The sequence below is a fragment of the Paraburkholderia sp. J11-2 genome (assembly GCF_905220185.1).
In the GTDB taxonomy this organism is placed as follows: domain Bacteria; phylum Pseudomonadota; class Gammaproteobacteria; order Burkholderiales; family Burkholderiaceae; genus Paraburkholderia.
This window is the reverse complement of record NZ_CAJMYY010000004.1, coordinates 171876-286607: the sequence shown is the minus strand read 5'-3', so window position 1 is coordinate 286607 and position 114732 is coordinate 171876. Positions and strand designations below refer to the sequence as shown.

The following is a 114732-nucleotide window of genomic DNA, read 5'->3' as shown; positions in this document are numbered from 1 at the left end:
GCGATCACAGTCGGTCCGTGATTGCCCCATGCCACCAGGGCGAGAGATTTGTCGAGCGTACTGGCGAGCCGCAACATACTGCGGCTCGCCAGTCGCACCGCATGCGGCTGGGATTTCATCGTACCTTGCGTTCCGACCGGAGCGTGACCCAGGTCGTGTGGATCGGCCACCAGGTACTGGCCGCCGCCAAAGACCAGCGGCCGCCGCGCGCTTTGGCGAATGCGCTCGACTGAACCGAGAAAGATCACATGGTCGCCGCCGGGATAGCAGGCAACTGCCTTGCATTCGAGCCAGGCACTGCAATCGCGCAGTACGGGGAGGCCGTCGACCCCGACGTCATATTCGATGCCCGAGAACTTGTCCGGCGATCGCGTGGCGAAATGATTGGCCAGGCCATGCTGATCTTCCGCCAGGATGTTGATCGCAAAGCGCTCTGAATCCCTGAAGGCCGCGTGGCTTCCAGCGGATGTCGCCTGACTCCACAACACAAGCGGTGGGTCGAGAGACACCGAGGAAAACGAATTGGCGGTGAGGCCATGCATTTTTCCTTCGGTGTCGAGCGTGGTTACCACGGTTACGCCAGTTACAAAGGAACCCAAAACGTTTCTCAGCTGACGTTTGTCGAACGTTCCGATGGCTGACTGTTCGTGCTCGGACAGAGGAATCGCGTTCATGACGGAACCTTTTCCAGCTCGCCGAACGCCGGCATGACGGATTCGTGGAAGAGTCCGATCGACGTTTTGGCTTCCTGCATCGACATATTTCCGAACATGAAGGTGCCGATCAGATAGTTGAAACCGCCGTTGCTTGCCTGTTCCAGCAGCTTTTCACGGACGGTTTCCGGCCGTCCCACCACGGCGAGACCGGATTCCACGAGCGGTTCGAACGTCGGCGGAAGCTTCTGGTTGACGGGTTCGGTGCCGTGCTTCTTCCAGAGCTTGATGAAATTCGGATAGAACGCAGACCATGCCCGCGAGCCGATTTCCATCGCTTCCTGATCGGTTTCCGCTACGACGATATAGCGATTCACGCCCATGAGCGGTTCTGCTTCAAACGGATGCCGCTTGGCGAATTCCTCACGATAGCGATCGGTGATTGCCCGGACGCGCTGAATGGGGCCTGCGCACACGATGTTCATCTTTTCCTGTGCGGGCCAAACCGTCGACTCAGGCGATGCCAGTGCGTACCACGTTGGCGGCGGCGACTGCAGTGGCTTGATCTCGATGGGCATATCCTTGAACTTCCAGAACGTGCCTTCGTAGTTGAGCGTATCCGAGTTGAGGAACCGCTTCACGACTTCATACGACTCCACATATCTGGCTTGAGCCGTGGCAGGGTCGATGCCGAGCGCTTCGATCTCGTGGGGCGAGGCGCCGCGTCCCACGCCGTATTCGAAGCGGCCGCCGCTCAAATGGTCGAGCATGCAGATTTCTTCGGCGAGCCGCACGGGATGATGAATCGGAAGAATGTAGACGAGCGGTGAAAGGCGCAGCTTGCGGGTGCGCTGCGCGGCGGCGGCGAGGAACACGCTTTGCGACGGACACGCGCTCAGCGTGGTCGCGTGGTGTTCCGACATGTGATAGCAGTGAAAACCGAGCTTGTCGTACAGTTCGATGATCTGCAGTCTCTCTTCGTACTGCTGATTGATTGGCAGACCATTGCGATCATTTTGGTCAAAAATTCCAAACTTCATGATTGTTCCAGTAATTGAGGATTGGGTGAGATTTGGCCTGACGCGGGTGCGGAAATTAACGCGTCGAAGTCTTGCTGAAGACCTGAAAGATGTTGTCTTCGGGGTCTTTGTAGGTGGCGACGAAACCGTGCGTTCCCATGTCGCGCTGCCCGAGCAGCAGACCGCCTGAACTGAGAATCTTCTGTTCGACTTCCGCACGCGCCTCGCCGGCAATCTGGAAAACGGGGACGGCGCCGACCGCGCCTTGTGCGGCTTCCTCTGCGGAACTCAGCGCAAACGCACTGCGTTGCAGGCGGAATTGCGTCCACTTGTTCGCGTCGCGAAACTGGACCGGCATATTTAACGCCGCGATATAGAACTCGGAAAGCCGGCCAACATCTTTCGCGACAATATAGACCGATTGCATATCAACTTCTGCCATGGCGAGTGCTCCAGCAAACTGTGATGAGGAAAGGTGAGGGACCTGGCGAGTGCCACGCGCTCATGAGTGTCAGGCCGTTTGTTGGTCTTGCAGACCGAGTTCATCGCTCATGATTTGCCGGATCAGGTACTTCTGGATCTTCCCGGTTACGGTAGTCGGGAACGAGTCGACGAAGCGAATGTATTTGGGCACTTTGTAATGCGCGATGCGTTGCTGGCAGAATTCGCGGACACTGCCTTCGTCAAGAATGGCGCCGGGCGCGGTGACGATCCAAGCGCAGAGTTCTTCGCCAAAATGCTTGTCGGGTACGCCCACCACCTGAACGTCGAGCACACCGGGGCAGGTGTACAGGAATTCTTCTATCTCGCGCGGATAGAGGTTTTCGCCGCCGCGGATCACCATGTCCTTGATTCTTCCAACGATGTTGACGTAGCCCGCCGCATCCATCGTTGCGAGGTCGCCTGTGTGCATCCAGCCTTTGGCGTCGATCGCTTCTTTCGTCCTTTCCTCCTGGTTCCAGTAGCCGAGCATGACCGAATAGCCGCGCGTGCAAAGCTCGCCGGGCTGACCTCGGTCCACGGTTTCTCCGCTCACCTGGTCGACGATCTTGATCTCGAGATGCGGCAGTACCTGACCAACCGTGGTCACGCGCTTGTCGAGCGGAGTATCCGTCATGCTCTGGCAACTCACGGGGCTGGTCTCCGTCATGCCATAGGCGATGGTGATTTCGGAGAGGTTCATTTCGTCCACGACACGCCGCATGATTTCGATCGGGCAAGGGGAGCCGGCCATGATGCCGGTGCGTAGCGTGCGCTTGTCGAATGCCGCAAAGCGCGGGTGATTCAACGCGGCAATGAACATGGTGGGCACGCCGAGCAGCGCCGTGCATCGCTCGGCCTGCACGGCTTCGAGAACGGCTTCAGCGTCGAATCTTGCGGCGGGGTAGACGATTGTCGAACCGTGCGTGAGCGATGCCAGATTGCCCATGACCATGCCGAAGCAGTGGTACATCGGCACGGGCACGCAGACGCGATCCATTTGCGTGAGCTTCATGCATTCGCCCACGAAGTACCCGTTGTTCAGGATATTGCGGTGACTGAGCGTCGCTGCCTTGGGCAGTCCGGTCGTGCCGCTCGTGAACTGGATATTGACGGCGTCGTCCGGACGCACGGTTGGGCGAACCTCGTCGAGCAAAGTGCGGCCGGCCGCTGCGAGGTCGAACAGGCCGGAGAAGCGTTGCGCGCCCGCCTCGTCCGGCGCGCCGCTTTCGTCGATCCACCAGATCGTCTCGAGCTTCGGCAAGCGCGACTTGCCCAATTCCCTCAGCATGTTCAGGTATTCGCTCGAACGGTACTGGACCATCGTCACGATCGCCTTGCACCCCACCAGGTTCAGCGCATGCTCGAGTTCAGCGCTCCGGTAGGCCGGGTTGATGTTCACGAGAATCAGCCCGGCCTTTGCCGTGGCCAATTGCATGAGCAGCCAGGCAATGTTCGTGTGCGACCAGATGCCGATCCGGTCGCCGGGCTCGAGTCCAGAGGCAAGCAATCCCGCGGCGAGATCGTCCGATTTTTGCCGAAGCTCGCCGTAGGTGAGGCGGATGCTTTCATGCCGGCTGATGACCGCAGCATGTTCATTCAAGCGATGGGCGATTGCATCGAAGTAGTCGCCAATCGTCTGATTGATGAGCGCCGTGGTGCGTGTTCCGCGCTCATACGAAAGCGTATTCATGGAGTCTCCTGATTTTTTCATTCAACAATAGTGAATGTGTGCAGCATTGTTGTATGTTAGGATGCGCTCACGGGCGTGTCAACCCGTTTTGCCGCTGACGTGACTTTTCAAATGTCGGCGTGAAGACACCGGGCTCTGCAGGTAACGTTTCAGCAATCAATTTGGATAACGAAATAAATAGAAGCGTCGGCCGCTGAAGGGCCAACGCGCACTCAGGCTCTCGTTATTGCTTGCTGTTCAGCTTTTCGAAGCCCGCGACTAGCGCGTCCAGCAGCTGCCGGACTGCTGGAACCATGCCGCGGCGCGAGGCGAAAATCGCGTGCACGAGGCCGGGTTCGGTGGCAAGCCCAGGCAGCAGGTGTAGAAGCTGGCCGGAACGGATATCGGCATCCACGAGTTCGCGAGGCAGCAAGGCCACGCCAACGCCATTCATCGCTGCGATGCGCAGGCTGGCGAGGTCATCGCTCGCGAGACGTGGCCGATGTGCCCATGACGATGCGTTGCCTTCGGTGTCCACGAGGTTCCAGACAAACTTCTCGCTGCTGTTCGCCATGGAGAGCGTAGGCCACGCTTCGAGTGATTGCAGCGACGCGGGCGCGGCATGGCGTGCGGCCAGGTCCGGACTGGCAACGAGGATTTGCGAGGAGAGCCCGAGTTGCCGGACGGCGAGATCGGTGCTTTCGAGAGGGGGAAGCCGCACGCGGATAGCGAAGTCGAGCCCTTCTTCCACGACGTCCACGCGGCGGTTGGTGGCATCGACGAGCACCTGCACCTCGGGGTTGTCCTGAATGTATTGCGCGATCATCGGGGTAATGCCCGAGCTGAGCAATCCTACCGGGCAACTAATCCGTATCGTGCCCTGCGGTTTGGAGCGTGTCTGGTCGACGATATCCTTGGCGGCTTTCGATTCCGCAACGAGGGCGAGGCAATGCTGGTGAAAGCGCCGCCCAATCTCGGTCAAGGACAGGCTGCGGCTGGTGCGATTGAGCAGGCGAACACCCAGCTCCTCCTCGAGTGCACGAACACGCCGGCTGAGCTTGGATGTCTGCGAGCCGAGGGCGTGCGCCGCCGCCGTGAAGCTCCCGCGCTCGACAACTTCTACAAAGATCCGGAGGTCGTTGAGGTCGGTGATCTGGTTCATCGTCGGGCTCTCGCTGAGGATGCGTCGTTCTATCACGCGCAACGTTGCTTTGCAATTCGGGAGATTGGCGCGTGATCGTTGCGGATTTAGTATGGCGCAACTGACCGAGGACGGGTTATTCAGCGGCTACAGAACAGTTGAATCGCGCCGGTTTCGAGCGTCCGGGCAACACGGTGGATGCGGGCGATCTGTCGATCGGAAGGGGTTATGTTTCGTAATCCTGATTGAAATGGTCTGTGCGCGACTGGCGATGGTGGAGGCTGGCGCGAATCCCTATCCTGGTCCACCAAAGTGAACTTCTTTGAGGAGATCGTCATGGAACGATTCAAGTTTATTCCGTTGCTGGGCCGCGTCATGCTGGGTGTGCCCTTTGCGATGAGCGGGCTCAGCAAGCTAGCCGCCTACGCGGCAACGGTTGGCTATATCAAAGCGATGGGTTTGCCCGTTCCGCCGCTCGCGTACCTGGTTTCGATCGTGATCGAGCTGGGCGGCGGCCTGCTGCTGATTTCGGGCTACCGCGTGCGTCCCCTGTCGGTCGTGATGGCCGTGTTCTGTCTGGTCACGGCAGCGTTCTTCCACAACAATTTCGCAGACCAGAATCAGATGATTCACTTCCTGAAGAACGTCATGATGGCGGGCGGCCTTCTGCAGATCGCTTACTTCGGCGCGGGTGCTTATAGCCTGGATCAACGGCTTGGGCGCTTCAGCGCGCGACTGGCAGCGGCCAGTGCGAGCTGAGGCACCGGGCTGAGGCAGCGCGACGGGCCGCCCGTGCAGTATCGACGGGGCGGCCTTTGTCCGCTTCCGCCCCGGTGAGTTTTCGAGTTTAGGAAACCAAAATGTTGGATGGCGTATCGCTGGACCAGCTCCGGGCATTCATCACGGCAGTCGACGAAGGCAGCTTCTCCGGGGCGGCGAGGAAGCTTCGCCGCGCGCAATCGATGGTCAGCGAGCTAGTGTCGAATCTGGAAGGACAGATCGGCGTAGCGCTGTTCGACCGGCGAGGGCGCTACCCGGTTCTGACCGCGCAAGGGCGTGTGCTGCTGGCCGACGCGCGCAATGTTGTTTCCGGCGTGGATGGCATGAAGGCGCGTGCCAAGGGCATGGCGGCCGGGCTCGAACCCGAATTGTCCGTCGTGGTGGACGTCTTTTTCCCGTTTCAGGTTGTCGTCGAGGCCGCGAAGGCGTTTCGCGAGCACTTTCCGGGTGTACCTTTGCGGCTCTACGCGGAAGCGCTCGGCGGTGCTTATCAACCCGTCATCGACGGACGTGCTGCGGTCGGCATCGTGGGTTCCTTGCCTTTTGTGCCGCCAGGACTGACGTCGGAGCGGCTCGCTGGCGTCGCGTTTACGATGGTTGCGGCCAGTACGCATCCACTCGCCGCGATTCGTGGGCCGATTCCCAAGGATGAACTCGCGCGCCATACGCAACTGGTGCTAACCGACCGGACCGAATTGTCGGCAGGCCACGAATTCGGCGTGATGTCTGCGGCGACCTGGCGCGTTGCCGATCTGTTCGCCAAGCATGCGCTTTTGGTGCACGGGCTAGGTTGGGGCGGCATGCCCGTGCATGCCATCCAGCACGACATTGCGGCAGGACGTCTCGTTGAACTTCACGTCGAAGACGTGCCCGCCGGTGGGCTCGTGCTTCCGATGCTGGCCGTGTACCCCGTTGCGGCACCGCCGGGTCCGGCTGGAAGATGGCTGATCGAGCAACTGCGCGACTGTTCCGCGAGCGCGCCGCACGAATCGCTGGAGGCATAAGCCATCGAGCGACGCACGCAGGGACCGCGCATGCGCGCAACTGGATCACGCTCGCGAACTGGCGAGTCGATGGATATCGGCAGGCTTCAGAATAGCTTGCGGTACACCGCGGCGCACCGCGTTTAGCATCGCATCGCCAATGATTCGGGTAGTCAATACGCTATTTGGCGAGATTCGCCGAACCAATGCGAGTAGCGGCTTGAGGGCGACGTACATCCATCGATACGCGGCCGTGCGCGACTGTATGCCGTCCTCGGGAAAGATCGCCGCCGGCCGGAAAATAGCCACCTGCCGAAACGGCAGGCGCTGCAGCGCATTTTCGGTTTGTCCGCGCACGCGGGCCCACATGCTGTTGCCTCGTTCACTACTGTCCGCGCCCGCGCCGGACACATAGACCATCGTCATCGCGGGGCTCACGCGAAGCAGTTCCTGAGCGATGTGGAGCGTGAGATCGTAGGTGATCGCCCGATAAGCCGCTTCGGCCATGCCGAAGGACGATACGCCTGCACAGAAAAAGCACGCGTCGATACTGGAAAACGCTTCGTCCGTGGCCTGAAAGCCTGCAAGATCCGGCACGGTGAAGAGCTTGAGTCGCGGATCATCGTAGCCCTCCAGCGCGCGCCGGCCGATCACGATGATTTCGGTGACGTCCGCCGCCGATAGGCACGCACGCAACACGCCCTGGCCGACCATGCCGGTCGCGCCGATCAGTACGACGCGCATGATGTCACTCCGACGGCCACGCGGGCATTGCGGAATCGAAGTCGGCCGCGAGCGTCACGCCCTTCCAGGCTTGCATGGATTCGCGGCGGGCCTGCTCCTCGGCTTCCACGATCTGCCAGGCATCCGAGCCGAGCACGAGCCGCGCGGGCACCGCTTCATGCGAGGCGAGCATCACGATCAGCTTCGCAATGCGCTCGGGGTCGCCCACTTCATGACCCACGTACGCGTCGATCAGCGCCTTGAATCCGGCCATGGAATCCTCGTAGTCCTGAGGAAGAGTGTGCAGCGTCGTACGCGCCTCGTTGCCCCATTCGGTGCGCATGCCGCCGGGTTCCAGCGTGCAGAGGCGAATGCCGAACGGCGCGACCTCCTTGCCCACGACGTCGCTGAATCCGCCAACGGCCCATTTGGCCGCCTGGTAAGCGGAGAGCCCCGGGCTGCTGATGCGCCCGCCTGCCGACGAGACCTGAAAGATATGGCCGCCGCCCTGGGCGCGCATCACGGGGATGGCCGCGCGCGTGAGGTTCACCACGCCGAAGAAGTTGGTTTCGATCTGCGCGCGGAAATCATCGGCAGGCATGTATTCGAACGGCTGAATGTGTCCGTAACCGGCGTTGTTGACCAAAACGTTAAGGCATCCGAATCGCCGTGCCGCCTCGGACACCGCCTGCTGTGCCTGCTCTTCGTTCGTGACGTCCAGTTCGAACGTCGCGAGGCGCTCGCCATAGCGCGCCTGCAAATCGGCGAGACGCGACGTGTCGCGCGCGCTCGCCAGCACCTTGCCGCCGTCCTGCAACGCGGCTTCGAGAATGGCGCGGCCCAGACCCCGGGACGCGCCAGTAATCAACCAGACTTTTGACATGATCGTTTCAACCTTCGTCGAGCGAGCGGCATCGACAATTTGGCAATGAAAGGGTGGGTGAATGCCTGCGAAATGCGACTCGCAAAGCTCACTGCGGATTGAATCCTGCCTTGCCTTCGAACATCACCGAGTTGGCAAGGTCCTTTTGCGCCTGCAGCGCGGCGAGACTGCGCGTATAGCCGGCCTCGAGCACCGCGTAGGCGTCGCCGCCGAGAACAGTACGCAGCGGCGGCTGCGGCAACTGACTTACCTCGTAGATGGCGCCGGCCATTTTCACGGGATCGCCCGAGGCATACTCATCGCCGACTTCCTTGATCTGCTGGCGCAGCTTGCCGACGACACCGTCCTTGTAATCCGCAAGCGCCTCGGTCCAGCGGATATTCGCGACGAACCCCGTCTTGATGGAACCCGGCTCGATGATGAGGGTCTTGATGCCGAACTCGGCCACTTCCTGGCTCACCGCTTCGGCAAAGCCTTCGAGACCGTATTTCGCGGCGTGATACATCGAGCCGCTCGGAAAGGCCGCACGTCCCCCGACGCTCGTGACATGGATGAACGTGCCGTGCTTTCTCGCGCGCATTGCTGGGAGAAAGGCGCGCGTGACGTGGATGGGCGCGAGCAGATTCAGCGCGATCTGCTGCTCGATGTCGGCTTCGCTCAACTCCTCCATCGCGCCGATGACCGCGCCGCCCGCATTGTTGACGACGACATCGGCATCCGGATGGCGTGCCGCCGCGGCCTGCACCTGCTCGGGACGGGTCACGTCGACCGATTCCACTTCGAGCTGATCCGGCCAGGACTGCTTGAGCGCGTCCAACGCTGCTACGCGCCGCACCGCTGCAACCACGCGATGCCCTTCGGCCAGGACCTTTTCGGCAAGGGCAAGCCCGAGACCGCCGGATGCGCCGGTAATGAACCACTTTTGACTGGACATGTTGATTTCTCCTTTTCCACATTGAGTGCGTACGCACTCAATTATTAAAGAAAATTTTTACGGCGTGATGGCTCGCCAGGCGGCATGGAAACCCAGCTGGCGGTGACGCTCGGCATCGTCGGGTTGGCGCTCGACAAATTCGATCGTCGTATCGGCAATGCGCTCGATGATGGAGTAGAGAAACGCGATCGGTGCGTCCAGCAGTACGCCGCGCTGCACCGCTTCTTCCATCATTTGCGAAACAGCCATGAACGGCTCCATGCCTTGTGTCCGCGTCTCATCCCACAACTGACCTGAAGCCGAAAGCCTCGCGATGGCGAGCCGCCCGGCCGTGTTCGCCACGCCCCAGCGCACATAGTGCTGGAAGACATGTTCCAGCCGAAGCTGGAAGCCCGCCTCGGAAGGATAGCCAGGCATGATGGTTTCAGCCAGTTCGTGCTTGAGGTGCAGATACAGTTCCTGGAACAGCACGTCCTTGTTCTCGAAATACGTGAACAGCGTTCCTTCGGCAACACCCGCGCGCCGGGCGATACTCGCCGTGCTGGCCAGCACACCCTGTTCGGCCACGGCTTGCGTTGCCGCAACCAGCAGGGCATTGCGCTTTTCAGGGCTCAAAGGACGTGCCATCGTATTTCGGTTCAATGTAGAGTGAGTACGCACTCAATTATAGACTCGGTTCGAGGCCAGTGCAATCACACGAAAATCGCGCCAGAGCGCATCGCCGCTCGCCGATAAAGCAGGTCACGCAATCACCGGCTGCGCGCTCCCGGCGGCTTCCAACCCATCAGCGTCTCGGCGCTCCATTGCGCCGCAGTGAGCCGCGCGATGAAGAAGTCGGCCAATGCGCTCACCTTGGCTGGCCGTGTGCGGGCGGTGGGCGTGACGAAATACAGGCCGCCTTCGGGCAAGCGCCAGTCGGTCAAAACCGGTTCGAGTTGTTTGTCCGCGAAATACTGCGTCGCCACGAACTCGGGAAGCTCGGCGACGGCGAGTCCGGCGAGGAGCGCCGGCAGCAACGCTTCCACGGTCGTGGCTCGCAGCGCGCCGCTTGGCGTGACCGTGCATGCCTCGCCATTTTCGTGCGTAAAACGCCAAACGTCCCGCCTGCTCCTGTTGGCATAGGTCAGGCATTGGTGCGCGCCGAGGTCATGCGGATGCTGCGGCCGGCCATTGCGCGACAAATACACGGGCGATGCCACGACAAACCGGCGCACGGGCGCGATGAGACGTGCCGCGAGCGAGGAATCTTCGAGGATGGCGATACGCAGGGCGGCGTCAAACCCCTCGCCAATCAGATCGGCTTGGGCATCCGTGAGATGAAGCTCCACAGATATGTCGGGATAGGCCCGGAAGAACTCGGGCAGAAGTGGCGCCACCCAGCGCGCGCCGAAGGAAAGCGGTGCCGCGAGCTTGACCAGGCCGCGCGGCCGGCTCGAGGTCTCGCGCGCGAAATCCTCAGCCTCTTCGGCGTCGGCGTAGATTTTCGACGCGCGCTCGGCGAGCGTATGCCCGTAGTCCGTGAGCGCGAGCCGCCTGGACGTGCGGTTGAACAGCCTGCCGCCTAGCCGCTCCTCGAGCCGGGTCACGGCGCGGGAGACCGTGGCGACGGATACGCCCATGGCCGCCGCGGCAGCCGCGAACGAACCTTCCTCGGCAACCTTCGCAAACATCGCGAATCCTTCGAAGTCCGGTAGCTTTGACATCGACAATTTTGCAACGATGGCTTTCTGTCATTTCTATTTCGAAAAATAGCATGCGGCCTTAAATTTGTCTCGTCACAACGCCGGTACGGAGATTGTCGTCGGCGGTGGGAAGGCCCGGATTTAATCAGTAGTGCGATTGACTGAATCGATAAGGAGAAATGCCATGAACGAACGGATCAACGAACTGCTCTATCGCAACCTGCAAGAGGTTTTCGGCGAAGGCGATGCAAAGCGTCGCCGCACGGCGATCGAGGAACTCTATACGGAGGACTGTGTGCTCTACGCGCCTCCCGGCGTATTCGCCGGCCACGATGCGCTCGACACCTTCGCCGGGGCCCTGCGCGCGACGCACCCGCATTTCGCCTACGTGCCGCTCGGTGAGCCACAGGCGCTGCACAACGCTGGCCGTCTGTCGTGGGGATCGGGGCCGCGGGGCGAGGCGCCCGAGTATACGGGCGTGGATGTGATCATCGTTCGCGACGAGAAAATCGCCGCGCTCTATGTCTTCCTCGATTCGATGCCGTCGTAGCGGGAAGCCGATTCCATTCTGCGACAATAGCCCGCAATTTCCGCTCTTGCCGATCATGAAATGGAACTCAGACAACTGCGCTATTTTCTCAGTGTCGTCGAACACGGGAGCATGGGCAAAGCCGCGCTGGAACTCGGTGTCGTGACATCGGCGCTGAGTCAGCAGATTAGCCGCCTGGAAGGCGAGCTTTCCACACGTTTGCTGCAGCGCACGTCCAGCGGCGTCGTTCCAACCGATGCCGGCCTCGCGTTCTGGCGTCAGGCGCAACTCGCGCTGCGGCATATCGACGATGCCGCGCTCGCCGCACGCGAAGCGCGGTTATCCGGGCACGTGAGCGTCGGCATGGCGCCGAGCACGGCGAGCGTGCTTGGCGTTGCCTTCATGCAGGCCATGCGCGAGCGCTATCCCCATGTGCGTCTGCGCATGGTCGAAAGCCTTTCCGGTTATCTCGCCACCATGTTGAGCGCGCGGCAAATCGATCTCGCCGTGCTGTTTCGCGAGGTCCCGGCGCAACGCTGGAGCGTGGCGTCGCTGCTCGAGGAGCGGCTATTCGTCATCGGCGCGAGCGATCTCGATGGCATGCCCAGCGGCGCTTCGGTACGTCTCGCGCAGATCGGCAGGCTGCCGCTGATTCTTCCGAGCGGCACGCACGGGCTGCGTTCGCTACTGAGCGCCGCGTTCAAGCGCGCCAAATACGAACCCAATGTCATTGCCGAAGTGGACGGCCTGGCGCTGCTGATGGATTACGTCCGCGCAGGATTCGGCGCGACCATTCAGCCCGGCGCAGCGCTCGCGCGCCCGGAGAACGTGACGTTGGCGAGCGTGCGCGTGGCCGATAGCTTTGCAACACGCCCCAACATGATCGCGAGTGTTTCCGACGACGAACTGTCGCCTGCCGGGCTGGCGGCGCGTGTCGTGCTCGCCGATGTGGCCCGCCAACTGGTGCGCGAAGGGCGCTGGCCCGGCGCGCGCCTGCGCCCTGACGGCGGTCTTCACAAAAACTGAAGACCCATTAACGGCCCGCTGATGGCGAGGCGAGCGCGCGGTCATTAGAGTGTGCCCGAAAGGAGGCACACAGGATGGTCGATGTACTTGTGATCGGAGGAGGCAATGCCGCACTATGCGCGGCGTTGATGGCGCGTGAGGCCGGCGCGTCGGTCCTGCTGCTCGAATCGGCGCCGCGCGAGTGGCGCGGCGGCAATTCACAGCACACGCGCAATCTGCGCTGCATGCACGACGCGCCGCAGGACGTGCTCGTCGACGCGTATCCCGAAGAGGAATTCTGGCAAGACCTGCTGAAGGTCACGGGCGGGATCACCAACGAGCATCTCGCACGTTTGACGATCCGGGCCTCATCCACGTGCCGTCCGTGGATGCAAAAGCACGGCGTGCGCTTCCAGCCGCCGCTTTCCGGCGCGCTGCACGTGGCGCGCACCAACGCGTTCTTCATGGGCGGGGGCAAGGCGCTCGTCAACGCGTACTACCGCAGTGCGCAAGCGCTTGGCGTGGAGGTTCGCTACGACACGCCGGTGGATTCATTGGAACTGGACGACGGCCGCTTCGTTGCAGCGAAGAGCGGCAGCCAGCGCTTCGAGGCGCGCGCCTGCGTGCTGGCGGCGGGCGGCTTCGAATCGAACCGCGAATGGCTGCGCGAAGCGTGGGGGCAAAACGAGCGCGGCGAATGGCCCGCCGACAACTTCCGCATTCGCGGCACGCGCTTCAACATGGGCGTGCTCATCCGGCACATGATCGACGCGGGCGCGGACATGATCGGCGACCCGTCGCAGTCGCATTGCGTCGCGATCGACGCGCGCGCGCCGCTCTATGACGGCGGCATCTGCACGCGCATCGACTGCGTGTCGCTCGGCGTGGTCGTGAATCGCGACGCCGAGCGTTTCTACGACGAAGGCGAAGACTTCTGGCCAAAACGCTACGCGATCTGGGGGCGGCTCGTCGCGCAGCAGCCGGGTCAGATTGGCTATTCGATCATCGATTCGAAAGCCATTGGCCGTTTCATGCCGCCTGTGTTTCCCGGCGAACGAGCCGACGCGCTGCCCGAACTCGCGCGCAAGTTGAACCTGCCCGAAGCGCGCTTCATGGAAACGCTCACACGTTACAACGAGGCGTGCCGTGTCGGCACCTTCGATCACACCGCGCTCGACGATTGCCACACCGACGGCATTGCGCCGCCCAAGACGCACTGGGCGCGCCCCATCGATACACCGCCGTACTACGGCTATGCGCTGCGGCCCGGCATCACGTTCACGTACCTCGGCCTGAAAACCAACGACCGCGCGCAGGTCCATTTCGGCGGCGAGGCGAGCGAGAACCTGTTCGTCGCGGGCGAGATGATGGCGGGCAACGTGCTCGGCAAGGGGTATACGGCGGGTGTCGGCATGTCGATCGGCACCGCATTTGGACGTATTGCCGGCACGCAGGCTGCGCGCGCCGCACTTCAGACGACGGAGACTCACCATGCAGCGCACTGACGCCCTCGCGGCCGAACACACGCGCACCGCGCCAGCCGATGCAAAGATGCCAGCTCGCGGGACGCAAGGTGGTGGCGCGCGGGTGATCCCCATCGTGCCGATGAGCGACAGCGAAAGCGAAGTGGCGCGGCAGATGCAGATCTGCAACGCCTGCCGCTATTGCGAAGGTTTTTGCGCCGTGTTTCCGGCCATGACGCGCCGCCTCGAATTCGGCAAGGCGGACGTGAACTACCTCGCGAACCTGTGTCACAACTGCGGCGCGTGCTATCACGCCTGCCAGTACGCGCCGCCGCACGAATTCGCCGTGAACGTGCCGAAGGCGATGGCGCAGGTCCGCCTGGAAACCTACACGGAATACGCGTTTCCGGCTGCATTTGGCGCGTTGTACAAGCGCAATGGCCTCACGCTTTCAGTCGCGCTCGCAGCGGGGCTCGCGCTCTTCTTGCTGCTCGGCACGGCGATGCATGGCGGATTCTCGGGCGACACCGCCGCAGTGAGCTTTTACGCGATCTTCCCGCACAACCTGCTTGCTGCGATGTTCGGCGCGGTGTTCCTGTTCGCCGTGCTGGCGCTCGGCGTGGGCGTGACGCGTTTCTGGCGTGACGTATCGGCAGGAACGGCGAACGCGAGCGCGCCTGCGCTCGCCGAAGCCGCGAGAAACGCGCTGACGCTCAAGTATCTCGACGGCGGCCACGGCGACGGCTGCAACGAATCGAACGACGCCTTCACGCTTGCGAGAAGGCGCTTCCACCATCTGACGTTTTACGGCTTCATGTTGTGCTTTGCCGCGACGGCGGTCGCGACGGCTTATCACTACGTGCTCGGGCTGGAAGCGCCGTATCCTTTCTTCAGCGTGCCGGTGCTGCTGGGCACGCTGGGCGGCATCGGCCTGATCGTTGGGCCGGCGGGGCTGCTGTGGCTGAACCTCAAACGGCATGCGCAGCAGGGCGATACGCGCCAGCGCCCGATGGACCGCGGGTTCATCGCGCTCCTGCTGCTCACGAGTGCGTCGGGCCTCGCGCTCATGGTTTTGCGGGCGACTTCCGCCATGCCGTCGCTCCTCGCGATTCACCTGGGCATCGTGATGGCGCTGTTCGCGACGCTGCCTTACGGGAAGTTTGCACACGGCATCTTCCGCTCGGCGGCGTTGCTCAAATCGTCGATAGAAAAGCGGCAGCGCAATACGCTAAGTCTCGGTTCAGACTAGAAGCGGGCAAAAACGGGGGAGCGTCATGCTCCCCCGCACGACATCAACAACCACAGGAGACGTCCCATGAACCCCACAGAGCCGAGCGCCATTTCGGGCGTACACGGCGCCTCGCAGGCCTCGCGTGCCTCGCGGGCAGCGGCCGTGCTGCGCGTCACGAGCGGCAACTTCCTCGAACAGTTCGACTTCTTTCTGTTTGGCTTCTACGCCACGTCGATCTCGAAGATCTTCTTCCCTTCGTCGAGTGAATATGCCTCGTTGATGCTGACCTTCGCGGTTTTCGGCGCGGGCTTCCTCATGCGACCGCTCGGCGCGATTTTGCTCGGCGCCTATATCGACAAGGTGGGGCGGCGCATGGGCCTGATCGTCACGCTGTCCATCATGGCGAGCGGCACGATCCTGATCGCCTGCGTGCCGGGCTACGCGAGCATCGGCCTGCTTGCACCCGCGCTCGTGCTGCTCGGCCGGCTGTTGCAGGGCTTTTCGGCGGGCGCGGAACTCGGCGGCGTTTCGGTGTATCTCGCGGAAATGGCGACGCCCGGAAACAAGGGCTTTTACACGAGCTGGCAATCGGCGAGCCAGCAGGTCGCGATCGTCATGGCCGCTGCGCTCGGCTACGCGTTGAATCAGTGGCTTTCCGCGCAGCAGATCGGAGCGTGGGGCTGGCGCATTCCGTTTTTCATCGGCTGTGCGATCGTGCCGTTTCTCTTCATTCTGCGCCGTTCGCTGCAGGAGACCGCTGCGTTCGCAGCGCGTCCGCATCACCCGGGCGCGCGCGAAATCTTCGCGATGCTGCTGGTCAACTGGCGCACGGTGATCGCCGGCATGCTGCTCACGGCGATGACGACCACGACGTTCTATCTCATCACCGTCTATACGCCGACCTTCGGCAAAGCCGTACTCAAGCTCTCCACGGCCGACACGCTGATTGTGACGCTCTTCGTGGGCATATCGAACTTCGCGTGGCTTCCCATTGGCGGCGCGCTTTCCGATCGCATAGGCCGCAAGCCGATCCTGCTCACCATCTCCACGCTGGCGATACTCACGGCGTATCCGGCGCTTTCGTGGCTTGCCGTTGCGCCGAGTTTTGGCCGCATGCTGATCGTGCTGCTGTGGTTCTCGTTTTTCTTCGGCATGTACAACGGCGCGATGGTCGCCGCGCTCACCGAAGTCATGCCGGCCCAGGTGCGCGTTGCTGGCTTCTCGCTGGCGTTCAGTCTGGCGACGGCGCTGTTCGGCGGCTTCACGCCGGCGGTGTCGACGTACCTGATCGAGATCACGCGCGACAAAGCTGCGCCGGGCTACTGGCTCAGCTTTGCCGCGCTGTGCGGGTTCGCGGCGACGCTCTGGTTGTATCGGCGGCGTGCGGGCCGTGTCGAGTCGGCGCCTTCGCCGGTTTGACGACAGTTATGCCGCGGCGGCGGCGCGCAACCGGTTGACGATCTGGTTGTCCTTGCCCTGAACGAACGGCGTCAGCGTGAGGTTGAACTCGATGTCCTTGTACACGTCGGCCTTCAGCCCGAGCGCGGCGCCGCCGGTCTTTTCCGTCACCGGCGGAATCAACGCTTCACGCGTTGCGTAGGCGAAGTCGTCCCAGATCAGCGGATCGCCCTCGACGTTGAACTGCGTGGTCAGCTTGCGGTGAGCGTCGCTCGTGACGAAGAAGTGCACGTGCGCCGGACGCTCACCGTGACGGTCCAGCGCGTTCAGCAACTGCTGCGTGGCGCCTTGCGGCGGGCAGCCGTAGCCCACGGGCATGAGCGTGCGGAATGCGTATTTGCCGTCGGCGCCGGTCTTCACCGCGCCGCGCAGGTTGAAGTCGCTCTGCGCGCCGGTCGGGTCGAAGTGCGAATAGAAGCCCTTCGAGTTGGCATGCCAGCATTCGACCACGGCGCCTGCTACCGGCTTGCCGTCCGGGCCCGTGACCGTGCCGTGAATCACGAGCGGGCCCGCTTGCTCATCGGCGTCGAGGTCGATTCGCGAAACGCTGTCGCGCACTGGCGCGCCCGCAACGTACAAGGGGCCTTCGATCGTGCGCGGCGTGCCGCCGCGGATGCCCGCTTGCTCGTCGGCGGCGTCCATGCGGATGTCCAGATACTTTTCCAGTCCGATGCCAGCCGCGAGCAGCGCCGCTTCGCCGTCCTGGCCGAGCTTGTTCAGATAGTTGATGCCGGTCCAGACCTCATCGGGGGTGATGTCGAGATCGTCGATCGCCTTGAACAGATCGCTCAGCAGGCGGTGGGCAATCTGCTTGAAACGCGTACTGCCGCCGTTGCCATCCACGTTCGCGGCGGCCTTCAACAGGTCTTGCACTTCGCTGGTTTCGAATACTTTCACGCTCATGATGACTGTCTCCAACTGGTTTTAGGGGGGCGTTGAGCGCATTAGATATCCGGGCCCGCGCAGGCGCTATCCACCTGGTCGACACTCACTATCCGCTTTTTTCGGCGCGGGCGCGAAACCGCTTTGAAGCGGCCTGTGCATGGCCGGCCGCCGGGCGTCGCAAAGCCACGTCCGGCCACGAGGAAAACGCGCGGCAAAAAAAGCGGATAGCGAACGCCGACCAGGCGGATAGCGCCGGCGCCGCCGTGGGTATTCAATCCAGCTCATCAAGGACCTGGTCGCAAGACCGCTAAATGGCAGGAGGAGAACCCATCGTGAGCACAGAGAAAATCGCGTCGCAATGGCAGGATTTCGTTGGCGGATGCCTCGATTTCCGTCCGGCAGAAGGCGTCTATCGCATTGCGCGGGAGATGTTCACGGAGCCGCAACTGTTCGACCTGGAGATGGAGTTCATCTTCGAGAAGAACTGGATCTACGCGTGCCACGAGAGCGAGATCCCCAAGCCCCATGACTTCATGACGATGCGCGCCGGTCGCCAGCCGATGATCATTTCGCGCGACGGCAATGGCCAGCTCAACGCGATGATCAACGCGTGCCAGCATCGCGGCGCGACGCTCACGCGCATGGGCAAGGGCAATCAGTCGACCTTCACGTGCCCGTTCCATGCGTGGTGCTACAAGAGCGATGGACGCCTCGTCAAGGTCAAGGCGCCCGGCGAGTACTGCGAAGACTTCGACAAGTCCACGCGCGGCCTCAAGAAGGCGCGTATCGCGAGTTACAAGGGCTTCGTGTTCATCAGCCTCGACGTCGATGGGACCGATACGATCGAAGAATACCTGGGCGACTCGCGCATCTTCCTCGACATGATGGTCGCGCAATCGCCCACGGGCGAACTCGAGGTGCTGCCGGGCAAGTCGGCCTATACGTTCGAAGGTAACTGGAAACTGCAGAACGAGAATGGCCTCGACGGCTATCACGTGAGCACGGTCCACTACAACTACGTCGCCACGGTGCAGCGCCGTCAAGAGGCGAACGCGCAGAACGGCGGCGCGGCGAATGGCACGCTCGACTACAGCAAGCTAGGCGCGGGCGATGCCGAGACCGACGACGGCTGGTTCGCGTTCAAGAACGGCCATAGCGTGTTGTTCAGCGACATGCCGAACCCGAGCGTGCGCCCCGGCTATGCGAGCGTCATGCCGCGCCTCGTCGAAACATACGGCCAGGAGAAGGCCGAATGGATGATGCATCGGCTGCGCAACCTGAACGTCTATCCGAGCCTCTTTTTCATGGATCAGATCAGCTCGCAGTTGCGTATCGTGCGCCCGGTCGCCTGGAATAAAACGGAGGTCATCAGCCAGTGTATCGGCGTGAAGGGCGAATCGGATCAGGACCGCGAAAGCCGCATTCGCCAGTTCGAAGACTTCTTCAATGTTTCAGGCATGGGCACGCCGGACGATCTCGTGGAATTCCGCGAGCAGCAACGCGGCTTCCAGGCGCGCCTCGAGCGCTGGAGCGATATCTCGCGCGGTCATCACAAGTGGGTGGCGGGCGAGACGGCGAGTGCGCGCCTGCTCGGCATCGAGCCTGTGCTGTGCGGCACGGAGCTGACCCACGAGGGCCTTTACGTCAACCAGCACGGCGCGTGGCAGACGTATCTCCTGAAGGGCCTCGCACAGCAATCGAACAACACGAAGGAGGCTTGAGCCATGGCCATTACGCACGCGCAGCAACACGCGGTCGAGCAGTTTTTGTATCGCAAGGCCGAGCTTTGCGACGCGCAGAGCTGGGACGAGTACCTCGACCTGTTCGACGAACACAGCGAATTTCATGTGCCCCAATGGGACTCCGAGCACGTGTACACGACCGACCCGAAGCGCGGCATGTCGCTCATCTACTACTCGAACCGCACGGGTCTCGAAGATCGCGTGTTCCGCCTGCGCACGGGCAAGTCGGCAGCGTCGACGCCGCTGCCGCGCACGCTGCACCAGATCACCAATGTGCGTATCGCGGAGTGCGAAAACGGCGAGCTGGAAGTGAAGGCCAACTGGGCCACGTTTTACGCGCGCCATGGCGTTGCCGAACACTTCTTCGGACGCGTCACGTATCAGTTGCGCCCGGAAGGCGACACCTGGAAGATCGCGCGCAAGCATGTCCTGCTGCTCAACGACACAATCAACGCTGTGCTCGACTTCTACCATCTGTAAGCGGGAGTGCCACGAAATGAGCCACAAGGTCGCCTTTAGTTTTGCCGACGGCAAGACCATGTTCTTCGATGTCCGCTCGGGCGAACTCCTGCTCGACGCCGCGCTGCGCAATGGCGTGAGCATTCCGCTCGATTGCCGTGAGGGCGTGTGCGGAACCTGCCAGGGGCGCTGCGAATCGGGCAGCTATACGCTCGACTATGTCGACGAAGAAACCCTGTCCGCCGACGATCTCGCCGCGCGCAAGATCCTGTCCTGCCAGACGCGTGTGCAATCGGACGCGTCGTTTTACTTCGACTTCGATTCGAGCCTGTGCAGCGCGGGCGGCACCACGTCGATCACGGGCCGGGTCACCGCCGTTAAGCAGGTGTCCGAAACGACGGCGATCCTGCATCTGGACGCAAGTGCTCACTCAGGTCGGCTCGACTTCCTGCCCGGGCAGTATGCGCGCCTGAAAGTGCCGGGCGCGGACGTGTGGCGCTCGTATTCGTTCGCGAACCGGCCCGACGACGACAACCAGCTTCAGTTCCTGATTCGCCTGTTGCCCGATGGCGCAATGAGCAACTACATGCGCGAGCGCTGCGAGCCGGGGCAGAGCGTCGAATTCGAGGCGCCGCTCGGCACGTTCTATCTGCGGCAGGTCGAACGGCCGCTCGTGATGGTGGCAGGCGGCACGGGGCTCTCGGCCTTTTTGGGCATGCTCGACGATCTCGCGCACAAGGGCGGCTGTGGCCAGAAGGTTCACCTCTACTATGGCGTGACGAACGCGCGTGACCTGTGCGAACTCGATCGTTTGAAGGCGTACGAGGAGCGCATTGCAAACTTCGCGTGCGATATCGTGGTGATGAATCCGTCTGAAGTATGGCAAGGCAAGACTGGGCTCATTCCCGAACACTTTGATCGCGAGATGCTCGAAGCGAACCCGTTCGACATGTATGTGTGCGGCCCGCCGCCGATGGTCGAGGCAATCAAGACATGGCTCGCGAACGCAAGCCTCGACGACCACCGTCTTTACTACGAAAAATTTGGGGACAGCAACAGCGCGCAAACCGCTGTGTAACGCTGCGGGGTTGTACGCACTCGGGGTGTTTCGTTATTTTGTCCGCGCGTGGCGTGGTTTACCATTGAGCATTCCCCCATTGCTCAGTGATACACCATGCCAACCCCCGCCGCCCACGACAGCCGAGGTATTGACGCACTGCGTCACGACCTCGAAGGCGCGCGCGACTGGATGGCGTCGATTTGCGGACCGCATGGGCTGCACGTTCGCAGCCCGAAGGCACTGCAATTCCATCATAGCGGCACGGTAATGCGCTCCATGGCGAGCACGTTGGGCTACGTCGAGTACGGCACCGACGTCACCGTCTCCGTGCACAACGATGCGCCGCTCAACTGCTATAGCGTGAGTTTGCCGCTCACGGGGCAACAGGAACTTGCCGCGCACGGCCGCCTGTGGTTATCGGACCAGGACAGCGGCCTCGTGCTGTCGCCGCATGAGACGCAGGACCTTGCGATCACGGGCAATTGCCGCAAGATCATCGTGTCGATCCCGAGCCCGGCCTTGCGTCAGGTGCTGGAAGGGCTATTGCAGCGGCCGCTCGAGGCCGCGTTGACGTTCGAGCCGCAGATGAATGCCGCCGACGGCGATCAGGCATCGTGGTGGCGCATGGTCAAGTTCCTGCTGGCCGAAATGGGGAGCGCCGGCCCGTTGCTCAATCATCAGCAGATGGTGGGCGATCTCGAACAGGCGCTGATCAAGGGGCTGTTGCTCTCGCAGCCGCACAACTACTCGCAGGCGCTTGCCGATGCAATGCGCCCAGCGTGTCCGCATTATTTGTTGCGCGCGAAACAGTTTATCCACGACAACGCTCGTGAAAACATTGCACTCGAAGACATCGAGCGCGCAGCGGGCGTCTCGCGCTACAAGCTGTTCGAAGGCTTCGGGCAGCACTTCGGGCACGCGCCTATGGCCTATCTGAAGAAGTACAGGCTCGAAGCCGTGCGGCGCGAAATTCTTTCCGACTGCTCCGAGCGCAATGTTTCTTCCATCGCGATGAACTGGGGCTTTTCGCATCTCGGCCGCTTTTCCAACGATTACAAGCAGCTCTTTGGCGAAACGCCGTCGCAAACCCTCAAGCGCGCAGTGAGGCGCTAGGTTGTCCGCTGTTCAGTCGCACGCAGTCAAACTCACTCCTCCATTTGGGCGTGGCCTAATCGCCCTTTAAGCTCCCTTAGAAAAGTTGCCGATGCGTGCGTGAGCGGTTTATCGCTACGCGTGATGGCGACGAGAGGCCCGATATGCAGCGGCAATTCACATTGCACGAGTTGCAGGCGATATTGGGCGCATAGCTCGTCGGCGATGCATTCCGACGAGAGGACGAGGGCATCGCTCTGGCTGGCCAGACGAAAGGCCAGCGGCGACACCTGCGACGACAACACATTCGACGGCATGGCCAGCCCCATGTCCCGAATCGCGAACTCGAGCTGTTGCCTGATGATATTCGGCTGGGGCGGGAGTATCCACGGATAGTCCAGAAGCTCGTGAAGCGCCACCGGCTTCAAAGTCGAAGCGTGTCCTCGCTGGGCGAGAAAGACGGGCATGTCACGCTTCAACATTTCGAGTTTATAGAGTTCGCTGCCGAATCCACTGGCCATCCGTCCGATCACAATATCCACAAGGTCCTGGTCGAGATTCTCCAGCAACATTTCCATCGAACCTTCGCGCAGCGCTAGTCGCACGCGTGGCCACTTGATCCGAAAGTCGCTCACGCAATCCGATAGCGTCCCCCACCAGGTAAGCGGCGAAAAGATGCCTATCGACAGGTTGCCGATATCCCCATTCAACAATGCCTCGAGTTCGGCCTCCGCTCGCTGAACGTCGCTCGCGATCAGATGGCCGTGACGCACGAGGGTTTCGCCGTAAAGGGTCGGGCGCATTCCGCTCGGCGTGCGTTCAAAAAGCTGCGCACCGACTATCCCCTCGATCTCGGCCAACGCCTTGGAAAGCGCGGACTGACTGACGTTCTGCGCTTCAGCCGCTTTTTGCAGGCTGCCTAGCCGCGCGATTTCCACTACGACGGTGATGTGACGGAGCTTCAGGCGTTGTTGCAGTGAGTTCATGATCCGGGCCGGGTTGAACTTTTGTCATGGGGGGGCGGCGAAGAATTCCATTTTCTTTCCGCTGTCGATCCGTAAGCTCGTGGCTGTCGGATGCGATAAACCTATGTGCGCGAGTGCACAAGACAAAGGAGGCTACATGAAGGGCACCGTACTTGCCCAATGCGAGCAGGGCGTACTCGAAGGCGTGACCAACGATGGTGTACACACGTTCTTCGATATTCCCTACGCGGCGAATGGTGGGCGCTTTCGGCCCGCCACGGAGCCGGCGCGCTGGAACGGTCAGCGAAATTCTACCCGACCTGGCCCGGTCTTTCCTCAATTGCCAAGCCGCCTGGATTTCGTCATGGGACCGACGGCTCGAGGCGTTGAGCAGTCCGAAGATGCTTTCAGGCTGAATGTTTTTACGCCCAACCTCACTGGCAAATTACCGGTCGTGTTCTGGATCCACGGCGGCGGGTTCATGACCGGCGGGGCGCTGCCATGCTACTCGGGCGAATCGCTCGCCGGTCTTGGCCGCGCGGTGGTCGTGACGATGAACTATCGGCTCGGCGTGCTGGGCAACCTCTATATGGAGGGCATCTCGGCGGGCAATCTCGCCGTTTCGGATCTCGAACTGGCGCTTCAGTGGGTCAGGAAGAACATCGCCAGTTTCGGTGGCGACCCGGATTCCATCGTCGTAGCGGGCCAGTCGGCGGGCGCCTGGTTCGCGCAGCTGCTGGCATCGATGCCGTCGACCCATGGGCTGGTGAAGGCGATTGCCATGCTCAGCTATCCGGGCCTTCAGCCGATGGCGCCGTCTAAAGCACAGACGATTGCGGAGCAGTTGTGCGATACCGCTGGTATCGCTACTAGCGGCGAGGAACTGCTCACGATGCCTGTCGAGGACATCCTGCAAGCACAAACCCGGCTGACTGGCGCCGTGGCGAAGTTTGCCGAGGTTCCCATCGCGTTCATGTCGGTAGCGAGTGGCAACGTGCCAGCGGATCCAGGCGCAGATGCTCAGGAGCGCTTCGGAGGCAAGCCGGTCTTCGTAGGCTGGACACGCGATGAGTCCGGCAGTTTTTTTGCGAGCAGCCCAGCGCTCCTTGGAGCGACGCAGGAACAGGCCCTGCAGAAGTTCAAGGACGAATTCGGCGACGCTGCGGAAGCTCGATACGAGCGCGTGGCCGAAGGCCGGTTTGAGCGGAAGCCTTATGCCGCGTTGGTCGAGTTGAGCTCGGAAAAGCTGATCGTGGGCCCAACGCGGCGTTTCGCAAAGCGCATGGCCGAAGCGGGAAGCGGCGTATTCGCCTATCGGTTCGATTTTCCCTCTCCACAGCCGGATGTGGGTGCTTGCCATTGCCTTGAATTGCCGTTCTTCTTTGGCAATTTTGAGAACTGGATTGTGGCACCCATGCTCGAAGGCATCGACGAGCCGCACAGCCGCGCGTTGTCGGCCCGAATTCAGAGTCACTTTCTGAGTTTTGTGGAGTCCGGTAATCCGAATGGCGCGGGCTTGCCTGCGTGGAAAGCGTTCAACGGCGATGACGGCGATTTGATGTATTTCGACTGACGTGCTGGCGCCGATTGCGAGCCGAAGCTAGCGCAATCGTCTCGCAATCGTCATGAGTCGTAGATCATTGAGAAGGTATTCGAGCAATTACTAAGTAATCCAAATAAATACGGCGAAACATTGCCGAACCTGGAGACAAGAACGTCATGAAGATGAAGTGGAGTGCCGCGTTGCTGGTCGCGGTGACAGGGCTCGCGCACGCCCAGAGCAGCGTCACGCTTTATGGAATTATCGATACGGGCCTCTCGTACTATAACCATGCGACGGCCAGCGGCGGGACGTTCGTCGGCATGGCTTCGCTGACCGGGCGGCTGCCTTCGCGCTGGGGCCTAAAGGGCACTGAGGACCTGGGCGGCGGATTCAAGACCTTCTTCGTGCTGGAGAACGGCTTTCAGCCCACCAACGGCACGTTGAATTACGGCGGCCGGCTCTTCGGCATTCAGTCGAACGTGGGTATCAGCAGCGACTACGGCTCGATCACGCTCGGCAGGCAGATGGGCATGACGATGTACGCGCTGTTCAACGCGGATGTGATTGGCCCGTCGATTCATTCGCTGAGCGTCTTCGATTCCTATCTGCCGAACGCCCGCAGCGATAACGCGATTGGCTATATGGGCAAATTCCACGGCGTCACGATTGGCGGCACTTACAGCTTCGGCCGCGACGCCGCGGGCCCAGCCGGACCCAGTGCAACCAACTGCCCCGGGCAGGTTCCAGGCAATATGCTGGCGTGCCGTCAATATACGGCGCTCCTCGCATACGATTCGGCGAGCTTTGGCGTGGCGGCCTCGTATGACGTATTGCGCGGCGGCGCGGGCGCCACGGCGCCGCTGAACAACAGCCGCTACACGGATACGCACAACATCGTCGATGGTTACGTGATATTGGGCTCGGCGAAGATCGGTTTCGGGTGGATCAGGAACAACCTCGCGGCCGCCACCCATTTGCAGACCGATATCTTCTTTGCGGGGGCCACGTACTATGTCACGCCCGCGTTTTTCTTCGACACGCAGGGCGTGCGCTATCTTCAGCGCGGCTCTCAGGGCGCGAAGGACGTCAACTCGACGCTACTCATCGGGCGCGTGAATTACCTGTTCTCGAAGCGCACCATGGTGTACACGTCGGTGGGCTACATGTTCAACAGTGCACAGGCCGCGAACTCGGTCGCGGCTGGCGGCACGGTCGCGACCGGCATGAACCAGCTTGGCGTGATGGTCGGCTTGCAGCAGAAGTTCTGACCCCTGCTTTCAGAAGCGCGTGTTCGCATTGCGCAGCGCGGCGCCAAAAATGCGAATGGCTTCTTTCAAGGACGCGTCGCGTACGCGCGTGTAGACCGCGATTTCGATCGGCGCGAGCGGCGGCAATCCGAAGCGGCTTCCCACGTCTACCGCGCGCGGCGGCCGTCCTCGCCTCGTCAACGGCGCCACGGCGAGTCCTGCCATGACGGCCGCGCCAACCGTGCCGATACCGCCGCCGACAAACACCTCTGTCCATGGGATGCCGGCTTCGTCCAGCGCTTTGAGCGCGTTGGCGCGCACTCCGCAAGGCGCGGATAGCGAAGCCACGCGCAGCGGCTCATCCGGGTTGGGCGACCACTGCGGCGCCGCGAACCATGCGCAGTGCTCGACGAAGAGGCGCTCCGCATCGCGCCGCGCCGGGTCGCGCCGCGCGTAGGCAGCGTCGAGTTCGCCGGCGTCGTACGCTTCGAGCATCTCGCTCGAAGCGCCGATGCGCACTTCCACACGCAAGGTCGGGTCGTGGCTCGATACGCGCGCAAGCAGGGGAATCAACTCTTCCGCAGCGGTGTGATCGATGATGCCAAGGCGCAGGCTGCGCTGCTCGCGAACGTCGCTGGCCAATGCGCGGTCATGTGCGCTCAGCAACTCGCGCGCGGCAGAGAGAAACGCCACGCCTTCGGGCAGCAGTTGAATGTGCCGGGGCGTTCGTTCCAGCAAGCGCTTGCCGAGCCGTTCCTCGAGCCGCTTGATTTTCAGGCTGATGGCCGACTGCGTGGTGTCCTGCACCTCGGCCGCCCGCGTGAAGCTGCTGAGGTCGGCAACCAGCACGAAGGCCTGCACGGCGTCGAGATCGAGCAGGCGGCCGGTGTGTTGATATCCCGTGCTCATGGCGAAGGGCCCTCAAGCATCATTGGAGGAAATCATACGCCGGGGTTGCGCGTGGCGGCTTGCCGACTGAACAGGAACGACTCGCAGGGGGACGACGAACTTGCCAGGCGGCTCAGCCACGTCCAACTCGGGCAGCCGCGAGGGGCTTGCCGCTCGCGGTCACGACGCCATGCGACGCAGGGTTCCCGATCACGCCCTCGATTGACGGCATTGCGACCGGGCGGTTAGGCTCGGGCTATGCGCCCATCCAAAGTCGATTTAAATCTCTTCGTCGTTTTCGAAGCCGTCTATCGAACGCGCAACCTCACGCGCGCAGCGGAACTGCTGTTCATCACGCAGCCCGCCGTGAGCAACGCGCTCGCGCGCATGCGCAAGGCATTCGACGATCCGCTCTTTGTCAGCACGCCGGCCGGCATGATGCCCACGCCGGTTTCCGAGAACATCATTGGCCGCGTGCGTGAGGCGCTTCAGCTGCTCGATTCGAGCACCCATGCCGGTGAGCGTTTCGATCCGGCTTCGTCGCAGCGGACCTTCCGGCTCAGCATGAACGACCTGACCGAGGCGTTGCTGCTGCCCGCGCTGGAAGACGTGCTGCAGCGCCTCGCGCCCGGCATCCGTATCGAAAGCTACTTCACGACCCGCCGCGACGTGCCCGAAGCGCTCGCGAGCGGCGCAGTCCATCTGGCGATCGACGCGCCCCTCATCGACGACCCGTACCTCGAACAGGAGCCGCTCGGCAGCGACCGTTACGCGTGCATGGTGCGCAACGAGCATCCGTTCGCGAAGAAGAAGCTGACGATCGACGACTACCTGCGCTTTGGCCATATTCACGTGTCGAGCCGCCGGCAGGGGCCCGGTCTCGTCGACACGGAACTCAACAAGCTGGGCGTGAGGCGCACGATCCAGACCCGCGTCCAGCACTACCTCGTCGCGCCCCTGATCGCGATGCGCACCGACCTCGTGCTGACCGCGCCGCTCATGTTGCTCAAGCGCTATGACGCGCGCATCCTGGCGCTGCCGTTCGATCTTCCCGATCTCGAGACGCATGGCTACTGGCACCGCAGCGTGACGGCGGACCCCGCGCATCGCTGGCTGCGCGAGCAGATCGGCCGTCTCATGCGCAAGCAGCGGCAGTAGCCGGGGTGTCACGAATCGTTATGCCGCAGTATCACAAGAATAAATTTCCTGAATACTTCGCGCCCCGGTATGGTTGCAGTCATGTTCAAGCGAGGTTGGCATGGCGGAACTCTATCTGGTACGGCATGGGCAGGCGTCTTTCGGCGCTGAAAACTATGACGAGCTTTCAACGGCCGGCGGCACCCAGTCGCGCTGGCTGGGCGAATACTACGCGCAGGCAGGCCTGACGTTCGATCGCGTCGTGATCGGCACGATGCGGCGGCACGCGCAAACGGCCGACGCGTTGCTCACGGCGATGCGCGGCGCGCCCGTGGAGATCGTGCAGGACGCGGATCTGAACGAGTACGATTTTGGCGCCCTCTTTGCCGCGCTCGGCGAGAGCGGCCTCGCGCCCGGCCTGCAGGCCGAAGGCTCGAAGAAGGACTTCTACAAAGGGCTCAAGCAGGTCTTGCAGCTTTGGTCCGAGGATAAGCTGCCCGGGAGGGTTCCCGAAACCTGGGGGCAGTTCCAGGCACGCGTCGAGCGCGCGCGTCTTGCCATTCAGCGCGCAGGCGGCAAGCGCGTGCTGGTGGTGAGTTCGGGCGGCCCGATCGCCGTCTTCACGCAGCAGATTCTGCAGGCGAGCGCCGCGGCCGCCATCGCGCTCAACATGCAGATCCGCAACAGCAGCGTGAGCCAGTACGTCTTCAACGACAGCGCCGTGTCGCTGGTCACCTTCAACACCTTGCCGCACCTCGACCAGGCTGAGCGGCGCGAACTCGTCACCTATGGTTGACTCGAATCCGGATGCCCGCTCCATGATGAATGCAAGTCTTCAGTTCGATGTCGACGCGCTCACGCGCTATCTGGCCGCGCACGTGCCCGGCTTTCGGGGGCCCATGACCGTCGAGAAGTTCGCTGGCGGACAGTCGAACCCCACGTTTCTTCTCGAAGCGCAAAGCGGCCGCTATGTGCTGCGGCGTCAGCCGCCGGGTGAACTGCTCAAGTCGGCGCATGCGGTGGACCGCGAATTCCGCGTGCTGAGTGCGCTTGGCGATACGCCGGTTCCCGTCGCGCGGGCCTTGCACCTGTGCGAGGACCGCGACGTGATCGGCAGCCTGTTCTACGTGATGAGTTTCGAAGACGGCGAAATCTACTGGGACCCGTCGCTGCCCGCATTGGCCGCAGGAGAACGCGGCGCCGTCTACGACGCGCTGATCGGCACGATGGCGGCCCTGCACGACGTGGATGTCGAGGCAGTGGGACTCGCCGACTATGGCCGCGCGGGCAACTACTTCTCGCGCCAGGTCGACGTGTGGACCAAACAATATCGCGCGGCGCAGACCGATGAACTGGACGCCATGGAAGCGCTGATCGACTGGCTGCCCGCGCACTGTCCGCCCGAAGCGGGCAAGCCCGCGCTCGTGCACGGCGACTTTCGCATCGACAACCTGATTTTCCACCGCGGCACGCCAAAAGTTCGCGCCGTGCTCGACTGGGAACTCTCCACGCTCGGCAATCCGCTCGCCGACCTCGCGTACTTCTGCATGTGCCTGCGGCTTCCGCCGAAAGGGCATATCGGCGGTCTCGCGGGGCTGGACCGCGCAGCGCTTGGCGTGCCGGACGAGGCCGCGATCGTCGAGCGGTATTGCAGCTTGCGGCGCATTGCGTCGATCGAGAACTGGAATTTTTACCTCGCGTTCAGCTTCTTCCGGCTCGCCGCCATTGCGCAGGGCGTGAAAAAGCGTGCGCTGGGCGGCAACGCATCGAACGAGAAGGCGCGCCAGGTCGGTGAAATGGCCGGCTCGCTGGCGAGGATGGGCGTCGACGTCATCTGACGGCTGGCGTTTGACGCGTACGCGCGGATACATTGAGGAGACAGTTGTGACTACTAATTTGTTCGATCTGACCGGCAAGATTGCACTGGTCACGGGCGCGAGCCGTGGCATTGGCGAAGAAATCGCGAAGCTGCTTGCAGAACAGGGCGCTCATGTGATCGTCTCGAGCCGCAAGCTCGATGACTGCGAGAGCGTGGCGCGCGAGATCAGGGAGACGGGCGGCAGCGCCGAGGCGTATCCGTGCCACGTTGGGCGTCTCGACGACATTCAAGGCGTGTTCCAGCATATTCGCGCGAAACATGGCCGGCTGGACATACTCGTGAACAACGCGGCGGCGAATCCGTATTTCGGCCACATTCTCGACACCGATCTTTCGTCCTTCGAAAAGACGGTGGAGGTCAACTTGCGTGGCTACTTCTTCATGTCGGTCGAAGCGGGCAAGCTGATGCGCGAGCACGGCGGCGGCGCGATCGTCAACACGGCTTCCGTCAATGCGCTGCAACCGGGCGACAAGCAAGGCATCTATTCGATCACGAAGGCCGCCGTGGTCAACATGACGCGCGCGTTCGCCAAGGAGTGCGGCCCGCTCGGCATTCGCGTGAACGCCTTGCTGCCCGGCCTCACCAAAACGAAATTCGCAGGCGCCCTGTTCGCGGACGAGGCCCTGTACGAGAGCTGGATGGCGAAGATTCCGCTGCGCCGCCATGCGGAGCCTCGCGAAATGGCCGGCACCGTGCTGTATCTCGTCTCCGATGCGGCGAGCTACACCAACGGCGAGTGCATCGTCGTCGACGGCGGCCTGACGATCTGACCATGGAGCGGCGCGCGTCACTGACGCTCGCGCCGCACGACATACACCCGTATTGAAGGAAGAGCAAAATGGACTTTGCCTATAGCCCGAAAGTCGAAGCGCTGTGCACGCAGGTGCGCGCGTTCATGGACACGCATATCGTGCCGCGCATTCACCAATGGCATGAAGAAGTGAGCGCGGGACAATATCCCGTCTCCTTCATGGAGGAACTGAAGGAAAAGGCGCGTGCGGAAGGTCTCTGGAACCTGTTCCTGCCGCATCTGCGCGACGACGAACCGGGCACGCGGCTAACCAATCTCGAGTACGCTCCGCTTGCCGAAATCATGGGGCGCGTTTCCTGGGCCTCCGAAGTATTCAACTGCAACGCGCCGGACACGGGCAACATGGAGTTGCTGCACATGTTCGCCACGCCGGCGCAACGCAAGAAGTGGCTCGAGCCACTGCTCGACGGCAAGATCCGCTCGGCGTTTGCGATGACGGAACCGGCGGTCGCCTCCTCGGACGCGACCAACATCACCACGTCCATTCGCCTCGATGGCGACGACTATGTGATCGATGGCCGCAAGTGGTTCATCACGAACGCCGCGCACCCGAATTGCCAGATCTTCATCGTCATGGGCAAGACGGACCCGGACGCGCCCGCGCACCGTCAGCAAAGCATGGTTCTCGTGCCGCGCGACACGCCGGGCGTGACGATCATCCGCAATATCACGGTGGTCAATCACACGGCGCCGGAAGGCCACTGTGAGATCGAATTCAAGGGCGTGCGCGTGCCGCGCTCGAATCTGCTTGGCGAAGAGGGCAGCGGCTTCGCGCTCGCCCAGGCGCGCTTGGGGCCGGGACGCATTCACCACTGCATGCGTTCGATCGGCGCCGCCGAACTGGCGCTCGAACTGATGATCGAACGCGCGCAGGCGCGCACGGCGTTCGGCAAGAAGCTTTATCAGCAGGGCACGGTGGGTGAATGGATCGCGAAGTCGCGTATCGAAATCGATCAGGCGAGGCTCTTCGTGCTGAAGGCCGCGTGGATGATCGACAACGTGGGCGCGAAGGAAGCGCGCAAGGAAATCTCGATGATCAAGGCGCTCGTGCCGAGCGTGCACACCGCCGTCTGCGAGCGGGCGATCCAGACCTTCGGCGCGATGGGCCTGAGCCCCGACACGCCGCTCGCGGACAGCTGGACGTGGGGGCGTGCACTGAAGTTCGCCGATGGCCCGGACGAGGTGCATCTTCAGAGCATTGCGCGCATGGAGGTCAAGGCGCGGCCCTATGAACCGGGCCAAGAAAGCCCGTATCTGACGCGCTAACGAGCTGTCTCGCGATTGCTTTTGGACTCGCCCAACAGCGATTGCGTTTCCTCCGAAGGCCGCGCAACGAGCATGCCTTCGAAGGTATCCATCAAGTTCGACACGGCGTAGCCGGGGGCCCAGAGCCGCCCCGGCTCGCCGCTGTCCCGGCTTGCCTCCCAGGCGGCCAGCGCGGCATTGCCATAGATGCCGACGAGCGACAGCCGGTGGTCGACAATCGCCGGATCGATCTCGGGCAGCAGGTCCCGCAGCAGCGCATTGCAGCGCTGATAGCCCGCATTCCACTTGTTCTCCAGCGCCTCGCGCAGGAACGCGCGATCGTTCAGCTGCAGGTTGGCGATCATGCGGATGTACGTCGGCTGGCCCGTTCGATCGGCCAGTTCGAGCATGGGAAAAAGCAACGCCCCCAACACCGCGCGCACGCTCAGCGTGCCTTGCGCTTCCAGCTTGTCCACCCGCGCCTGGCGGTCCTCGTCGATCAGGCGCGCGCCATCTACGACCAGTTCGCGCGCCAGCTCGAGCTTGTTCCCGAAGTAGTAGCGCAGCGAGGCGCTATTGCGCTGACCCGCCGCCGAAATGATGTCCTGCACGGACACCCCCTCCAGCCCGCGCAGCGCGAACAGCCGCTGCGCCTCCTCTTTCAGGCGCGTTCGCGTCTCGGCGCCGTCCGATCTAAGGGGTTTTCCTGGTGTCGTCATTACTTTACCGTATCGATATAACTAACTACACTGGGTTAATTAACCCGGTAGGAGAAACTTAGCATGAAAGTCGTAATTGCAGGAGGCGGCATCGGCGGCCTCACCACGGCGCTGGCCTTGTTGCATCAAGGAATCGAGCCGATTGTACTGGAGCGTGCTCCGCAGCTGACCGAGGTCGGAGCGGGCGTGCAGATCGCCGCCAACGGCACGATCGTGCTGCGTGAACTGGGGCTTGAACGCGCCGTGGCGAGCGTCGCGACGGTGCCGGCAGGCTTCGATTACCTCGAGTTGTCGACGGGCCGGCGCCTCTACTACGCGCCGCTCGGCAAGGACGCCGAGGCGCGCTACGGCGCGTTGCTCTACAACATTCACCGCGCCGACTTGATCGACCTGCTCGCGAAGGCGTTGCCGCCGGGCGTGGTGCGTCTTGGTGCGGAGTGCGAATCGGTTTCGCAGGACGAGGACAGCGCCTGGGTCACGCTGAAGAACGGCGAGGTGATCCGCGGCGACGTGGTGATCGGCGCGGACGGCATTCATTCGGCCGTACGCACGGCCTTGCGCGGGCCGGAGGAGAAGCAGTTCGCCAATATCCTGATGTGGCGCTCGCTGATCCCGGCCGACCGGCTCGAAGGGTTGAGCCTTCCCGTGGCAGGCAACAACTGGTTTGGCGTGGGCCGCAATATCGTGTCGTACTGGGTTCGCAAGGATCTGTACAGCATTCTCGCCTCCGTGCCGGCAACCGAAGTGAGCCGCGAGTCGTGGACGCAGTCGGGCGATGTCGAGCAACTGCGACGCTCGTTCGAGGGCTGCGAGCCGACGGTGCAGAAGATGCTGGCGCAGGTGGACAACACGTTCATCACCGGCATGTATCACCGCGATCCGATCGAGAGCTGGACGACGGGCCGCATCGCGCTGCTCGGCGACGCCGCGCACGCGATGGTGCCGTATCTCGCACAAGGCGCCTGCCAGTCGATCGAGGACGCATGGGTGCTCGCCACTTGCCTCAAGAATCACGGCAGCGCCGGTGTGCAGGATGCGCTGCTCGAATACGAACGGCGTCGCCAGCCGCGCACGAAGCGCATTCAGGCGGGCGCGCGCTACGTGGTCGACTGGGCGCACGAGCCCGACGCGGCGCGCGTGCGTCAGCGCAACGGGCGGCTCAAGGGGCTTTCGCGCATCGATCCGCTGGGCGAGATTTCGTGGTCGTTCGCCTGGGGGCACGACATCATCGCGGCGGCCAAATTGCCGCCGGGCGAGGTGGTGGGCCTGAGCGCGGCGCGTGAAGGCAAGCGCATGGAGCGCGCCGAGAGCCAGCGTGCATTCGATCTCTGGAAGGGCGTCTTCACGCCCGACGACGTGGCGCGCGGCGACCGCGGCCAGCACGCCGCATACGAGCGCTTCCTGCTGGGGCAATTCCCCGCACCGGCGAGCACCCATGTGAAGGAAGTCGATCTCGATGGCGTGCGCTCGCTGCGCGTAACAGCGGAAGGCGCGGGGAAGCAGGCGACCGTGCTGCATTTTCACGGCGGCGGCTATGTGCTTGGTTCTGCTAATAGTTCCGTGGAATACGCAAGCCGTCTTTCGCATGCGCTGAACGGCCCGTGCTACACGGTCGACTATCGCCTCGCGCCCGAGCATCCGTATCCGGCGGCCATCGACGATGCATTCAGCGCGTATCGCGGCCTGCTCGCCACGGGCGTCGATCCCGCCACGCTCTTCCTGAGCGGCGAGTCGTCCGGTGGTGGTCTCGCACTCGCGCTGGCGGCGGCGCTGCGCCGCGCGGGGCTGCCGCTGCCGGCCGGCGTGATCGCCGTCTGCCCGATGACGGATCTCACGCTGAGCGGCCCCTCCGTGCAAGCGAACTCGGGCGACGACCCGGCCGCGAATCGCGAGACGCTGACCAATCTCGTCGCGGGCTACTTCCAGGGCCACGAGCCGACCGACCCGTTGGTGTCGCCGCTGTTCGCCGATCTCGCGGATCTTCCGCCGGTCTATCTCGCGGCCGTGCATGGCGAAGTGCTGGAAAGCGACACGACGCGCTTTGCCGAGCGCGCGAAAGCCGCCGGGGCGAACGTGACGCTAAGGATGGTGGACGACTCCGTTCACGTCTTCACGCTGTTCCCGTTCTTGCCCGAGACCGCCGAAACGCTCGAAGCGATCGCCCAGTGGAGCCGCAAACTGCTGCCGCAGTGAAGAAAAACCTCTGCGCCGGGCACTGCGCCAGGTGCGGAGGCATCCTGTTTCATGTCTGGAGTGCCTATGACGGCAACATCATTGCGTCAACTCGCTACACCGCAGACCTCGCTCTACGCGAATCTCGAAGTCTGCGCGAATCGTCATCCCGAGAAGGACGCCATTCTCTACTACGGCAGTGCCCTGAGCTACGGGAATTTACGCGACGAAGTGGAGACGATGGCGGGATTCCTGCAACAGCATTGTGGAGTCCGTCGTGGCGAGCGCGTCGTGCTCTTCATGCAGAACAGTCCGCAGTTCGTCATCGCGTTCTACGCGGTGCTGCGCGCGGACGCGGTCGTCGTGCCCGTCAATCCGATGAACCGGACCGCCGAGCTGCAACATATCTTCGAAGACAGTGGCGCGCGAGTCGCGTTTGTTGGCGAAGAGTTGTTGGAGCACGTGCGGCCGCTCATGGGGCGCCAGGTGGGACATGTCGTGACCGCGCGCTATGCCGACTATTTAGCCTTGCAGACGGATCTGCCGCTGCCCGATATCCTGACTGCCCCTGAACTGCGGCTCAACGCACTGCCGTCCGAAAGCGATGCCAGCATTACCGGCTGGTACGACGCGCTACTTCATGCGTACGTTGCGCGCGCCCACGAAGCGGGACCCGATGACCTGGCGGTGATTCCGTATACGTCCGGCACCACGGGGCACCCGAAGGGATGCATCCATACGCACCGCAGTGTGATGCATTCGACCGTTTCTTGCGGCGCGTGGCCCGAACTCCCCGGTGAGAGCGTGATGCTGTGCTCCGTGCCGCTTTTTCATGTAACGGGCATGCAGAACTGCATGAACATGCCGGTCTTCATCGGCGCGACGATGGTGATCATGACCCGCTGGGACGCGAGATGCGCAGCGCACCTGATCGAACGCCACCGCGTGAGCACATGGGTCACCGTGCCGACGATGGTGATCGATCTGCTGAATCTCGCAGACATCGCGAGCTTCGACCTCGGCTCGATCACCTATCTGAGTGGAGGCGGAGCCGCGATGCCCCAGGCGGTTGCGCAGGAGATCGAGAAGCGCTGGGGCATTGCCTACGTGGAGGGCTACGGGCTCACCGAAACGATGGCGGCAACGCACATCAACCCACGCACGCGCAGCAAGCCGCAATCCATGGGCGTGCCCGTTTTCAACACCTATGCGCTCGTAGTCGACCCCGATTCGCTGCAGACCCTTGGAGAAGGCGAGACGGGCGAAATCCTCGTGAGCGGGCCGCAAGTGTTCGACGGCTACTGGAACGCGCCGCAGGCGTCGCGTGACGCGTTCGCTTCGATCGATGGGCGGCGCTATCTGCGCACGGGCGATCTCGGCTATGTCGATCAGGAGGGCTACTTCTTCGTTGTCGACCGGCTCAAGCGCATGATCAACGCATCGGGCTACAAGGTGTGGCCCGCCGAGGTCGAGGCCATGCTGTTCGAACATCCTGCCGTGCAGGAGGCCTGCGTGATCGCGACTCACGACGCGCGCAGGGGCGAATCCGTCAAGGCCGTTATCGTTCTACGTAGCGGTGCGTGTACGACGCAAAACGACATTGTCGCGTGGGCTCGCGAACGCATGGCGGCCTACAAGGTTCCGCGCGTGATCGCGTTTGCCGATAGCTTGCCGCGCACGGCGAGCGGCAAGGTTCAGTGGCGCGTGTTGCAGGAAGCGGAAAACCGGCGCAAAGGCCTACCAGAATCGTCGTGATCCAACTGCAAGATTCCTTGCAATTGACGCGCGCCCGGAAATGTAAAGTTTCTGACGGTTTGGCGACGCCTTCTCGGGCAACTTATCGTCTTGGGCACGATGCCTCGACAAGGCGATAAAAAACGCCACAAGGCATAACAGAATTTGAGCGGGGGAGACCTCCAGCATCTTCGCGCAAAAAGCGCGTGTCGATCTGGTCAAATTAATTCGTAGTACAACATAAACATAAGATTGGAGTCATGGAATGCGGAAGGTAAGGAGATTGCCCGTCAACGTCGCTTCGGTGGCGAGTAGCCGGGTTGGAAGGAGACCGCGAGGCCGCACGGCGGGCGTGCTGGCCGGCGCCATTTCTGCGGCTACGTTGTATTCGGCTTCGGCGGCTGCGCAATCGTCGGTGACCCTCTACGGTCTGGTCGATGCCGGCCTGCGCTATACGACACACGCGAACCCGGCAGGCGATTCGCAGTTTCAGATGTTGAGCGGCGCGAGCGAAAGCCACTTTGGCATCAAGGGTGCGGAAGACATTGGCGGCGGGACGAAGGTTATTTTCACCCTGGAAAATCGCTTCTTTCCGAACAACGGGCAAATGGACCCGGCCTATCCGTTCTTCAATACGGCGTTTGTCGGCCTGCAATCGAACACGTTCGGCAAGCTGACAATGGGTCGCCAGATCAATCCGTTCGCCGACGCCGTGCTGGGGTCGTTCATATCGAACCGCTGGCTACCGTCGTTCTATCAGTTCCGGCCGGAAGTCACGATGGCCCAGGGCGTATGGACGAGCAACATGGTCAAGTACGCCGTGCGCTATCAGTACCTGACCGCCGAGGTCTCGTACGCGTTTGGCGGCCAGGCGGGGCAGTTCGGTGCGGGTAGCCAGATTGGCGCGTCCATTCTGTATCTGCCCGCTGCGCCGCTGACCTTTTCCGCCGCCTATCTCGACTCGCGCGACGCTGTGAATGGGTCCCAGCACTTCAAATCTTGGGCCGTGGGCGGTTCGTACACGTTCGCCTCGACCACCGTGAATGCAGGCTGGATGGTCAACCGGCAGGACTCGGGCTTCGTCGGCAATTTCCCTAACGGCCCGTTCTCCGTGCCCGCATTGACCGCGTTGAAATTCAATACGTTCAGCGCACGAGAGATGTTCTTTGGTGGAGTGAGCCAGCAGATCGGCTTTGCCACGCATCTCTCGGCGAACGTGTGGCGCACGATCCAGACCGGCAAGGCTCAGTCCGGTGACGGCAACGCGACGCAGTTCCAGCTGCTTGCCGACTACAACTGGTCCAAGCGCACGGATACGTACGTCGAAGTCGATTACTCGCTGTACCGGGGCGGCATGATTGGCGCGCAGTTCCAGGGCATCAACGCGGTGAGCTCGGCTTTCGGCAGCACCCAGCTTGGCGTGACGGCAGGCTTGCGGCATCTGTTCTAGGCGGGCCAAATGAGCGCCCGCGAATCCAGCGGGCGCTCGTGGGCGAAATCATTGGTAATCCTGAAAGGACGAGAGGAGGTCTTTCGACAAGATTTCGATGCGGCCATACCGAAGCGTGATCGCACCTTTTTCCGCCATCGCCTTGAGTTCCAGCGAAAGCGTCTGGCGCGTGATGCCCAGCATCATGGCGAGCGTGTCCTGCGAAAGGCTGACGTCCTGGCGGCACTGCGGCGCGAGTGTCACATCGCCCGCAGCGAGCGAGAGCAGGCGGCGGGCAATGCGCGCACGCGTGGAATGTAGCGTCGCGTCTTCGACCATGCGGTAAAGCCAGTTCATATGGAGCGACTGCAACTCCGCAATCGCGCGCACGAACGCGTGGCTGCGCTGCATCAGTTCCTCGAAGGCGGCGGCCTTCACGACAAAGAGGCTCGACCGGTCGAGTGCAATGACGTCACGCGGACGCGGTTGGCGGCTCGTCAACGAGGTCTGCCCAAACCAGTTGCCCGGTTCGATCACGGCAAGGATCGCTTCCTTGCCGTCTTCGCGAACGGTAGAGGCTTTGAGGCGTCCGCTCTTGACGCCATAGAACGCACTTGGTGCGTCGCCGCGATGGAAAAGATATTCGCCCGGGCCGAGCGTCATGAGTTCGCTGCTGCCGATCAGCGCTTCCTGTTCTTCGGCGGGTAACGCGCTGAACCACTGGTTGGTCCGCATTTCGTCGGACGTGTCGATCATGAGGGCCATGTGAAGCAGTCAATTTGCAGATCAATGTTCGAGCGCGGCGCTGGCCGCTTACATGCACCGCATTTTATTCGTCGAAAGATGGCGTGACCTCCCTCAAACGGGGGAGGCACGCCGCGGCCCTCATGGTTTTAGTGCGCTTACTTCGTGTTGTCGCTCAGCGTTTTCAGGTCCGTCACGCTATAAGCCATGGAACCGCGGAAACCAGCGCCCACACGCACAGGCTGGAGATCCGAAATCTCTTCGCCTTCGGCGACCGGGAACGAGAGCTTGCCTTCACCCGTCCACACGCCGGCGATCTGCGCGTTGTTCATGACGGAGAGCACGAGTTCGTTCACGGCCGGCGTTTCATGCTGGCCAGCGGCGAGGCGCGGGAAATAGCGCAGGTTCACAACCGGTCGGCCCGCAATGCTCAGTTTCGAAACGTCTTCAACGGCCTTCTCCAGCTTGACCTCGGCGCGGGCAAGACGCTGTCCGGCGGCGCTCGCCGAGGCGGCGAAGCGCGTGCCTGCGGCAACAGGTGCGGCGGCGGGGCTCGGCGCCGCGAACGAACGCGTTTGATGCACCTGGCCATAGCGCTTCGGGAAGCCTTGAATCAGACCGCGCATCATCGCGGAGTCGTTGTCCACGAAGATGTACGGGCAATACGAAACCGGCTTGCCGTCGTGCAGCGCGTCCACGAGGATGAAAAATTCGCGGTACTGATAGCGCGCCGGGTCGAGCATCTCGTCGTTGCTGCCGGTGAATTGCCAGTCGATGAAGAGGGCCGTGGCATGCCCCGGCGACGCCGGATCGGCGCTCAAACCTTTGGGGAGCACGGCGGCGACCGCAGCGGGATCGGCCCAGAATTCGACGAGGATGAAGTCGCCGGAATAGTGCCACGGCGGCGGGGGCGCGATGCTCGAAAGTCCACGGGGCGAGAGAGGAACAGCGTAAGGCCTGGTCATGATGAAGACTCCAGATTGATTGGGTTTGCGGCCAGAGAATGGCTTTCAGGTTATCTAACGTTGCTGTCAGCTGACGGTGGAAGCGGCGGACGAATTCGCAGCGGGAATGACCGCATTGCGGCCGGCAATCCCGTTACCGGGCGACCAGTTCTCGCTGGCCACTTCAATGATGTTGATGAAGACATCGGCGGGATCGACGCCGAGCGTCGCTTGCAGTTTGCTGACGAGGTGTTCGTAGAAGCGCTTCTTGTCGTCGGCGCTGCGGCCGGCGGTCAGCGTGATCTGAACCAGCAGCAGGTCCGCGCTGCGCTTGAATGGGAATGTCGTGTTCGCGAGGAAGTTGGCGTCTTCGTGCTCGGTGATTGTCATGAAGAAAGCTTGCGGGTGAACGCCGAGCGCCTCGTGCAGCGACTCGTGAATACTCTTCAGGACTGCGGTGCGAAATGGCGCGGGCCGGCCGGCGCGCATCGAAACATGGGTCATTGGCATGGAAAGCTCCGTTTGGCGATTGCTGCGCCAAATCTTAGGCATGCATCCGATCACATCCAACAATCACAGCGAATTGCTGTGATGAGATTTTCAAATCATCAAATCGCGTTTTATCGGGCTATCTCGGGGTATTCGCTGCGCTCCCCCATCCGGGGGATATTGCGGGCGTCCCGATGCCGGGATCATTGCTTCAACGGAACGTCGCTCCGATCAGAACGAAAAACAAAGCATCGGCGTTCATGCGATCCATGTTCAGGAACCCAGGAGATATCGATGTCGGACGACGTGAAGACGGCTCACGCCAGCAACGCCTACGCTTACCCGCTGTTAATCAAGCAACTGCTGCATACGCCCTTTGCTCAGGCACAGGAGCAGGAGATCGTCTATCGCGGCCAGGTGCGCATGAGCTATGCGACCCTTCGCGAGCGCATTGCGCGCCTCGCCAACGGTCTTGCCCAACTCGGCGTGGAATACGGCAGCACGCTTGCGGTGATGGATTGGGACAGCCACCGTTACCTCGAGAGTTACTTCGCTATCCCGATGATGGGTGCGGTGCTGCAGACCGTGAACGTGCGTCTGTCTCCGGCGGAGATCGCTTATACGATCAATCACGCTGGCGCTGAAGTCCTGTTCGTACACACTGATTTCATTCCCGTAGTCGAGTCCATCAAGGACCAGCTCGAAACCGTGCGCAAGTTTGTGTGGATCGACGAGCCGGGCAGCGAAGCGCCGGCCCATACGATTGCGTTCTCGAACGAATACGAGGCGATGCTGGCCGCAAACAGCACGAGCTACGACTTCCCGGAGTTCGACGAAAACACGCGCGCCACGACGTTCTATACGACCGGCACGACCGGTTTGCCAAAGGGCGTCTACTTCACGCATCGGCAGCTGGTGTTGCACACCATCTCGCTCATGGCGGCGCTCGCAGCGCCGATTGCCGGTCAACGCTTTCATCGCGGCGACGTGTATATGCCGCTCACCCCCATGTTTCATGTCCACGCATGGGGCATGCCATATATCGCCACGGTGATGGGCGTGAAGCAGGTTTATCCGGGCCGCTACGTGCCGGAGCGTCTTGCGAGACTCATCGAGGACGAAGGCGTGACCTTCTCGCATTGCGTGGGCACGATCCTGCACATGCTGCTTACGTGCGCCGAGGCGAAGGCAACCGACTTCAGCAAGTGGAAAGTGATCATTGGCGGCAGCGCGTTGCCGCAGGGCCTGGCCGCTTCGGCAGTGGCGCGCGGCATCGACGTGTTCGCCGGTTATGGCATGTCCGAAACCTGTCCGGTGCTGAGCCTCGCGCAACTGCCGCCGGGCGCCGAAAAGCTGGATGCCGACGAGCAGATTCGCCTGCGGTGCAAAACCGGGCTGCCGGTGCCGCTCGTCGATCTGCGCGTGGTGGACGACGAGATGACCGATCTTGCGCATGACGGGAAATCCACGGGCGAGATCGTCGCGCGTGCGCCCTGGCTCACGCAAGGCTATCTGAAGAATCCCGAGGCGAGCGAGCAACTTTGGGCGGGCGGTTATCTGCATACGCAGGATATTGCCAATATCGACCCGACCGGCAACGTGCAGATTACCGATCGCTTGAAGGACGTCATCAAGTCGGGCGGCGAGTGGGTGTCGTCGCTGGAAATCGAAAACCTGATTTCGCAGTACGACGGCGTTTCGGAAGTCGCCGTTATCGGCATCAAGGATGAGAAGTGGGGAGAACGGCCAGTCGCGCTCGTGGTGCTCAAGGAAGGCGCGGCGGTGACGGAGGAAGACATCAAGCAGCACGTGCTGTCGTTCACGACATCAGGACGGATCTCGAAGTATGCGGTGCCGCAGATCGTCAAGTTCGTCGAGGCGCTGGCGCGAACGAGCGTCGGCAAGGTCAACAAGAAAGCGCTGCGCGAGCAGATCGCCTGAATGGTCGGGAACATGCGAGGAGTGGAAGCGATGAGTCTGGAAAATTACCGCGTCGAGACGCTCGGCGACTTTGTGGGCCAGGAACTGGGCGTATCGGATTGGGTTCTCGTCGATCAGGAACGTATCGACGCGTTCGCAGCGTGCACCGGCGACCGGCAGTGGATCCATGTGGATGTGGAGCGTGCGAGGCGCGAGAGCCCTTTCGGCGGAACCATCGCCCACGGCTACCTGACGTTGTCGCTGCTGGCGAGCCTTGCGATGGAAATCGGCATCGTCCCCAAGGATGCGGCGGCGGGACTGAACTACGGGCTCGACAAGGTGCGCTTCATGACGCCCGTTAAGGCTGGGGCGCGCGTGCGCAACCGCGTCACGCTCGAGTCGGCGGAGAACAAGGGAGGAGGCCGCGTGCTCGTCAAGACGATGAACACGCTGGAGATCGAGGGCGAAGACAAGCCCGCGTTGGTCGCGCAAACCCTCGCAATGCTGATTGCGTGATACGCGACGAAAAGAGACTATTGAGGAGTCGAAAATGGCGGTAACCCGTGAAATGCCCCAGCAAAGCGAGAACGCGAAGGCTTTGGCCGCTTCGGTCGAGCAAGCCCTGCCGGGCCCCAATCCGTTCGTCGGGCTGCGCCCCTGCGATATCTTCGCGGCCGTGCAGCAGATCGGTGCTCAGGCAATACGACAGCCGGCGCTCGTGATGGAGCAGGAAATGGCGCTGGCGCGCGAGATGTTCAGCATCGTTTCGGGCAGCTCCAAGGCTGCGTCGCCACAAGGCGACAAACGCTTTACGGATACGGCGTGGCAGGACAACCCGATGTATCGCATGACGCTGCAAGGCTATCTCGCGTGGCGCGACTCGCTTGCCGGTTTCGTGGAGCGCTCGGGGCTCGACGCGAACAGCCGGGAGCGCGCGAAGTTCGTGGTCTCGCTCATTACCGATGCGGCCTCGCCGACCAACACGCTGCTGGGCAACCCGGCTGCGCTCAAGAAGGTGGTCGATTCGGGCGGAATCAGCTTGCTGGACGGCTTCAACAATGCCGTGACGGACATGCTCAAGAATCAGGGCATGCCGGCGCAGGTAAACAAGACAGCATTCGAAGTGGGGAAGAACCTCGGGACTTCGAAAGGTTCGGTGGTGTTTCGCAATGAATTGCTGGAACTGATTCAATACTCGCCCACGACGCAGCAGGTCTATAGCCGGCCGCAGCTGATCGTGCCTCCGCAGATCAACAAGTTCTATATTTTCGATCTGTCCGAAGGTAAGAGCATCGTCAACTATCTGCTCGACAACGAACTGCAGGTGTTCGTGGTCAGCTGGCGCAACCCGACCGCGGCGCAAAGCCATTGGGACCTCGACACCTACGTCACTGCGCTGATCGAGGCCATTACGGCCGTGCGTGAAATCACCGGCAGCGAAGATATCAATCTGCACGGGGCGTGCTCTGGCGCGATGACGATTTCGGCCTTGCTCGGCCACCTGGCGGCCCGCGGCGAAAAGACAGTCAACGCCACCACGCTGATGGTTGCCGTGCTCGACAACACGGCCGATTCCCAGCTTGGCCTCTTTGCGACGCCCGAGGCCGTGGCGGCCGCCAAGCAGCACAGCATTTCGCGCGGCGTGCTGGCCGGCGAAGAAATGGGCCGCGTGTTCGCGTGGATGCGCCCCAACGATCTGGTGTGGAACTACTGGGTCAACAACTACCTGCTCGGTAACGCGCCGCCGGCGTTCGACATCCTTTACTGGAACAACGACACGACGCGCTTACCGGCGAAATTCCACGGCGAACTGCTCGACATTTTCACCGGGAATCTGTTCAGCAAGCCCGGCGCGCTGACGGTGTTGGGCACGCCTATCGACTTGTCCGAGGTGAATTGCGACAAGTACGTGGTGGCGGGTATGACCGACCATATCACGCCGTGGAAGGGCGTTTATAACACCGCCCGGCGCTTTGGCGGCGAGACCCGCTTTGTGCTGAGTTCGAGCGGGCATATTCAAAGCCTGATCAATCCGCCCGGCAATCCGAAAGCGAAGTATTTCCTCAATCCTTCGTTGCCCGCCAATTCCGATGCGTGGCTCGACAACGCACAGGCCGAGAAGGATTCGTGGTGGAACAACTGGCGCGACTGGCTCGTGGCCCGCTCAGGCGAGAAGCGCGCCGCGCCGGCAGCGAACGGCAGCAAAAAGCACCCAGCAACGGCAAGCGCGCCCGGCAAGTATGTTTTGCAAGACTAACGATTTTCAACCCGCTACTTAAGCGTTTTTTCGATTCAATCAGGAGATTCAATCATGGCAACGACCAACACCAACGGCATTTTCGCTGAATATACGAAGCTCATCTCGCAGTTCAAGCTGCCGGGCGTGGATGTGAGCGCGTTCCTCGAATCGCGTCGCAAGGACGTCGAGGCGCTCACCGAGGCCAACATGACCGCGCTCGCCGGCGTGCAGCAACTCGGTCAAAAGCAGGTGGAGATTCTCCGCTCGAAGATGACCGAACTGCAGTCGCTGGTGACGCGTTTGTCGACGCCTGGAAGCGAAAGCGTCGCAAGCGCGGGCGAGGGCATGAAGGACGCGCTGCAAAAGGCGTTCATCGACATGCAGGAACTCGCGGATGCGGCGTATCGCGCCCAGACCGACAGCATCGCGGTCGTCACGAAGCGCCTTGCGGAGCATGTAGAGGAGATCAAGGCGCTGATGCAGCCGAAGAAGTGATATAGCGAGCCGCCACGATCCACAACGAAAACGAATTGCCGAGCCAGGGGAAAAACCGGATGACCGATACACGAACGAGCCCAGAGGTAGTCGACGCCATGCAAATTCAGATGATCGATCTGGATGGTCAGTGGTTGCGCGTCGGTGTGCGTCGCGGCCGCGATGCGTGCCCGCCGCTGCTGTTGTTCAATGGCATTGGCGCCAATCTCGAACTGGTCGAGCCTTTCGTTGATGCGCTCGAAGACATCACCGTGATCGTTTTCGACGTGCCGGGCGTTGGCGGCTCGCCCGCGCCCCTCATTCCGTACCGCTTCTCGACGCTCGCCGTATTGTCCGACAAGCTGCTCACGCGGCTCGGCTATGCGGGTCCTGTCGATGTGCTGGGCGTGTCGTGGGGCGGGGCGCTCGCGCAGCAGTTCGCGCACCTTTACCCAAGGCGGTGCCGCCGGCTGATACTCGCCGCGACGTCGCCGGGGGTGATCATGGTGCCCGCGCGGCTTTCGGTGCTGTCGAAGCTGGTTGGGCCGCGGCGATATACAGACCCGGCGTATCTGAAGCAGGTTGGCGCTGAGATATACGGCGGCGCCTACCGGCGCGATGCCGCGCTGCTCGAAGAACACAGCCGCCATATCCAGGCGCCGCGCGGCCGTGGCTATCTGTATCAACTGCTGGCCGCGTCGGGCTGGACGAGCCTGCCGTGGCTCGGCGCGTTGCGCCAAAAAACCTTGGTGATACATGGCAACGACGACCCGATCGTGCCGCTCACCAATGCAAAGATTCTCGTCGCGCGCATTCGCGACGCGACGCTCCATGTGATCGACGACGGTCACCTGTTTCTGATTACGCGCGCAAAGGAAATCGCTCCGCTGGTGAAAGCGTTTCTCGAGCAGGAGGCGAGTTGAGTTCGGTGACCGACGATAACGAGCGCGTTGATGGTGTGAACGTGCGCGCGCCCGTGAGCATCAAAGTGGCTCGGCTCAAGCGCATGCGCACGACGGCCACCTGTTTGCTCGCGGCGATGATTGCCTTGCTCGTGGTGAGTATTGCCTGGCAGGCGAGCTATCCGTGGCTTGCGTGGGTGCGTGCGTTTGCGGAAGCGGGTACCGTGGGTGCAGTCGCGGACTGGTATGCGGTGGTCGCGTTGTTCCGCCATCCGCTTGGCATCGCCATGCCGCATACCGCCATCATTCCCCGAAACCAGGCGCGCATTGCGGAAAGCCTGGGAAACTTCGTCGAGCAGAATTTCCTGACCACGGAACTCGTGGTGGGGCGCTTGAGTGAATACAACGCGGCACGCGCGCTGGCCATGTGGCTTGCCGAAAAGGAGAACAGTTCGACGATTGCCGATGTCGTGGTCGAGTCGCTTCCGCGCTTGCTGGAGCGTATCGACGAGTCGGACGTCGAAGATCTGTTCGATCGACTGCTCCTGCCACAATTGCGCGCACTCGATGTGTCGCGCGTCGCAGGGCAGATCCTGGGTGTCCTGACTGAAGGCAATCGCCATCAGCCGCTGCTCGATCGAGGGCTGGACGCCGTCGAACGGTGGCTTACGGCCAACGTCGGCATGATCAAGGCGAAATTCAGCGAGGCATCGCGGTTCACGCCCGCGCCGCTCGACACCTATATCGTCAACAAGTTCGTCGAGGGCGTGGTCGCGCTGGTCCACGAAGTGGCGGCGAATCCCGATCACGAACTGCGCCGTCAATTCGATGCGGCCGTGGCTGAGTTGTCGCGCGACCTGCAAACGGCGGCTCAATACCGCAGATTCGGCAGACTCTTGCTGCGCGACTGCATTCGCCACTTCAAAGCGGGCGACTATTATCGCCTCCTGCTCGACCGCGTTCGCGCGCGCGTTGCCGCCGACGCCGCGAGCGAGCAGTCGGTCGCGCGCGACATGATCGCCGGCGCGTTGACCTCCTTTGGCAAGACCATGGTCAGCGCTAGCGCAATGCAGAACAAGCTCAATGCGTGGTGGCTGGAGATTGCGCGGATGCTGGTGTTGCGCTATCGGCATCAGCTTTCGGGATTGATCACCGACGTCGTGAAGGGATGGGACGCGCAAGAGGTCAGCGGCAAGTTCGAAGCGGAAATCGGCCGCGATCTGCAGTTCATCCGGATCAACGGCACGTTTGTAGGCGGGCTCGTGGGCGTGCTGATACACGCGTGCGTACTCGTCGCAATGTGATGACGCGACGTCTAACTATGCTTGACAAGCCCAAGCGCCTGCGCGCGCGAAACAGCCTGAGCCCGCTTGTCCACCGCGAGCTTCGCGAAGATATTCTTCAGGTGCGATTTGACCGTTTCGGGCGTGATGCCCAGCGTGCGGGCAATTTCCTTGTTGGATTGCCCCTGCGCGATCAACTCGACGATATTGCGCTCCCGCGAACTGAGCGGCTCGCGCTCGCCCTCGCGGCGCGGCTTGCTCTGCGGCTCATACATCGCGCGCCAGCCTTCGATTAAACGGTCGAGCCATGCCGTCACCTCCGGCGTGCGCGCTGCGCTGCGCATGCGTTCGTGCGCCATGCGCAGGAGCGGTCCGACTGCGGCCCCCTGATCGAGGATGGATCGATAAATGCCGGTAGGCGCCGCAATATCTGCGACTTCGCGAAATGTCTCGAGCGCGCGGCTGGGTTCTCCCGCGCTGAGCCAGGCCACGGCGAGCAGGGTTCGAAGGCGCAGCGCCAGATAGTTGCCCTGCATGCGTTCGCAACGCGCGAGCGCCATGCGCAGGGACTCGATGGCTTCGGGCACGAGGTGTCGTTGCAGGGCGAGGCAGGCCGCTGCGAGGTCGCGGTAGTTCTCGATTTCGGGTGAAACAGGCGTAGCGGTCGGCTCACGCGGAGCGGCGAGTTCGCGAAGGTCTGCCACGCATGCAGCGGCTTCAGGAACACGATTTTCGGCGAGATAGAGCCGCGTGCGCTCGACCAGCGCTGCCGCAAGCAGCCGGTTCCAGCCGCGCGCCTGGCCGAGTATTTGCGCCTGATCGATCAGCACATGCGCGCCCGCATAGTCTTCGCGCGCGACGGCAATGCGAACCAGAAGGCGGTAGGCAATCAGAACGCTATCGAGCAGAACGGCACGGTCGATTACGGGCATGAGTTCGAGCAGCAGGGCTTCGGCTTCGTCGAGGCGGCCTTGCTCATAGCGGATTTGCGCGATCATGGGCGCGCACAACGCAGCCGATACGGAATGAGGTCCCGCGTAGCGTTCGGCGAGTTGCATCGCTTCGTTGAAGCGGCGCTCCGCAATCGAAACGTGGAGCTGCTGCAACTCCACATGACCGAGCAGGCACAGGCGGTAGACCGACGAAAAGACACTGCGCTGGTCTTCTTCCAGTGAATCGGGAATCCATGGCGTGGCGTAAAGCGCGTCGAGATTGCCGGTTTTCCAGTAGCTAAAGCGCGCGACGTTGGAAACCGCATTGGTCGTCCATGCGTCCGTTGACGGGCGGCCCAGGTATTGGCGCGCGAGTTCCAGCGCGCGATGCGGATCGTCCTGCAAGGCCGCGAGCGCAGAACGAATGGCGAGGCAGTCCCATTGAATCGTGTCGGCCGACTCGGTTTGGCCGTCGCCGCGCTCGATCGAATCGAGCATCGCGTTGACCTCGCCGAAGCGCATGGCGAGTGCCATGCCCCACGCGGTCGCAACGGTGACCGCCGTTTGCGCGCGCATGAGGTCGGCGGGAAACTGGCGTTGCCAGCCGACCAGCGTGAGCAGGTCTCCGCTTTTTAGAAGCGCCTTCGCGCAACGCTCCATCATGGCGATGGCTTCGTCGGTGGCGCCAGCGGCTATCGCGTGCTTTATCGCATCGGTCCAATGCTGTTGGGCGGCGTGCCAATGCCACGCGCGACGGTGCAACTCGGTGACTTCGCCAGGGTGCGTGTCTGCCAGACGCCGCTGCAGATAGTCGGCCATCAACCGGTGATAGCGGAACCAGCGTCCTTCGAGGTCTATCGGCTCGAGCAGCAGCTGGCGCGCAACGATGTCATCAAGCATGGCCTGGCTGGATGCGACGCCCGTCACCGCTTCGCACAACGGCGCGCTCAGCCGCTCGAGAATCGCGGTTCGCAGCATGAAGGCCTGCGTTTGCGGTGGCAGATGCTGAAGCAGGTCTTCGAGGTAGTCGGACACCGGCTTCGACACGCCGCCCGGTTTCGTGCCCGGCGGTATGCCCGCTTGCATGTTCGATTGCCAGCCCTGCGGGCGATCCTGCCGCGCCAACGCCGACGCCGAAATGCGCAAGGCGGCCGCCCATCCTTCGGTCGTGGCATAGAGCGACTTCAGATCGCCAAAGCCGAGCTTGCCGGGGCACTCGTGTTCGACGAAACGGCGCGTCTCGTCGAAATTGAATCGCAGCGCGGCCGCATCGATCTCGCAGAGATTGTTGCCGGCGCGCAGCTTCGCGAGCGGCAGCGGCGGATCGGTACGTGTGCAGATCACGACGTGCACATTAGAAGGCACATTGGCGATGAATAGCGACATCGCTTCGTGAATGGCCGCTGAGTGGATCAGATGATAGTCGTCGATGAAGACGTGCAGTTCGTCGTCGACTTCGGCCAGCTCGTTGATGAGCGTTGCGACAAGCGAATTCGCCGGGACGAACGACGACTCGGCGGTCAGCCCGATGGCGGATGTGCCAACGGTGCGGCACGCGCGCTGCAAGGCATGTGCAAGGTGATGAAAGTAACGGGCCGGCTCGTCGTCGTCTGCGTCGAGGGAAAGCCACGCCACCTGCGCGCCGTTCGCACGCAGCGCGTCGACCCAGGTGAGCGCGAGAGACGTCTTGCCGAAGCCCGCAGGCGCCTTGATGACGGTGATGCGCCGTATCTCCACCTGTGCGCTCAAGGCCTTCAGCCGTGGGCGATCGATCAAACCCGCGGGCAAGCGGGGCGCAATGACCTTGGTGGTCAGCAGGAGAGGTGGCCTCGCCACGGTCGTCGCTTCTGTCACTTCAGTCACGGCTGAACGGCTCAGAGGAGGGCCCATGAGGGATTGGCGAGGGTTGGCGCGCTGCCAACCGGAACGTTCAATCCATCATACGACAACTGCGGCAAGGCATGATGGGTCATGCGGGTCAGTGCGCGAGGCGTTGATGATGCGATGCATCATCGCGCGAGCTGGCCGCGTTTCGCACGCGGCCAGCCACGGCCAATGCGTCAGGCGTCGATCATGCCTTTGACGGCGGCTTCCGTAGCCGCCAGATAAGGCGCGCGCATCAGGAGATTCGACTCGCCGCCGGCGCTTTGAACGACAACCGGCTTCGCATGGCTGAACGTGCGGTAGCCATATTCGCCGTGGTAATGGCCCATGCCGGATGCCCCGACGCCCCCGAAAGGCAGCGAGTCGAAGAACACATGCGTCATCGCATCGTTGACGACCAGCGCCCCCGAAGTGGTTCGGCTCGCCACCTCGTGTTGCTCCAGGGCGTCATTGCCGAAGTGATAAAGCGCGAGCGGCCTCGGCCGCGCATTGATATATGCAAGCGCTTCATCGAGCGTTTCGTAGGTCACCACGGGCAGAACGGGGCCGAAGATTTCCTCCTGCATCACGCGCATCGTGTCGTTTGCATTCCGAACGATCGTCGGCGCCATCTTGCGTACCGCCGGATCAGAGAGGTCTTCGCTTGCGGGGCCGAGGTTCACCACGTTCGCGCCTTTCTGACGCGCATCCTCGACAAGCGCCAGTTGCCGTTCGAAACCGCGTACGTTGATCATCGCGGTGTAGTCGGGGTTCTCGCGCATGGTCGGATACATTTGCGCAACCGCCGCTTTTGCGTGCTGCACGAAGGCATCGGCGCGGTTCGCCGGAACCAGCACATAGTCCGGCGAAAGGCAGATCTGACCGGCGTTGAAGGTTTTCACCGTGAGAACGCGCTGCGCCGCGAGGGCGAGATCGGCGTCGTTGCCCACGAGGACCGGCGACTTGCCGCCCAGTTCGAGCGTCACGGGCACCAGGTTATCCGACGCCGCCCGCATGACATGGTGCGCGACTTGCGTGCTGCCCGTGAACACGAGATGGTCGAACGGCTGCGCGCTGAACGCCGCGCCGGTTTCGGCTCCGCCAAGCACGGTGGTGAATTCGTCGCTGTCGAAATTGCGGGCGATCAGTTCAGCTAGCAGCTCGGACGTTTGCGGCGTCATCTCCGACGGCTTGAGAATGGCCCGGTTGCCCGCAGCGAACGCGCCGCCAAGCGGTCCGAACGCCAGCACGACGGGAAAATTCCACGGGCTGATGATCCCCACGACGCCGAGCGGCTGATACTCGACGCGGGCCTTCACGCCCGGAAACGGCTCGGCCGTCGCCGGCTGCGCCATCCACGCCTCGAGATGTTCGCGATTGAAGCGCAGGCCTTCGATCGAGGCGAGGATATCGGCGAGCAGCGTTTGCTGTTTGCCGCGGCAGCTATAGTCCGCGTTGATGGCCTCGACCAGCGCGTCCTTGTTCGAACGCAGCAGGTCGATTGCGCGATCGATACGGTCGCGGCGAACGGCCAGCGGTGGCGGCCCCTCCTTGAGTTGTGCCGTTTTCATTGCATCGAGTTGCGCGCGGATCTGCGCGGCCGTCGCTTCGGCGGGCAGCATGAATGGCTTTGACATCCTAAACCTCATCAGAAAATGGAATCGCTCGTTGAACGCGTGGGACGCAAACGGTGCGCTTAGATCACGGCCTCGATCAGCATCGGGCCGCGGCGCTTCATTGCTGCGGCGAACGCGGCGTCGAAGTCGGTGCGCGACTCGGCGCGTACGGCTTCCACACCCATGCCGCGAGCCAGAGCCACCCAGTCGAGCGACGGGTCCTGCAGATCGAACATGGAAGCGGCGTGCGCGCCGTCCGTGCGTGCGCCCACACGCTTGAGCTCGTTCGCTAGGATCTTGTAGCCGCGGTTCGCGTAGATCACCGTCACGACGTCGAGCTTTTCCCGCGCTTGCGTCCAGAGCGACTGAAGCGTGTACATGGCGCTGCCGTCGCCCTGAAGGTTGACGACTTTGCGGTCCGGGCATGCCACGCTCGCGCCGATCGAAACGGGCATCAGGCAACCGATCGCGCCGCCGGTGAGCGCCAGCAGGTCGTGCGGCGCGGCGGTTTCGAGCAGGCCCGAGTACGCCATCGCGAGCGACGACTCTTCGGTAATGATGGCGTTGTCGGGCAGATGCTTCGCGACGCTGCGCATGATCGACTCGCCATCGAGCGCGCCCTCGGGCGAGAACTCGACCGCGGCGCGGGCGTTGATTCGGGCGATCGCATGCTGTGCGCCCAGCGCCTCGACAAGGGCTTCGAGCGCGGCCGGGCCGTCTTCATGCGGATGCGAAAGCACGGCGATGCGGCAACCCTCCGGCGTGAGCCAGCTCGGCTTGTCCGGGTAGGCGAAAAAGCTCACCGGCGGCTGCGCGCCGACCTGCACGATCAGCTCAGTCCCGGCGAGGAATTCGACCACCTGCTCGGCGAAATACGGCAGACGCTCGACCACTTCACGTCCCGCACCGCGCGCCACACGCGGCGCGAACGTGTCGCACAGCAGGCGGGCACCCGTTTTCGCGGCGATCCTTCCGGCGGCGCGCAGACCGCGCTCCTGCAATGCCTGACCTCGGAGCAGGAAGGCGGTCCGCACGCCGCTTTGGGCGAGGGCCGCAATCCGCTCGATGGTGTCGGCGCTCACGAGCGCGGGTGCCTGCACGGGCAGCGGTGCGGCCACGCCGTCGGCTTGCGACCAGGCCGTGTCGGCGGGCAGGATCAGCGTGGCGATCTGGCCGCCGTCGGCCATGGAGGCCTGCACGGCGCGCGCGGCGTCGGCACCCACCGTCAACGCGCTGCTCGACGAGTGAATCCAGCTCGAAACCGGGCGAGCAAAGCCTTTGATGTCGGACGTGAGCGGCGCTTCGTAACGCGCATGCGTCGAAGCATGATCGCCGACGATGTTGACGACCGGGCTCGACGCACGGCGCGCGTTGTGAAGGTTGGCCAGCCCGTTGGCGAGGCCCGGGCCGAGATGCAGCAGCGTGGCGGCGGGCTTGCCGGCCATGCGGCCGTAGCCGTCGGCGGCGCCGGTGACAACGCCTTCGAAAAGGCCGAGTATCGGCCGCATGCCTTCAACGGAATCGAGCGCCGCCACGAAATGCATCTCCGACGTGCCGGGGTTTCCGAAACACACGTCCACACCACTTGCGACCAGCGAACGCAACAGACTTTCAGCGCCATTCATTTTGGATCACCTCAGTAACAAACCTGTAAGAAGCTTCGCCCCTTCGGTTGCCGTGGGGCCCAGACGTCGTGCATCGACGTACGCCCTGATCCTAACTACCCGGCTACCATGCAAAAATACAGTCTGATCTGAAAATTTATTACGTCATGCGCAAGAATCTCGACTACGGATTGCTGCACGCGATGACCGCCTTCGTGCGCGTGGTGGATGCCGGGAGCTTCACGGCGGCCTCGGAGCACATGGGGCTGACGACGGCGCAGGTCTCGCGGCTCGTATCGGAGCTTGAGAATCGTTTGCAAACGAAGCTGCTGCAGCGAACCACACGGCGCATGTCGGTCACGAGCGCGGGCGAGCGCTACGCGAACCAGTGCCGCACGATTCTCGACCTCGTGACGGAAGCCGAAGGGGAGGCGAGCGGCGCACGCATGGCGCCGAGCGGGAGGCTGCGGGTGCTGTGCATGGCAAGCTTCGGCGACCGCTACGTGGTGCCGCTCGTGACGAAATATTGCGCACAGTACCCGGCGGTGAGCGTGGAATACAGTGCTTCGCAGTACGTACCGAATCTGCTGGCCGAAGGCGTGGACGTGAGCGTGTATCTGACGAGCAGCCTGCCGGATTCGAGTCTGGTTGCGCAGCGGCTTGGCGAGGTCCACGGCGTGTTATGCGCGACGCCAGGCTACCTCAAGCGGCATGGCGCGCCGGGAACCGTAGCGGATCTCGCGGGGCATGCCTGCCTGCGTCTCGTGAATCCGTCGACCACGTTGCATTGGGAGCTGACCGACGGCAAGACGACCCATTCGATGCAGCCCGAGGGCCCGCTGGTGGCGGACAAGCCCGAAGCCGTCGTGCAGGCGGCGTGCAGCGGCCTCGGCATTGCGCTGCTGCCCGGCTTCGCTGCGGTGGACCGCATACGCAGCGGAGAACTCGTACACGTTCTGCCTCAATGGCGCTCGCCCGACGTCGGTGTGTATGTGCTGATGCCCTCGAGGAAGTTTCTCGAAGCCAAGACGCGCGCATGGGTCGAGTTGCTGAAAGCGGAATTGCCGGGCGCGCTCGAGCGCGACATGATTCAAATCGGTGCGAAAGGCGCGCCCAGACAGCGGCGTGCACGTGCTGCGACCTCGCCACGTTCGCCTTGATTCGGGCAGCCGTTAGTCTGGCTGAAATTCCCCGTTCCAGAAAAACGAATTCCCCTCTCCCTGTATTGCGAGCAGTCTGGCAGCCAACTCAGGCTGCGCAAGCCGACGCGTCCTATGGCGATGCCAGACGCATCGATCGGCGTTGCGCCGGGCCAGACCCAACACAGGAGACAGCATGGCAATCGTCAATTCCGGCGCCCGCCTCGACCGGCTACCCATCAGCCGGTTTCACTGGAAAATTCTTGGCTTGATCAGTGCGGGCGCATTTCTCGATGCGTTCGACATCTATCTTGCCAATGGCGCGCTGGCGGCCATGGTCAAGACAGGCTTCGCCGACCTGCGCGTCGGCTCGTTCTTTTTGTCGGCGACCTTCCTTGGCATGATGATCGGCGCGGGCCTTTCGGGCTATCTGGGCGACCGCTTCGGACGCCGCTTTTCGTACCAGGCCAACCTCGCCATTTTCGGCGGCGCGTCGTTCGTTGCCGCGTTCGCGCCCAATATCTACTGGCTGATCCTGCTGCGCTTCATCATGGGCGTCGGCCTCGGCGCGGAACTGGTGGTCGCGGCCGGCACGCTGTGCGAGTTCGTGCCGCCGGCTAGCCGCGGCCGCTGGACTTCGTTGCTGGCGCTCATCACCAATTCGGGGCTGCTCGCGGCCACCGCCGTGGGCTACTGGGTCATTCCGCATCTTGGCTGGCGTTATATGTTCGCGATCGCGGGCGTGGGCGCCATCGTCGTTTGGGCGCTGCGTCATCGCATGCCGGAGTCGCCGCGCTGGCTGGAGACCGTGGGCCGGCTGGAGGAAGCCGAGCGAACGGTGGCCGCCATCGAGCAGGAGGTCGAGCGCCACACGGGCGGCGTCCTGCCGGCTGTCACCCGGGTGACGAGCCACGAGGCGTTGGCCGCACCGTTCTCTGCGCTTTTCGCGCCCGGCATGAAAGGCCGGACTTTCGTGGCGGCGCTCACCGCCATTGCGGTGAACGTGTCCCTTTACGGTTTCGTTGCATGGCTGCCGGCGTTCTTCGTCAATGAAGGGCTGAGCATCACGCGCTCGCTCGGGTTCGTGTTCCTCATGTCGTTCGGCGCACCGATGGGGGCCGTCGTTGGCTTCGCGATCGCTGACCGTCTCGGCCGCCGCAGGGCGCTGATCGCCAGCGCGCTGGTCTCGATCGTGCTCGGATACTTCTACGTGCAGATGCGCGACCCCGTTGCCATCTCTGTGATGGGCTTCGCGTTGGTGACCGCGCTCTATACGGTCTGCACGCTCGGTCTGTTCGTCTATATCCCGGAGCTGTTTCCAACCACGCACCGTCTGCGCGGCACCGGCGTGGCAGGCACGTGCGGGCGGGCTGCGTCGATGTGCACGCCTTATCTCGCCGTCCTGCTCTATTCGAACTTCGGGGTGTCGGGTGTGGTAGCGATGGTTGCCTGCGTGCTCGTTGCACTGTGTGTCGCGTTGCTCTTCCTTCGCGTCGAGGCGAGCGGTCAGACGCTCGAAGCCGTGTCCGCACCAGGCTTGCAGGAAGAAGCGATCAAACAACCCGACAGCCACCATGCATTTTGATTTCGTCGATCTGCGCTTGCTCACGGCGCTTGGCGAGACAGCCAATCTTGCACGCGCCGCGAGCCTGTGTCACATGTCGGCCCCGGCAGCCAGCAGCCGCCTGAGAAATCTCGAGGACTTTCTGGGCGTGCGGCTGTTGTACAGAACGAGTCAGGGCATGATTCCGACGCCGGCCGGCGAGTGCTTTATCCGTCATGCACTGTTGATGCGTGAACAGGTGGAGCGGCTCGCCGGAGACATCGAGCAGTTCGGCAGCGGGATGACCGGGCACATCCGGGTCTGGACCAACACGACTGCCATTACCGGCGCGCTGCCCGACACGCTAGGCCGTTTTCTTTGCGAGCACGCCCATGTGAACATCGAACTGCGCGAAGCGCCCAGCGACGATATCGTGCGAGGCGTGACCGGCAACCTGGCCGATATTGGCATCGTTGCCGGCAATATCGACGCGGGGCAGCTCGAGATGCTGCCCTACCAGAACGAAAGACTGGTGCTGGTGACCCAGCCGGATCATCCGCTTGCCCAACGTGACGCGGTGAACTTTGCCGAAACGCTGGACAACGATTTTGTCGACCTGCCGGCCTCGAGCGCCATTCACGCCTTCGTTCACCGCGCCGCGGCCGCGCTTGGCAGGGCGCTCAGAATACGCATCGAGGTGGGTTCGTTCGACGCGGCATGCAGGATGATCGCCGCAGGCGCGGGCATAGGGATCGTGCCGGCCTCGGTGGCGTGGAAGCATGCACGCGTGAAGGATATCGTCATGGTCACGCTCAAGGACGAGTGGGCGCAGCGGCGCCTGAACATCTGCGTGCGCAGTGTGGCAGACCTCCCGCTGTTCACCCGCGAACTCGTTGCCATGCTGGCTTCGGATGTCGTGGACTCGACACGGCGCGTGTAGCGGCGATTCATCAAGCGGCGCTTGGCTTCCCGCTAGTCGTGCGTTCGGCTCGAACAATATCGCGTGAACTGCTCCTCGGACACGGCGAATCCCTTCTGTTTCGCCAGTTCCCAGGGCCGTTCGCAACGTTGCGTCGCCTCACACCACGAATATCCGGCCGAACCGATGCACCCATGCGCATCGCGATCGGCGCCGGGCCTATTCGATGCCGTATTGGATGAAGGATTAGCGCAGGCGGCAAGCGCACTTGCCATGGCAACCGCGGTCAGAAACGCGGGAGAGATGATTTGACGCATAGAGCGTGCCTCCATAAGAGGCACCACCGTATCACGCCTGCCTAAGCGCTCAGAGGCAAGACCCGTTCCGCATTGACTCAAAGCCGAATCGCCCCCCGTTTATTTCGCCACCACTTCTGCGCCGTTGCCTCTAAAATTCCATGACACTGCCGTAGCGGAGCACCACCATGGAACGAAAGAAAGCTGAATACATCCTGCTCGAAGCCGACGAGATCGCCGGCCTGGTTCTCAACGGCTTCGACATGACGATGGAAACCGACGCCGGGCGCGCGCTCTACGAACGCACGTTTAACGCCTATATCCACAACGAAATCGGCGACTTGCCCGTTGGCGAGCTGTACGACGCGTTGAACGGTTCGCCCGAAGCCTTTACGGCAACCCTGCCGCAGTAAGCTGGCGAGCCAACCCGCCATCACGAACGGGCCATGCTGCAATCTCGCACGAAATCGCAGCGTGGCCGCATTTCATCGTTACACGTTCACTTCACGTCGAACGCGTAATGACCGGTCGTGCGATGCCCGTCGGCGGCAACCGCGACCCACACCACCGAATACTTTCCGGGCGTCAACGCATTCAGCGCGACCGACATGCGCTTGTTGTTGTTCGCGTCGACCTTGGCCTTCTCGCGAATCACGGACTTGCCCTGCGCGTTTGTCACGTCGATGGAACTGAACGCGGGCTCGAGCCCATCGTCGAAGTCGATCACGACGGCGTCGAGCGTGGCCGGTGCGGTCGACCCCGCGGGCGGTTCCTGATGCTTCGGATAAGCGTGCGCCCAAGCGAGATGGGCGGCGAGCAGCGCGATCGTGGCGACAGCCGTGCGCAATGTAGTGAGTTTCATGGCGAGATTCCTGTGTGAATGAATGGGCTTACTGGAAAAGCGGCTTGCCGATCGTGCGCGGCGCGACATCGTCGAAGAAGATGTGCACCTGCGCGAGAACGCCGACGTGCGAGCCGCTCGCCCGGTTGATCGGTATCTGCGCTTCGATGCCGAGCTGACCGTAGCGGTTCATCCAGATGAAGCCGGGGTTGACGGTCCCGGTCGTTTGTCCCTGGCTGCGCGAGAGGGGCACTTCGACGAGGGGGATGAGGTTCGAAAACGGCTGCGGCAAGCCGAGATCGTGCACGTGCTGTTGCAGGTAGGGCAGGCTGTATTGGAACGTGAAGCCGTAGTCGAACGAATTTGGCTGGCCGCCGCCTGTCGTGAACGACGGGCCCGCTTCGCCGGTGATCGCGATGGGCCGCAGCCACGCGAGCGAGTCGGGCAGGTCGCCCATGCCCTTGCCGGCGAAGATCGTGGGCGAGATCGTCGAGAAGTTGTCGGCAATCGCGCGGCTGCCGGTGCCGCCGAACTCGGCGTTCACGCCCACCGACGTCATGAATTCATGCGCGTCGTTCACATAGAGCAGGTACTTGAGCCCCACGCCGAAGTTGTCGAAGCCGCGCTCGCTCGGGTTGTTCTGCATGACGTAGCCGCCGTCCACGGAGAAGGCGAGCCGCGGCGTGATGAGCTTGTCGTACTCGAAGCTGAAGGTGTTGATGCTTTGGTCGCCGGCATCGCCCGGCACGCGCTGGTGCCCGAATTCGAGGTTGGCTTCGTCGCCTACGCCGGGGTCGTCGACGGAAAGCGTGGAGGGAAAGACGCGGTCGCCCGCGATAGCGTGCGCATGGGCCGCGCACGGTCCGAGCAGCAACGCGCAGCCGATCACGCGGGCGATCATGCGGTTGATTTCGAGGTTGGTCCGATTGAACGCGCGAATGTGTGCAAGCTCGCCCAGCGCCAGGCGGCTGGACGGCGATTGGTCAGACATGAGGTGTCCTGTCGAGGAGCGACGCACGCACGCAAGTTAAAGGGGCGCGCGTGCTGGCCCGGTGACACGCTGGGCGTGTCGTCCGGGATTGGCATGATCGATCCGGTCAGGACAGGGGTGGGGCGCGGGCGTGGATGTGGCTCGCAGGCGCGGCGAGGCGAACGCTTTCGAACTGCGCTTCGATGCGGGCCTGCACGAGTTTGCCAACGACAAACAGGGCGACAGGTACGCCCGAGACGACGGGCAGGTGTGCGAAGAAGCTGCAATAGCCGCAGTCCTGCATGTCGCCCGGCGTGGCGTGCATGCCTGCTGCGCCGCTCGCGCCGTGAACGTGGCGCTCCATCGACGGCATGCCGCAGGGGGCGCGTTCCACCGTGCCTGGCGCCATCTGCATGGCCTGGGCGGCAAGCAGGTGCGAAACCACGGGCGCGAGCGTCGCCATGAGGAGCGCAAGCGTCCCCAGTAGACTGCCCAGCCTGAGATGGAATCGGCGCACGGCGAATGGAAGTGGCAGGAATAGTGCGTGGATTATGCCACGCGAGCCGCCACTCCCGGCACGCTGCCTGTCAAAGCGTCGCGGCCTCGCACGTTGCGTGCGAGGCCGCGAGGAAGCCAGAGTCAAGCCGGATGCCGCGATTAAGCGCTCAGCCCGACCGTGTGACGCAATTCCTGGTAGCTGCGCAAACCCGCAACGCCCAGCTCGCGGCCAATGCCACTCAGGCCGAAGCCGCCCCAGCACACTTGCGGGAAGATCAGTTGCGGGGTGTTGACCCAGACGAGCCCGGCGCGAAGCTGCGCCTTGTAGCGTCGCGCGGCCTTTTCGTCCTTCGTCACGACAGTGGCGACCAGTCCGTAGCGCGTATCGTTGGCGAGGGCAATTGCTTCGTCATCCGAACGGAATGATTTCACGCAGGCCACGGGGCCGAAGATCTCGTCGGTCCACAGCACGTTGTCCACCGCGGGTTCAGCGATGACGACCGGCGCCATGAAGAAACCATCGGCGCAAGCGGCATCGAGCTGACCTGCGAACGCGATCTGTGCGCCGGTTTCGACGCCTTGCGCCACGAGCGCTGCCACGCGCGCGTGTTGCGCGGCACTGATGAGCGGCCCCATCGCCACGTCGGCGCCCTGCGGCGGCGCGACGACAACCGCTCGCACCGCTGTCTCGAACGCGGCCATGAACTTGCGATACACATTGTCGTGCACGAGTATGCGCGCCGTTGCCGAGCACATTTGCCCAGCGTTCGCGAACGCGCCACCCACCGCGAGCGAGACGGCTTGCACCACGTCCGCGTCTTCGCGCACGATCAGCGCGGACTTGCCGCCCAGTTCGAGCGTGAGGCGCTTCATGTCCTGCGCGGCGGCCTGCATGACCTTGCGGCCCGACGCCGTGCTGCCGGTAAACGAGATCTTGTCGACGAGCGGATGCGTCGTCAGCCATGCGCCGACTTCGCCGCCGCCGTTGACCACGTTCACGACCCCATCGGGCACGCCCGCTTCGTTCACGATCTCGGCGAGCATATGCTCGGTGGGCGAGGTGAGTTCCGAAGGCTTGATGACGACCGTACAGCCCGCGGCCAGCGCCGGTGCGAGTTTCCATGCGGTCGTGACCATCGGGAAATTCCACGGCACGATCAGCGCCGCAACGCCAACCGGTTCGTGCATGCGTTCAGCGAGGAGCGCGTCGTCCGGCAGCGCGACCGGTTCGGCCGCGAACATCGACGCGTCTTCGCACAGGCCCGCGTAGTAGTTGAACGTCGCGATGGCGTCGCTCACGTCGAGGTCCGCTTCGAACGGCGGCTTGCCGCTCACCTGCATCTGCATGGCGGCGAGGCGCGCGCGGTCGGCTTCCAGCAATTCGGCGATCTTGCGCAGCAGCTTGCCGCGCGCGGCGGGCGTCGTGTGGCGCCAGGCGATCAGCGCATCGTGCGCGGCGTGCACGGCGCGATCGACCATTTCGGCCGTGGCGTGCTCCTGCCAGCCGATGGTTTCGCCCGTGGCCGCGTTGCAGATGCGCGAGCACACTTCGCGGTCCGTCGCGCAGAAGGTTGTGCCCGCAATCATCGCGGCGGGCAGCACAAAGGCCTCGCCGTCGATCTGACGTTCGGTATTCGTAGCCATGATGTTTCTCCTCGCGCCCTAGCGGTAAGCCACACCGGGCATGATGCAAAGCATTTCGTAGGCGAGATTCGCGCCCACGAGCGCGGTCGTGCCGGCCTGGTCGTACGGCGGCGAGACTTCGACGAGATCGGCGCCCACCACGTTGAGCCCCTTCATGCCGCGCACGATTTCGAGGCCCTGCTGCACGGTGAGGCCGCCCACTTCGGGCGTGCCGGTGCCGGGCGCGAAAGCGGGATCGAGTCCGTCGATATCGAAGCTCAGGTACACCGGCGTGTCGCCCACGCGTGCGCGCACTTCTTCCATGAGCGGCGCAAGCGATCGGTTCCAGCAGGCCTCGGCTTGCACGACGGTAAAGCCCTGCTTGCGGCACCAGTCGAAATCTTCCGCGTGATAGCCGGTGCCGCGCAGGCCGATTTGCGTGACCTTGTCGCATTGCAGGAGGCCATCTTCAACGGCGCGGCGAAACGGCGTGCCGTGCGCGATCTTCTCGCCGAACATGGTGTCGTTCACGTCGGCGTGAGCGTCGATATGAACGACGGCAACCTTGCCGTACTTCTTGTGCAGCGCGCGCAGGATCGGCCATGCGATCGTGTGGTCGCCGCCGAGCGTGATCGGGCGACAGCCGGTCTCGACAATGCGGTCGTAGGCGGCTTCGATCAGACGAATTGAATCCTTCAGGTCGTACGGGTTCGTTGCGACGTCACCGATATCGGCCACCTGCAGCGAATCGAACGGCGCCGCGCGTGTGGCCATGTTGTACGGCCGCAGCAGTACCGATTCCGAACGGATCTGGCGCGGTCCGAAGCGCGCGCCGGAACGGTTCGAGGTGCCGATATCGAGCGGCACGCCCACGAAGCAGACGTCGAGGCCCTCCGTGGTTTCGGCCTGCGGCAGGCGCATCATCGTGGCGATGCCGCCGAATCGGGGCATCTCGTTGCCGCCGAGCGGCTGGTTGAACTGGCGCTCCATCTGGTGTGTCTCCGATCGTTAGAGTCAAATCGATCGGACGATGGTAGGGGAGATCCCGCGCCGCCAAATATTGAAGTTGAGATGTTTACATCGATGGAGGTCGATGTATGCAAGCCCTTAATCAGGCAAACGCTGCGGGTAAATCCTGGGACTGGAAGCGGCGGCTACACCGCGGCATGGCCCCACGCGATCAACTCGCGCTTGGTGCGCACGCCCAGTTTCGCGAAGGCGCGCTTCACGTACGACTCGGCGGTGGCCACCTGCACGCCCAGGATTTGCGCGGCCTCGGGCACGGTCTTGCCCGTGATGAGGTGCGCACAGGTTTCGTATTCGCGTTTGGAGAGGCGCACATGGTCTGCCGCAATACGCGCGTCGAACTGCGCGAGCGGATGCATGAATGGCGCCGCATGGGCAATGAGCCGGGCAGCGCTCGTGGAGGCGTGCAGTTCGAGCAGCGGAAACAGAAACTCGCTCACGCTGCGAAAGCGGTTCATTTCCACGAGCGTAAACGGCGGTTCGCGCAGCCCGCGTTCGAGCGCGATGGAGTCCTGAGCGTGGCGCGTGCCGCGTGCGAGCACGCATTCGTGAGCAATGCGCGCTTCGTCGAAGAGCCGCTGGCGGAACTCGCCCGGCGGGATCGCGCCGATGTCGCGCACGACCAGCATGGTGCCGAGCTTGCCGCGAATGCCCGCGAAAAGCGGATCGCTTTCGTAGAAGCGGTCGTAATAGAGCGTCATCACGTCGGAAATCGCGCCGGAATCCATTCCGACCCCGCCACTGCCGATCCATTCGCAGCGATAGCCCGTTGGCATCGTGCTGTCCGCGCGCGAACGCTCGATATGCACGACGTTGACGGGCACGACCTCGTTCACGAGCAGCGTGAGGCGCGGCACGAAATCGGGCGTGCCGACGGCCTCGATCACATTGCCGAGGGTCTTGAACGAGAGCGGAAAGTTCGGTTGATCGCGGTTGAGCGGGGGTACGTTGAGCAGCATGGCGCGCCCCTTTTTGAAGGCTGAATCATTATAGCTGAAGGGCTTAGGCCGCCAAAAATGCGGGGCTCGGGCAGCAAAACACCGCTTGCCCCCCCTGAGGGGGGGCATACCGCCGCCGCGCCAGTCGGTAACTTTGGCAGCACTCAATCAAAACAACCGGAAGTGACGCAAATGAGCAAACTGATTCAGGACATCGTGCCGCTGGGCGCTGGCATCGGCGAATTCACCAAGCTGGAATACGGCATGGACGAAAGCGACTGGCGTGCAACCGTCGGCAAGAACAATAACTACGTGATCGGCTGGTGGGAAGGCAAGGTCGGCGCCGTGGATTTCCCGGCCACGACCGCCGACGAAGCGGTATGGCTCGTGGAAGGCAAGATCGCCCTGACCGACGCGAACGGCGGCCGCAAGGAATTCACGGCGGGCCAGGGCTATCTCCTGCCCGCAGGCTTTGCAGGCCGCTGGGAAACGATCGAGGACGCGAAGAAGTTCTACGTGGTGCTCGAACACGCCTAAGGAACCAGGCGAGCCGCCTCCCGCGCGAGGCGGCGCAGTTTACCCGATCCTTTATCCCGATCCGTGCAGTGAAGACCATCATGAGTACCCCTGCAGAAGTTGAAGTCGCATCGCCCCCGCCCTTCACGCTCAGCGTGCAAGAGGCGCTTTCGCGCACGCGGTTCTTTCCGTACTGGCTCGACAACCCCGCCGAACCGCCGACGGAACCTAAGCTCACCGCCAACGTGGCGGCCGACCTGTTGATCGTCGGCGGCGGCTTCACGGGGCTCTGGGCCGCGGTGCAGGCCAAGGAGCAGATGCCGCATCTGAACGTCGTGCTGATCGAGGCGGGCAAGGTCGCGCACGGTGCGTCGGGCCGTGCGGGCGGCATCATTTCGACTTCGGTGATGCATGGCTTGCCCAATGCCGTACGGGTATTCCCCAACGACATTGCGCAGCTCGAAGAATTCGGCCATCACAATCTCGACGGTTTCGAGGAAACGCTCAAGCGCTACGGCATCGACGCCGACATCGAATGGAACGGCGAAATGACCGTTGCAGTCGATCCCGAGCATATCGAGCATTTGCAGGGCGACTACGACCTCCACAAACGCTACGGGCACGATGTCGTGCTGCTCGATAGCGAAGCGACGCGCGAGCAACTCGATTCGCCGTTGTTCGCGGGCGCGCTGTGGTCGCGCAATCGCAGCGGTATCGTGCATCCGGCCAAGCTGGCATGGGGTCTGAAGCGCGCGGCGCTTTCGCTCGGCGTGAAGCTTTACGAGCACACGCCGCTCATCGACGTGATCGACGAAGGCCAGACCGTGTACGTGAAGACGCCCGAGGGCAGCGTGCGCGCGCCGCGCGTGGTGTTCGGCAGCGGTACCGCGAAGGTCGGCATTCCCGATATCAACCGGCGCGTGCTGCAGGTGCGCGACCACGTGCTCGCCACCGAGCCGCTCACCGACGAGCAACTCGCGCGCATCGGCTGGAAGAATCGCCAGGGCATTTACGACACGCGCACGCAGCTCAATTACTTCCGCCTCACGAAGAACAACAACATCATCTTCGGCGGTCTCGTGAGCTATCACTTCGACGGCGATCCGAATCCCCCGCAGGACGAGAAGGCCGAGACCTACTACCGGCTCGCGCAGGCGTTTTACCGCACCTTCCCGCAGCTTGCCGACGTGCGCTTCTCGCATGCGTGGGGCGGCCCGATCGACTACTGCTCGCGCGGCTCCGTGTTCGCGAAGCGCTATCTGAACGACAAGGCCGTTTTCGTGGCGGGTTACACGGGCTTTGGCGTGGCGGCGAGCCGCTTCGGCGCCTTCATGGGCCTGAATATCCTGTTCGATCGCAACAGCCCGGAACGTGCGCTCGATATCGCCAACCAGAGCCCCACTTATATTCCGCCAGAGCCGGTGCGCTGGCTGGCCGCCAAGGTCACGTTCCATGCGTTCGACGGCGCCGACGCCGAAGGCGGCTGGAAGCGCGCGTGGATCAAGGGCATCAAGGCGATGGGCTTTCCCATGTGAGTGTGTAGCGCCATGTTCTCCAATACCTCCGATCTCGACCTGCGCCTGATCCGCGTGTTTCTCGCCGTGGTGGACGCGCGCGGCATCACGGCGGCCGAAGCGACGCTAGGCGTGCGGCAATCCACCATCAGCACGCAACTCTCCGCGCTCGAAGCGCGCGTGGGCTTCAAGCTCTGCGAGCGCGGGCGCGGCGGCTTTCGCCTCACTTCAAAGGGCGAACGCTTCGTGCCTTCGGCGCGCGCACTCGTTGCGGCCACAACCGATTTCGTGGCGCGCGTGCGCGATATCGACCGCAAGCTCGTGGGCACGCTCGGCATTGGCCTGATCGGCCAGGCTTCGCATGTCGAGAATGCGCGGCTTGCGGAGGCGATCGGCGCGTTTCGCAAACGCGATCAGGCTGTGCGCTTCACGATGAAGGTCGCGGCGCCCCAGGAGCTCGAGGAAAGTCTCGTCAACAACCAGCTCGACATTGCGATTGGCTACTTCTGGCATCGCGTGGCGGGGCTCGACTACACCGAGCTGTTCAGCGAGCGCCAGGTGCTGTGCTGCGGGCGCGGGCATGCGCTGTTCCACAGCGCACCGCATGTGAACGTGGACGACCTGCGCGCGCACGACTGGGTCTGGCGCAGCTATCCGATACCGGAAGAGCTTGCAGGTATTGGCGACCGGCAGGTGACGGCGATTGCCGACAGCATCGACGCGGCCACGGTCCTGATCCTCTCGGGCAGCCATATCGGCTATCTGCCCGCGCATCACGCCGAGCCGTTCGAGCAGCGTGGCCTCATCCGGGCGCTTGGGCGCGCCACGTTCGGCTTCGACGTGCCGATGCATCTGGCCGTCAAGCGCAGCGCCGCGGAAAAGCCCATCGTGCGCGCGTTCTGCGACGATCTGCTGAACGTCTATGGTCAGCATGCCGCCGTGCCCGAATCGCTGGTTGAATGAGAGATGCGGTGCGCGCCATACATTGGCCGCGCATGATGTAAACGTATGGAATGCAGAATAATTAGCCTGCTCCGATCGATTAAAGTGGGCGAGAGACGTTGATAGTGCGTTGACCGGTTGCTTGCATGCACAACCGGATCGGCGTGGCAAGGAGTGAGACAATGAGCGACAACAGCATTACCCAGATCGAAACATTCGGTTTCGAGCGTATTCCCGATGCATCGCGCTACGCGCGGCCCATCGATCTTTTCAGGCTGCTGTTCGGCGGCTGCAATACCTTCTCCACCTCGGTGCTGGGCAGTTTCCCGGTGCTAGTGGGCCTTTCGTTCAAGGCAGGCGTGTGGTCCATCTTGCTTGGCGTGCTCGCCGGCACCTGCATTCTCGCGCCCATGAGCCTGTTTGGCCCGCGCAACGGCACGAGCGATCCGGTTTCGTCGGGGGCGCACTTCGGCATACACGGGCGGATTGTAGGCTCGTTCCTCGCGCTGCTTACGTCGATTGCGTTCTTCGCGCTCGCCGTCTGGAGTTCGGGCGATGCACTGGTCGGCGGCGCGCACAACATGGTCGGCGTGCCGGTCAACACCTGGACGCTCGGCTCGGCCTACATGGTGTTCGCCGTGCTCGTGGTGGTGGTGTGCATCTACGGCTTTCGCTTCATGCTGTGGGTGAACAAGATTGCCGTGTGGGCCGCGAGCCTCATGTTCGTGGTGGGCGCCTTCGCGTTTGCGGGCGCGTTCGATCCGGGCTACGCCGGCACGCTGCACGAGGGCGGCGCGGGCTTCTGGGTGGCGTTCGTGAGCGCGGTGCTCGTTGCGTTGAGCAATCCGGTGTCGTTCGCCTCGACGCTCGGCGACTGGGCGCGCTACATTCCGCAGCACACGCCGCGCCGCCGCATCATGGGCGCTGTATTTGCCGCGCAGATCGCCACATTCGTGCCGTTCTTCTTCGGCCTCGTCACGGCCACGCTCATTGCGACGAAGGCGCCGAGCTATATCGCCTCGAACGATTATGTGGGCGGGCTGCTGGCTGTGTCGCCACGCTGGTTCCTGTTGCCTACCTGTCTTATTGCGATCATCGGCGGCATGTCGACGGGCACGACCGCGCTGTACGGCACCGGCCTCGACATGTCCAGCATGTTCCCGAAGCTGCTGAACCGCGTGCGTGCGACCATGCTGATCGGCACGCTCGCTATCGGCTTCATCTTCGTCGGACGCTTCGCGTTCAATCTCGTGGAAAGCGTCTCGACGTTCTCCACGCTGATCTGCACGTTCAGCTGCCCGTGGATGGCGATCATGGTGATCGGCTTCCTCACGCGCCGCGGGCACTATCTCGCAGACGACCTTCAGGTCTTCAATCGCGGCGGCCGCGGCGGGCACTACTGGTTCACGCACGGCTGGAATCTGCGCGCGATGGGCGCCTGGTTGCCGGCGGCGTTCCTCGGTCTTTCGTTCGTGAATCTGCCGGGGCAATTCATCGGTCCGCTCGGCTCGCTGGCGGGTGGGCTCGATCTGAGCGTGCCGGTTTCGCTCGCGGTGGGCGGCATGATCTACGTCGTACTGCTCACGATCTTCCCCGAGCCGGACGCCGTGTATGGCCGGGAAGGGCGGCGCTTCGTGCGCGGCGGCGCGCGCGCTCATGCCGCTGCGCCGGTTCATGCGCCACGCAGGCACGAAGCGCAGACTGCCAGCGCGGTGCGCGAACTGCAGCGCAGCCCGGAGTACGCCGAGTAAGTCGGGAAGCACGGGCCGCTTCGCTGGCGGCCCGTGCGCGCAGACCGGGTAAGATCACGGCTTTTGCACATCGTGCAAGGAGGCGATCTTGCTTCGTTCACTCGCAAGGGTCTGTGCCGGCGCAGTGCTCGTCGCCGTCGCGCTGAACCGTCCCGCCATTGGCGCAGAAGCCGAAATCGCGACCGGCAGCGACGCTCGAATACGCGAAGCCGCGCTCGCGTTCATGCGCGAGAACGGTATTCCCGGTCTCGCGATCGGGGTCGCCGTGAACGGCGCGGCGCGCTTCTACAACTTTGGCGTCGCGTCGAAGGAAACCGGCGCGCCCGTCACGAACGAAACGCTCTTCGAACTCGGGTCGATCAGCAAGACCTTCGCCGCAACGCTTGCCGGTTGGGCGCAGGTGAACGGCAAGCTCGCGCTCGATGCGCCAGTGAGCACGTATTTGCCCGACATGCGTGGCACGCCGTTTGGCGCGCTTACGCTGATCAATCTCGGCACGCACACCGGTGGCGGCTTCCCGCTGCAGGTGCCCGAAGAAGTCACAAACGACGCGCAGCTGATGGCGTGGCTCAAGGCATGGCGCCCGCGCTATCCGGCGGGCACGCAGCGCACCTATGCGAACCCGAGCATCGGCATGTTCGCGCGCATCACGGCGCAGCAGCTCGGCATGAGCTACGCAGACGCCGTGGAGAAAACACTCTTTCCGAAGCTGGGGCTGGCACACACGTTCATTCGCGTGCCCGACGGGGAGCGTGCCGCCTATGCGCAGGGCTACAACAGCAAGGATACGCCTGTGCGCCTGAACCCCGGCGTGCTCGCCGACGAAGCCTACGGCGTGAAATCGGATACGCGCGACATGCTGCGCTTTCTCGAAGCGAACATGGGCGAGGTCGGAGTGGAGCCGGAGTTGCAGCGCGCGCTGGAGGCCACGCATGTGGGCTATTTCCGCACGGGCCCGTACGTTCAGGACCTCGTATGGGAGCAGTACGCGCAGCCGGTGAGCCTGAATGATCTCGTGCAGGGCAACGCGAACTTCATGGTGCTGGAGGACAATCCGGCCACGGCGTTGATCCCGCCGCTGCCGCCGCAGGCCGATGTATTGCTCGACAAGACGGGCGCGACCAACGGATTCGGCGGCTATCTCGCGTTCGAGCCCGCGCGCAAGACGGCCATCGTCATTCTTGCCAACCGCAATCACCCCACCGAATCGCGTGTGCGGTTTGCGTACCGCGTGCTGGAACTGGTGCAGGGCGCGTCTGCGCAGTGATCCGCAGTGATCCGCGGTGAGCGAGCGCGCGTGCGGCCTCAGGCCGAATCGCTCGTCGCCCGGGCGGCTCGGCTGGCGGGCGCATTCGTGCTGGTCACGGGCTCGTCGTTTGCGGGCAGCCCGCTCACCGCCGCCGTGAGCCCGCGACCACCCGGGTTGTTGCGCAGCGTGAACGTCAGGCCCTGACGCTGCGCGATGCGCGCCACGATCGACAGGCCAAGCCCGCTGCCGGTGCCCTGGGCATGATCGCCGCGAAAGAAACGGTCGAGCACGCGTTCGAGATCGCCTTCGGGAATTCCGGGCCCGTTATCGATGACTTCGAAGCCGAGCGTGTCCTGCGAGCGCGTGAGCAGGAGATCGATCTTGCCGCCGGCTGGCGTGTAGCGGATCGCGTTGTCGAGCAGGTTGTTCAGCAGCGTGTTCAGTCCGTGCGCGTCGGCGCTCACGTTGCAGATGGACTCGGGTGTCACGGGCGGCCGCGATTCGAGGCCGAGGTCGATGCCTTTTTCCTCCGCGAGCAGCGAGAAGTCGCCGATGGCCTGCTCGCCCAGCCGCCGCAGGCTCACGATCGTGGCGGGCGCGCTCGCCTGCGCATCTTCGCGCGCGAGCGTGAGCAGTTGCTGCACGAGGCGTATCGTCCGGTTCAGGCGGGTTTGCATGCGCTCGAGCGTGCGCGGCTCGCCGTTCAGCGTGCCGTCGTGCAGCGCCGCCTGCCATTGCAGCTTGAGCGCGGCGAGCGGCGAGCGCAGCTCGTGCGCAGCGTCGGCGATGAAGGTGCGCTGCGCCTGCGAGGCCGCGTTCAAGCGGTCCAGCAGATCGTTGAGCGCGACGACGAGCGGGCGCAGCTCGACGGGCACCGAACCGTCGAGGCGCAACGGCTCCAGCGCATGCGCCGAGCGCGCAGCGAGCAGCGCCGACAGCGCGCGCACCGGTGCGAGCCCGCGCGTCACCACGAACAGCACGAGCACGATCGCCACCGGCACGAGCAGCGCGAGCGGCCACAACGTATGCAGCGCGAGGTGCAGCGCCAGCGAATCGCGCACGGAAATGGGCTGTGCGACCTGAACGAAGCGTTCCGGCTGCTCGATGCCGTACACGCGCCAATGCACTTCGTCGTCTTCGATCGTACGAAAGCCCGTGGACTGGCGCGGCAGGACAGGCGTTTCCTGCGAGCGGTAAATCAGCTTGCCATCGCGGTCCCAGATCTGGATGAGAATGCGGTCGTCGGCGATCTCGTCGAAGCCGGGGCTGGACTGCTCGACCTCGCGCGCCGTTGCGACGTTCGCGGGCATGGAAAGCGCCACGGCATGCAGCTCGTAATCGAACAACTCGCCCGCTTCGTCGCGCGCCGTGTGAAAAATGCCGTAGCCCGCCACCAAGGAAGCGGCCGCGAAGCCGCAGATGAGCCAGCCCAGCAGGCGGCGGCGGATGGAATTCATTCCGGTCTCTTGAGCCGATAGCCCACGCCGCGCACGGTCACGATCTGGTCGGTGCCGATCTTGCGGCGCAAGCTGTGCACATGCACCTCGATCGCGTTGCTGCCGACTTCCTCGCCCCAGCCGTACATGCGCTCTTCGAGCTCGGCCTTCGTGAATACGCGCGCGGGCTGTTCGATAAGCACGCGCAGCAGCGCGAATTCGCGCGGCACGAGCGCGACGCTCTCGCCGTCTTTCGTCACTTCGTGCGCGGCGGGGTCGAGCGAGAGGCCGCTGTGCGTGTAGACCGGCTGCTTCTGGCCCGTGCGGCGGCGTAGCATGGCGCGCGTGCGGGCGGCCAGTTCGTCGAGATCGAAGGGCTTGATCAGGTAGTCGTCGGCGCCGGCGTCGAGCCCGGCGATGCGGTCCGTGACCGAGTCGCGCGCGGTCAGGATCAGCACGGCCGCTTCGCCGCCCTTGCGGCGATAGCCGTTGAGGACCTCGATGCCGTCTTTCTTCGGCAGACCGAGATCGAGCAGCACGAGGTCATACACGTCGTTGTCGAGCGAAAGCTCGGCTTCCCGCCCGTCGCGCGCCCAGTCGACGGCATGACCCTCGCGGCGCATCGAGTCGAGCACCGTTTCGGCAATCATTTCATCGTCTTCCACCAGCAACAGGCGCATCGCTCGCTCCCCTTATTCCAGCCTTACATTGTCGCTCATCCCGGCTTAACCGGTGCTTAAGCGTCACGCGAGGGGGGCGCCCGGCAATCAGTCGAGGAGTTTCAGCACATCGTCGTAGAGCGCGCGCGGCACCTTCACGCCGTGGCGTTCGCTGCGCCCGCGCGCCTCGAACCGGCGCTGCGACGGCAAGCGCGCGCCCTGCGCCGTGATGGCGGCGAAGAGCCGCTCTGCACGCGCCTGGCCGGCTGCATAGCCGTCGCCGCCAAAGCGCCTGGGGTCGATCGCAATGACGAGCTCGCCGTGACAAGGGCTCGCACCCGCGCCGCCGTCGAAGGCCTGCGACTCCATGCTCGTGAGGTCGCCGATCAGCGCGCCCGCAAGCAGCTCGATCATGGCCGCGAGCGCCGAGCCCTTGTGGCCGCCGAACGTTTGCATCGCGCCGTCCAGCGCGGCGCGCGCGTCGGTGGTGGGCTGGCCGTCGGAATCGAGCGCCCAGTGCGGCGGAATGGGTTTGCCCTCGCGCGCGTGCAGTTCGATGTCGCCGCGCGCAATGGCGCTCGTGGCGAAGTCGAACACGAATGGCAGACCGCCTTCGCGCGGCCACGCAAACGCCAGCGGATTCGTGCCGAACACGCCGGTCGTGCCGCCCGCGGGCGCGACCCAGCTATGGCTCGGGTTCATCGCGATGCCCACGAGCCCTTGCGCCGCGATGGCTTCGACCTCGGGCCACAGCGCCGAGAAGTGAAAGCAGTGGTTGATGGTCATCGCCGCGATGCCCTGGCTGCGCGCTTTCTGCGCGAGCGCGGGCAGGCCGGTTTCGAATGCGAGCAGCGAGAAGCCATAGTGCGCGTCCACGGCCAGCACGCCGGGCGCAATATCGCGCAGCGTGGGCTCGGCGCGCGCATCGACCTTGCCGCTCTTGAGCGAACGTGCGCAAACGAGCAGGCGATAAATGCCATGCGAGTGGCATTCGTCGCGCTGGCCTTGCGTGATGACGCGCGCGATCGCATCGGCATGCGCCTCGGACATGCCGTGCCGCAGCAGCACGTTGCGCGAGAGCGTGAAGACTTCGTCGAGTGTGAGGACGACCGGTTCGGGTGCGTCGTTCGTGACGGTGCTGGACATGGCATCCCGTGTAAAAAGACAAACCGGGCCAATGTGGCCCGGTTTCGGTGATCTGGAAAAAGCGCTGGAGAGAGGCGTGCTTACGTCAGTCTTATAGACCGACGTCTGGCAGGGCGGGGCGCGTAGCGAGCGCCTTCTCGACCACGGCCTTCACGTGCGCGAGCGCCTCGCCTTCGAGCGGCAGGCGCGGCGGCCGCGTGATCGCGCTGCCGCGGCCCACCAGCTCCTCGCACAGCTTGATGCACTGCACGAGGTCGGGACGTGCGTCGAGGTGCAGCAGCGGCATGAACCAGCGATACAGCGCGAGCGCTTCGTCAAAGCGTTTTTGCTTCGCAAGACGGAAAAGCGTTTCGCCTTCCTTCGGGAACACGTTCGACATGCCCGAAACCCAGCCTTGCGCGCCCACGGCCACGCTTTCGACCACCACGTCGTCGAGGCCCGCGAACAGCACGAAGCGGTCGCCCACGGCATTGCGCAGATCGATGAAGCGGCGCGTATCGCCCGACGAATCCTTGAAGCAGACGATATTTTCGCAATCCTGAAGAGCGATCAGGATGTCGGGCGTGACGTCGTTCTTGTAGATCGGCGGATTGTTGTAGACCATCACGGGCACGTCGGTGCTGGAGGCCACGGCGCGGAAATGCGCGGCCGTTTCGTGCGGCTTCGAGGAATACACGAGCGCCGGCATGACCATCACGCCGTCCACGCCCACGCGGGCCGCTTCCTTCACGGTTTGACGCGCGAACTCGGTGGTGAATTCGGCAATGCCCGCGATCACGGGCACCTTGCCGCCGGCGGCGTCGCGCGCGGCTTCGATCACGGCAATCTTTTCATGCGTCGCGAGCGAGGTGTTCTCGCCGACGGTGCCGCACACCACGAGGCCCGACACGCCGTCCTTGACGAGATTGCTCACCACCCGGTGCGTGGCGTCGATATCGACCGAGAAGTCCGCCTTGAACTGCGTGCTGACGGCGGGAAACACCCCGCTCCACTGGATAGCGCTCACTGTGACTCACTCCTTGAATGCGTAGCGGCTCGCGCCGCGGTACGTGTTGAATGTGAGTGCAGTATCGCTGTCCAAATCGTTTGGCGCTTGGGGCCTTTCGTGCTTCAAAAAGACGAAATCTGCATAGTCGGGCGTGGCCTGGGGAGAACCCTGGCCTGCACACGCGACGCTTAGGCGCCGGGCGTCTGCGCGCTGGCGGGCGCTTGCAGCAACGCGCGATACTGGCTTGGCGTCACGCCCACGGTGGCCTTGAATTGCCGCGTAAACGCGCTGTGATCGTTATAGCCGCATTGCGTGGCGATGTCGGTGATACTCAGGTCGCTCGCAAGCAGCACGGAGGCTGCGTCCAGGCGCGTTTTCAGCAGCATCTGGCGCGGCGTGAGGTGAAAGATCTTGTGAAAGTAGCGCTCGATCTGCGCCACCGACATGTTGATGAGCTTTGCCAGGTGCGCGAGCTTGAGCGGTTGCGCATAGTTGTCCTGGATGTACTTGGCGGCGACCGCGAGCCGCTGGTAAGCGGGATGCGTGCCCTCGGCGGCCTGCAGGTCGCGCGAAATGCCCGCCACGCCCAGCACGCGGCCGCGCGCGTCGTGCAGCGGGACTTTCGAGGTGAGGCACCAGCCCGGTTGCCGGCCCGGATACAGGTGCAGTTCGAGCTGGTCGATGAGACTGCTGTCCAGCCGCACCACGGCCTGGTCCTGCGCGGTGTAGCTGTGGCCGAAGCGGGACGGGAAAACCTGCTCGGCCGTCTTGCCGAGCAGCGCGCGTTTGTCCTTGAAGCCGCAGCGCGCGGCGAGCGTGGTGTTCGCGATCACGTAGCGTGCCTCGTCGTCCTTCACGAAGAACACCACGTCGGGCATGGCGTCGAACAGCGGCTCGAGCATGGTGAAATGCGCGACCATCTGCGCAAACGTGGCGTTTTCGAGGGCGGCGGGCAGGACCAGTTCGGGCATCGCGTGGCGCTTGGGGTGGGATCGGCAGAAAACTCCATTGTGCCGATTTGCGCGCGCCCGCGCATCTGCAACAAAAAACGTGTGCGGTGCTTTTTCCGCGCTAAGGCGTCGTTTCCGCGTGCAGCAACGTGTCGATGCGCGCGGGCGAGAAGGGCGGGCGCTGGCCGTTTTGCGGCCAGCCGAAGCAGAACGCCGCCGCTTCGCCGCAAATCTTGCCCTGGCAGGGGCCCATGCCGCAGCGCGTCTGCAGCTTGGCGTCGCGCCACGACGCATGGCGGGCAACGTCGCGATACGCGACGTCCTCGCACCGGCAAAACACGGTGTCGGGCTGCGGGAGCGCGCGCAACGCGGGAGCGAGTTCGAACGCCGCGTGCAGGCGTTCGGCGAAACGGCGGTAGCGTTCACGCTCGGCGAACAGCTGCCGGGCGTTCGTGTTGTCCCCGAGCGCGGCGTAGGCCGCGATGCGGCCTTCCACCGCCGCGAGTTCCATGCCGCCCACGCCCGTGCATTCGCCAGCCGCGTAGATGGCTTCGGCGCGGGTCTGTTGCCATTCGTTCACGGCGATGGCGGGAGCGTTGGCGTGGGTGTCCAACTTGCAACCGAGCGCTGCGCCGACGCCCGTATTGGGCACGAGGCCATAGGCGCACGCGAGCCGGTCGCAATCGACCAGTATTTCGTTGTTGCCGCGGCGCACGCGCACCTGCGTCAAGCGCGTAGTGCCGATTGCCTCGCTCACGTAGGCATCGCACCAGTAAGGCGTGGCGCGCAGATCGAAGCGCATGCGCAGCGCCTGAGCGAGTTTCGCGGGCGTATGGACGAGGCCCGCCGCGAAGCGGCGCACCGCTTGCGGCGGCGCCTGTTCGATGATGGCGGCAATCGTCGCGCCATGCTGGCGCGCGGTCAAGGCGGCGGCCCAGAGCAGCGGCCCGCTGCCCGCGATGACGATCCGCTCGCCGCGCACGGGCATGCCCCCCTTGATGAGCGCCTGCAAGCCGCCCGCGCCGGTGACGCCCGGCAAAGTCCAGCCGGGATAGGGCAGGAAGCGTTCGCGCGCGCCGGAGGCGACGATGAGCTTGTCGTAAGCGAGCGTGAGCGCCCGGTCGGGGCTTTCCGCGAGCAGTTGTCGCCCTGGCAGCGCTTGCACGATGCGGGTTCCGCTTAGCAGCGTGACGTTCGCACGCGCGGCGAGGGCATCGAGCAAGGCGCGTGCGGGGCCCGTGGCGCGATGGCCGGGACCCTGACGCCAGATCTGGCCGCCAGGCAGCGCGTTGTCATCGACGATGCCTACGCTCGCGCCCGCCTCTGCGGCGATACGCGCGGCGTTCAATCCAGCCGGTCCGGCGCCGATGATCAGGATATCGAACTTCATGGCGCTGCATTCCCGGTAACGACGTTCATGCCCGCGAGGCAAACCGTCTGGCATGCAAGCCGATGCGGCACGCCGTCGATGGTGACGCGGCATTCCTGGCAGATACCCATGCCGCACAACGGCCCGCGCAGCGCGCCGGTCACCGAACGCCGCGTGACGAGCGCAGCGTGCCGTGCCTGTGCAGCGATGGCGATGGCTGCTGCCACCGAACTGCCAGGCGCGACGCTCACCTGGTATTCGTCAATCGTCAACGTCGTGCTGGTTTCAGACATGCACAGCCCCTTGGGCAGCGAAGCGCGCGGGGAGATACGGCGTCGCGTCGATCTCGGCGGGGCGTCCGAGTATTTGCGCGGCAATCAGCTTTGCGGTGCCGAGCGCTGTGGTGACGCCAAGGCCCTCGTGTCCGGTGGCGAGCCACGTGGACGGATGGCTGTCATCATCGGCGAACGGGGCAGCGGGGCCGATCAGCGGCATGCCGTCGCTCGATGCGGGGCGAAAGCCCGTCCATGCACGAATCGCGTTGAGCGTGGGCAATTGCGGCAGATATTCGGCGGCGCGGCGCAGCATGCGCGCGAGAATCGCAGGCTCGACGGCGGGGTCCGTGCTGTCGAACTGGCGCGACGAGCCGATCAGCAATTGCCCGGTTGGCCGCGGCTGCACGTTGAACGCAACAGAGGTTCCGCTCGCGTTGTGCGCGCTCTTGATATAGCCGAGTTCGAGAATCTGATGGCGAATCGTGCCGGGGTAGCGGTCGGTAATGAGCAGGTGGCCCTTCTTGGCCTGTAGCGGCAGGCGCGGCAGTAAATCGAGCGCTTGCAGGCCGTTCGCGACCAGCACCGCGCCCGCGCCGATGACCTCGCCATCGGCGAGATGCACGCCCGCGCGGTCGATACGCGTGACTTGCGTTTGTGTGCGGCAGGTAATGCGTCCGCTAACCGGTTGTTCGAGCAACCATGTTGCTACGGCAGGCGCGTAGACCACAGCGTCGTTATCGACGATCATGCCGCCTACCAGGCCATGGCGCAGGCCCGGTTCGGCTTCGCGCAACTGGTGCACGTCGAGCATCGAGCACGCCACGCCTTGCTGGTGCAGCGCCTGCTGGCGCGTTTGCGCGAGCGCCAGTTCCTCGTCGTCGGCAGCGACCCAGAGCGTGCCGCAGCGCAAGAACGCATGGCGTTCGTCGAGCCGCGGCGCGAGCGCGTGCCACAGCGCCAGCGACCACGCGCTCAGGGCGAATTCGGCGGGCGTGTCGTCCATCACGACGAGGTGGCCCATACCGGCTGCTGTCACGCCGCCGCCCACGCCCGCGCGCTCGATCACGAGCACATTCAGGCCCTGCGCCGCGAGTTCATGCGCGCATGCCGCGCCCACGATGCCCGCGCCGATTACGACAACATCGACGACAACATCGTGTTGACCGCTCGAACCTTGCATCACGCGGGAATGCCCCACGCGAACGGATCGTCGTCGGCGAAAATCAGCTTGGACTCCGCGCTAATATGCGCGCTGCCGCGAATGCTCGGGCGCACATGGCCCGCGGGAAGCTCGGGCGCGGTTTCATAGCTCGCCTCGAACACGCTGCCGATGATGCTTTCCTGGCGCCACTGCACGCCGGGCGCGAGCGTGCCGTCTGCGGCGAGGCACGCGACCTTCGCGCTCGTGCCGGTGCCGCAAGGCGAGCGATCGTAGGCCTTGCCAGGACACAGCACGAAATTGCGGCTGTCGATGCCCGCGACGTCGGAGTGCGCGAAGAGTTCGATATGGTCGATCAACGCACCGTCCGCACCGGTAATACCGTTTGCTTCGAGCGCCTGGCGCATGGCCCACGTGGCTTCGGTGAGCGCTTCGACGTTGCCCGCTTCGAGCGTGAGGTTGTGATCGGCGACGAGGAAGAACCAGTTGCCGCCCCAGGCGATGTCGCCATGCACGCGGCCGTAGCCCGGCACGTCGAGCGGCACGGCCTTGCGGTAGCGATACGCGGGCACGTTGTGCACGGTGACGCTGCCGTCGGCGTGCAGTTCGGCCTCGACGTTGCCCACCGGCGTTTCGATGCGATGCACGCCGGGCGCGATGCGCCCGAGATGCGCGAGCGACGCGATGAGGCCGATGGTGCCGTGCCCGCACATGCCGAGAAAGCCGACGTTGTTGAAGAAGATCACGCCGGCGGAGCAGGACGGATCATGCGGCTCGCACAGCAACGCGCCGACCATCACGTCCGAGCCGCGCGGCTCGTTGACGACGCCCGCGCGCACGCGGTCGAAGTCGCGACGGAAAACGGCGAGGCGTTCGGCGAGCGGGCCGTGGCCCAACTCGGGGCCGCCTGCGATCACGAGGCGCGTAGGCTCGCCGCCCGTGTGGGAGTCGATAACGGTCAGGGTTTTCATGCCGACAATCGTAGGTCGCGCCATTTTGGCCGTCTTGCTCGAACGGCCCTTGCGCGGTGACGATTTCGGCATAGTGCGCCGCGTGTGAATGCGCGGCGCTCAGGGTGATCCCTGGCGCATGCTTTCTTTAGTCTTTCACGAGCGCCAGTTGCTCCAGCTGGCGCACCACTTCGGCGCGCAGGCGCGGCGGCATGTTCTGGTAGCCGAGCAGGTCGGAGATCCACAGGCCGTCCGCGGCGAGCCGGCAGATCATCAGGCGGGCGGCGGCTTCGAGCGGAAGCGGGTCGGGGCGCGTCCACTTGCGCATGGGCGCGGCGTAGCGCTCGCGAATCGCGGGGTCGGTCATCATCGCGGCCACCAGCACGCGCAGCACGTTGGTGCTGGCGGCGGGGCTTGTTTCGTCTATGGTCGTGTGCAAGTAGGCGCGCGCGGCCGCGCCGTGTTTGGGCGCGCCCTTTGCCTCGCCTTCTTCGATGCGCGCATGCATCTGCTGCTCGAATCGCTCTAGCGTCTGCTCGAAGAGCGCATCGAGCAAGCCCTGCTTGTTGGCGAAGTGATATTGCAACGCGCCCTTGGTCACGCCCGCGCGTTCGGCTACCGCATCGAGCGTGACGGCGGGTACGCCCTGGTCGGTGGCGATATCGGAAGCCGCCTGCAGCAATTGCGCGCGCACCTGGGCCGGGGCTTTCTTGCGGCGCGTGCCGGCGGCTGGAGCCGTGTCCTCGCGTGGGGAAGCAGGCTTCGAGACCGCCGGGGCAGAGGGAGCCGCTGCGTCAGCCGCCTTCGCGCTGCGCCTTGTCGCGCGCGCGGGCGCCTTGACGGAGGAGTCTTTCATGGCGCCGATCATACCATTGCAGGCTTCGCGGCTAAACATTCCGTACGGATGGTATGATCCGCCGATGAAAAAAATCCCCCCGCCTTTTACCGCTTCCGCAGCCGCCATGGCGGCGCTCGACGCCTCGATCATTCGCGGCCGCGAAGCGCTCGTGCGACAGCAGGATGCCGATGGAAGCTGGTGTTTCGAGCTCGAATCGGACGCCACGATCACCGCCGAATACATCCTCATGATGCATTTCATGGGCAAGATCGACGCGGTACGCCAGGAGAAGATGGCGCGCTATCTGCGCGACATTCAGCGCTTGCAAACGCACGGCGCATGGGACCTCTATGTGGATGGTGCGCCTGATGTCTCGTGCAGCGTGAAGGCGTATTTCGCGTTGAAGGCGGCGGGGGATCCGGCGAACGCGCCGCACATGGTGCGCGCGCGGGAAGCCATTTTGAAGCTCGGCGGCGCGGCGAAGTCGAACGTGTTCACGCGCATTCTCCTCGCCACCTTCGGTCAGGTGCCGTGGCGCGCCACGCCGTTCATGCCGATCGAATTCGTGCTGTTCCCGAAGTGGGTGCCCATTTCGATGTACAAGGTCGCCTACTGGGCGCGCACGACCATGGTGCCGCTGCTCGCGCTCTGCTCGCTGAAGGCGCGCGCGGCCAATCCTCATGATGTATCGATTGCCGAACTGTTCGTCACGCCGCCCGAAGAGGAGCGCGAATACTTTGCGCGCGGCAAGGGCATCCGCCGGTTCTTTCTCGCGGCTGACCGGGCGCTGCGCCATATTGAGCCGCTGCTGCCGCGCGCGCTGCGCCAGCGCGCCATGAAGCACGCCGAGGCCTGGTGCGCCGAGCGCATGAACGGCGAGGACGGCATGGGCGGCATCTTTCCGCCGATCGTCTACAGCTACCAGATGATGCAGGTGCTTGGGTATCCTGAAGATCATCCGCTGCGCCGCGATTGCGAGAATGCGCTGGAAAAGCTGCTCGTCGAGCGCCCGGACGGCAGCGTGTATTGCCAGCCGTGCCTTTCGCCGGTCTGGGACACGGCGTGGAGCACGATGGCGCTCGAGCAGGCGCGTACGGTCGTGCCCGCCGATCCGGCGTCGGCAACGATCACCGGGCACGAACTTGAGCAGCGCATTGCGCGCGCGTACGAGTGGCTCGCGGCGCGCCAGGTGGACGACGTGCGCGGCGACTGGATCGAGAACGCGCAGCCGGATACGCCGGTTGGCGGTTGGGCTTTCCAGTATGAGAATCCGTACTATCCCGACATCGACGACACGGCCGTGGTCGTCGCCATGCTCCATCGTCGTGGCCGCACGGAGGCCCGCAAAACGGGCGTGGACCCCTACGCGGCGCGCGTGACGCGAGCGCTCGACTGGATGCGCGGCTTGCAGTCGCGCAACGGCGGCTTCGCCGCTTTCGACGCCGATTGCGACCGCCTCTATCTGAATGCGATTCCGTTCGCGGACCACGGCGCGTTGCTCGACCCGCCAACCGAAGACGTATCGGGCCGCGTACTGCTGTGCTTCGGCGTGACGGGCCGCACCGAAGACAAGGCGGCGCTCGCGCGCGCCATCGAGTACGTGAAGGCCACGCAGCACGCCGACGGCAGCTGGTGGGGCCGCTGGGGCACCAACTACATCTACGGCACGTGGAGCGTGCTGGCGGGTCTCGCGCTCGCAGGCGAGGACCCGAGTCAGCCGTACATCGCGCGCGCGCTCGCGTGGCTGCGCGCGCGCCAGCACGCGGACGGCGGCTGGGGCGAGACCAACGACAGCTATATCGACCCGCGCCTGGCCGGCACCAATGGCGGCGAAAGCACGTCGAATTTCACGGCGTGGGCACTGCTCGCGCAAATGGCGTTCGGCGACTGGGAATCCGAATCGGTGCGGCGCGGCGTGGCGTATTTGCTATCCGTGCAGCAGGAGGACGGGTTCTGGTGGCATCGCTCGCATAATGCGCCGGGCTTCCCGCGTATTTACTACCTCAAGTATCACGGCTACACGGCGTATTTCCCGCTGTGGGCGCTGTCGCGTTACCGGCGGCTGGCGGGCAGTGCTGTCGAAGTGCGCGAAGTGGAAGAGGCCGCACTCGCATAGTGCATTCGACGCGGGGCGCAAGCGCCCCGCATTGCTGGCTTAGCGTGACTTCGCCAGCGTAATCGTTTCGAACAACTCATAATTTCCGGTCGGCGTTTGATCGGCGCCCGGCGCGTGATAGTAGTTCATCGTGATCGTCGTCTTGCCGCCATGTGTGCCGGGATCGACGTCGAACACCGCAATGCCATAACCCGTGCCCGTATCGCGCTGCGCCGACCAGATCGCGTCTTCGAGCGCATCGGCGGTGGGGCGCGCGAAGGTCCCCGCGGTCGCGCCCGGCGCCGGGTGGTTGGGCTTCGTGAACACCTGTGCCTGCGGATTGCCGTTGCCGGCATCCACGCCATACACGTCGAGCGGTGCGCTCGTGCCGCCACCGCCGAGGATCAGGTGGATCGTGCCGTGGCTCGTGTCGAAGGTGTTGCCCGTGCCTTGGGCATGCGTGACGGGACGCGGCTGCAGCGTGTCGACGCTCACGCCGGTTTTCGCGTCGACGCCCGCGTGATGATTGCAGCCGCGCACCGGGTAGCTGCGCTCGTAGTCGTGATCGTGGCCGCACACCACGAGATCCACGCCATAGCGGTCGAAGAGGGGCAGCCACGCTTCGCGTATGCCCTTGTCCGAGCCATTGCCGGTTTTCGACGAGCTGAGCGCGTCCTGGTGCATCTGCACCACGATCCAGTCGATATCGTCGTCGTTCTTCGCTTGCTTCAGGGTTTCTTCGAGCCAGCGCGTTTGCACGCCGTTGCTGTAGCCGCGCACGTAGAACGACGAGCCGGGCTGGATGGGCGCGTTGCCCGTGCTCGCGGCGGGCACGAGCGGCGAGGGGCCGGCCACGAAAGCGGCGGCGTCCTGGTAGACCACGTCGTCGGCGTCGAGCGAAACGAACAGCACGTTGCTCACGCGGAAGCTGTACCAGCGGCCCGGAAAATGCGTGCCGTTATCGGGCAGCGTATAACGGGTGAGATACGAATTCAGGCCCTGCGCACCGTTGTAGAACTCGATCTCGTGATTGCCGGGGCACGGCATCCACGGACGGTTCGCCGCCGACGTCTGGTTGTTGTTGCCGAAGTCGCGCCACACGTCGGTCTGGTGCGCGGGATTCAGGTTCGCGTAGCAGAGGTCGCCATTGAGCAGATGAAAGAGCGGCTGGAAGCGCTCCACGGCTTCCACGGCGAAGCGGCTTTGCGGCGACGACAGCACCCAGCCCGTGTTCGGCGTGGCGAGGTCGCCGTAGCTCGTGAAGCGAAACGGCGCGCGAGCGCGCGGCGCGGTGGCGAAGCTCGAACTGAACGGGCTGCTCGTGCGGCTGTCGTTATCGGCAGTGACTTCGTAGCGGTAGGTCGTGGCCGGCTCCAACCCGCGCAGCCGCGCGTGATAGGTGAACACGACATTGCCCGTGAGCCCGTCGGTATAGGTGCGCTGAATGGCGTGCACGGTCTCGCGCTTGCCGCGATCGGCGCTGTAGATCACGCGCGGATTCGTGGAGGAGGCGAGCGATGCCCACGAAACGACGACTTCGCGCGTCGGGTCTTCGCCCCAGGTGAGGTGGATCTGCTCAGGTGTGCCGTCGGGTGTGGAGGCGTCGGCCTTCGCGCTGCCCGCAAACGCGCTGGCGGCGCTCGCAAAGCCGGAAGCGCCGGCAAGCTTCAGGAAGCCGCGGCGCGAGACACTGGCGCCGCTTTCGGTGGATGCATTCTCGGGGATGTCTTTTTTCGTCATGTCGTCTCGCCTTGGGAGCAGAAGGCGAAGCCTGCGCTAACGGACTTGCATGACTGACGCGCGCGGGCGCAAGCATCGCAGGGTGAGTGTCTGCGCAACGATGGCGCGCTTGCATGACCTGGCGATGACACCGCCCTTATTCTACGCAGCACAGCGGGCCGCCGCGCTTTTCCCGCGCGGCCCGCTGCGACTTCTCGGCTAGCCGTTAAGCATGAGCTTAGAACTTCAGGCGCATCCCCGCCGCGACGACGGCTTGTGTATTGCTCGACGAAGCCGCGAGGTTATAAATCGACGCATTGCCGAGCACCGGAATGCCTTGCGCTCCGGAAACGCGCTGATACACGCCCTCCAGATACACATCGGTACGGCGGCTCAGCGCATAGTCCGCCTGGAGCATGAACTGGTTCCAGTGCGGCGACGCGTTGCCCTCTGCGCGACTGACCGAACCGTCCGTATAGGTATAGGACCCGCCCAGGCTCAGTTGCGGCGTGAGCGCGTAACGGCCGTTCAGTTCGAAGTTATTGAACGTCAGGTAGTCGGCGTCGAACGCGTTGAGCGAGCCGCCCTGGGCGATCTGCGTGGGTTCGGCAACCATCGTGCGCGTGAACACGAGGCCCACCTTGGCCGGCCCGATCGTATAGCTGCCGCCCGCGCCAAGCGTGCGGGTGCGCGCGGCCACGAACATCGGATCGTTGTCGGTTCCGCTGCCGGCGCTCAGCGCGCCGTTGGTGGTCGAGCCGGGCTCGTTGCCCTGGAAGTAGGCCACGGCCAGGTTGATCGGGCCGCCGTTCCACGAAGCGCCCATCGTGTAGGCGTTATTGTTCGAGAAGCCGCCGCCCTGGTTGCTGAACGCGTAGGCGCCTTCCACCTGGAAGCCCGCGTAGGTTGCGCTGCGGAACTTGACGGCGTTGTTCATGCGCACGTCGTTGTTGAGGTTGTCGTTGTCGAACGGGTGCATCGCGAGGTTGCCGCCGAAGCCGGAGCCCGTGGCCGACATGGGCGCGATCATGTCCACGAGCGCGTCGTACTGGCGCCCGAGCGTGAGCGTGCCGTACTGGTCGCTGCCTAGTCCCACCCACGCTTGCCGGCCGAACATATAGCCGCCGTTGGAGCCCTTGCCGTTGACGACCGAGAAGCCGTTCTCGAGGTCGAAGATCGCCTTGAGCCCGCCGCCCAGGTCTTCCGTGCCGCGCAGGCCCCAGCGGCTCGTGCTCACGTTGCCGGACTGCATGCCCCAGGTCGTGCCATGACCCGTGGACGACTTCTGATTGCTGACGTAGTCGAGGCCCGCATCGACCGTGCCGTACAGCGTAACGCTGCTTTGTGCGTGAGCGCTCGTGCAGGCGGCGGCCGCCGCGAGCGCGAGGATGTTCAACAACGCTTTTTTCATTTCGGTTCCGTAGAGAAGGAGAGATCTTCGTGTGTGGCGGAACCGGAAATTTAGGCGCGGGCAATGACGCAAACGTGTCGAAAATGGCCCTTAAAATGAAACTTCGTTTAGGTTCTTGATGCCTTCAGTTCATGGGACGCGTTAGGTTTCAAATGATGGTTGATAATTCAACCAAATAGCAGAGAGCCGACGCTGACAGGCAGCCGGTCGAAATGACGCGTCAAGGCACTGAAAGGCTGACGTCAGACGATTTGACGATGGCAACGACCATCGCGCCGGCTTTCAGGCCGAGCTGGTCCAGAGTCCGGGTTTCGATGACGGAGGTGAAGATGCCCGCCGCCGTGGCGACATCGACCTCCGAATGCTCCGCTCCTCTGATAATGCCGACGATTCGGCCGGGAAACTGGTTGCGAACGCGGGGCGCTGGAATATCCATGATTCGCAAACGTATGGAGGTTGGGTGGCGAAGCGCTGGACCATACCGCGCTGCGTGGCTTTCAGGAAATCAGGGTTTCCCGCAGCAGGGTAAGCTTATCGAAACTATCGGATTTCGTGATGGCTGGTATCCGGAATGCAAAGTTGAGTAGTCAATCACACAGGCCTACCATCTCTAGCGCATAGATGGCGTGCCGTGGCGGTTCCCGGACACCCGTCAGTCGTTATTGGAGGCCTCTAGTGGACCACGGCGCCCGAACTCAAGACGAAAAGCTGGAAATCAAGACCACGACCTGCTACATGTGCGCGTGCCGCTGTGGCATTCGCGTGCATCTGCGCGAAGGGGAAGTCCGTTATATCGACGGCAACCCCGAGCATCCCTTGAACCAGGGGGTGATCTGCGCGAAAGGTTCGTCGGGCATCATGAAGCAGTATTCGCCGGCCCGCCTCACGCAGCCGCTCATGCGCAAGCAGGGCGCCGGGCGAGGCGAAGCGCAGTTCGAGCCCGTTTCGTGGGACGTGGCGCTCGAAACGATCGAGAAGCGTCTCGCCCATCTGCGGGCAACCGACCCCAAAAAGTTCGCGCTGTTCACCGGCCGCGACCAGATGCAGGCGCTCACCGGCCTTTTCGCCAGGCAGTTCGGCACGCCGAACTACGCCGCCCACGGCGGCTTTTGCTCCGCGAACATGGCCGCGGGCATGATCTACACCATGGGCGGTTCGTTCTGGGAATTCGGCGGCCCGGACCTCGACCGCGCGAAACTTTTCATCATGATCGGCACGGCGGAGGATCACCACTCCAATCCGCTCAAGATCGCCATTTCGAAGTTCAAGCGTGCGGGCGGCCGCTTCATTGCGATCAACCCGATCCGCACCGGCTACGCGGCCATTGCCGACGAATGGGTGCCCATTCGTCCCGGTACGGACGGCGCGCTGTTCATGGCGCTGATCCACGAACTGATCGAGGCCGACGCGTACGATCACGAATTCGTCAAGCGCTTCACCAACGCGGGCGAACTGCTGGACATGCGCACGCAGAGCCACACGTTCGGCCTGTTCGTGAAGGACGCGAACCTCCCAGAGGGCAATCCGCTGTTCCCGCAAAACCATCTGTGGTGGGACGAGAACACCGGCCGTGCGGTGCAGCATCACACGCCCGGCGCGCAACCCGCGCTCGACGGCCGCTATGTGCTCGACGACGGCACGCCGGTGGCGCCTTCATTTGCGCTGCTGCGCGAGCGCTTCAAGGAGACGACGCCCGAATGGGCGCAGGAAATCACAGGCATCTCGGCCGACACGATCCGCCGCCTCGCGAGCGAGATGGCGCAAACGGCGCGCGACCACAAGATCACGCTGCCGATTGAGTGGACGGATGCCTGGGGCGTGAGGCATGAAAGCGTGACGGGCAACCCCATCGCTTTTCACGCCATGCGGGGGCTGGCCGCGCATTCGAACGGCTTTCAGTCGATCCGTGCACTCGCCGTGCTGATGTCGCTGCTCGGCACGATCGACCGGCCCGGCGGCTTTCGTCACAAGTCGCCGTATCCGCGCGCGGTGCCGCCTTCGGCCAAGCCGCCAAGCAGTCCGAACGATGTCAAGCCGAATACGCCGCTGCCGGCCGGGCCGCTCGGCTGGCCCGCGGCGCCGGGCGACCTCTTCATCGACGAAGCGGGCGAGCCGGTGCGTATCGACAAAGCCTTCTCGTGGGAATATCCGCTCGCGGTGCACGGCCTGATGCACAACGTCATCACGAACGCATGGCGAGGCGACCCGTACCCCATCGACACCTTATTGATCTTCATGGCCAACATGGCGTGGAACTCGTCGATGAACACGAGCGAGGTCCGCAAGATGCTGACCGACCGCGGGCCGGACGGCGAGTACAAGATTCCGTTCCTCGTAGTGTGCGACGCGTTCCAGTCGGAAATGACGGCGTTCGCCGATCTGATCCTGCCCGACACGACCTACCTCGAGCGGCACGATGCGATGTCGATGCTCGACCGGCCGATTTCGGAGTTCGACGGGCCGGTGGATTCCGTGCGCGTGCCGGTGCTCGAGCGCACCGGCGAGTGCCGCCCGTTCCAGGAAGTGCTCGTCGAGTTGGGCAGCCGCCTGAAGCTGCCCGCATTCACGACGGCCGAAGGCGAGCGCAAGTACAAGGACTATCCGGACTTCATCGTCAACTTCCAGACCGCGCCTGATTCCGGCGTGGGCTTTTTGATTGGCTGGCGCGGCAAGGACGGCGACAAGGCGCTCGTGGGCGAACCCAATCCACGCCAGTGGGAGGAATACGCGAAGCACAACTGCGTGTTCCATTACACGCTGCCGGAAGAACTTCAGTACATGCGCGGCGTCAATGGGCCTTACCTGCAATTCGCCGTGGAGAAGGGATTCCGGAAGTTCGCAGAACCCATCCTTATCCAGCTCTATTCGGATGTCATGCAGAAGTTTCGCCTCGCCGCGCAGGGCAAGACGGATGCGCGCCAGCCGCCCGAACATTTGCGCGAGCGCGTCGAGCGCTATTTCGATCCGCTGCCTTTCTGGTATGCGCCGCTGGAACTCGCGACAACCGATCTCGAACGCTACCCGCTCGCGGCGGTCACGCAGCGCCCCATGGCGATGTATCACTCGTGGGATTCGCAAAATGCATGGCTGCGGCAGATTCACGGCGAGAACTACCTGTACGTGAATCCGCGTATGGCGCAGGAAAACGGCATCGAGGACGGTGGATGGATCTACGTCGAATCGCAGTGGGGCAAGGTGCGCTGCATGGCGCGCTACAGCGAGGCGGTCGAGCCGGGCACGGTGTGGACGTGGAACGCCATTGGCAAGGCCGCCGGCGCATGGAATCTTGGCCCGGACGCCAATGAGTCGCAACGCGGTTTCCTGCTCAATCACCTGATTACCGAAGAACTGCCTTTCGGCGACGGCCGGCGCGTTTCGAACTCGGACCCGATCACTGGGCAGGCCGCGTGGTACGACGTGCGTGTGCGTGTCTATCCGGCGGAGGCCGATGCCGATCACACACTGCCGCAGTTCGCGCCGATGCAACCGCTGCCAGGTTCGACCGGCACGGTTGGCCGGATTCAGGCGTATTTTGCGGGCGGTGGCAAGTTTGCCGCGCGCTTGCGCAATGTTGTGACAGGCAAGTAAGGAGGAATCCGAAATGACGCAAATGGCGTTGGTGATCGACCTGAACGTCTGTGTGGGGTGCCACGCGTGCGTGACGAGCTGCAAGGAATGGAATACCTCGGGGCAGGCGGGGAGTCTTTCGGACGTGCGCCCCTACGACGCCGATCCGTCCGGCACCTTCTTCAACCGCGTGCAGACCTATGAAGCCGGGGAGTTTCCGAATTCGGACACCATTCACTTCCCGAAATCGTGCCTGCACTGCGAGGACCCGCCGTGCGTGCCGGTTTGCCCCACGGGCGCGAGCTTCAAGCGCAAGGAAGACGGGCTCGTGCTCGTCGACTACGACAAGTGTATTGGCTGCAAGTATTGCTCCTGGGCCTGCCCGTATGGCGCGCGCGAACTGGACGAAGAGCGCAAGGAGATGACCAAGTGCACGCTGTGCGCGGACCGCATCTATAACGAGGCGCTGCCCGAGCGCGACCGCAAGCCCGCTTGCGTGCTCGCGTGCCCGACATCGGCGCGTATTTTCGGCGACATTCACGACCCCGAGTCGGATGCGTCCAAGGCGATTCAGGCGCGCGGCGGCTATCAGTTGATGCCCGAGTGGGGGACGAAGCCCTCGAACCATTATCTGCCGCGTGTGAAGACCGAAAGCAGTTGTGGCAGCGGTTCGTGCGGGTGCGGCGGTGGCGCATCGGCGGCGTCGCCGGTGAACATGCTCGAAGCCGGCGAGCCGATCAACCTCGCGAGCCTGGCGATCCGGCGCGGCACACCGGCCATGTCGCGCGATAAGCGACTCGACGCTCAACTGGATTCGGGCAAGCTGAATCTGGCCACCTTTGCAACGCGAGTGAAGTCGCTATTCACGCGTGCGCGGCCGGTCGCGACGAAGGAGATTTGAATGAGACCCGCATTTTCGGTTGTTTTCCTGACCACGCTTTCAGGTGCGGGGCAAGGTCTGTTGATCGCGCTCTTTGGCGTCGAGTGGCTTGCGCGAATGCATCCCGAGTGGACGGCGTTGCAGGGAATCCCTCAGCCGTTCTATATCTGCGGTGCGGGGCTCGCGGTTGCGCTCGGTGCGCTGGGGCTCTTCGCTTCGGTCTTCCATCTTGGGCACCCGGAGCGCGCGTGGCGCGCGATCGCCATGTGGCGCACTTCGTGGCTTTCGCGTGAATGTCTCGCGCTGCCCGTGTTCCTCGCAACGACGTTCCTCTATGGTCTGGCGCACTGGATGCATGCACCGTGGTCGTTCACCATCGGCGCGATTGCCGCGCTTGCGAGCGTCAGCCTTTTTGTCTGCACGGCCATGATCTATGCGTGCCTGCGCTTTCTGCAGGAGTGGGCCACGCCGCTTACGCTGGTGAATTTCGTGCTGCTCGGCTGTGCCTCCGGCTTCACGATCGCAACGGCTAGTGCCGCGTTGCTTGCGCCCGGCGTCGTGCCGGGCCTTGGGTTCGCGGCAGGTGGGTTGATTGTGGCCGCTTGCGTGGCTCGCGTTGCCGCGCTCGCACGCAATCAACGTTTGCATCCGCGTTCTACGTTGCAAAGCGCCACGGGCATCAAGGCTGAGAAAATCAGGCAGATTTCGCGCGGCTTTACGGCGAGCGCCTTCAATTTGCGCGAGTTCTTTCATGGGCAGTCCGACGCCGTGATGCAATGGGTCAAGTGGGGCTTTCTCGCGGGCGCATTTGTCGTGCCGCTGGCGTTGCTTTTACTGGCGCTGCATACGTCTTCCGCAACGTTGTTCGTCGCGGCGTGCGTTATTCAGTACGCGGGACTCGTTGCGGAGCGCTGGTTTTTCTTCGCGCAGGCGCGTCACCCGCAGAACCTGTATTACCAGCGTGCGGCCTGATGGGGCAAGAGGGCATCGGCACCGCCGATGCCCCGGTACGCGTTCACGCTCTGATCAATCGACTATTTTCTTCGTGACCACGAGTGCAATCACGAGGAATACCACGCACAGCACGACGAAGATAAAGAACAGGATCTTGGCAATGGCGGCTGCGCCGGCCGCCAAGCCTGTGAAGCCGAAGATGGCCGCGATCACGGCGATCACGGCAAAGAACAGGGCCAGCTTGAGCATGGTCGATTTCCTCCTCGCGTGAGAGCGCAGCCATGTAGGCTGTGCTGCTGGATGGACTGACGGCGCACCTGCGCAGCAATCGATGTGCCCGAGCCGGATGGCGAATGAAAAACGGCCCGGCGTGTGGAGGTGCACGCCGAGCCAAAAACGGCGCTGCACAGGGGAGCACAGCGCCGTCGAGGGTCGATAGCGAACTTCGCGTTCGCGAGGAACTGCGCGTCGCGCTTACAGGTAGGAGGTTCCGTCGATATAGGCCTTGCGCCAGCGAACGATCTTCACGCTTTCGAACAGCCCGACATGCGTGAACGGATCCTGCGCGATAAAGCGCTCGGCTTCTTCGCGGGTTTCGAGGTCGACGATATAGATGCCGCCGCCCGCGCTGCTGCCGTCGTCGTTGAGTTTCGCACCGCAGGCGAGCAACAGCGCCTTGTTTTGCGCGAGAAATTCCAGGTGCGCGTCGCGCTCGCGCACGCGCACCTCGGCGTGGCCGGGCTTGTCGAACGTTTCGATGAGAAAGGGCATGGCGCGTTCCTCTTAATTGGGCACGATGGCCGAGGGGTGCTGGGCGAGCGGCGTCACGCTGATCTTCATGAACGGGAAGAGCGGCAGCGCGGAAAGCAGCGTATGGAGTTCGTCGTTCGATTCGACATCGAACACGCTGTAATTGGCGTATTCGCCGGCCACGCGCCACAAGTGGCGCCATTTGCCTTCTCGTTGCAGCTTCTGCGAGAACGCTTTTTCTTCGGCCTTCAGGGCGTCGGCGAAGGCGGCGTCGGTGCCGTGCGGAATCTGCACCTGCATGTGCACGAGATACAGCATGAATGGTCTCCGTTAAAGGTATGGGTTCAGGGGCAGGCTCGTTTCAGGTCCCGTCAGCCCCAGGCGAGAATCGCAACCGAATAAACGATGCCGATCCAGAACATCATGATGACCGTGTAGCCCATGATGTCCTTGAGTTTGAGCTTCGAGAGCGCGAGGGCCGGCAAGATCCAGAACGGCTGCACGAGATCGTTCCATGCGTTGCCGAGCATCACGGCCGTCGACGTATGGCCCACGGAGGCGCCGATCGTCTTCGCCGCTTCGATCATGAATGGTCCTTGAATGACCCAGTGGCCGCCGCCCGAAGGCGCGAAGAAGTTGATGACGAACGAGCTGATCAAGCCCCAGAACGGCAGCGTGGCCGGTGTGGCGACCTTCACGAACGCTTCGGAAAGCGTATTCACGAGACCCGACGACGCCATGATCGCCATGATGCCGGCGTAGAACGGGTACTGCAGAATGATGCCGCTGATCGTCCGAATGCCTTCGTTGAGCTTCTCCACATAACGGATCGGCGTGCCGAGCAACAGGATGCCGAGGAACAGAATGAAGAAGTTGATGAGGTTCAGGTCGATCGAGCCGCCCTGCACGAAGTGCAGCGCGACATAACCCATGCCGATCAGGCCGATCACATAGCTCAGAATGCGGCTGTTGTTCAGGCGGTTGGCGAGCGTGTTGCCTTCGTCGAGATCCACGCCGAGCGCGGCTGCCTTCTGCTGCTTCTCTTCCAGGGCGCGGTCGATCTCCTTGATCGGCTGGCCGGGCTTCGGGTGCAGCCATGCGTTCAGGAGCGGCAGCGTGATGATGGTCACGAGGCTCGTGATGAGCATGGTGGGCGAGAAAATCGTTTCGGAGAGCGGAATGACGCCCATTTGCGCTTCGAGCGGATGCCCCTTCGTCGAAATCAGCACGGGAATGCTCGCCGAAAGCCCGAGGCCGTAGAGCGTAAAGCCGCTATAGGCCGAAGCGATGATGAGCGGATAGTGCACGCCTTTCACACGCAGCGCGAGTTTGCGCGCGACGATTCCGCCCACCACGAGGCCGAAGCCCCAGTTCAGATAGCTGCCGATGCCACCCACCAGCGTCGCGACAATGATCGCCATGCGCGGGTCGTTCACGCGTGCAACGACTCGGTTCAGGAAGCGGTCGGTGAGCGGCGCTGTGGCGAGCACGTAGCCCATTGCGAGAATTACCGCCATTTGCGTGGTGAACGCGAGCAGCGCCCAGAAGCCCTTGCCCCAGCTCGTGGTGAGGGCCGTGACGGCTTGCCCTTGCACGATCACGGCAAGCGCCATCGTCAGCAGCGTGAGGCCGATCGCGAACACGAAGGGATCGGGCAAGTACCGGCGCATCAGCTCGGTAAAGAAAGCGGTGACTTTCTGCATGGAAGTGTCTCTGTCTGAATCGTAATAGTTGTCGGGTCTCTTCGGCTCTCGGCGCGTGCGTTCGAGGCGCTTATGAGTCGTCGTGGCTTCGGGTCTTGCGATGGCGGGCGAGATGCATGAGCTGGCGGTCACGCCAGCCCACACGCTCGTCCCATTGATCGAGCGGCAGCGCCGCGCGTCTTGCGGCCTCGACCTGTGCGACGAGTTCAGGCGTCCACGGGTCGTGCTGGCCGCGTTCGGCGCCCATGCGTGCGTACGATGGGCCCATCTTCTGCGCATGCGAGGCGATGCCGCCGCGCGTGTTCAGATCGACGGTCTCGAACGGGCCGATCACCGACCAGCGCGGGCCGAGGCCTTCGCGCATCACGGTGTCGATGTCTTCCACCGATGCCACGCCGTCGCGCACGAGGCAATACGCCTCGCGCAGCACCGCGCCTTGCAGGCGGTTGAAGATGAAGCCTTCCACCTCGTGCTTCACGCGCACGGGCTTCATGCCCGCTTCGGCGTAAAGCGCGATGGCGTGCGTGGCTGCGGCTTCGGACGTGAAGGGGGCGGGCACGACCTCGATCACGGGCACGAGGTAGGGCGGGTTGCCGGGGTGAGCGACCAGGCAGCGCGCGCGGCCCGGCAGCGTTTCGTCCACGAATTTCGAAGCCGCGAGAAACGACGAAGCGCTCGCGAGGATCGCTTCGGGAGGCGCTGCGCGGTCGAGCTGCGCGAAGATCTCGCGCTTGAGTTCGGCGCGCTCGGGCGCGCATTCCTGCACGAGATCGGCTTCAGCCACGGCGGCTTCGAGCGTGTCGACAATCGCTACGCGCGCGGCGATCTCGCTCGCGCTTTCGTCGAGCAGGGCGTAGTGCGTGAGATCGCCAAGGCGCAGTGCAATCTCTTCAGGCGCGGCGGCGCGGCGCGCAGCGTCGGGATCGTAGAGACGCACGCGCCAGCCGGCCCGCGCGAAGCAAATCGCGAACGCCACGCCAATGCTGCCCGCGCCGACAATGCCGGCGCGCCGCTGCGTGGGCGTATCTGGGGCCGTCATCGTCAAACCCCCGCGACGCCAACGGTCATGCCGCCGCATACGTAGAGCACCTGGCCGGTCACGAAGCCGCTGCGCGCATCGAGCAGATACGAAGCGGCGTGCGCGACGTCGTCGGGCGTGCCGACGCGCTTCACCGGTACGGCATTGATGATCGCCTCGGTGCGCGGGGCGCCGGGCGGATTGGCGCGGTCGAACAGTTCGGTGCGGATGGGGCCTGGGCCAATGGCGTTCGCGGTCACGCCGAACGCGCCCAGTTCGAGCGCCCACACGCGCGTCATGCCGATCAACGCGGCCTTGGTGGCCGAATAGGCCGTGCGCAACTCTTTGCCGAGCGCGGCGCGCGACGACATGTTGACGATGCGTCCAAAGCCCGCGGCCTTCATGCCGGGCAACAGCGCCTGCATGCACTGCTGGGCGCAGCGCACGTTCAGGGCCCAGGCGCGTTCGAGTTCTTCGAGCGTCTGGTGCTCGGCGTCGTTGGGCACGACCACGCCCACGTTGTTGATGAGGCGCGTGATCGGGCCGCCTTCCAGCGCGCGCTCGAGCGCGGCCGCCGTTGCCTGGGTGTCGGAGAGGTCGGCGATGATGCCGTCGCCCACGCGGTCGATGACGACGGCTTCGTAACCGTCGGCCTCGCAGCGCGCAGCGCACGCGGCGCCGATGCCGGCGGCGGCGCCGGTAATCAGGACTCTTTCTTTAGCCATGTTTTCTCGGGAATTCGGATAAAACAAAGGATTGCGAATTAGTTCGTCAAACCGTTGCAACCGGCGTGACGGGCGAGCCCATTGCACCCGGCAACCGCAGCGGCGGCGCAGTGAGCATGAACCGCGAGCGCTTGTGTTCGCGCAGCCACAAAGCGAGATCGCGCAAATACCAAAGTTCGCCCAGCGGCAGGCCGAGCTTGAAGAGGCAGTGGTGATGCAGCGGCATGAGCGGGTGGTCGCCAGGCGTGGCCGGCGCGCGCGCGGGATACCGTTCGACGGCGTAGTTGTCGGCGGCGAGCGCGGCGATGCCTGAGTCGGTGATCCATTGCAGCAGGCGTTCGTCGCGTCCGTCGAGTGCGCTGCAGTGGCTCGACAGAACGGCCTCGTCGGGCTGGCGGTTCATTTCGAGCACCATCTCCGCGAAGCCGGTGCGCAGCACGAGCATGTCGCCGCGCTCGACTTCCACGCCGTCCGCCTCGATCACGCGCATCAAATCGTCGTAGCCGACGGTGCGAAACTCGCGGCCAAAATGCGCGGCGAAATCGATCAGCACGCCGCGGCCTTGCATGCCCTTCACCGCAAGATGCTCGATGCCGAGCACATCGGCATGGCTATGCTCGCCGCCACAGGCGTGGGGCGCGAAGTTGTCTTCGGCGCGATATTCCATCGGGCCGACCACGTCCACGTTCGCGCGATAGCCGTTGTAGTAGACGCTCTCGGCCATACCGTCGCCGTTGGCGTCGAAGCGCGCGCCCACATGGGCGAGCGAATCCCACTGCGTGGAGTACTGGAGCGAGAGCAGCACCTGATCGTCGCTCACCACGTCGGTTGCGCCCGCAACGTTCCGCGCGAACGGGAAGTTCACATACGGGAGGCCGTCGCGAAAGGTGGGGCGCAGCACCGGCGGATGGCGGCGCACGTTGAGCTTGCTGTCACCGGGAAAGTCGAGCGGCAGGGAGAGCGTGAACGTGAGCCCGGCCCGAATTTCCTGCGCGCCCTTGAGCACCTGCTGCGCGCCGATGAGATTGGGGCGGCCCAATTGATCGTCGGGACCGAAATCGCCCCAGTTCGAGCCTTCCGGCCGGTTCTTCCAACGCATGCTTTTGCCTCCACTTCGGGATTTCCGCGCTCGCGCGACGCTACATCGGGTGCCCGAGGGGTCTCAGGCGGCGAGGAGCGACGGCGGGATTTGCGCGTACACCTCGAGCAGCGCCTTCACGGCGTTCTGCTCGTTGTTCAGAAGACGCGCCTTGGGCGCGCCGATGACGAGCGCAAACGCCTCGCCGTGAATCAGGAAACCGCGCGCGAGGCCGGCCACGTCTTCCACGCTCTCGCCCGTCGAACGATGCCAGCCGTCCGTCACGCCTTGCTCCACGTCGCGCTCGAACGCGGCGCGGTCAATCGCTGCTCCACTGGCCGAGTGCAACTGCGGCTCGACACTGTCGAGCAGTTTGCGGCGCGCGGCGGGCGCGAGCGCGCCGAGTAGCGCCTTGCCCGCAGCGCTCGCGATGGTCATGAAGCCGCCCGGCTCGTCGCTGTAGCGGATCTTCTGGCGTGACTCCATCACGTCGAGATAGACCACGCGGTTGCCCGCAAGCGTGGCGAGCGCGGCGGTTTCGCCAGTGGCGTCGCGCAACGCGGAAAGCAGCGGCTGGAACATCAGCGTGAGCGGGTCCTCACTGCAGATGTCGCGCGCCACGTGCAGCAGACGCTGCGTGGGGTAGTAGCCCGCCTTCACGCCCGGCGCGTACAGATAGCCTTTGGCCACCATCGTCTGCAACAGCGCGTGGCAGCTCGACAGCGGGATCTCGGTTCGACGCGCAATTTCGCTGTAGATCATCGGCTGCCGGACTTCGGCAAAGAGGTTGATCACGTCGAAGACGCGCACTGCAGTTTTCACATCCATGAGAGCATTATCGGCATACCGATAACCAGCTGACAATACGGTTACGGGTAAACACCTAAGTCGCCGCAATCACGGCCCGCTCGGGCGGCGGGAGGGCTGAGGGTTATCCCTTGGTTGACGCTAGCGAACGACCGTTTCATAGTCCGCACCTTCTGGCGCTTTGTTCGATAAATGAAAGGTAGTTCGAAAGGCGAACGTGATCGCAAGGCACTTTCGAATCGAAAAAGCCCGGGAAACGGCGCGTTTCGCTCTGGAAACCGCCGCTCGAAATCGAAATCTGGAGACGTCTCTTGGCAGCAACCTCCCTCGACACCCAGCATCGCCAGGCTCGCAAGGCGGGCATCGCATCGTTCGTCGGCACGACGATCGAGTGGTACGACTTTTACGCGTACAGCACCGCGGCCGCGCTCGTGCTCGGTAAGCTGTTTTTCCCATCGACGAATGCGCTGATCGGCACGCTGGCCGCGTTCGCCTCGTTTTGGGTTGGCTTTCTCGCGCGCCCGATTGGCGGCATCGTGTTCGGCCACCTCGGCGACAAGGTGGGCCGCAAGAAAACGCTGATCGTCACGCTCATGCTGATGGGCGGCTGCACCACGCTCATGGGCCTTTTGCCCACGTACAACCAGGTGGGCGTGCTCGCGCCGGTGCTGCTGATCCTGCTGCGTCTCACGCAGGGCATCGCCATGGGCGGCGAATGGGGCGGCGCGGTCGTGCTTTCCTCGGAACATGCGCCCAAGGGCAAGGAAATTTTCTATTCGGCGTTCGCGCAGCAGGGCTCGCCCGCGGGCAATCTGCTCGCCACGGTCGCGTTTCTCGTGATTTCCATGCTGCCTGATCACCAGTTCATGACCTGGGGCTGGCGCGTGCCGTTCCTGATGTCGGCGGCGCTCGTGGCCGTGGGGCTCTTTATCCGCATGAGCGTGGACGAGTCGCCCGCCATGAAGGAGTTGCAGGCAAAGAACAAGGTGGCGAAGCTGCCGATCGCCGAAGTGCTGCGTCATCACAAGGGCCTGGTGGCGATGGGCGTGGGCGCCTGCGTGATCGCGCTCTCGGCCACATACTTCAAGACGACGTTCGCACTTTCGTGGGCCGTGACCTCGATCGGTTTCGACCGCACGCAGTTCCTGAGCGTCATCACGTTCGCGATTGTCGTGCAGTTGATCGTGCAACCGTTCGGCGCGGTGCTCGCCACGAAGATGGACCTCAAGAAGGCCATCATCTACATGCTCGTGCCCGAGATCGTTGCGCTGCCCCTGATGTTCTCGATGATCGCCACCGGGTCGACGAAGCTCGCGATGATCGGCATGGCGCTCGCCTCGATTCCGCATTCGCTTTACTACGCGGCCATGGCGGGCATGCTGGCGAAGGCTTTCCCCGCGCAGGTGCGCTACACCGGCATTTCGCTCGCTTACCAGATTTGCGGCATGGTGTTCGCGGGCACGACGCCGATTCTCGGCCAGTACCTGTTGAGCGCCACGGGCAGCATTCTTTCGGTGGTGGCGCTGGGCGTGGTGCATGTGCTCATCACGCTGGTTTGCGCGCTGATGCTGGTGGCGCGCATGCAGGGCGAAGGCACGCTGGAGACGCAGAGCGCGGTGACGGCGCGGGTTTGATCTGCTGAATACCTGTGATGCGTGACAGACGGGGCGCGGGCGATTGGGTCCGCGCCCTGTTTGCGTTCAGCCTTAACCGCTCACCCCCGCGCCTTCTCCGCCTCCTGATACAACTCGCGCAGCGACTGCCCAAAGGTGGCGTCGACGTCGCGCAGCACGCCCGCGCGCGTGAACATCGCGACCGGCGGCAGCGTCCAGTCGAGCGTGTACGGCACGATGGCCACGCCCGCGAAGTGCACGAGTTCCTCGGCAATATCGGCGGGCACGATCGACACGGCGTTCTCGTTCGTGCTGATCATTTCGCCGATCAGCCGCGACGTGTAGCTCTCCACGATCGGCACGGGCGGCGCCACGCCCGCGTGCAGGAAGAGGTCGGAAATCTGCTCGCGAATGGGCGTGTGCGGCGCGCCCAGTATCCAGTCGAGTTCGACCAGCTTTTCCCAGTCCAGCTTGCCGCGCGCAAGCCGCGCCGCGAGTCGCCGGCTCGCGATGAGCCGCGGCTTTTGCTGATGCAGCACCTCGAAGCGCAACTGCGAGACATCGACGGCGGAAGACGCGCGGCCGATCACGATATCGAGCGTATGGTCGCGAAGCTGCGGCAAGAGCGCGTCGCTCGTGCCTTCGTGAATCGTCATGGTGACGCGTTGCGGCAGCCGTGACTGCGTAAGGCGAATGGCCGCGGCAAGCGTGCGCCCCGAGATGAACGGAATCACGCCCACGTGCACGCGCGTGGCGTGGCCGGCCACCACGGCTTCGATATCGCGCGCGAGGTGGTCGAGGTCGTGCAGCATGGCCTGGGCGCGCGCGAGCACCACGTTGCCGAGCGCCGTGGGTGTCATGCCGCGCGGCGTGCGGTCGAAGAGCGGCGCGCCGAACATGCTCTCCATTTCGGCCAGCGCGTTGGTGACGGCGGGCTGGCTCGTCGCCATGTGTTCCGCCACGCGCGTGAGCGAACCGTGCTGGCGGATCTGCAGGAGCAGGACCAGATGGCGCATTTTCAGGCGCGTATTCAACCGCCTCGTCACGTCGTCAATGCTGAAAGACACGATTCCCCAGGGTATTACGAAAAAATGATGGCCCCATACTAAATCAAAATGGACACGTTATGAGGGCTCTCTAGAATCGCCTCATTCGAACACGCCAGGCCGCGCCAGCCCCGATCCAGGCTGGCCAGCGCGAGCCGGGCCCCGTCCATAGCGAGTGAGGAACATGAACAAGACCGATCGTCAAGCCGCGCTGGAATACCACGAATTTCCCACCCCGGGCAAGATCTCGGTGACGGCCAGCAAGCCGCTCGTCACCCAGCGCGACCTCGCGCTCGCCTATACGCCGGGCGTGGCCGTGGCCTGCGAGGAGATCGTCGCCGATCCGCAGAACTCGTTCCGCTACACCGCTCGCGGCAATCTGGTGGGCGTGATCACGAACGGTACGGCCGTGCTGGGTCTCGGCAACATCGGCGCGCTGGCCTCCAAGCCGGTCATGGAAGGCAAGGCGGTGTTGTTCAAGAAGTTCGCCGGCATCGACGTGTTCGACATCGAAGTGACTGAAAGCGATCCGGACAAGCTCGTGGACATCATCGCGAGCCTCGAAGCCACGTTCGGCGGCATCAATCTGGAAGACATCAAGGCCCCCGACTGCTTCACGGTCGAGCGCAAACTGCGCGAGCGCATGAAGATTCCGGTCTTCCACGACGATCAGCACGGCACCGCCATTACCGTTTCGGCCGCGTTCATGAACGGCCTGAAAGTGATCGGCAAGGACATTACGAAGGTCAAGGTCGTGACCTCGGGCGCGGGCGCGGCGGCGCTGGCGTGTCTGGACCTCATGGTCGATCTGGGCCTGCCGCTCAAGAACATCTGGGTGACCGACATCGACGGCGTGGTCTACCAGGGCCGCACGACGCTGATGGACCCGGACAAGGAACGCTTCGCGCAGGACACCTCCGCGCGCTCGCTGTCCGAAGTGATCGAAGGCGCGGACGTGTTCCTCGGCCTTTCCGCGGGCGGCGTGCTCAAGGCGGAGATGGTCAAGAAGATGGCCGACAAGCCGCTGATTCTCGCGCTGGCCAACCCCACGCCGGAAATCTTCCCCGAGGTCGCGCTCGAAGCGCGCCCGGACGCGGTGATCGCCACGGGCCGTTCGGACTTCCCGAACCAGGTCAACAACGTGCTGTGCTTCCCGTACATCTTCCGCGGCGCACTCGATGTGGGCGCTACGACCATTACGCGAAACATGGAAATCGCGGCTGTGCACGCGATCGCCAAGCTCGCGGAAGAAGAACTGAACGACTCGGTGGCTGCCGCGTACGGCGCCTACGATCTGCGCTTCGGCCCGAAGTACCTGATTCCGAAGCCGTTCGATTCGCGCCTGATCGTGCGTATCGCACCGGCCGTGGCGAAGGCCGCGATGGAAGACGGCGTGGCCACGCGTCCCATCGACGACTTTGGTGCGTACACGAACGAGCTGCAGCAGTTCGTGTACCACTCGGGCGCGTTCATGAAGCCGATTTTCGCGGCCGCGAAGCAGTTCGTGCGTGACGGCGGCAAGTCGCGCATCGTGTTCGCCGAAGGCGAGGAAGAGCGCGTGCTGCGCGCGGTGCAGGTGATCGTCGACGAGAAGCTCGCGCGTCCGATCCTGATTGGCCGCCCGGAAGTGCTGCTCGCCCGCATCGAGAAGTTCGGCCTGCGCCTGAAGCTCGGCGAAGACGTGGAAGTCACGAACCCCGAGTACGACGAGCGCTTCCACCAGTATTGGACGACCTATTGGGAACTGCGTTGCCGCGACGGCATTTCGAAGGAAATGGCGCGCGTGGAAATGCGCCGCCGTCTCACGCTGATCGGCGCGATGATGGTGCGCCTGGGCGACGCGGACGGCATGGTGTGCGGCACGGTGGGCGCGTATCACGACCACCTGCGTTTCGTCGACGAAGCGATCGGCATGCACCCGAACGCGAAAACGTACGCGGCGATGAACATCCTGCTGCTCGACAAGCGTACGGTCGCGATCGTCGACACGCACGTGAACGACAACCCGAACGCGGAGCAGATCGCCGAGTTCACGCTGGCGGCTGCGCGCCAGATGGAATGGCTGAATCTGCAGCCTAAGGTTGCGCTGCTCTCGCGTTCGAACTTCGGTTCGGGCAGCTCGGCTTCGGGCACGAAGATGCGTGAAGTGCTCAAGCTCGTGACCGAGAAGAATCCCGATCTGGAAATCGACGGGGAAATGCACGGCGACTGCGCACTGGACGAAGCACTGCGCCTGCGCATCCTGCCGCATTCGAAGCTCAAGGGCGCGGCGAACCTGCTCGTGTGCCCGAACGTGGACTCGGGCAACATCGCCTACAACCTGCTCAAGACGGGTGCGGGCAGCAACGTGGCGGTCGGCCCGTTCCTGCTGGGTGTGAATGCGCCGGTGAACGTGCTGACGTCGAGCTCGACGGTGCGACGCATCATCAACATGGCCGCGCTGACCGTGTTGCAGGCGAACCGCGACTGAGCGTAGACAGAGGACGCACGACCTGCGTCCTGATTAAAAAACGCGCGATGGCTTGAAGCCACCGCGCGTTTTTTCTTTTGCGGATCAGGCCGCGCTTTCGGCCAGCCGTTCGTCGATCAGGCGGCAGGCCGCGCTGTAGCCGCCCATCAAGGCGTCGATATCGGAGCTGAAGGGAAGGCCGGCGGCATTCTCGATTTTCAGGGGCGAGGGCAACGCGCACTTGTCGTTGGCCGCGATGCTCACCACGGCCGCGTAGCGAGGACGTTCGATTTCGGGTCGTTCGCGCGGGACTGTGCCGTTCGCTTCGACGCCAACGCGGATTGCGTAGCCGCGATATTCATAGGTGCGATTCATGACTGCATTGCCGTACAGATTACAGCGTGCAAGGGTACGGCATGCGAGCTTAAGTCAACCTTACGTAAGCGCTGAATGAGACGCCAGGGGGTAAGTCGAAAGGCGATGAAAGGCGCTGGTTAGTAAGGTGCGCAAAGGATTATCTTCCGATGAAAAAAGCGCATGCACAGGCGCCTTTCCTTAAGGTTCTCTTCAGCTTCGAGCAGGCACGATCTCAAAACTCCGCCCCGCGTCGTACGTTGCCATGCGTGTGACATTCGCGAGGCGTAGTGTGGAACCAGCCAGACTGGATATCGTTGTCAGCGCAACTTTCTTGAGTGCAGCCCCCATGAAGCCGCCGACCGATCGCCTGCACGCGTACCTGTTCGTCGCTTCGCTTTCGGCGATCCTGATTCAGGTCGCCGTGTTCATCTCGATCCTGCTGCTGCACGTGCCCGAACGCGCCTTCGAGTCGTCGCCGTTTCGCGTGGCCGTGCTTGCGGTGACAGGCTGCGTGCTGCTCGCCGTGCGCCTTTTCGTGCGCGGGCAATCGCGGCGTGCCACGCGCGAAGCCGAGTCCCGCAACCGCAGCCAGGCGAAGCTACGTGCTACGCGCGCGGCGTGCGCTTCAAAGCGCGCGGCTCGCGCGCCGCTGCGCGCACGCCATCTCCGCAATGCCATGACCGCGGCTGCGGCCCGGTCGATCGCACGGTAACGCGCTTATCGCAGGCATTGCGCGCGAAGTTCAGCCATCCACGGGCGGGGCGGGCATCTCGAGGTTGAGCTGGTAAAAAGCGGCGTCGAGCCAGCGTCCGAACTTGAATCCCGCTTCCTTGATCGTGCCCGAGTGCGTGAATCCCAGCTTGGCGTGCAGCGCAATGCTGCCGGCATTGGTGGCGTCGATGCAGCCCACGAGCACGTGAATCTGTTCGCCACGGGCGCGGCGGATCAACTCCAGCAGCAGGCGTTCGCCGAGGCCGCGGCCGCGCTGGTCGCGGTGCACGTAGACGCTGTGCTCGACCGTGTACTTGTTGGCGGGAAACGCGCGGAATGTGCCCCAGCTCGCGAAGCCGAGCAGCGTGCCGGCTTCATCCACGGCGCCCACTACCGGAAAGCCGTTTGCGCGCTTGGTGCCGAACCACGTGGACATGGCCTCGGGCGCGCGCGGCTTGTAGTCGTAGAGCGCGGTTGAATTGACGATCGCGTCGTTGAGGATCTCGAGAATCGCCGACGCATGGTCCGCTTCGTTGCAATCGATGAAGCGCACGCCATCGCTCTGTGGGTTCGAATTCATATGGAATCCTCTTTAAATGAAAAGGGTGGCAGATTCAGACGCATCAGGCGCATTCAGATACCGTTGACGTCGCAAATGGCAACGACATAGTGCGCGGCGTGCGAGCCTGGATTGCTGAAGATCAGCGGCTGATCGAGCCGCATGGCGAGGCAGTCGCCCGCATGCAGCGAATGCCGCTCATTGCCCAATTCCACGTCGATGCTGCCTTCCATCACCCAGACCTGCTGGTGAATGACAGTGTCGCGGCCGCCCGTTTCATAGGCGACGCGCGCGCCGGCGGGGAAATCCACTTCGACCAGCTGGATCGGCGAAGGCCAGTTGGGCGGCGACACGCTCCGGCGCATATAGCCCGACTGCGGGTCGCGCCACTGCGCCTGCTGTTCGCGGCGCACCAGGGGCTCGGCGGGCGTGCTCTCGCCGCTTGCGCCGAAGAGGCTCGCCATCGAGACCGACAGCCCCGCCGCGAGCTTTTCGAGCACCACTGCCGTGGGGCTGGCGGCGCCGCGCTCGATCATCGAGATCATCGAGCGGCTTACGCCGCTGCGCGTGGCCAGCGCGTCCAGCGTCAGGCCGCGCGTGGCGCGCAAGTCGCGCACGCAGCGGGCGATACGCTCGTTGATTCCGGCGTCGGTCGGGCTGTCCATTGGGTTTGCTTCCAAGATGATGGAGTCATTATCCAGTAAATTGGAAATTGCGGTCAATAAAAAAGCGCACGGCCCGGCGTCGGGGCCGCACGCTCGGCGCGTTAGCGCGTTTCCGGCAGGAACCAGTTCATCACGAGCGCGCAGATGCCGCCCGTGGCAACGCCCGACTCCAGCACGTTCTTGAGCGCATGCGGGAGGCTGGTCAGGATCTCCGGCACCTGCGAGACGCCAAGGCCCAGCGCGAGCGACACCGCGATGATGAGCAGGGCGCGGCGGTCGAGGCGCGTGCCCGCGAGGATGTTGATGCCCGAAGCGGCTACCGCGCCGAACATCACCATGGCCGCGCCGCCCAGCACGGGCTCGGGCACGGCCTGCAGCACGCCGGCCACGCTCGGGAAGAGGCCCAGCACGACGAGCATGCCCGCGATCCACAGGCCCACGTGGCGGCTGGCGATGCCGGTGAGCTGGATCACGCCGTTGTTCTGCGCGAACACGGAGCTGGGGAACGTGTTGAAGAAACCGGCGAGCAGCGAATTGAAGCCGTTCACGAGCACGCCGCCCTTGATGCGCTGCATCCACACCGGACCTTCCACCGGCTCTTTCGAGACCTTGCTGGTGGCGGTGACGTCGCCGATCGCTTCGAGCGAGGTCACGAGGTAGATGATCAGCATGGGCACGAAGAGCGACCACGAAAAGCCGAGGCCGAAGTGCAGCGGGGTCGGAATCTGGAACAGCGCGGCTTCGCGCGCGCCGGTGAAGTCGAGCCGACCCATTGCGCCCGCAACGATATAGCCGATGGCGAGGGCGATGACGAGCGCCGTGCTGCGCACCCAGACGATGGGCACGCGGTTGAGCACGATGATGGCGCCGAGCACGAGCCCAGAGAGCGTGAGGTTCTGGACGCTCGCGAAATTGCCCTTGGCGATGGCGCCATAGCCGCCGCCCATGCTGATGAGGCCGACCTTGATGAGCGTGAGGCCGATCAGCAGCACGACGATGCCGGTGACGAGCGGCGTGATGAGCCGCTTGATGAAGGGCAGGATGCGCGACACCGCCATTTCGACGAACGAGCCGGCGATGACGACGCCGAATATCGCAGCCATCACGGTTTCGACCGGTGTGCCCTGTTTGACCATGAGGCTGCCGCCCGCGATGAGCGGGCCGACGAAGTTGAAGCTCGTGCCCTGGACGATGAGCAGGCCCGCGCCGAGCGGCCCGACGCGCTTGCATTGCAGGAACGTGGCGATGCCGGAAATGACCAGCGACATCGAGACGATCAGCGTGGTGTCGCGGCTGGAAACGCCCAGCGCCTGGCAGATCAGGAGGCCCGGCGTGACGATAGGCACGAGGATCGCGAGCAGATGCTGGAGCGCGGCCACGAAGGCGATGGTCGGCGCGGGGCGATCGTTCGGGCCGTAGACGAGGTCGTGGGTGGTTTCGTTTTCGTCGGCGCCGTGGGAGGCGGCGCGCGGGGTTGATGAGGCGGATTGCATCGGGAGCGGCGGGTGAGCGGAGAAAGCGCAGCATTTTAACGGAAGCGCAGGGGGAACCCTGGGGGCGCCCGCAGTCCCGATTAACCGGCTTTCTCCTGAATCGGGTGGGCGAGCCTTTACAATAGGCCAAGTCCTCATACGTCTGCCAAAAGAGCCAATGACACGAGATCCTCGCCTCACCCTGAACGCGCGCCAGCAGGAAATGCTCGAATGGGTGCAACGCGACGGCTTCGTCACGGTCGACGATCTCGCCTCGCATTTCGACGTCACGCCGCAGACCATTCGCCGCGACGTGAACTGGCTCGCCGACATGAATCTGCTGCGCCGCTATCACGGCGGCGCGAGCCTGCCCACGAGCGCGGAAAACGTCTCGTACAGCGCGCGGCAACACATGTTTCATGAGGAGAAGCGCCGTATCGCGGCGCTCGCGGCCCAGCACATTCCCGATCAGGCTTCGCTCTTCATCAACCTCGGCACCACGACCGAGGAAGTCGCGCGCGCGCTCAATCATCATCAGGGCCTGCGCGTCGTCACGAACAACCTGAACGTGGCGAGCGTAATGAGCGGCTATCCCGACTGTGAAGTCATGATCACCGGCGGCGTGGTGCGGCCCTGGGACAAAGGCATCGTCGGCGAGCACACCATCGACTTCATCCGCCAGTTCAAGGTGGATTACGCGATCATCGGCACCTCGGCCATCGAAACCGACGGCACGCTGCGCGACTTCGACACGCGCGAGGTGCGCGTGGCGCAGGCCATCATCGAGCATGCGCGCACGGTTTATCTCGTCGCCGATCATTCGAAGGTCGGCCGCCCCGCGCTCGTGCGCCAGGGGCATCTGAGCCAGGTTCACGCGCTCTTCACCGACCAGCCGCTGCCCGAGGAAATGAACGAGGCGGTGCTCGCGGCGGGCACGCAGGTTCACGTCGCGGCGTAAGCCGCCGGATTTGCCTACGCGCTTTATCTGAGGCGCGCGCCGTCCGCGCGTTTTCTTCCTTTCCGATCTGCAATTCGACGCGTTGCCTCGCGCAAACGTGTTGGCGCCCCGTTTTCATTCGCGCCTGACGAACGTTCGAAACATGTTCGAACCATGTTCGTTTACGCGCGCCTTTCCATTCTTTCTCTGCTAAATCGAACCTTTACTTTTTCGTTAATGTTCGATAAATTTCGAATTCGAACATTCCCAGGTTCGTTTTTCTTTCAGGGACACAGCAGGGTGACTCAACAGAACCGGTACGATCTGCTCGTTGTGGGCGGCGGGATCAACGGCGCGGGCATCGCGCGCGACGCGGCCGGCCGCGGATTGTCGGTGCTCCTTTGCGAGCAGGACGACCTCGCCTCGCATACCTCGTCGTCCAGCACCAAGCTGATTCACGGCGGGCTGCGCTATCTCGAGTACAAGGAATTCGGGCTCGTGCGCAAGGCGCTGCAGGAGCGCGAAACGCTCTTGCGCGCGGCGCCCCACATCATGTGGCCGCTGCGTTTCGTCATGCCGCACATGCCGAACCTGCGCCCCGCATGGCTCATTCGCATGGGCCTGTTCCTCTACGATCATCTGGCGAAGCGCGAGCTGCTGCCGGGCTCGCGCGGCATCGACATGCGCCGCCATGCGGCGGGCGAGCCGCTCATCGATTCGATCCAGCGCGGTTTCGTCTATTCGGACGGCTGGGTCGACGACGCGCGCCTCGTCGTGCTCAACGCGCTCGACGCGCAGGAGCGCGGCGCGGACATCCTCACGCGTACGAAGCTGGTTTCCGCCGTGCGCACGAATGTCGCGAACGGTGCGGGTGGCGCGGCTGGTGAATGGCAGGCGCTGCTGCGCCGCCCGGACGGCAGCACCTTCGACGTGCGTGCGCGCGCCATCGCCAACGCGGCCGGCCCGTGGGTGGGCGAGGTCCTGCACGGCGCGCTCGGGCGCGGCGCGCAGCACAGCGTGCGGCTCGTGAAGGGCAGCCATATTGTGACGAAGCGCCTGTTCGATCACGACCACGCGTACATCTTCCAGAACCCCGACAAGCGCATCATCTTCGCGATTCCGTACGAACATGACTTCACGCTCATCGGCACGACCGACGTGGAGTATCACAACGACCCCGCGAAGGTGTCGATCGACGGCGACGAAACGCGCTATCTGTGCGAGTCGATCAACCGCTATTTCAAGCGCAAGATCTCGCCCGCCGACGTGCAATGGACTTACTCGGGCGTGCGTCCGCTGCTCGAGGAAGAGGGCGCGGAAAATGCGTCCGCCGTCACGCGCGACTACAAGCTCGAACTCGACGAAACCGCTGGCGCGCCTCTGCTTTCGGTGTTCGGCGGCAAGATCACGACCTTCCGCAAGCTCGCGGAAGAGGCTTCGGACATGCTGTGCCGCGCGCTCGGCCACGCCGCGCCTTCGTGGACGGCGGGCGCGCCGTTGCCCGGCGGCGATATCGCGAACGCGCGTTTCGAGCCCTTTGCGCAGGCATTCGCGAAGCGCCACGCGTGGCTGCCTGCCGCGCTTGCGCGCCGCTACGCGCGTGCGTACGGCACGCGCGCCGAACGTCTCGTGGGCAACGCGCAATCGCTCGCGGACCTCGGCGCCGAAGTCGCGCCGGGCATCTACGAGGCCGAATTGCGCTATTTGCGCGCCGCCGAATGGGCCACGCGCGCCGAAGATGTGCTGTGGCGCCGCTCGAAGCTGGGCCTGCATGTCGAACCGGGCACGCTCAATGGCGTGACCGCCGCAATCGATCACTGGTTTGCCGCATCAAGCGCGACGGCGACCGCGCAGCACTGAAGTTCGCCGGCACCACGCAAGCGTTTTTACGTAATACCAGGCACGTACCCCCCGCGCCGTCCCCCACGGCGCACAATCACAACTAGTACACACGGAGATGAGAGACATGCAGGAACAGTACATTCTTGCGCTCGACCAGGGCACCACGAGTTCGCGCGCCATGCTGTTCGACCGCCAGGGCAATATCGTTTCGGTCGCTCAAAAGGAATTCGAGCAGATTTATCCGCAGCCGGGCTGGGTCGAGCACGATCCGCAGGAAATCTGGTCGACGCAGGCCGGCGTGGCCGCCGAGGCCGTCACGCGCGCGGGCCTGAACGGCACCAATATCGCCGCGATTGGCATTACGAACCAGCGCGAGACGACCATCGTCTGGGACCGGGAAACGGGCCATCCCATCTATAACGCCATTGTGTGGCAGGACCGCCGCACGGCCGACTTCTGCGACTCGCTCAAGGAGCGCGGCCTCGAAGAAAAAGTGCGCGCGAAGACCGGCTTGCCGATCGACTCGTACTTCTCGGGCACCAAGATCCGCTGGATTCTCGACAACGTGCCCGGCGCACGCGAAAAAGCGCGTCAAGGCAAGCTGGCGTTCGGCACCGTGGACAGCTGGCTCGTGTGGAACTTCACGAAGCACGAACTGCACGTGACCGACGTGACGAACGCGTCGCGCACCATGCTCTTCAACATTCACACGCGCCAATGGGACGACGAGCTGCTCGACGCGCTCGAAATTCCGCGCAGCATGCTGCCCGAAGTCCGTTCGTCATCCGAAATTTATGGTCCGACCAAGACCACGGTGTTCGCCTCGAAGATTCCGCTGGCCGGCATCGCGGGCGACCAGCAGGCCGCGATGTTCGGCCAGATGTGCACGAGCACGGGCATGGTGAAGAACACCTACGGCACGGGCTGCTTCCTGATGATGAACACGGGCACGAAGCCCATCGAGTCGAAGAACAACCTCGTGACGACGATTGCCTGGCAGATCGGCGACGAGGTCAACTACGCGCTCGAAGGCAGCATCTTCATTGCGGGCGCGGTGGTGCAGTGGCTGCGCGACGGCATGGGCATTATCAAGAGCGCGCCGGAAATCGAGGCGCTCGCCGCGAGCGTGCCGCATACGGATGGCGTGTACCTCGTGCCGGCCTTCGCGGGCCTCGGCGCGCCGCACTGGAACGCGCACGCACGCGGCACGCTGTTCGGCGTGACGCGCGGCACGACCTCGGCGCATCTTGCGCGCGCGGCGCTCGATTCGATCGCGTACCAGTCGCTCGACGTGCTGGCTGCGATGGAAGCGGATTCGGGTATCAGCGTGGGCGAGTTGCGCGTGGACGGCGGCGCGAGCGCGAACAATCTGCTCATGCAGTTCCAGGCAGACCTGCTCGGCGTGGATGCGGTACGCCCGAAGATCACCGAAACCACGGCGCTCGGCGCGGCCTACCTCGCGGGCCTTGCAACGGGCTACTGGCAAAACGTGGGCGAGTTGCAGACCCAGTGGAAACTCGACCGGCGTTTCTCGCCGTCGATGCCGGCCGCGCAGGTCGACGCCTGCCGCGCGGGCTGGCAGCGCGCGGTGCGTGCGGCCAAGGCCTGGGCGGACGACTCGCACTGAGCCGCGCAATCCGCCTTTCAAACAAACAAGCATAACTAATTAACATAACCCGCAGCGGGTTCGCATGCGCTACATGCGCATGCGCCGCGCGGGCAGAGAGAGACTTCGACAATCATGTCACCCTATCTTGCGGAATTCATTGGCACGGCCATTCTCGTGCTGCTAGGCAACGGCGCTGTCGCCAACGTGCTGCTCGCGAAAACGAAGGGCAAGGGCGCCGACCTCATCGTCATCGTGATGGGCTGGGCCATGGCCGTGTTCGTGGCGGTCTACGTGACGGCCTCGTTCAGCGGCGCGCACCTCAACCCCATCGTGACGATCAGCCTCGCGCTGGCGGGCAAGTTCGCCTGGTCGAAGGTCGGCGGCTATATCGCGGCGCAGATGCTCGGCGGCATGGCGGGCGCACTGCTCGTGTGGCTCGCCTATCGCCAGCACTTCGCAAACGAAGCCGATCCGGATATCAAGCTCGCGGTGTTTTGCACGGCGCCTGCTATTCGCAGCAAGCGGCACAACGTGTTGACGGAAGCGATCTGCACCTTCGTGCTGATTCTGGGCGTGCTCTATCTGGCCTCGCCGCAGGTGGGCCTCGGCGCGCTCGACGCGCTGCCCGTGGGCCTGCTCGTGCTCGGCATCGGCATTTCGCTCGGCGGCCCGACCGGCTATGCGATGAGCCCGGCGCGCGATCTCTCGCCGCGCATCATGCACGCGCTGCTGCCCATTCCGGGCAAGCGCGACAGCGACTGGCGCTATGCGTGGATTCCGGTGTTCGGCCCGCTTGCCGGCGGCGCGGCTGCGGCCGGTCTCTATCATTACCTGCACGCAATGCACTGATGCCCGTCGCGCCTGTCTCGCAGGCGCGTTGCAGTGCACAAAGCCCGCGAACGTCAAGGCGTTCGCGGGCTTTTGTTTATCTGCGTATCTATAACGCATAACGTTTGAAAGGGCGCGATCCGGTTTCGCTATCGCCTCATGCGGCTTTCGGATTGTTCGGCTATCGCGGCGCACCTATATTGGCTGTCAACGATGCATTCCAATATCAGGAGACGCCACATGAAGCTGGTCCGCTGGGGCAGTAAGGGGGCTGAAAAGCCGGGTGTGATCGACAACGAGGGGCGCGTGCGTGATCTCTCCGGCGTCACGCCAGACGTGGCCGGCAAGCGCCTCGGCGCGGCTGCGCTGCGCGAACTCGCGGCACTCGATCTCACCGCCTTGCCGCTCGTTCCCGCCAACACCCGCCTGGGCCCGTGCGTGGGCGGCGTCGGCAAGATCGTCTGCGTGGGCCTCAACTACTCCGACCACGCCGCCGAATCGAATATGCCCGTGCCCAAGGAGCCGGTGCTCTTCCTCAAGGCAACGAGTTCCGTCACCGGCCCCAACGACGACGTGCTGATTCCTCCGGGCGCGAAGAAGGTCGACTGGGAAGTCGAGCTAGGTGTTGTGATCGGCGAAGAAGCGCGCAATGTGCCGCGCGAGCGTGCGCTCGATTATGTGGCCGGTTATTGCGTGGTCAACGATGTTTCCGAGCGCGAATGGCAGATCGAGCGCGGTGGCCAATGGGACAAGGGCAAGGGCTACGACACTTTCGCGCCGCTCGGCCCCTGGCTCGTCACACGCGACGAAGTCGCCGACCCGCAGGCGCTCGACATGTGGCTCGAAGTCGACGGCAAGCGCTACCAGAACGGCAACACGCGCACGATGATCTTCGACGTGGCCACGCTCGTTTCCTATATCAGCCAGTTCATGAGCCTGCAGCCCGGCGATGTGATCTCGACCGGCACGCCGCCGGGCGTGGGCATGGGGCAGAAGCCCGAGCCGATCTATCTGCGCGCGGGCCAGACCATGCGCCTCGGCGCGAGCGGGCTCGGCGAACAACAGCAACGCCTCGTGGCGGAACAAGGAGGGCAGGCGCAATGAATCAACTGGATCTGAAGAATCGCGTGATGGTGGTGACGGGCGGCGCACGCGGTCTGGGTTATGCCGTGGCACAACGCGCACTGCGCTCGGGCGCGGCGGTCGCGTTGTGGGACATCGACGCCGAGCGGCTCGAGCGCGCGCGCAGCGAGTTGTCGGAGCTTGGCAATGTCTCGGTGGTGACAGTCGAGTTGACCGATGAAGCGTCGGTCGAGGCCGCCGCGCAGCAAACCGTGAAGACGCACGGCGCGATTCACGCGCTCGTGAACAGCGCAGGCATTACGGGCGGCAATGGCCTCACGTGGGAGTTGCCCGTGGAGGTGTGGCGCCGCGTGATCGAAGTGAATCTGATCGGCAGCTACCTCACCTGCCGCGCCGTGGTGCCGCGCATGATCGAGCAGGGGTATGGGCGCATCGTCAATATCGCCTCCGTGGCCGGCAAGGAAGGCAATCCGAATGCTTCGCACTACAGTGCATCGAAGGCCGGAGTGATCGGGCTCACCAAGTCGCTCGGCAAGGAGCTTGCCACGAAGGGCGTGCTCGTCAATGCCGTGACGCCGGCGGCGGCCAAGACCGAGATCTTCGATTCGATGTCGCAGCAGCATATCGACTACATGCTCGCCAAGATCCCGATGAACCGCTTCCTGATGCCGGACGAGGCCGCTTCGATGATCGTGTGGCTCACGACGGAAGACTGCGCATTTAGCACCGGTTCGGTGTTCGATCTTTCGGGCGGACGCGCAACGTACTGAGGCGGCAAGCATGACCCGCGCGCATGGGTCTGATTGAGCGCGCGGGAACACGATAACGGCGCAGCGGTAACAGACAAGCGCCGACAGGAGACATTGATGTCGATCGAGGCACCTGGCTTGGCACCCACCCTGGCAGAAGCCGCTGGCCGCAAGGCCATGCGCCGCCTCTTGCCGTTCCTGCTCTTGATGTACGTGCTCGCGTTTCTCGACCGCGCGAATATCGGCTTCGCGCAAAAGGCGCTGCAGCACGATACGGGGCTGTCGGATGCGGCATTTGCCTTCGGCGCCGGCGTGTTCTTCGTCGGCTACGCGCTGTTCGAAGTGCCGAGCAATCTCGCGCTGCACCGCGTGGGCGCGCGCATCTGGATGTGCCGCATCATGGTCACGTGGGGCCTGATTTCCGCGGCCATGGCGTGGGTGCAGTCGCCTACCTCGTTCTACGTGCTGCGATTCCTGCTGGGCGTGGCCGAAGCGGGCTTCTTCCCCGGCATCATCTATTACCTCACGCAGTGGTTCCCGCAGTCCTCGCGTGCGCGCGCGATCGGCGTGTTTTATTTCGGCGCGCCGCTTGCGTTCATCTTCGGCGGGCCGTTGTCAGGACTTCTGATCGACATGCACGGCACCTTCGGGCTCGCGGGCTGGAAATGGCTCTTTCTCGTAGAGGGCGGCCTTGCCTCGGTCGTGGGCGTGTGGGCTTTCTGGTATCTCGTCGACAAGCCCGAGGACGCGCGCTGGCTGAACGCCGACGAACGCCGCGCGCTTTGCAGCGCGATCCAGCTCGATGCGCGCGAGGCCGCCGCGCATGGTCCGCGCGATGCGCTCGCTGCGTTGTTCGACCGCCGCGTGCTCGCCTATGCCGGCATCTACGCGCTGATCCAGATGAGCGTGTACGGCGTGATCTTCTTTTTGCCGCAACAGGTGGCCTCGATCGTGGGCGCATCCGTGGGATTGAAGGTGGGCCTGCTCGCGGCGGTGCCCTGGCTGTGCGCCGTGGCGCTCACGTGGATCGTGCCGCGCCGCGCGGACCGCCTGGGCGGTCATCGTGCGTGGGCTGCGCGCCTGCTCGTGATGTCGGGTGCCGGCATTGTGGTCTCGGGCCTGGCGGGCGGTCTTGGCGGCACGGCGGGCGCGATCGTCGCGATGGTCGGCCTGTGTTTCGCTGCAAGCGGCTTCATTGCGGCGCAGCCGCTCTTCTGGACCTTCCCGGCGCGCGACCTTGCGGGCGCGGCCTCGGCCAGCGGTATTGCGCTCATCAACTCGCTCGGCGGTCTGGGCGGTTTCGTCGCGCCGATGCTGCGCGCCGCCGCCGACCGGAACTTCGCTTCACACGCGGCGGGCCTCGAACTGCTCGGCCTTGCGAGCATTGCCGCCGCGCTGCTCATCCTTATCGTCGCGCCGCGCGCCGTTACCCCGGCGGCTCGTTCGTTCGAGCCGCCCGTGCGGCGCGCGCGTTAATCCACTACACAGGAGCTACGTCACATGGCCATGCCAACCATCAAACACGTGCGAGCCTTCACCGTGCGCGGCGGCGGCGCCGACTATCACGATCAACCCGACGGCCACTGGATCGACGACCACATTTCCACGCCCATGGCGCGCTATCCCGAGTATCGCCAGAGCCGCCGCTCGTTCGGCATCGACGTGCTCGGCACGCTCGTCGTGGAAGTGGAGGCGAGCGACGGCACCGTGGGCTTTGCCGTGACCACGGGCGGCGAGATCGGCGCGTTCATCGTCGAGAAGCATCTCGCGCGCTTTCTCGAAGGGCAGGTCGTTACCGACATCGAGAAGATGTGGGATCAGATGTACTACGCCACGCTCTACTACGGCCGCAAGGGCGTTGTGCTCAACACCATTTCGGGCGTCGATCTCGCGCTGTGGGACCTGCTCGGGCAGATTCGCAAGGAGCCTGTGTATCAACTGCTCGGCGGCCCGGTGCGCGACGAGCTGATGTTCTACGCGACCGGTGCGCGCCCCGACCTCGCGAAGGAAATGGGCTTCATCGGCGGCAAGCTGCCGTTGCTGCACGGTCCGGCCGAAGGCGAGGAGGGCCTCCGGAAGAACATCGAACTGCTCGCTACGATGCGCGAGCGCGTGGGCGACGACTTCTGGCTTATGTATGACTGCTGGATGAGCCTCGACGTGCGCTATGCCACGCGCCTCGCGCAAGCCGCGCAGGAGTACAACCTCAAGTGGATCGAGGAATGCCTGCCGCCCGACGACTACTGGGGCTATGCCGAACTGCGCCGCAACGTGCCGCGCGGCATGATGGTCTCCACGGGCGAACACGAGGCCACGCGCTGGGGCTTTCGCATGCTGCTGGAAATGGGGTGCTGCGACCTGATCCAGCCTGACGTGAACTGGTGCGGCGGCATGACCGAACTCATCAAGATTTCGGCGCTCGCCGACGCGCACAATGTGCTGGTCGTTCCGCATGGCTCGTCGGTGTACAGCTATCACTTCGTCGTGACGCGCCACAATTCGCCGTTCGCGGAATTCCTCATGATGGCGCCGAAGGCCGACAAGGTGGTGCCGATGTTCACGCCGCTGCTGCTCGACGAACCGGTGCCGGTGAAGGGCCGCCTCAAGGTGCCGGATGCGCCTGGCTTCGGCGTGCGGCTTAATCCGGACTGCAAACTGTCGCGTCCTTATACACATTAAGCGCAGCGAAAGCGCGCTGATCGAGGCTCATCGAAAGCTACGAGGAGAAAGCACGTGCTGCTCAAGGACAAGGTGGTGATCGTCACCGGCGGTTCGCGCGGCATCGGCCGCGCCATTGCGATTGCCAGCGCCCGCGAGGGCGCCGATGTCGCGATCAACTACTGGGGCGACAACGACGCCTCGTACGGCCGCCGCTCGGCGATCGACGAGGTCGTGGGCGAGATCGAGCGGCTAGGGCGCCGCGCGATTGCGCTGGAAGGCAACGTGGCCGCGCCGCAAACCGGCGTGGACCTCGTGAGGCAGACGGTGGAGCGCTTCGGCAAGGTCGATGTGCTCGCAAGCAATGCGGGTATCTGCCCGTTCCACTCGTTTCTCGACATGCCGCCCGCCGTGCTCGAACGCACAATAGGCGTGAACCTGAACGGCGCGTTCTATGTGACCCAGGCCGTTGCGCGTCAAATGAAGGAGCAGGGCACGGGCGGCGCGATCGTGGCGACGAGTTCGATCAGCGCGCTCGTGGGCGGCGGCATGCAAACGCACTACACGCCGACCAAGGCCGGCGTGCATTCGCTCATGCAGTCTTGCGCGATTGCGCTGGGACCCTATGGCATACGCTGCAATTCGGTGATGCCGGGCACGATCGCCACCGACCTGAACGCCGAAGACTTGAGCGACGAAAGCAAACGCGAGTACTTCGAAAAGCGCATTCCGCTCGGGCGCCTGGGTGCGCCGGAGGACGTGGCCGAATGCGTGGTGTTTCTCGCCTCGGACCGCGCGCGCTATGTGACGGGCGCGGCGTTGCTCGTCGACGGCGGGCTCTTTGTGAATCTGCAATGAGCCTGGGGCAAACGCATCAATGAGGAGCGAGCGCGGCTGCGTGCGAACCACCGTGAGCGATATCGTCCATCTTGAAGGGCTGCGAAAAGCGCCGCAACAAGCCGACGAAATGTTCGGCGGGCTCGGCAAGCGGCTCGTTCTTGCGCGTGAGCACGCCGTAGCCCGGCAGGCTCTTGCCGATTTCGAGCGGCAGCACGACGAGCAGCTTGCCGCGCACATGGTCGCGCACGACCGGCTCGGGCAGCATGGCCACGGCGTCGAAGCTTTCGAGCAGTTGCAGCGTGGCGAAGATCGAGGCCGACTCAGTGAGATTGGCGGGCGTGCCAAGACCGGCACGCGCAAGTTCGCCTTCGAACAACTCGCGCGCGGGGCTCGCAATGGGCTGTGCCACCCATGGCCAG

General features: G+C 63.7%; 105 protein-coding genes and 1 pseudogene (2 of these 106 running past the window's edge). 52 read left to right on the top strand and 54 right to left on the bottom strand.

Annotation, left to right across the window (positions count from 1 at the left end; genetic code table 11):
- The 5 genes from U5A57_RS07840 to U5A57_RS07820 all read right to left on the bottom strand — a co-directional run.
- Positions 1-674, bottom strand: partial view of a flavin reductase gene (locus U5A57_RS07840; protein ID WP_321909627.1) — the 5' portion only. Its footprint begins 436 nt before the window's first position; only the first 674 of its 1110 coding nucleotides appear in the window; its start codon is at positions 672-674; the stop codon falls past the left edge of the window.
- A complete protein-coding gene (locus U5A57_RS07835) occupies positions 671-1693 on the bottom strand; it encodes an LLM class flavin-dependent oxidoreductase (protein WP_321909626.1) in 1023 nt (340 codons plus the stop codon). The genes U5A57_RS07840 and U5A57_RS07835 overlap by 4 nt, the downstream gene beginning before the upstream one ends.
- A gap of 55 nt (positions 1694-1748) precedes the next feature.
- Complete coding sequence (locus U5A57_RS07830; protein WP_321909625.1) at positions 1749-2114, bottom strand: VOC family protein; 366 nt, start codon at positions 2112-2114, stop codon at positions 1749-1751.
- Positions 2115-2183: 69 nt separating this feature from the next.
- On the bottom strand, positions 2184-3845 hold the full coding sequence (locus U5A57_RS07825) for an AMP-binding protein (protein WP_321909624.1): 1662 nt from the start codon (positions 3843-3845) through the stop codon (positions 2184-2186).
- Positions 3846-4068: 223 nt separating this feature from the next.
- On the bottom strand, positions 4069-4986 hold the full coding sequence (locus U5A57_RS07820) for a LysR substrate-binding domain-containing protein (protein ID WP_321909622.1): 918 nt from the start codon (positions 4984-4986) through the stop codon (positions 4069-4071).
- Positions 4987-5301: 315 nt separating this feature from the next.
- Here U5A57_RS07820 and U5A57_RS07815 point away from each other — a divergent pair, with 315 nt between their 5' ends.
- Positions 5302-5724: a DoxX family protein gene (locus U5A57_RS07815; protein WP_321909620.1), complete on the top strand. Its 423-nt coding sequence runs from the start codon at positions 5302-5304 to the stop codon at positions 5722-5724.
- 101 nt (positions 5725-5825) lie between these two features.
- Entirely contained in the window at positions 5826-6749 is a 924-nt protein-coding gene (locus U5A57_RS07810) for a LysR family transcriptional regulator (RefSeq protein ID WP_321909618.1), read from the top strand.
- 45 nt (positions 6750-6794) lie between these two features.
- Here U5A57_RS07810 and U5A57_RS07805 read toward each other — a convergent pair whose 3' ends face one another.
- From U5A57_RS07805 to U5A57_RS07785, 5 genes are all read right to left on the bottom strand, one after another.
- On the bottom strand, positions 6795-7472 hold the full coding sequence (locus U5A57_RS07805; protein WP_321909617.1) for an NAD-dependent epimerase/dehydratase family protein: 678 nt from the start codon (positions 7470-7472) through the stop codon (positions 6795-6797).
- A gap of 4 nt (positions 7473-7476) precedes the next feature.
- Complete coding sequence (locus U5A57_RS07800; RefSeq protein ID WP_321909616.1) at positions 7477-8334, bottom strand: SDR family NAD(P)-dependent oxidoreductase; 858 nt, start codon at positions 8332-8334, stop codon at positions 7477-7479.
- Positions 8335-8422: 88 nt separating this feature from the next.
- A complete protein-coding gene (locus tag U5A57_RS07795; RefSeq protein WP_321909614.1) occupies positions 8423-9268 on the bottom strand; it encodes an SDR family NAD(P)-dependent oxidoreductase in 846 nt (281 codons plus the stop codon).
- 57 nt (positions 9269-9325) lie between these two features.
- Complete coding sequence (locus U5A57_RS07790) at positions 9326-9895, bottom strand: TetR/AcrR family transcriptional regulator (protein ID WP_321909613.1); 570 nt, start codon at positions 9893-9895, stop codon at positions 9326-9328.
- A gap of 122 nt (positions 9896-10017) precedes the next feature.
- Positions 10018-10971, bottom strand: coding sequence for a LysR family transcriptional regulator (locus tag U5A57_RS07785; protein WP_321909610.1), 954 nt, complete (start codon positions 10969-10971; stop codon positions 10018-10020).
- Between the two features lie 163 nt (positions 10972-11134).
- On the opposite strand from U5A57_RS07785, the gene U5A57_RS07780 reads away from it, so the two are divergent.
- From U5A57_RS07780 to U5A57_RS07760, 5 genes are all read left to right on the top strand, one after another.
- The gene (locus U5A57_RS07780; protein WP_321909608.1) at positions 11135-11500 is read left to right on the top strand and encodes a nuclear transport factor 2 family protein; all 366 of its coding nucleotides are present in this window, start codon (positions 11135-11137) and stop codon (positions 11498-11500) included.
- A 60-nt stretch (positions 11501-11560) separates the two neighbouring features.
- Positions 11561-12505 carry a LysR family transcriptional regulator gene (locus tag U5A57_RS07775; protein ID WP_321909607.1) on the top strand — a complete coding sequence of 315 codons (945 nt, stop codon included), beginning with the start codon at positions 11561-11563 and terminating at the stop codon, positions 12503-12505.
- 74 nt (positions 12506-12579) lie between these two features.
- Complete coding sequence (tcuA, locus tag U5A57_RS07770; RefSeq protein ID WP_321909604.1) at positions 12580-13989, top strand: FAD-dependent tricarballylate dehydrogenase TcuA; 1410 nt, start codon at positions 12580-12582, stop codon at positions 13987-13989.
- On the top strand, positions 13976-15196 hold the full coding sequence (gene tcuB, locus U5A57_RS07765; protein ID WP_321909602.1) for a tricarballylate utilization 4Fe-4S protein TcuB: 1221 nt from the start codon (positions 13976-13978) through the stop codon (positions 15194-15196). Before tcuA ends, tcuB begins: the two co-directional genes overlap by 14 nt.
- A gap of 66 nt (positions 15197-15262) precedes the next feature.
- Entirely contained in the window at positions 15263-16597 is a 1335-nt protein-coding gene (locus U5A57_RS07760; protein WP_321909600.1) for an MFS transporter, read from the top strand.
- A gap of 6 nt (positions 16598-16603) precedes the next feature.
- Here U5A57_RS07760 and catA read toward each other — a convergent pair whose 3' ends face one another.
- A complete protein-coding gene (gene catA / locus U5A57_RS07755) occupies positions 16604-17539 on the bottom strand; it encodes a catechol 1,2-dioxygenase (protein ID WP_321909598.1) in 936 nt (311 codons plus the stop codon).
- Between the two features lie 314 nt (positions 17540-17853).
- Here catA and antA point away from each other — a divergent pair, with 314 nt between their 5' ends.
- The 4 genes from antA (at position 17854) to U5A57_RS07735 (ending at position 21895) form a co-directional block, all read left to right on the top strand.
- Positions 17854-19242, top strand: a complete 1389-nt coding sequence (antA, locus tag U5A57_RS07750; protein WP_321909596.1) for an anthranilate 1,2-dioxygenase large subunit — start codon at positions 17854-17856, stop codon at positions 19240-19242.
- Between the two features lie 3 nt (positions 19243-19245).
- A complete protein-coding gene (antB, locus tag U5A57_RS07745) occupies positions 19246-19743 on the top strand; it encodes an anthranilate 1,2-dioxygenase small subunit (RefSeq protein ID WP_321909595.1) in 498 nt (165 codons plus the stop codon).
- Positions 19744-19759: 16 nt separating this feature from the next.
- On the top strand, positions 19760-20800 hold the full coding sequence (gene antC / locus U5A57_RS07740) for an anthranilate 1,2-dioxygenase electron transfer component AntC (protein ID WP_321909593.1): 1041 nt from the start codon (positions 19760-19762) through the stop codon (positions 20798-20800).
- Between the two features lie 96 nt (positions 20801-20896).
- Positions 20897-21895, top strand: a complete 999-nt coding sequence (locus tag U5A57_RS07735; protein ID WP_321909591.1) for an AraC family transcriptional regulator — start codon at positions 20897-20899, stop codon at positions 21893-21895.
- Between the two features lie 32 nt (positions 21896-21927).
- Here the strand turns inward: U5A57_RS07735 and U5A57_RS07730 are convergent, their stop codons facing one another.
- Positions 21928-22860: a LysR family transcriptional regulator gene (locus U5A57_RS07730; RefSeq protein WP_321909589.1), complete on the bottom strand. Its 933-nt coding sequence runs from the start codon at positions 22858-22860 to the stop codon at positions 21928-21930.
- A 136-nt stretch (positions 22861-22996) separates the two neighbouring features.
- Between U5A57_RS07730 and U5A57_RS07725 the strand changes: the two genes are divergently transcribed.
- Both U5A57_RS07725 and U5A57_RS07720 read left to right on the top strand, forming a co-directional pair.
- On the top strand, positions 22997-24412 hold the full coding sequence (locus U5A57_RS07725; protein WP_321909588.1) for a carboxylesterase/lipase family protein: 1416 nt from the start codon (positions 22997-22999) through the stop codon (positions 24410-24412).
- A gap of 146 nt (positions 24413-24558) precedes the next feature.
- Positions 24559-25650, top strand: a complete 1092-nt coding sequence (locus U5A57_RS07720; protein WP_321909586.1) for a porin — start codon at positions 24559-24561, stop codon at positions 25648-25650.
- Positions 25651-25659: 9 nt separating this feature from the next.
- On the opposite strand, the gene U5A57_RS07715 is transcribed toward U5A57_RS07720, so the two are convergent.
- Positions 25660-26538: a LysR family transcriptional regulator gene (locus U5A57_RS07715; protein ID WP_321909585.1), complete on the bottom strand. Its 879-nt coding sequence runs from the start codon at positions 26536-26538 to the stop codon at positions 25660-25662.
- A gap of 237 nt (positions 26539-26775) precedes the next feature.
- Between U5A57_RS07715 and U5A57_RS07710 the strand changes: the two genes are divergently transcribed.
- From U5A57_RS07710 to U5A57_RS07690, 5 genes are all read left to right on the top strand, one after another.
- On the top strand, positions 26776-27675 hold the full coding sequence (locus U5A57_RS07710; protein ID WP_321909583.1) for a LysR family transcriptional regulator: 900 nt from the start codon (positions 26776-26778) through the stop codon (positions 27673-27675).
- 100 nt (positions 27676-27775) lie between these two features.
- Positions 27776-28450 (top strand): histidine phosphatase family protein, encoded by a 675-nt coding sequence (locus U5A57_RS07705; RefSeq protein WP_321909581.1) that lies wholly within the window; start codon positions 27776-27778, stop codon positions 28448-28450.
- 22 nt (positions 28451-28472) lie between these two features.
- On the top strand, positions 28473-29492 hold the full coding sequence (locus U5A57_RS07700; RefSeq protein ID WP_321909580.1) for a phosphotransferase: 1020 nt from the start codon (positions 28473-28475) through the stop codon (positions 29490-29492).
- Between the two features lie 46 nt (positions 29493-29538).
- Positions 29539-30303: an SDR family oxidoreductase gene (locus U5A57_RS07695; RefSeq protein WP_321909578.1), complete on the top strand. Its 765-nt coding sequence runs from the start codon at positions 29539-29541 to the stop codon at positions 30301-30303.
- Positions 30304-30371: 68 nt separating this feature from the next.
- The gene (locus U5A57_RS07690) at positions 30372-31610 is read left to right on the top strand and encodes an acyl-CoA dehydrogenase family protein (RefSeq protein WP_321909576.1); all 1239 of its coding nucleotides are present in this window, start codon (positions 30372-30374) and stop codon (positions 31608-31610) included.
- Here the strand turns inward: U5A57_RS07690 and U5A57_RS07685 are convergent.
- Positions 31607-32308, bottom strand: coding sequence for a TetR/AcrR family transcriptional regulator (locus tag U5A57_RS07685; protein WP_321909574.1), 702 nt, complete (start codon positions 32306-32308; stop codon positions 31607-31609). The two genes, U5A57_RS07690 and U5A57_RS07685, sit on opposite strands and share 4 nt — an antisense overlap.
- 63 nt (positions 32309-32371) lie before the next feature.
- Between U5A57_RS07685 and U5A57_RS07680 the strand changes: the two genes are divergently transcribed.
- The 3 genes from U5A57_RS07680 (at position 32372) to U5A57_RS07670 (ending at position 37664) form a co-directional block, all read left to right on the top strand.
- Positions 32372-34501: an alpha/beta hydrolase fold domain-containing protein gene (locus U5A57_RS07680; RefSeq protein WP_321909572.1), complete on the top strand. Its 2130-nt coding sequence runs from the start codon at positions 32372-32374 to the stop codon at positions 34499-34501.
- Positions 34502-34567: 66 nt separating this feature from the next.
- The gene (locus U5A57_RS07675) at positions 34568-36235 is read left to right on the top strand and encodes a long-chain-fatty-acid--CoA ligase (protein ID WP_321909570.1); all 1668 of its coding nucleotides are present in this window, start codon (positions 34568-34570) and stop codon (positions 36233-36235) included.
- A gap of 244 nt (positions 36236-36479) precedes the next feature.
- Complete coding sequence (locus tag U5A57_RS07670; protein WP_321909568.1) at positions 36480-37664, top strand: porin; 1185 nt, start codon at positions 36480-36482, stop codon at positions 37662-37664.
- A gap of 48 nt (positions 37665-37712) precedes the next feature.
- On the opposite strand, the gene U5A57_RS07665 is transcribed toward U5A57_RS07670, so the two are convergent.
- The 3 genes from U5A57_RS07665 to U5A57_RS07655 form a co-directional block, all read right to left on the bottom strand.
- On the bottom strand, positions 37713-38408 hold the full coding sequence (locus U5A57_RS07665; RefSeq protein WP_321909567.1) for a Crp/Fnr family transcriptional regulator: 696 nt from the start codon (positions 38406-38408) through the stop codon (positions 37713-37715).
- Positions 38409-38545: 137 nt separating this feature from the next.
- Positions 38546-39352 (bottom strand): acetoacetate decarboxylase family protein, encoded by an 807-nt coding sequence (locus U5A57_RS07660; RefSeq protein ID WP_321909566.1) that lies wholly within the window; start codon positions 39350-39352, stop codon positions 38546-38548.
- Positions 39353-39418: 66 nt separating this feature from the next.
- The gene (locus U5A57_RS07655) at positions 39419-39895 is read right to left on the bottom strand and encodes a tautomerase family protein (protein WP_321909846.1); all 477 of its coding nucleotides are present in this window, start codon (positions 39893-39895) and stop codon (positions 39419-39421) included.
- A 219-nt stretch (positions 39896-40114) separates the two neighbouring features.
- Between U5A57_RS07655 and U5A57_RS07650 the strand changes: the two genes are divergently transcribed.
- The 6 genes from U5A57_RS07650 to U5A57_RS07625 are packed head-to-tail and all read left to right on the top strand — an operon-like array spanning position 40115 to position 46659.
- On the top strand, positions 40115-41761 hold the full coding sequence (locus U5A57_RS07650; protein WP_321909563.1) for a fatty acid--CoA ligase: 1647 nt from the start codon (positions 40115-40117) through the stop codon (positions 41759-41761).
- A 30-nt stretch (positions 41762-41791) separates the two neighbouring features.
- Entirely contained in the window at positions 41792-42256 is a 465-nt protein-coding gene (locus U5A57_RS07645) for a MaoC family dehydratase (protein WP_321909561.1), read from the top strand.
- A gap of 34 nt (positions 42257-42290) precedes the next feature.
- Positions 42291-43997, top strand: a complete 1707-nt coding sequence (locus tag U5A57_RS07640; RefSeq protein ID WP_321909559.1) for an alpha/beta fold hydrolase — start codon at positions 42291-42293, stop codon at positions 43995-43997.
- A gap of 54 nt (positions 43998-44051) precedes the next feature.
- Entirely contained in the window at positions 44052-44474 is a 423-nt protein-coding gene (locus U5A57_RS07635; RefSeq protein WP_321909558.1) for a TIGR01841 family phasin, read from the top strand.
- Positions 44475-44533: 59 nt separating this feature from the next.
- Positions 44534-45376 (top strand): poly(3-hydroxyalkanoate) depolymerase, encoded by an 843-nt coding sequence (gene phaZ, locus U5A57_RS07630; RefSeq protein WP_321909557.1) that lies wholly within the window; start codon positions 44534-44536, stop codon positions 45374-45376.
- A 5-nt stretch (positions 45377-45381) separates the two neighbouring features.
- Positions 45382-46659: a DUF445 domain-containing protein gene (locus U5A57_RS07625; RefSeq protein ID WP_321909844.1), complete on the top strand. Its 1278-nt coding sequence runs from the start codon at positions 45382-45384 to the stop codon at positions 46657-46659.
- Between the two features lie 11 nt (positions 46660-46670).
- Here the strand turns inward: U5A57_RS07625 and U5A57_RS07620 are convergent, their stop codons facing one another.
- The 3 genes from U5A57_RS07620 to U5A57_RS07610 all read right to left on the bottom strand — a co-directional run bounded on the left by U5A57_RS07620 (position 46671) and on the right by U5A57_RS07610 (position 52674).
- Positions 46671-49433 carry a LuxR C-terminal-related transcriptional regulator gene (locus U5A57_RS07620; RefSeq protein WP_321909555.1) on the bottom strand — a complete coding sequence of 921 codons (2763 nt, stop codon included), beginning with the start codon at positions 49431-49433 and terminating at the stop codon, positions 46671-46673.
- A gap of 197 nt (positions 49434-49630) precedes the next feature.
- Positions 49631-51070, bottom strand: coding sequence for a coniferyl aldehyde dehydrogenase (locus U5A57_RS07615; protein WP_321909554.1), 1440 nt, complete (start codon positions 51068-51070; stop codon positions 49631-49633).
- 59 nt (positions 51071-51129) lie between these two features.
- A complete protein-coding gene (locus U5A57_RS07610) occupies positions 51130-52674 on the bottom strand; it encodes an acetolactate synthase large subunit (protein ID WP_321909551.1) in 1545 nt (514 codons plus the stop codon).
- A 146-nt stretch (positions 52675-52820) separates the two neighbouring features.
- Between U5A57_RS07610 and U5A57_RS07605 the strand changes: the two genes are divergently transcribed.
- The 3 genes from U5A57_RS07605 to U5A57_RS07595 all read left to right on the top strand — a co-directional run bounded on the left by U5A57_RS07605 (position 52821) and on the right by U5A57_RS07595 (position 56275).
- Positions 52821-53813 (top strand): LysR family transcriptional regulator, encoded by a 993-nt coding sequence (locus U5A57_RS07605; protein ID WP_321909549.1) that lies wholly within the window; start codon positions 52821-52823, stop codon positions 53811-53813.
- A gap of 175 nt (positions 53814-53988) precedes the next feature.
- On the top strand, positions 53989-55377 hold the full coding sequence (locus tag U5A57_RS07600; RefSeq protein WP_321909548.1) for an MFS transporter: 1389 nt from the start codon (positions 53989-53991) through the stop codon (positions 55375-55377).
- The gene (locus U5A57_RS07595; protein WP_321909546.1) at positions 55367-56275 is read left to right on the top strand and encodes a LysR family transcriptional regulator; all 909 of its coding nucleotides are present in this window, start codon (positions 55367-55369) and stop codon (positions 56273-56275) included. Before U5A57_RS07600 ends, U5A57_RS07595 begins: the two co-directional genes overlap by 11 nt.
- Before the next feature lie 32 nt (positions 56276-56307).
- Here U5A57_RS07595 and U5A57_RS07590 read toward each other — a convergent pair whose 3' ends face one another.
- On the bottom strand, positions 56308-56571 hold the full coding sequence (locus U5A57_RS07590; protein WP_415774589.1) for a hypothetical protein: 264 nt from the start codon (positions 56569-56571) through the stop codon (positions 56308-56310).
- Positions 56572-56738: 167 nt separating this feature from the next.
- On the opposite strand from U5A57_RS07590, the gene U5A57_RS07585 reads away from it, so the two are divergent.
- Positions 56739-56963 (top strand): hypothetical protein, encoded by a 225-nt coding sequence (locus U5A57_RS07585; RefSeq protein ID WP_321909544.1) that lies wholly within the window; start codon positions 56739-56741, stop codon positions 56961-56963.
- Positions 56964-57049: 86 nt separating this feature from the next.
- Here the strand turns inward: U5A57_RS07585 and U5A57_RS07580 are convergent, their stop codons facing one another.
- The 6 genes from U5A57_RS07580 to U5A57_RS07555 all read right to left on the bottom strand — a co-directional run bounded on the left by U5A57_RS07580 (position 57050) and on the right by U5A57_RS07555 (position 62467).
- Complete coding sequence (locus U5A57_RS07580; protein WP_321909543.1) at positions 57050-57412, bottom strand: copper resistance protein CopC; 363 nt, start codon at positions 57410-57412, stop codon at positions 57050-57052.
- Between the two features lie 28 nt (positions 57413-57440).
- Positions 57441-58292, bottom strand: coding sequence for a hypothetical protein (locus U5A57_RS07575; RefSeq protein WP_321909841.1), 852 nt, complete (start codon positions 58290-58292; stop codon positions 57441-57443).
- A gap of 196 nt (positions 58293-58488) precedes the next feature.
- Positions 58489-58878 carry a DUF2946 domain-containing protein gene (locus U5A57_RS07570; protein ID WP_321909541.1) on the bottom strand — a complete coding sequence of 130 codons (390 nt, stop codon included), beginning with the start codon at positions 58876-58878 and terminating at the stop codon, positions 58489-58491.
- Positions 58879-59018: 140 nt separating this feature from the next.
- The gene (locus U5A57_RS07565; RefSeq protein ID WP_415774588.1) at positions 59019-60503 is read right to left on the bottom strand and encodes an aldehyde dehydrogenase family protein; all 1485 of its coding nucleotides are present in this window, start codon (positions 60501-60503) and stop codon (positions 59019-59021) included.
- A gap of 18 nt (positions 60504-60521) precedes the next feature.
- Positions 60522-61472 (bottom strand): agmatinase, encoded by a 951-nt coding sequence (speB, locus tag U5A57_RS07560; protein WP_321909540.1) that lies wholly within the window; start codon positions 61470-61472, stop codon positions 60522-60524.
- A gap of 164 nt (positions 61473-61636) precedes the next feature.
- Complete coding sequence (locus tag U5A57_RS07555; protein ID WP_321909538.1) at positions 61637-62467, bottom strand: helix-turn-helix transcriptional regulator; 831 nt, start codon at positions 62465-62467, stop codon at positions 61637-61639.
- Between the two features lie 171 nt (positions 62468-62638).
- Here U5A57_RS07555 and U5A57_RS07550 point away from each other — a divergent pair, with 171 nt between their 5' ends.
- The 5 genes from U5A57_RS07550 to ampC all read left to right on the top strand — a co-directional run bounded on the left by U5A57_RS07550 (position 62639) and on the right by ampC (position 68436).
- Entirely contained in the window at positions 62639-62983 is a 345-nt protein-coding gene (locus U5A57_RS07550; RefSeq protein WP_321909536.1) for a cupin domain-containing protein, read from the top strand.
- 80 nt (positions 62984-63063) lie between these two features.
- Positions 63064-64497: an FAD-dependent oxidoreductase gene (locus U5A57_RS07545; protein ID WP_321909535.1), complete on the top strand. Its 1434-nt coding sequence runs from the start codon at positions 63064-63066 to the stop codon at positions 64495-64497.
- A 12-nt stretch (positions 64498-64509) separates the two neighbouring features.
- Positions 64510-65439 carry a LysR family transcriptional regulator gene (locus U5A57_RS07540; RefSeq protein ID WP_321909533.1) on the top strand — a complete coding sequence of 310 codons (930 nt, stop codon included), beginning with the start codon at positions 64510-64512 and terminating at the stop codon, positions 65437-65439.
- Between the two features lie 161 nt (positions 65440-65600).
- Positions 65601-67169: a purine-cytosine permease family protein gene (locus U5A57_RS07535; protein ID WP_321909532.1), complete on the top strand. Its 1569-nt coding sequence runs from the start codon at positions 65601-65603 to the stop codon at positions 67167-67169.
- An 88-nt stretch (positions 67170-67257) separates the two neighbouring features.
- Positions 67258-68436 (top strand): class C beta-lactamase, encoded by a 1179-nt coding sequence (gene ampC / locus U5A57_RS07530; protein WP_321909530.1) that lies wholly within the window; start codon positions 67258-67260, stop codon positions 68434-68436.
- A 38-nt stretch (positions 68437-68474) separates the two neighbouring features.
- Here ampC and U5A57_RS07525 read toward each other — a convergent pair whose 3' ends face one another.
- The 10 genes from U5A57_RS07525 to U5A57_RS07480 form a co-directional block, all read right to left on the bottom strand.
- The gene (locus U5A57_RS07525; protein ID WP_321909527.1) at positions 68475-69875 is read right to left on the bottom strand and encodes an ATP-binding protein; all 1401 of its coding nucleotides are present in this window, start codon (positions 69873-69875) and stop codon (positions 68475-68477) included.
- A complete protein-coding gene (locus tag U5A57_RS07520; protein WP_201696283.1) occupies positions 69872-70534 on the bottom strand; it encodes a response regulator in 663 nt (220 codons plus the stop codon). The genes U5A57_RS07525 and U5A57_RS07520 overlap by 4 nt, the downstream gene beginning before the upstream one ends.
- Before the next feature lie 87 nt (positions 70535-70621).
- Complete coding sequence (locus tag U5A57_RS07515; RefSeq protein ID WP_321909524.1) at positions 70622-71659, bottom strand: Ldh family oxidoreductase; 1038 nt, start codon at positions 71657-71659, stop codon at positions 70622-70624.
- 91 nt (positions 71660-71750) lie between these two features.
- On the bottom strand, positions 71751-72665 hold the full coding sequence (locus tag U5A57_RS07510; protein WP_321909522.1) for a dihydrodipicolinate synthase family protein: 915 nt from the start codon (positions 72663-72665) through the stop codon (positions 71751-71753).
- Between the two features lie 170 nt (positions 72666-72835).
- Complete coding sequence (locus U5A57_RS07505) at positions 72836-73618, bottom strand: AraC family transcriptional regulator (RefSeq protein ID WP_321909521.1); 783 nt, start codon at positions 73616-73618, stop codon at positions 72836-72838.
- A gap of 100 nt (positions 73619-73718) precedes the next feature.
- Positions 73719-74987, bottom strand: coding sequence for an FAD-dependent oxidoreductase (locus tag U5A57_RS07500; protein ID WP_321909520.1), 1269 nt, complete (start codon positions 74985-74987; stop codon positions 73719-73721).
- Positions 74984-75259 (bottom strand): 2Fe-2S iron-sulfur cluster-binding protein, encoded by a 276-nt coding sequence (locus tag U5A57_RS07495; RefSeq protein ID WP_321909518.1) that lies wholly within the window; start codon positions 75257-75259, stop codon positions 74984-74986. The genes U5A57_RS07500 and U5A57_RS07495 overlap by 4 nt, the downstream gene beginning before the upstream one ends.
- Positions 75252-76421, bottom strand: a complete 1170-nt coding sequence (locus tag U5A57_RS07490) for an FAD-dependent oxidoreductase (RefSeq protein WP_321909837.1) — start codon at positions 76419-76421, stop codon at positions 75252-75254. Before U5A57_RS07490 ends, U5A57_RS07495 begins: the two co-directional genes overlap by 8 nt.
- Positions 76421-77380 (bottom strand): 4-hydroxyproline epimerase, encoded by a 960-nt coding sequence (locus tag U5A57_RS07485; RefSeq protein ID WP_321909835.1) that lies wholly within the window; start codon positions 77378-77380, stop codon positions 76421-76423. The genes U5A57_RS07490 and U5A57_RS07485 overlap by 1 nt, the downstream gene beginning before the upstream one ends.
- Before the next feature lie 118 nt (positions 77381-77498).
- Positions 77499-78206 (bottom strand): TetR/AcrR family transcriptional regulator, encoded by a 708-nt coding sequence (locus U5A57_RS07480; protein WP_321909515.1) that lies wholly within the window; start codon positions 78204-78206, stop codon positions 77499-77501.
- Between the two features lie 64 nt (positions 78207-78270).
- Between U5A57_RS07480 and shc the strand changes: the two genes are divergently transcribed.
- Complete coding sequence (gene shc, locus U5A57_RS07475; protein ID WP_321909513.1) at positions 78271-80304, top strand: squalene--hopene cyclase; 2034 nt, start codon at positions 78271-78273, stop codon at positions 80302-80304.
- A gap of 39 nt (positions 80305-80343) precedes the next feature.
- On the opposite strand, the gene U5A57_RS07470 is transcribed toward shc, so the two are convergent.
- The 3 genes from U5A57_RS07470 to U5A57_RS07460 form a co-directional block, all read right to left on the bottom strand.
- Positions 80344-82023, bottom strand: coding sequence for a metallophosphoesterase family protein (locus U5A57_RS07470; RefSeq protein ID WP_321909512.1), 1680 nt, complete (start codon positions 82021-82023; stop codon positions 80344-80346).
- Positions 82024-82240: 217 nt separating this feature from the next.
- Positions 82241-83413: a porin gene (locus tag U5A57_RS07465; RefSeq protein WP_321909510.1), complete on the bottom strand. Its 1173-nt coding sequence runs from the start codon at positions 83411-83413 to the stop codon at positions 82241-82243.
- Positions 83414-83633: 220 nt separating this feature from the next.
- The gene (locus U5A57_RS07460; protein WP_321909508.1) at positions 83634-83849 is read right to left on the bottom strand and encodes a TOBE domain-containing protein; all 216 of its coding nucleotides are present in this window, start codon (positions 83847-83849) and stop codon (positions 83634-83636) included.
- A gap of 299 nt (positions 83850-84148) precedes the next feature.
- Here U5A57_RS07460 and U5A57_RS07455 point away from each other — a divergent pair, with 299 nt between their 5' ends.
- The 3 genes and pseudogenes from U5A57_RS07455 (at position 84149) to U5A57_RS07445 (ending at position 88832) form a co-directional block, all read left to right on the top strand.
- The gene (locus U5A57_RS07455; RefSeq protein WP_415774590.1) at positions 84149-87001 is read left to right on the top strand and encodes a molybdopterin oxidoreductase family protein; all 2853 of its coding nucleotides are present in this window, start codon (positions 84149-84151) and stop codon (positions 86999-87001) included.
- Between the two features lie 13 nt (positions 87002-87014).
- A pseudogene (locus U5A57_RS07450) lies at positions 87015-87746 on the top strand (4Fe-4S dicluster domain-containing protein); the annotation flags it as partial.
- A gap of 135 nt (positions 87747-87881) precedes the next feature.
- Complete coding sequence (locus tag U5A57_RS07445; RefSeq protein ID WP_321909503.1) at positions 87882-88832, top strand: dimethyl sulfoxide reductase anchor subunit family protein; 951 nt, start codon at positions 87882-87884, stop codon at positions 88830-88832.
- Positions 88833-88886: 54 nt separating this feature from the next.
- On the opposite strand, the gene U5A57_RS07440 is transcribed toward U5A57_RS07445, so the two are convergent.
- The 8 genes from U5A57_RS07440 to U5A57_RS07405 all read right to left on the bottom strand — a co-directional run bounded on the left by U5A57_RS07440 (position 88887) and on the right by U5A57_RS07405 (position 94916).
- A complete protein-coding gene (locus tag U5A57_RS07440; protein ID WP_321909501.1) occupies positions 88887-89063 on the bottom strand; it encodes a DUF1328 family protein in 177 nt (58 codons plus the stop codon).
- A gap of 225 nt (positions 89064-89288) precedes the next feature.
- Positions 89289-89585, bottom strand: a complete 297-nt coding sequence (locus U5A57_RS07435; protein WP_321909498.1) for a YciI family protein — start codon at positions 89583-89585, stop codon at positions 89289-89291.
- Between the two features lie 12 nt (positions 89586-89597).
- Positions 89598-89882 carry a muconolactone Delta-isomerase gene (gene catC, locus U5A57_RS07430; protein ID WP_158760386.1) on the bottom strand — a complete coding sequence of 95 codons (285 nt, stop codon included), beginning with the start codon at positions 89880-89882 and terminating at the stop codon, positions 89598-89600.
- Between the two features lie 53 nt (positions 89883-89935).
- On the bottom strand, positions 89936-91267 hold the full coding sequence (locus U5A57_RS07425; protein WP_321909497.1) for a short-chain fatty acid transporter: 1332 nt from the start codon (positions 91265-91267) through the stop codon (positions 89936-89938).
- 70 nt (positions 91268-91337) lie between these two features.
- On the bottom strand, positions 91338-92306 hold the full coding sequence (locus U5A57_RS07420; protein WP_321909496.1) for a 3-hydroxyacyl-CoA dehydrogenase: 969 nt from the start codon (positions 92304-92306) through the stop codon (positions 91338-91340).
- A gap of 2 nt (positions 92307-92308) precedes the next feature.
- A complete protein-coding gene (locus tag U5A57_RS07415; RefSeq protein ID WP_321909494.1) occupies positions 92309-93010 on the bottom strand; it encodes an SDR family oxidoreductase in 702 nt (233 codons plus the stop codon).
- Between the two features lie 46 nt (positions 93011-93056).
- Positions 93057-94109: a cyclase family protein gene (locus U5A57_RS07410; RefSeq protein WP_321909492.1), complete on the bottom strand. Its 1053-nt coding sequence runs from the start codon at positions 94107-94109 to the stop codon at positions 93057-93059.
- 63 nt (positions 94110-94172) lie between these two features.
- Positions 94173-94916: an IclR family transcriptional regulator gene (locus U5A57_RS07405; protein ID WP_321909489.1), complete on the bottom strand. Its 744-nt coding sequence runs from the start codon at positions 94914-94916 to the stop codon at positions 94173-94175.
- A gap of 290 nt (positions 94917-95206) precedes the next feature.
- Between U5A57_RS07405 and U5A57_RS07400 the strand changes: the two genes are divergently transcribed.
- Positions 95207-96529: an MFS transporter gene (locus U5A57_RS07400; RefSeq protein ID WP_321909486.1), complete on the top strand. Its 1323-nt coding sequence runs from the start codon at positions 95207-95209 to the stop codon at positions 96527-96529.
- 80 nt (positions 96530-96609) lie between these two features.
- On the opposite strand, the gene U5A57_RS07395 is transcribed toward U5A57_RS07400, so the two are convergent.
- Positions 96610-97575 carry a LysR family transcriptional regulator gene (locus U5A57_RS07395; RefSeq protein ID WP_069266119.1) on the bottom strand — a complete coding sequence of 322 codons (966 nt, stop codon included), beginning with the start codon at positions 97573-97575 and terminating at the stop codon, positions 96610-96612.
- Positions 97576-97738: 163 nt separating this feature from the next.
- On the opposite strand from U5A57_RS07395, the gene U5A57_RS07390 reads away from it, so the two are divergent.
- Positions 97739-100024 (top strand): NADP-dependent malic enzyme, encoded by a 2286-nt coding sequence (locus tag U5A57_RS07390; protein ID WP_321909483.1) that lies wholly within the window; start codon positions 97739-97741, stop codon positions 100022-100024.
- Positions 100025-100108: 84 nt separating this feature from the next.
- Here the strand turns inward: U5A57_RS07390 and U5A57_RS07385 are convergent, their stop codons facing one another.
- Positions 100109-100378, bottom strand: a complete 270-nt coding sequence (locus U5A57_RS07385; protein ID WP_321909481.1) for a hypothetical protein — start codon at positions 100376-100378, stop codon at positions 100109-100111.
- 328 nt (positions 100379-100706) lie between these two features.
- Between U5A57_RS07385 and U5A57_RS07380 the strand changes: the two genes are divergently transcribed.
- Positions 100707-101072, top strand: coding sequence for a hypothetical protein (locus U5A57_RS07380; RefSeq protein WP_321909479.1), 366 nt, complete (start codon positions 100707-100709; stop codon positions 101070-101072).
- 30 nt (positions 101073-101102) lie between these two features.
- Here U5A57_RS07380 and U5A57_RS07375 read toward each other — a convergent pair whose 3' ends face one another.
- From U5A57_RS07375 to U5A57_RS07365, 3 genes are all read right to left on the bottom strand, one after another.
- On the bottom strand, positions 101103-101651 hold the full coding sequence (locus U5A57_RS07375) for an N-acetyltransferase family protein (RefSeq protein ID WP_321909477.1): 549 nt from the start codon (positions 101649-101651) through the stop codon (positions 101103-101105).
- A gap of 53 nt (positions 101652-101704) precedes the next feature.
- Complete coding sequence (locus tag U5A57_RS07370; protein ID WP_321909475.1) at positions 101705-102295, bottom strand: XRE family transcriptional regulator; 591 nt, start codon at positions 102293-102295, stop codon at positions 101705-101707.
- A 101-nt stretch (positions 102296-102396) separates the two neighbouring features.
- Positions 102397-103788: a nucleobase:cation symporter-2 family protein gene (locus U5A57_RS07365; protein ID WP_321909473.1), complete on the bottom strand. Its 1392-nt coding sequence runs from the start codon at positions 103786-103788 to the stop codon at positions 102397-102399.
- Between the two features lie 157 nt (positions 103789-103945).
- On the opposite strand from U5A57_RS07365, the gene U5A57_RS07360 reads away from it, so the two are divergent.
- From U5A57_RS07360 to U5A57_RS07320, 9 genes are all read left to right on the top strand, one after another.
- On the top strand, positions 103946-104725 hold the full coding sequence (locus tag U5A57_RS07360) for a DeoR/GlpR family DNA-binding transcription regulator (protein WP_158760371.1): 780 nt from the start codon (positions 103946-103948) through the stop codon (positions 104723-104725).
- 279 nt (positions 104726-105004) lie between these two features.
- Positions 105005-106564, top strand: a complete 1560-nt coding sequence (gene glpD / locus U5A57_RS07355; RefSeq protein WP_321909472.1) for a glycerol-3-phosphate dehydrogenase — start codon at positions 105005-105007, stop codon at positions 106562-106564.
- A gap of 106 nt (positions 106565-106670) precedes the next feature.
- On the top strand, positions 106671-108173 hold the full coding sequence (glpK, locus tag U5A57_RS07350; RefSeq protein WP_321909471.1) for a glycerol kinase GlpK: 1503 nt from the start codon (positions 106671-106673) through the stop codon (positions 108171-108173).
- A 114-nt stretch (positions 108174-108287) separates the two neighbouring features.
- On the top strand, positions 108288-109004 hold the full coding sequence (locus U5A57_RS07345; protein WP_042261976.1) for an MIP/aquaporin family protein: 717 nt from the start codon (positions 108288-108290) through the stop codon (positions 109002-109004).
- Positions 109005-109223: 219 nt separating this feature from the next.
- Positions 109224-110087: a fumarylacetoacetate hydrolase family protein gene (locus U5A57_RS07340; protein ID WP_321909469.1), complete on the top strand. Its 864-nt coding sequence runs from the start codon at positions 109224-109226 to the stop codon at positions 110085-110087.
- Complete coding sequence (locus U5A57_RS07335; RefSeq protein ID WP_321909467.1) at positions 110084-110836, top strand: SDR family NAD(P)-dependent oxidoreductase; 753 nt, start codon at positions 110084-110086, stop codon at positions 110834-110836. Before U5A57_RS07340 ends, U5A57_RS07335 begins: the two co-directional genes overlap by 4 nt.
- Before the next feature lie 96 nt (positions 110837-110932).
- Positions 110933-112291, top strand: coding sequence for an MFS transporter (locus U5A57_RS07330; protein ID WP_321909465.1), 1359 nt, complete (start codon positions 110933-110935; stop codon positions 112289-112291).
- 24 nt (positions 112292-112315) lie between these two features.
- Entirely contained in the window at positions 112316-113494 is a 1179-nt protein-coding gene (rhmD, locus tag U5A57_RS07325) for an L-rhamnonate dehydratase (RefSeq protein ID WP_321909463.1), read from the top strand.
- Between the two features lie 54 nt (positions 113495-113548).
- Positions 113549-114331: an SDR family NAD(P)-dependent oxidoreductase gene (locus U5A57_RS07320; RefSeq protein WP_158760364.1), complete on the top strand. Its 783-nt coding sequence runs from the start codon at positions 113549-113551 to the stop codon at positions 114329-114331.
- A gap of 16 nt (positions 114332-114347) precedes the next feature.
- Here the strand turns inward: U5A57_RS07320 and U5A57_RS07315 are convergent, their stop codons facing one another.
- Positions 114348-114732 carry the 3' end of a LysR family transcriptional regulator gene (locus tag U5A57_RS07315; RefSeq protein WP_321909461.1) on the bottom strand. Its footprint extends 608 nt past the window's final position, so the window shows 385 of its 993 coding nt (coding positions 609-993); its start codon lies off the right edge, out of view; the stop codon is at positions 114348-114350.

Bases quoted from the DNA above. Each gene is read 5' to 3' on its own strand.
- U5A57_RS07830 (WP_321909625.1), bottom strand. From the start codon at position 2,114: ATGGCAGAAGTTGATATGCAATCGGTCTATATTGTCGCGAAAGATGTT.
- U5A57_RS07545 (WP_321909535.1), top strand. From the start codon at position 63,064: ATGAGTACCCCTGCAGAAGTTGAAGTCGCATCGCCCCCGCCCTTCACG.
- phaZ (WP_321909557.1), top strand. From the start codon at position 44,534: ATGACCGATACACGAACGAGCCCAGAGGTAGTCGACGCCATGCAAATT.
- U5A57_RS07540 (WP_321909533.1), top strand. From the start codon at position 64,510: ATGTTCTCCAATACCTCCGATCTCGACCTGCGCCTGATCCGCGTGTTT.
- U5A57_RS07330 (WP_321909465.1), top strand. From the start codon at position 110,933: ATGTCGATCGAGGCACCTGGCTTGGCACCCACCCTGGCAGAAGCCGCT.
- U5A57_RS07685 (WP_321909574.1), bottom strand. From the start codon at position 32,308: ATGACGACACCAGGAAAACCCCTTAGATCGGACGGCGCCGAGACGCGA.
- U5A57_RS07615 (WP_321909554.1), bottom strand. From the start codon at position 51,070: ATGTCAAAGCCATTCATGCTGCCCGCCGAAGCGACGGCCGCGCAGATC.
- U5A57_RS07610 (WP_321909551.1), bottom strand. From the start codon at position 52,674: ATGAATGGCGCTGAAAGTCTGTTGCGTTCGCTGGTCGCAAGTGGTGTG.
- U5A57_RS07635 (WP_321909558.1), top strand. From the start codon at position 44,052: ATGGCAACGACCAACACCAACGGCATTTTCGCTGAATATACGAAGCTC.
- U5A57_RS07705 (WP_321909581.1), top strand. From the start codon at position 27,776: ATGGCGGAACTCTATCTGGTACGGCATGGGCAGGCGTCTTTCGGCGCT.
- U5A57_RS07455 (WP_415774590.1), top strand. From the start codon at position 84,149: ATGTGCGCGTGCCGCTGTGGCATTCGCGTGCATCTGCGCGAAGGGGAA.
- U5A57_RS07825 (WP_321909624.1), bottom strand. From the start codon at position 3,845: ATGAATACGCTTTCGTATGAGCGCGGAACACGCACCACGGCGCTCATC.
- U5A57_RS07710 (WP_321909583.1), top strand. From the start codon at position 26,776: ATGCGCCCATCCAAAGTCGATTTAAATCTCTTCGTCGTTTTCGAAGCC.
- U5A57_RS07525 (WP_321909527.1), bottom strand. From the start codon at position 69,875: ATGAATTCCATCCGCCGCCGCCTGCTGGGCTGGCTCATCTGCGGCTTC.
- rhmD (WP_321909463.1), top strand. From the start codon at position 112,316: ATGGCCATGCCAACCATCAAACACGTGCGAGCCTTCACCGTGCGCGGC.
- U5A57_RS07365 (WP_321909473.1), bottom strand. From the start codon at position 103,788: ATGCAATCCGCCTCATCAACCCCGCGCGCCGCCTCCCACGGCGCCGAC.
- glpK (WP_321909471.1), top strand. From the start codon at position 106,671: ATGCAGGAACAGTACATTCTTGCGCTCGACCAGGGCACCACGAGTTCG.
- U5A57_RS07425 (WP_321909497.1), bottom strand. From the start codon at position 91,267: ATGCAGAAAGTCACCGCTTTCTTTACCGAGCTGATGCGCCGGTACTTG.
- U5A57_RS07440 (WP_321909501.1), bottom strand. From the start codon at position 89,063: ATGCTCAAGCTGGCCCTGTTCTTTGCCGTGATCGCCGTGATCGCGGCC.
- U5A57_RS07565 (WP_415774588.1), bottom strand. From the start codon at position 60,503: ATGGCTACGAATACCGAACGTCAGATCGACGGCGAGGCCTTTGTGCTG.
- U5A57_RS07435 (WP_321909498.1), bottom strand. From the start codon at position 89,585: ATGCCCTTTCTCATCGAAACGTTCGACAAGCCCGGCCACGCCGAGGTG.
- tcuB (WP_321909602.1), top strand. From the start codon at position 13,976: ATGCAGCGCACTGACGCCCTCGCGGCCGAACACACGCGCACCGCGCCA.
- catC (WP_158760386.1), bottom strand. From the start codon at position 89,882: ATGCTGTATCTCGTGCACATGCAGGTGCAGATTCCGCACGGCACCGAC.
- U5A57_RS07720 (WP_321909586.1), top strand. From the start codon at position 24,559: ATGAAGATGAAGTGGAGTGCCGCGTTGCTGGTCGCGGTGACAGGGCTC.
- U5A57_RS07410 (WP_321909492.1), bottom strand. From the start codon at position 94,109: ATGCGTTGGAAGAACCGGCCGGAAGGCTCGAACTGGGGCGATTTCGGT.
- U5A57_RS07500 (WP_321909520.1), bottom strand. From the start codon at position 74,987: ATGAAGTTCGATATCCTGATCATCGGCGCCGGACCGGCTGGATTGAAC.
- U5A57_RS07715 (WP_321909585.1), bottom strand. From the start codon at position 26,538: ATGAGCACGGGATATCAACACACCGGCCGCCTGCTCGATCTCGACGCC.
- catA (WP_321909598.1), bottom strand. From the start codon at position 17,539: ATGAGCGTGAAAGTATTCGAAACCAGCGAAGTGCAAGACCTGTTGAAG.
- U5A57_RS07810 (WP_321909618.1), top strand. From the start codon at position 5,826: ATGTTGGATGGCGTATCGCTGGACCAGCTCCGGGCATTCATCACGGCA.
- U5A57_RS07345 (WP_042261976.1), top strand. From the start codon at position 108,288: ATGTCACCCTATCTTGCGGAATTCATTGGCACGGCCATTCTCGTGCTG.
- antC (WP_321909593.1), top strand. From the start codon at position 19,760: ATGAGCCACAAGGTCGCCTTTAGTTTTGCCGACGGCAAGACCATGTTC.
- U5A57_RS07780 (WP_321909608.1), top strand. From the start codon at position 11,135: ATGAACGAACGGATCAACGAACTGCTCTATCGCAACCTGCAAGAGGTT.
- U5A57_RS07775 (WP_321909607.1), top strand. From the start codon at position 11,561: ATGGAACTCAGACAACTGCGCTATTTTCTCAGTGTCGTCGAACACGGG.
- U5A57_RS07385 (WP_321909481.1), bottom strand. From the start codon at position 100,378: ATGAATCGCACCTATGAATATCGCGGCTACGCAATCCGCGTTGGCGTC.
- U5A57_RS07680 (WP_321909572.1), top strand. From the start codon at position 32,372: ATGAAAGTCGTAATTGCAGGAGGCGGCATCGGCGGCCTCACCACGGCG.
- U5A57_RS07460 (WP_321909508.1), bottom strand. From the start codon at position 83,849: ATGGATATTCCAGCGCCCCGCGTTCGCAACCAGTTTCCCGGCCGAATC.
- U5A57_RS07690 (WP_321909576.1), top strand. From the start codon at position 30,372: ATGGACTTTGCCTATAGCCCGAAAGTCGAAGCGCTGTGCACGCAGGTG.
- U5A57_RS07730 (WP_321909589.1), bottom strand. From the start codon at position 22,860: ATGAACTCACTGCAACAACGCCTGAAGCTCCGTCACATCACCGTCGTA.
- speB (WP_321909540.1), bottom strand. From the start codon at position 61,472: ATGGAGCGCCAGTTCAACCAGCCGCTCGGCGGCAACGAGATGCCCCGA.
- U5A57_RS07550 (WP_321909536.1), top strand. From the start codon at position 62,639: ATGAGCAAACTGATTCAGGACATCGTGCCGCTGGGCGCTGGCATCGGC.
- U5A57_RS07555 (WP_321909538.1), bottom strand. From the start codon at position 62,467: ATGCTGCTCAACGTACCCCCGCTCAACCGCGATCAACCGAACTTTCCG.
- U5A57_RS07505 (WP_321909521.1), bottom strand. From the start codon at position 73,618: ATGCCCGAACTGGTCCTGCCCGCCGCCCTCGAAAACGCCACGTTTGCG.
- U5A57_RS07390 (WP_321909483.1), top strand. From the start codon at position 97,739: ATGAACAAGACCGATCGTCAAGCCGCGCTGGAATACCACGAATTTCCC.
- U5A57_RS07735 (WP_321909591.1), top strand. From the start codon at position 20,897: ATGCCAACCCCCGCCGCCCACGACAGCCGAGGTATTGACGCACTGCGT.
- U5A57_RS07575 (WP_321909841.1), bottom strand. From the start codon at position 58,292: ATGATCGCCCGCGTGATCGGCTGCGCGTTGCTGCTCGGACCGTGCGCG.
- U5A57_RS07380 (WP_321909479.1), top strand. From the start codon at position 100,707: ATGAAGCCGCCGACCGATCGCCTGCACGCGTACCTGTTCGTCGCTTCG.
- U5A57_RS07420 (WP_321909496.1), bottom strand. From the start codon at position 92,306: ATGACGGCCCCAGATACGCCCACGCAGCGGCGCGCCGGCATTGTCGGC.
- tcuA (WP_321909604.1), top strand. From the start codon at position 12,580: ATGGTCGATGTACTTGTGATCGGAGGAGGCAATGCCGCACTATGCGCG.
- U5A57_RS07835 (WP_321909626.1), bottom strand. From the start codon at position 1,693: ATGAAGTTTGGAATTTTTGACCAAAATGATCGCAATGGTCTGCCAATC.
- U5A57_RS07470 (WP_321909512.1), bottom strand. From the start codon at position 82,023: ATGACGAAAAAAGACATCCCCGAGAATGCATCCACCGAAAGCGGCGCC.
- U5A57_RS07815 (WP_321909620.1), top strand. From the start codon at position 5,302: ATGGAACGATTCAAGTTTATTCCGTTGCTGGGCCGCGTCATGCTGGGT.
- U5A57_RS07665 (WP_321909567.1), bottom strand. From the start codon at position 38,408: ATGGCCCTCATGATCGACACGTCCGACGAAATGCGGACCAACCAGTGG.
- U5A57_RS07340 (WP_321909469.1), top strand. From the start codon at position 109,224: ATGAAGCTGGTCCGCTGGGGCAGTAAGGGGGCTGAAAAGCCGGGTGTG.
- U5A57_RS07700 (WP_321909580.1), top strand. From the start codon at position 28,473: ATGATGAATGCAAGTCTTCAGTTCGATGTCGACGCGCTCACGCGCTAT.
- shc (WP_321909513.1), top strand. From the start codon at position 78,271: ATGAAAAAAATCCCCCCGCCTTTTACCGCTTCCGCAGCCGCCATGGCG.
- U5A57_RS07360 (WP_158760371.1), top strand. From the start codon at position 103,946: ATGACACGAGATCCTCGCCTCACCCTGAACGCGCGCCAGCAGGAAATG.
- U5A57_RS07370 (WP_321909475.1), bottom strand. From the start codon at position 102,295: ATGGACAGCCCGACCGACGCCGGAATCAACGAGCGTATCGCCCGCTGC.
- U5A57_RS07645 (WP_321909561.1), top strand. From the start codon at position 41,792: ATGAGTCTGGAAAATTACCGCGTCGAGACGCTCGGCGACTTTGTGGGC.
- U5A57_RS07790 (WP_321909613.1), bottom strand. From the start codon at position 9,895: ATGGCACGTCCTTTGAGCCCTGAAAAGCGCAATGCCCTGCTGGTTGCG.
- U5A57_RS07415 (WP_321909494.1), bottom strand. From the start codon at position 93,010: ATGGCTAAAGAAAGAGTCCTGATTACCGGCGCCGCCGCCGGCATCGGC.
- U5A57_RS07800 (WP_321909616.1), bottom strand. From the start codon at position 8,334: ATGTCAAAAGTCTGGTTGATTACTGGCGCGTCCCGGGGTCTGGGCCGC.
- U5A57_RS07600 (WP_321909548.1), top strand. From the start codon at position 53,989: ATGGCAATCGTCAATTCCGGCGCCCGCCTCGACCGGCTACCCATCAGC.
- U5A57_RS07660 (WP_321909566.1), bottom strand. From the start codon at position 39,352: ATGACCAGGCCTTACGCTGTTCCTCTCTCGCCCCGTGGACTTTCGAGC.
- U5A57_RS07445 (WP_321909503.1), top strand. From the start codon at position 87,882: ATGAGACCCGCATTTTCGGTTGTTTTCCTGACCACGCTTTCAGGTGCG.
- U5A57_RS07520 (WP_201696283.1), bottom strand. From the start codon at position 70,534: ATGCGCCTGTTGCTGGTGGAAGACGATGAAATGATTGCCGAAACGGTG.
- U5A57_RS07515 (WP_321909524.1), bottom strand. From the start codon at position 71,659: ATGTCCAGCACCGTCACGAACGACGCACCCGAACCGGTCGTCCTCACA.
- U5A57_RS07760 (WP_321909600.1), top strand. From the start codon at position 15,263: ATGAACCCCACAGAGCCGAGCGCCATTTCGGGCGTACACGGCGCCTCG.
- U5A57_RS07595 (WP_321909546.1), top strand. From the start codon at position 55,367: ATGCATTTTGATTTCGTCGATCTGCGCTTGCTCACGGCGCTTGGCGAG.
- U5A57_RS07670 (WP_321909568.1), top strand. From the start codon at position 36,480: ATGCGGAAGGTAAGGAGATTGCCCGTCAACGTCGCTTCGGTGGCGAGT.
- U5A57_RS07405 (WP_321909489.1), bottom strand. From the start codon at position 94,916: ATGGATGTGAAAACTGCAGTGCGCGTCTTCGACGTGATCAACCTCTTT.
- U5A57_RS07590 (WP_415774589.1), bottom strand. From the start codon at position 56,571: ATGCGTCAAATCATCTCTCCCGCGTTTCTGACCGCGGTTGCCATGGCA.
- U5A57_RS07820 (WP_321909622.1), bottom strand. From the start codon at position 4,986: ATGAACCAGATCACCGACCTCAACGACCTCCGGATCTTTGTAGAAGTT.
- U5A57_RS07335 (WP_321909467.1), top strand. From the start codon at position 110,084: ATGAATCAACTGGATCTGAAGAATCGCGTGATGGTGGTGACGGGCGGC.
- U5A57_RS07605 (WP_321909549.1), top strand. From the start codon at position 52,821: ATGCGCAAGAATCTCGACTACGGATTGCTGCACGCGATGACCGCCTTC.
- U5A57_RS07535 (WP_321909532.1), top strand. From the start codon at position 65,601: ATGAGCGACAACAGCATTACCCAGATCGAAACATTCGGTTTCGAGCGT.
- U5A57_RS07585 (WP_321909544.1), top strand. From the start codon at position 56,739: ATGGAACGAAAGAAAGCTGAATACATCCTGCTCGAAGCCGACGAGATC.
- U5A57_RS07805 (WP_321909617.1), bottom strand. From the start codon at position 7,472: ATGCGCGTCGTACTGATCGGCGCGACCGGCATGGTCGGCCAGGGCGTG.
- U5A57_RS07495 (WP_321909518.1), bottom strand. From the start codon at position 75,259: ATGTCTGAAACCAGCACGACGTTGACGATTGACGAATACCAGGTGAGC.
- U5A57_RS07675 (WP_321909570.1), top strand. From the start codon at position 34,568: ATGACGGCAACATCATTGCGTCAACTCGCTACACCGCAGACCTCGCTC.
- U5A57_RS07725 (WP_321909588.1), top strand. From the start codon at position 22,997: ATGAAGGGCACCGTACTTGCCCAATGCGAGCAGGGCGTACTCGAAGGC.
- U5A57_RS07490 (WP_321909837.1), bottom strand. From the start codon at position 76,421: ATGCAAGGTTCGAGCGGTCAACACGATGTTGTCGTCGATGTTGTCGTA.
- U5A57_RS07650 (WP_321909563.1), top strand. From the start codon at position 40,115: ATGTCGGACGACGTGAAGACGGCTCACGCCAGCAACGCCTACGCTTAC.
- U5A57_RS07785 (WP_321909610.1), bottom strand. From the start codon at position 10,971: ATGTCAAAGCTACCGGACTTCGAAGGATTCGCGATGTTTGCGAAGGTT.
- U5A57_RS07640 (WP_321909559.1), top strand. From the start codon at position 42,291: ATGGCGGTAACCCGTGAAATGCCCCAGCAAAGCGAGAACGCGAAGGCT.
- U5A57_RS07480 (WP_321909515.1), bottom strand. From the start codon at position 78,206: ATGAAAGACTCCTCCGTCAAGGCGCCCGCGCGCGCGACAAGGCGCAGC.
- U5A57_RS07465 (WP_321909510.1), bottom strand. From the start codon at position 83,413: ATGAAAAAAGCGTTGTTGAACATCCTCGCGCTCGCGGCGGCCGCCGCC.
- U5A57_RS07375 (WP_321909477.1), bottom strand. From the start codon at position 101,651: ATGAATTCGAACCCACAGAGCGATGGCGTGCGCTTCATCGATTGCAAC.
- U5A57_RS07580 (WP_321909543.1), bottom strand. From the start codon at position 57,412: ATGAAACTCACTACATTGCGCACGGCTGTCGCCACGATCGCGCTGCTC.
- U5A57_RS07795 (WP_321909614.1), bottom strand. From the start codon at position 9,268: ATGTCCAGTCAAAAGTGGTTCATTACCGGCGCATCCGGCGGTCTCGGG.
- antB (WP_321909595.1), top strand. From the start codon at position 19,246: ATGGCCATTACGCACGCGCAGCAACACGCGGTCGAGCAGTTTTTGTAT.